This window comes from Lentzea sokolovensis, assembly GCF_033949975.1.
Lineage (GTDB): Bacteria > Actinomycetota > Actinomycetes > Mycobacteriales > Pseudonocardiaceae > Lentzea > Lentzea sokolovensis.
Map to the genome: position 1 here is coordinate 1 of NZ_JAXAVU010000014.1, position 115,343 is coordinate 115,343.

Genomic DNA, 115,343 nt, shown 5'->3' on the forward strand with positions numbered 1-115,343 from the left:
CGTCAGGCGACGAGAAAGCCGGTGTGCCAAGGCGATCGGCAGCGGCATCATCTCCGGCGTGTCGCTGCAGGCGTAGCCGAACATCAGGCCCTGGTCGCCGGCACCCTGCTTGTCGATCTCGTCGTCAGCGCCCTCGACGCGGTTCTCGAACGCCGTGTCGACACCCTGCGCGATGTCCGGGGACTGCGCGCCGATGGCCACGTTCACGCCGCACGAGTGGCCGTCGAAACCTTTCGCGGACGAGTCGTACCCGATCTCCAGGATCTTCTCGCGGACGATCGTCGGGATGTCCGCGTACGCCTCGGTGGTGACCTCACCCGCGACGTGGACCTGACCGGTCGTGACGAGCGTCTCCACGGCGACGCGCGAGCGCGGGTCCTTGGCCAGCAACGCGTCCAGGATCGAGTCGCTGATCGCGTCACAGATCTTGTCGGGGTGGCCCTCGGTCACCGACTCGCTGGTGAACAACCTGCTGTTGGTCATCGCAAAGCGCTCCTTGAAAGTGGGGGTTACTGAGGACGGGCAGGCCTACGCGGCCGGCTGCACGGCTTCCGCGTCGTGCGCGTAGATCTCGTCGCACAGGCGAAGCACTTCGTCCAGCGACTGAGGTGCGGTCATCACGTCCGCGTGGCTGCTGGTGTCGACCACGGTCACGCGGAAGTCGTCGATCTGGGTCTTCCAGTCGCGCCAGTACTCGACGCCGTCCATCCCGGGCAGCTCCGGGTTGTCGAAGAGCACCATGTAGTCCTTGAACTCACCGAAGAACTCGCCGCTGCGGTTGCGGAAGTAGTGGCAGGACACCGAGTCCCGCCGTGGCAGCCGCGACGTCACGTAGTTCTCGCTCTGCATCGCCTCGAAGTACCGGGCGAGCTGGGTGACCTGTTTGCGGAGCTGGGCCTCGGTCTTGGTGATCCCGGCGGCCAGGGCGGCCTTGATGAGCGAGTCGAAGAAGTCCGGATAGGACAGACTCGGGTCGACCTCGTCCTTGTGCAGGATCGGGGTGGTGCCGTCCTCGGTGTTCAGGCTGTTGTTGCCGAGCACGAGGTTGACCGCGCGGAACGCGGAGACCTTGGCGACCGCGTCCGGCTCGGTCCTGCCGCCCTGCATGATGGCGTTGACCTGGTTGGTCGCCGGGGCGTCCAGGGAGTCGAGCATGACCAGCGTGTTCACCTCCGCACCCTGCAACTGGAGCTGGCGCACGACCTCGTAGGCCAGCAGGCCGCCCAGCGAGAACCCGCCGATGTCGTAGGGGCCCTCCGGTTGCACGGCGCGGATGAGGGACACGTAGTGCCTGGCCATCGGCACCTGTCCGCCGAGGATCTCGCCGGACCCGGCCCATCCCCTGGGCTGGATTCCGTAGAAGGGGCGCCCGGAGCGGTCGGCCAGCGGCCGGTAGGACTCCACTCCCCCGTTGCCGTGGTGGATCCAGAAGACGGGCCTGCCCTCGCGGCCCCGGTTCATCTGGACGAGCTCCGGATGGTCCTCCACCGCCAGCACGGGCGCGGACGTCGCGCCGACAGCAGCCAGAACATCGCGCAACGACTCGCATTCCGCGATGACGTCCAACGACAGGGTGTCGTCGACGTGCTTCCTCAGCTGGGACAGGAACTGGGCCATGAAGATCGAGTCGAAGCCGTAGCGCCGCAGGGGCGCGTCCAGCTCCAGCTGCGCGGGATCGAGTTCGAGGACATCGGCCAGCAGTGAGGTGACCTGGTCCGCGACCGTGCCCGTGGCCTCGATGTGCTGAGCAGGCACGGTTTCGGGCGCCTCGACGGGAACGGCCGCGGTCCTCGGCTGACGAACGGCGCCGTCGCTCTCGGCGACGAGGACCTGCCATCCGAACGCGTCCTCGGCGGCGGCGGAGACTCCGCGGAAGCCCGCTTCGGTCAGCGGCCGTCGCCATCCGCCCTGCGGGGACGCGTCGGTGAGCAGCAGGATCCCGTTGGCGCGCAGCGCGGCCTTGATGTTGCGCAGGGCGATGCGGGGGTCGTGGTCGGTGTGCCGCAACCCGGTCGCGACGACGACGTCGAACTCGCCGACCTGAACAGCTTGTGCGGCAAGGGGTTCCTCGACGTCGAACACGCGGGTCTCGAAGTAGTGCGCCGTCTCGCCGAACTCCTGCCGGGCGGTCTCCAGGAACTCCTCGGAGTCGCCGGTGTAGCAGTAGGTCTCAAGGTGGTCCCGCCACGCCCCGAGGTGACGCAACACCGTGTTGCCGGCCTCTCCGATCTCCAGGACCCGCAGGGTGGTCATGGGGTCGTCCGCCACGCGGTGCCGCACGTAGTCGACGAGCGATTCCGCCAGAGCCTTGCTCACGTCACCGGCGATCGGTTCGACCGCCGCGTCACTCGCCGGGCGGTGACCGGCGAGGCCGGCCGGCACGGGCGCGACGTGCTCGATCACGTCCTCGCTGAGAAGTCCGTCGAACGCGCGGGTGCTCGTCACCTTCATCATCGCCAGCTGGGAGCGCTGACAGCCCAGGAGCGTGTCGTAGGCGGCCATTCCCTCGGCGGGCTCGATCGAGGCGACCCCGCCCTTGGCCATCCGCTCGCGGTGAGCCTCGTCGGCGGCCACACCTACACCGCCCCAGTAACCCCAGTGCATCACTTTGACGGGGCAGGACAGGAGGGTGCCCAGGTGCTCGGCGCAGGCGTCGGCGAACGTGCAGCCCGCGGCGTAGTTGGCCTGTCCCGGTGAGGTGAGGAACGACTGGAGCGAGGAGAAGAACACGACGAAGTCCAGCGGGTCGCCCGCGAACACCTCCGCGATGTTCACCGCGACGTCGGCCTTGGCGGCGTAGCTCGCGCCGAACCGCTCCTCGTCCATCCGCGCCAGGCTCTGGTCGCCGAGCACGATGGTGGAGTGCAGCACTCCCCGCACCGGGCCGTAGCGGCGCACGATCTCGTCACGGGCCCGGCGCAGCGCGGCCGGGTCGGTCGCGTCGGCCTGGATGTAGTCGGGGGCCGGCCCGTGTGCCGCCAACCTGGTGCGAAGCCCTTCGATCCGGTCGTCGAGAGGACGACGGCCGATCCACACCACCCGCGTCTTGTGCCGGCGGATCAGGTGCTCGGTCCAGACGACGCCGATGCCTCCCGCACCTCCGATGGCGACGACCACGTCGTCCGGGCGCAGGTTCTCGTGCGCGGGTCCGGCCGGAACCGGCTCGGCCAGCTCCACCAGGCTCTGGCGGTACCACTCGCCGTCACGGCGTGCCAGCAGCGCGCCGCCCGGCTGCGGGGCCAGCTCCAGCACCTCGTTCCACGGCACCGGTTCCCCCGCGGGAACGTCCACGACCCGGACCGGCCACTGTGGACACTCCTGGGCCAGTGAGCCGAACAGGCCGTGCAGGCCCGCTCCCGCCGGGTCGGCCCCGCTGTCGCCGGGAAGGAGCCGCGCCTGCTCGGTGATCACGGTCCAGCCGATCTCCCTGCCGTCACCGCCGGCCGCCTGGACCGCCTTCACCAGCCGGAACGCCGCGCGTGCGTCGGCCTCCAGCACCACCACGTGCGTGGCGTCGACGGGGAACGCCGAGGTCAGGTCGTCCAGCACCTCGGTGTTCGGCCGAATCGCCCGGAACGCGGCGTGGTGTTCCGCGCTGCCGCCGAACAGCACGATCTTGTCGTTCTCCGCCGGCCACTGGGCGACCGGCTCCACGCTGACGGCGTCCCACGCCTGCGTCATGAGGCATGTCCGGACGTCCGCCAGCGCCCGCAAGGTCTTGATGCTGAAGCCGAGCAGCCGCACGCGGACGAGGCCGTCGGTGCCGCAGACGTCGATGTCGAACCGGTGCACGTCACCACCGCGATCCTCGGTGGCGCGGCGGATCACGGCCCAGCCGTCCGCCGGAGTCGCGCCGCGGACCTCGACCTCGCGCACCGCGAAAGGCAGCGCGAGACGGCCGGCACCGTCGTTCTCGCCGCCCCACGCCCCGAGAACGGCCTGGAACGCGCCGTCGAGCACGCTGGGGTTGAGCACCAGCGGCGACACGGCCTCGCTGGGCACGGTCAGCCTCGCCACCGCCACGCCATCGCCCTGGTGCAGGGAACGCACGGCGCGCAACGACGGGCCGTAGTTCATGCCGAGGCGTTCGTAGGTCTCGTAGAACTCCGCGGAGTCCATGGCGCGCGGGCACGAATCGAGCAACCCCTGCACGTCGATCTTCTCGGCGGTCGTGGCGAGCGCCGCGTCGACCTGCCCGACGCCCTGGGCGTGGACCGTGTCCGCACCTTCCACCCTCACCTCGAACGTGCCGTCGCCGGCCGAGAGGCGCACCTCGACACCGCACTGCCCGGTGACCTCGATGGGCCGCAGCCAGCACACGTCGCGCAGCCGCACGCCCGCCTCACCACCGGTCAGCGCTTCCCGCGCCAGTTCGAGGTAGGCGACCGCGGGCAGGACCGGAACTCCGCGCACGAGGTGGTCGCGCACGTAGAACTCGGTGCCGCTCAACGCGTGCGACTTCGGGCCGCTCGACCGGGCCACAGCACGGGGAGCGCTGTCGGCGATCCAGAAGCGGCGGAGGTTGAACGGGTAGGAAGGCAGCGGGATCCGGCGCGGCGGAGTGTCGCCGTGCAGCCGTCGCCAGTCGAAGTCGAAGCCACCGGCCCACAGTTCGAGCAGACGGGACAGCTTGCCCTTGGCGACCCAGGTGTCCATCGCGGCGGCGATGTCCTCGTCCGCGGCGAGCGCCTTCCACAGCGCGTTCGGCTGCGGGCTGCCCCTGTGCACGCGCCCCGGTGCGTCGCCGGACACGAACGCCCGCAGCACTTCCCGCAGTTCCTCCACGGTCGCGGCGGTGAAGGCGAGTCGTTCCGCCATCGCCACCCTGCCGATCTGGAGGGTGTACGCCAGGCTCGCCAGGTCGCTGTCGGACGGCGCGTGGTCGTCGATCCAGGTGAGCAACTGCTGGGCGCGGGCCACCAGGGTGGTGGATTCCTTGGCGGACAACACGAAGGCGAACGGCCCCTGCTCGGCGCTCGTCCCGGCGGGAGCGCGGTACTCCTCGAGGACGACGTGCGCGTTGGCGCCGCCGAAGCCGAACGAGCTCACGCCGGCTCGGCGAGGAAGCTCGTTGCCGTCGGCGTCGAGCGGCGCCACCCAGGGCTGCCGTTCGCGCACCAGGAAGAACGGGCTGCCGTCCAGCTCGACGTACGGGTTGACGGTCTCGCTGTGCAGGCTCTCGACGAGCGTGCGATGACGCATCTGCAGCAGCACCTTGAGCACGCCGGCCACCCCGGCGGACAGTTCCAGGTGCCCGATGTTGGTCTTCACCGTGCCGATGCCGACGTGGCTGCCGGTGACCTCGGCCCCGTGGTCGGCGTAGAGCTCCCGGAACGCCTCCCGCAGACCGTTGATCTCCACGGGGTCGCCGAGCTTCGTGCCGGTGCCGTGCGCCTCGACGTAGCCGACCGTGCGCGGGTCGATGCCGGCCCGGCGGTGGGCGTCGAGGATGACCGCCGCCTGCGCCCTCGGGTTCGGCGCGGTCAGGGAGTTGGCGCGGCCACCGTGGTTGACGGCGGTCGCCCGGATCACGCCGTGGACGTGGTCGCCGTCGCGTTCGGCGGCGGACAGCCTCTTCAGCACGAGCATCCCGATGCCCTCGCCCCGGGAGTAGCCGTCGGCCTGGGCCGAGAACGACTTGCAGCGGCCGTCGTCGCTGAGCATCCCCGCCCGGCCGAAGCTGATGTGACCGTCCGGCACGAGCACCGTGTTGACCCCGCCCGCCACCGCGAGCGAGCACTCCCCCCGTTCCAGCGCGGACACCGCCCGGTGCAGGGCGACCAGGGAGCTGGAGCAGGCCGTCTCGACCGGCTCGCTCGGGCCGTGCACGTCGAGGAAGAAGCTCATCCGGTTGGGACCGATGGACGGCACGGTGGCCGTCACGGCCACGCCTTCGCCGCCACGCGCGTTCTCCTCGATCAGCCGCTGGTACCCCGTGCCGGCCGTGCCCACGATGATGCCCAGGTCGCTGCCGGCCAGTGACGACGCGGCGTAACCGGCGTCCTCCAACGCCTTCCACACGTGCAGCATGAGCAGCCGGTGCTGGGGGTCCATCAGCCGTGCCTCGCGGGGCGAGACGCCGAAGAACTCCGGGTCGAAGTCGGCGACGCCGTCCATGAACCCGCCCCACTTGACGGTGGTGCGGCCTTCCTCCGCGAAGGGATCGCCGTACAGCTCCCGCCAGTCCCAGCGGTCGGCGGGCACCTCGCTGATGCAGTCGCGGCCCTCGGACAGGTTGCGCCAGAAGGCGTCGAGGTCGTCCGCCTGCGGGAAACGGCCGCTCATGCCGATGATCGCGACCGCGTCCGTTCCCAGGTCCTGCACGGCGGGAACCTGTCGGGGAGGTGTCACGGGGGCACGCGGGACCTCGCGGACCGGTTCCTTCACCACCGGGACGGCGGCGGGACGCAGGCCGAGGCGGTCCGCGAGCCGGGCGCCGTGCTCACCGGCGATGTGCGCGGCCAGCTCGCGCAGGTTCGGGTGGTCGAACATCGTGGTCGGCTTGATGTCGGTGCCCAGCGCGTCGTTCACCGTGGTCGCGAGCTGGGTGATGATCACCGAGTCGAGGCCGTACTCGCTGAGGTCCACGTCCACGTCGAGGTCGTCGGCGCTGACCTTGAGCAGCTGCCGGACCTTGTCCGCCAGGACGTCGCAGACCCGGTCCGCCAGCACGTCCGGATCGACTCCCGGCGTCACCGCGGCCCGGGCGGGCCCGGCCTCCTGCAGCTGCCTGGCCAGGCGTACCGCTTCCGCCTTGTCGATCCGGCCCTGACTGACCAGTTCGTACAGCTGGGTCACCGAGGTGACGCGGTGGCTCATGTCTGGCTCCGTTCGCGTTCGGGGAAGTGCCGATGCGCCCCAGGGGCACGCGGAGGGGTGGCACGCGGGAGGTGGCACGGCACCTGCCTCGTCCAAGGTCGCGGAGCGGGTTCCCGCTCCGGTACCTGTCCGGCGGTAATGCAGACAAATCGGACATCAGGCCGTTCGGCCGGAGAACTCGCCTAGGTGCGTCGCCGCGGCGTCGAGCAACATCCGTCCCACCTCGTCGACGTGCCGGTGCCGCCACGACGCTTGGGGGCTGTCGCGCACCCACTGGTTGAAAGAGCCCAGCGCCGGCCCGGTGTGGACCTGGTAGTTGACCTTGTCGTCCGACCGGCCTTCCAGCGCGATCCGTGCGCTGTAACCGAAGTAGCGCCGGAAGACCAGGGCCATCTTCTGCTTCGGCTGCTTGGCCGCGTGGTCGGCCAGCTCGGCCCTGCCGGTCGCCCGCAGGCGCCGCTCCACATCGGCCCAGACCTCGTCCAGCGGCTTGCGGAAGTAGGTGCGTTCGAGCAGCGACCGGGTCTTCTCCGGCAGGTCGTCGAGGCTGCCGTACTGGCTGTAGAGCGCGTGCAGCTTGTTGCCGCGGGCCGGGAAGAACACGCCCTTGCGCAGCACCTGGACCCTGCTGCCGAGCTCGAACATGTCCCCGGCCGGCGCGTAGTCCGTGTCCTGCACGTCGATGTCCTGCAACATGTCCTTGACGACGTCGCTGGTCGCGGCTTCGAGCGTGCACTGGTTGATCGAACCGGTCACGACGAAGTCGGCGCCGAGCACGAACGCCGCCGCGACCGCCGCCGGCGTGCCGATCCCGCCGGCCAGTCCCATGCAGATCGGTTCGTCGTAGCCGCGTTCGGCTTCCACACGACGCCGAAGTTCGAGCAACGACGGCAGCAGCACGGTCGCGATTCCCCCATCGGTGTGCCCACCGGAGTCGGCCTCGACGATGACGTCGTGGCTCATCGGCACCCGCCGGGCGAGTTCGGCCTGGTCCGCGCCGATCGCCCCGGCCGTGAGCAGCCCGTCCAGCACCGCGTCCGGAGGCGGAGCGAGGAACGCGGCCGCGACCTCGGGACGCGACACCTTGGCCACCACCCGGTGGTCGCAGATCGGTGCGCCGCCGGGACCTCGCCGCAGCCCGGTGGCCCGGTACCGCACGAGTGCCGGTGTCATCTGGATGAACGCCGACGCCTCGATCGTCCGGACGTGGTGGCGCAGCAGGAGGTCGACCAGTTCCTGCTCGGAGGCCGGATCGTCGTGGTTCGCGATGAAGTTGACGCCGTACGGCCCGTCCTGTCCCACGGCGGCCTGGATCTCCTTGATGCCGCGCTCCACCTCCACCGGGTCCAGCCCGCCGGTGCCGTAGAACCCGAGCATCCCGGCGCGGCTGAGCCGGATGACCATCTCGGGCGAGCTGACGCCGCGGTACATGCCGCCCGCGACGTAGGCGAACCGCAGCCCGTGGCGTTCGCGGAACGTCGCACTGCCGAGTTCCTGTGCCTGTCCAGCGGGTCGGCGATGGGTCGCGCGGGTCCGTTCGACGAGCTTGGTCAGCACGGTGCCGCCCAGCTCCACGAACTCCGTGACTCCCGCGTCGAGCAGATAGCGCACCGTCTCGGTCCAGCGCACCGGACTCACCAGGTGGTCGGACAGCAACTTCGCCGTGTCACCGGCCTGGTAGGGCGCCGCGGTGACGTTCGCGATCACCGGCGTCCTGGGCGTGCCGAGGTCGACGCCGTCGAGGAAACGGCTGAACTCCTCCCGTGCCGGGCGCATGAGCTCGGAGTGGAACGCCCCGGACACCCGCAGCCGGACCCAGCGGACGTTCCGCGCCCGCAGGAACTCTCCCAGCGACTCGATCGACTCGGCGTCCCCGGACACGACGCACTGCTCGGGCGAGTTGTCGTTCGCCACGACGAGCGAGCCGAAACCGCCCTGTCGCAACAGATCGGTGACCTGCTCGCGGTCCAGGCCGGTCACGGCGATCATGCCGCCACCGTCCGCGCCGGCCATCAGCTCGCCCCGGCGCTGGACGAGCCGCACGCCCGTCTCGAAGTCGAACGCACCGGCCGCGTGCAGCGCGCAGTACTCGCCCAGGCTGTGCCCGGCGAAGAACGCCGCCTCGGTTACGCTGTGTTCCTGCCAACGCCGGTGAGCCAGTGCACCGACCACGAACAGCGCCGGCTGCGTGAACTCCGTGCGCTTCAGCTCGCGTCGCGGATCGTCCAGGCACAGCTCCCGCACCGAGTAGCCGAGCAGTTCCGAGGCTCGGTCGACCTCGTCGGGGTAGGCGTCGAACAGATCGCGTCCCATGCCCTTCGCCTGGGCACCCTGGCCCGGGAAGATCACCGCTGTCAGGCTCATGCCAGGCTCCGTTCGAACTCGGCCAGGCTGAGGGAGCCGTCTCCGGCGGCTTCGATCAACCGGGCCAGGAAGTCGTCCTCCGGTTCGGCGGTCACCGCGGCCGGCGCTCCCACGAGGGATCGGACGCGGAAACCGGTCAGCCGCACGCAGATCCGGCCGTCGTCGTCGCACACGTCGATGTCGAACGACTGCTCACCCGGTGACTGGCCCTCCGCGGCGAACCGGGTCACTGCCCAGGCCGTCGCGGGCAGTGGCGCGATCACCCGCACCTCTCCGACCGCGTAGGGCACGGCCGTGGTCGTGTCGTCCGAGGCGAAGAGGCCGAGAGTGCTCTGGAAGGCCGCGTCGAGCATGCTCGGGTGGAGTGCGAACGCCCCTCCCGCGGCGGCATCGGGAAGCCGCAGTCGCGCAACGGCGAGCCGTTCGCCGCTGTGCACCCGTTCGATCGCCCTCATCGCCGGGCCGTAGGCGAGGTCGAGGCGGGCGAACCGCTCGTAGCACTCCGGCGCTTCGAGCACCGGACCGGCGCAGCGGCCGATCAAGGCGTCGATGTCGTGCGAGGGCAACGGTTCCGCGCTCGTCTCCCGCAGCGCTCCCCGCCCGTAGACCAGCGGCGAGCCCTGGCCGGACGAGCCGAAGACCCGGTAGGACACGCCACCGGAGGCCTCGACCGAGAGTCCGATGTGGACTTCAGTGGCGGTCTTGACGGTCAGGGGCAGTTCCCAGGTGACGTCGGTCAGCGCCCAGGAACGGTCACCGCCCGCCAGTTCCGCCGCGGCCCTGGCCATTTCGAGGTAGGCCGCTCCCGGCAGCACCGCCGCGCCGCGCACCTTGTGGTCGGCGAGGAAGAACTCGCGACCCGTGAACCGCGTGGTGTAGCGGGGCCCGGCGAGGTCCGAGGTGTTGGCGTGCACCAGCGGGTGCAGCTTCGACGCCTTCTCCCCCACCGGCGTGCTGGTGTCGATCCAGTACCGCTTGAGCCGGAACGGGTACGTCGGCAGCGGAATCCGGCGCGACGAGTCGGAGTGCCAGCGGGTCCAGTCGACCTCGGCGCCGCGCACCCATGCCCGCAGCACCTCCGCCGGACTCGTTCCCTCCGGCGCCGCGGGAATCTCGTCCCGGGACACGCGGCCGGTGATGATCGAGCTGTTCGGTTCTCCTCGCAGCCACGACCTCAGGCCGGCCTGGAGCTCTGCGACCGTGCCCGCGACACACCCCAGCCTCTCGGCCATCGGCGTCCGCCCGACGTGCGTGGTGTAGGCGATCGAGGCCAGTGCCGCGTCGCCGTGGGCGTTCAGCGCCTCGACCCACTCCTCTGCCAAGGATCGCAGCACTTCGGGGTGGCTCGCGGACAACACGACGGGAACCGGTTGCGCGGGCGGGCTTTCCACGACCGGCTTCGCCCGGTACTCCTCCAGCACGACGTGCGCGTTCGCTCCGCCGAAGCCGAACGAGCTGATGCCCGCGCGCCGGGGCAGTTCCGTGCCGTCACCGTCGACCGGCGCACGCCACGGCCGCTGGTCCTGCACCAGGTAGAACGGCGTGCCGTCCAGCTTCACGTACGGGTTCGTCTTGTCGTTGTTCAGGTTCCGCACCAGCGTGCGGTGCTTCATCTGCAGGAGGACCTTGATCAGGCCGGCGATTCCGGCCGCGACCTCCAGGTGCCCGATGTTGGTCTTCACGGACCCGATGGCGCAGTGCGGTCCGGCGACCTCCGTCGCACCGGTGTCGGCGTAGAGATCGCGGAAGGCCTCCTTGAGCCCGTTGATCTCCACCGGGTCGCCGAGCCTCGTGCCGGTGCCGTGCGCCTCGACGTAGCCGATGGTGCGCGGATCGATTCCCGCCCTGCGGTGGGCGGTGCGGATGACCGCGGCCTGCGCCTTCGGGTTCGGCGCGGTCAGGGAGTTGGCGCGGCCGCCGTGGTTCTCGGCGGTGCCCCTGATCAGGCCGTAGACGTGGTCGCCGTCGCGCTCGGCCGCCGACAGCCGCTTCAGCACCAGCATGCCGACGCCCTCGCCGCGGCCGTATCCGTCGGCGTCGATCGAGAAGGTCTTGCTCCTCCCGTCCTCGGCGAGCATGCCGGCCATGTTCATGCTGATGTGCAGGTCCTTGTTGACGATCGTGTTGACCCCGCCGACGATCGCCATGTCCGAGGTGCCGTCCTGGATGGCGCAGACGGCGCGGTGGACGGCGATGAGCGCACTGGAACACGCCGTGTCGATCGGCTCGCTCGGGCCGTGCACACCGAGGAAGTAGCTCATCCTGTTGGGCCCCATGCAGGGGGCCGCCCCGCTGGTGTCGTAGGCGTCCACCGCCGGCGAGTACTTCGCCACCATGCTCGGGTAGCCGGTGCTGGCGGTGCCGATGACGATCGCCGTGTCGGTGCCCTCGACGGACTCGGCCGAGTACCCGGCGTCCTCCAGCGCCTTCCACGCGTAGAGCAGCAGGAGCCGCTGCTGCGGGTCCATCAGCTCGGCCTCACGCGGGGAGATGTCGAAGAACAGCGGGTCGAAGTCGCCGACGCCGTCGATGAAGCCACCCCACTTGACGTTGCTGGTGTTGGGTTCGGTGACGGGGTCGCCGAAGCACTCCCGCCAGTCCCAGCGGTCCGCCGGGATCTCGCTGATGCAGTCACGGCCGTCCAGCAGGTTCTGCCAGAACTCCGCGATGTCGCGGGCCATGGGGAACCGGCCGCTCATGCCGATGACGGCGATCGGTTCCTGACCGACGGGTTGCGGGGCGGTGACGGTCACCGGGGCCGGCTCGGGTGCGGAAGCCGGTTGTTCGGCGTTCTCGGCCACCGTGACGCGGTCGGCGTGGTGCTCCAGCAGGAAGTCCGCGAAGCCGCTCAGCGCCGGGTGCTCGAACAGGATCGTCGGGTCCAGGTCGAGGCCGAACCGCTTGTTGACCGTCGCCACCAGTTCCGTCAGCGACAACGAGTCGACGCCGTACCTCGACAGCTCGCGGCTGCCCTCGATCCGGTTGGCGGGCAGGCGCAGCACCGCGGCGGCCATGCCGATCAGCTCACCGAGCAGTGCCTCGTGGGACGGAGTGGCCGCCGTGATCGGGGCGGGCTCCGGGGTCGGCGCGGGTGCCGGGGTCGGCGCGGGTGCCGGGGCGGCGCTGCCGAACGCGTCGCCGTGGGTGTCCCTGAGGTAGGACGCGAACCCGTCGAGGGTCGGGTACTCGATCAGCAGCGTGGGCACCAGGCCCAGGCCGAACTCGTCGTTGAGCAGGCCGACGTACTCCACCAGCGAGATCGAGTCGAACCCGTACTCGGTCAGCTCCACCTCGCCCTCGATGTCGTCGACGGGCACGTCCAGCAGGGTCGCCACCCTCTCGGCGAGCAACCTGACCAGGACATCGTTCTCCGGCACGGAAAGGACCTCCTGTTCCGGGGTCTCAGGGGCGGTCAGGATCGCGCGCTCGATCCGTTCCCGGTCGCCGTGGACGACCAGGACGTGCGGCTCACCGCTGCCCCAGGCTTGGTACAGGGCTTCCACTCCCTCGTCCGTGGGCATCGGCAGAACGCCGACCGTGTCCCACATCGCCTGCTCGGTGGCGGCGTCGACGCGCATGCCGCCCTCCGTCCACAACGGCCAGCCGATGCTGAGCGAACGGCCGCGCCGCGTGCCGGAGGCCACCAGCGCATCGCGCCGGGCGGCGTACCCGTCGAGGAACGCGTTGGCCGCCGCGTAGTCGGCCTGGCCGGGGTTCCCGGACGAGGACAGCGACGAGAACCCGATGAAGAAGTCCAGGTCCTGCCCGGCGGTCGCCTCGTCCAGGTTGACGAAGCCGGTGACCTTGGCGGCGAACACCTCACGCAACTGCGCCACGGTCTTGCGGACGAAGTAGCTGTCGCGCAACACACCGGCGGAGTGCAGAACACCACTCAGTTTCCCTTGCGACGCAACGACGTCCTGGACGCACCGGTCGACAGCGCCGCGGTCGGCGACGTCCAGCTGCCGGTACTCGGCGTGCGCACCGGATGCCCGCAGCTCGTCGAGGAGTTCGCGCTGGCTCGCTCCGGCGGCGGAACGCCCGCACAGCACGAGCACGGCGTTCTGAACGGCGGAGGCGATCTCCCTGGCGAACACCGCTCCCAGACCACCGGCACCGCCGGTGATCAGGTAGACACCGCCGTCACGCCACGGTCGCTCAGCCCTGGCCTCACCCAGGGAGGTCCACCGCGCGACCTCCCGGTGTCCTCCGGCCACTCGGGTCACGACATCGTCCACAGTGGACGCTTCCTGACGAAGACGCTCGGCCAGGTCCGCCGCGGTCGTGCCAGGTGCGACCAGCACGAGCTGGGTGAGCAGGCGGGTGCATTCGTTGCGCGCGGTGCGCAGCAGCCCGGCCAGTCCGGCGAGAGGCTGGTGCTCTGGGCCGTCGGGAACGACGACCTGCACCAGGACCCAGCCGTCCCGGCTCGCCTTGGCTGCGTCCTGCAGACGGGTCAGCAGGAACTCGGCCCGGCGGGTGTAGGTCGTGGCGACGTCGTCGGCGATGGGGAGGACTTCGCCGTGAACGCCGAGGCGGTCGGCGACGTCACCGGGGTCGACGTCCGCGAAGAGAACCTCGTGGCGGACGAACTGCCTGGTCTCGGTCGCCGTGGTGGACCGGTGCCAGCCGGGGCGGCCGAGCACGAGCGCACCGGGGCGCTGGTCCGTTCCACTCGGCTCCTGCGTCTTCTCCTCGGTCGCACCGAACTCGCGGAAGGTGAACCCGAGCAGCCGCACGCACACCCTGCCCGCGTCGTCGCACAGGTCGATGTCCAGTCGCCGGACGGTGCCGGGCAGATCGTTGGACGACGGCCTGATCACCGCCCAGCCCTCCTCCGGCGTGGGCGCGTGGATCTGCGCCTCGGTGAGGGCGAACGGCAGTGCCGCGGTCACGTCGTCCCTGCCCTCGGCGAGCGCGAGACCATGGGTCGCCTGCAGAGCCGAGTCGAGCATGGACGGGTGCACGGTGAAGCCGTCACCGGTCCCGGCCGGCCTGCGCAGCCGGGCGACGATCAGGTTGACGCCGATCTCCAGTTTCTCGACGCCGCGCATGGCCTCGCCGAGGTGCACCTCCGTGCCGCCGTAGCGGGCGTAGCAGGCGGCGCGGTCGAGCTTGGTCCGCGTGCACCTCGCTCGCAGCGCGGCGATGTTCAGCGCCGGTCGAGCCTCCTGCACGGAGGGCTCGACGCGACCTTGGCCGTGCACCAGGGTTTCGCCGCCGACGGTCGTCGTGATCTGGTAGGACAGGCCGCCGTCGCGCGGTTCGAGCGTGACCTCTGCCGCGGTGGGACCGGGGATCCGCGCCGGGCGGATCCAGACGACGTTGCGCAGTGTCACGCCGGTCCGGCCGTAGCCCTCGGCCTCGGCTGCCGCCCTGGCCAGTTCGAGGTAGGCGACGCCGGGCAGGACCGGAGTGCCGGAAAGGCGGTGCTGGTCCAGGAAGAACTCGCCGCCGGTGAGGTCAGCCGCGTAGGACCTCCCTCGCTTGTGGACGGTCAGCCCGGACGAGGTCGGCCGGGTGGGTTCGGCGGACTGGGACGAGGCAGGCGTGACGGGCCGTTCGGGCACGACGGGACGGGAGGGCACGATGGGACGCTGAGCCACGACAGGCTGCTGAGCCTCGACAGGCTGCTGGGCGACAGCGGGCTGCTGCGCCGCCACGGCCGGCTGGCTGGGCGCGGGTGCGGTGGAGATCCAGTAGCGCTCACCGCCGAACGGGTAGCCGGGCAGCGGAACCACGCGGAAGCCCTGTCCGAACAGGCTTCCGAGCGCCGCGACCTCGCCCCGCACGAACCGGTCCGCGACCTCGGCCAGCGTCAAGCCCTCCGTTCCCACAGCCGCGGGAGCGTCGTCAGGCACGGAGCCCACCACCACGGACCCCGCATGGCCGTCACGCAGCCAGGTGCGCAGCGCACCGAGCCACTCGTTGCGGTCGCCCGCGACGACGGCCAGACGCAGGTTCTCGTGGCGACGACCGGTCGCGAGGCTGTACGCGATGTCGCCGAGGTCGAGGTCAGGGCGTGCGTCGACGTGGTCGATCAGGCGCTCGACGTGCGCGCGCAGCGTCGGCTCGTCCTGTGCGGACACCGCCACCAGCCACTCGTCCTGGGCGGGACGTTCCGGCCGGCCCTGTTCGGGAGCCTCCTCGACGACGAGGTGGGCGTTGGTGCCGCTGGCACCGAAGGAACTCACACCGGCCCGGCGCGGCCCCGACGCGGGAGCAGACCACTCCTGCAGCTCGGTCGGCACGTGGAACGGGCTGCCCTGCAACGGGATCGCCGGGTTCGCGCGGCTGAAGTGCAGCGACGGTGGCACCTGCCGGTGGTGCAGCGAGAGCAGGGCCTTGATCGTGCCCGCCACGCCGGCGGTGAACTGGGTGTGCCCGACGTTGGTCTTGATGGACCCGAGCGCGCAGCCTCCCTCCGGCGCACCGGTGAAGGCCGCTGCCAGCGCGCCGAACTCGATCGGGTCGCCGAGCGGGGTGCCCGTGCCGTGCGCCTCGATCATCTGGACGCCGCCGGGGCGCACCCCCGCGTCGCGGTGGACCTGGCGCACCAGGTCCTCCTGGGCCTGGGCGCTGGGCGCGGTGATGCCGTTGGTGGCGCCGTCCTGGTTGACCCCGGACGCGCTGATGACGCCGTAGACGTGGTCTCCGTCGCGCAGGGCGTCGGACAGACGCTTGAGCACCAGGACACCGGCGCCCTCACCGGGCACCATCCCGTCCGCGGCCGCGTCGAAGGTGCGGCAGCGACCGGTCGGCGACAACATCTTCGCCGTGGCCGAGAACTCGTAGAGCCGCGGCGTCGCCTGGACGAACACGCCACCGGCCAGTGCCATCGACACCGTGCCCAGCCGCAGCGCGTCACAGGCCAGGTGAATGGCGACGAGGGAACTGGAGCACGCCGAGTCCACCGCGACGGCAGGGCCCGAAAGGTTGAGCAGGTAGGAGATGCGCGACGCGATGACCGACGCCATGTTGCCCCACATGGTCTGCGGGGGCCGCTCGTCGCCGATCAGCGCGTGGTAGTCGCCGGGGTAGGCGCCGACGTAGACGCCACAGCCGCGGTCCGTCAGTCGTTCACCGGCATAGCCCGCGTCCTCTAGCGCGTGCCAGCACTCTTCGAGGAACACGCGCTGCTGCGGATCGGTGTAGGTCGCCTCGATGCCGGACACGCTGAAGAACAGCGCGTCGAACCGGGCCGGGTCGTCGAGGAAGCTGCCGTACTGGCGGCCCGCCCTCTTGCCCAGCTTCCCGTCGAGGTCCCAGCGGGTGACGTCACCGACGAGGTCGTCGCCGGCGGCCAGGTGTTCCCACAACCGCTCGGCGTCCGGGGTGTCCGCGAACCGGGCGGCGAGCCCGACGACGGCGATGGGTTCGTTGGTCTGCTTGGCGCCGGACGGCTGCTGGTCGGCCGGACCACTCCCGTTCACCCAGGCACTGCGGCGCTGGAACGGGTAGGTCGGCAGCGGGGTGCGCCGCACGTCCAGTCCGGTGAAGAGCCCCTCGCTCTCCAACTTCCCACCGTCCGTCCACTGTGCACGGACGCGGTCGAGCGCGGCGTCACGCGCCGGGTGCGAGGTCCCGTCGGCCAGCCAGTCCTCCAGGCGGGACAACAGGGTCCGTCGGTCCGCCGCGGTGAAGGCCACCCGGTTCACGAAGTGGGCGCGGCCGTGCGCCAGGGTGTGACTCACGTCGGCGAGCGGGAGCTCCGGCGTCTCGCGCAGGTGCTCGGCCAGGTTCGCGACGAGTTGCCGCAACGCTTCCGGCCGTGGCGCGGACAGCGGAAAGAGCAGTTCACGGCCGTCGTGCTGCCGTGCGGCGAGGGCCGGCGGCTCCTCCACCACGAGGTGGCCGTTGGTGCCGCTGAATCCGAACGAACTGGTCGCGGCGACGCGCTTGCCCCAGCGGTTCGGTTCCCACGGCGTCAGCTCGGTGTGGACGCGGAACGGGCTGCCGGCGAGCCGGATCGCGGGGTTCGTCTCGTCGTGGTGCAGCGAGGGCGGCAACATGCCGTGCCGCAACGCCAGCACGATCTTGAGCACGCCCGCCACACCCGCGGCGGACATGGTGTGTCCGACGTTGCTCTTCAGCGAGCCCAGGGCACAACCGGTGGATGCCTCGGCGGCACCGAACGCGCGGACGAGCGCCTCCGTCTCGATGGGGTCACCGAGCTTCGTTCCGGTGCCGTGCGCCTCCATCAGGCCGATCTCGGCGGGGTCGACGCCGAAGCGTTCGTACACCTCGCGGATCAGCCGCTCCTGCGACGCCGCGCTCGGCGCCGTGATGCCGTTGGTCGCACCGTCCTGGTTGATCCCCGAGCCGCGGATCACCGCGTGCACGTGGTCACCGTCGGCGAGTGCGTCGGACAGTCGCTTGAGCACGACGACGCCGACTCCCTCACCGGGCACGAACCCGTCGGCGGACGCGTCGAAGGTGTGGCAGCGCCCGGTCGGGGACAGCATTCCGGCGTGGCCCGCGGTCAGGTAGGTGTTCGGGGTCGTCTGCACGGCCACGCCACCGGCGACGGCGAGGTCGGTCTCCCCGTCGCGCAGACTCTGGCAGGCCAGGTGGATCGCGACGAGCGAACTGGAGCACGCGGTGTCGACGGCGATCGCCGGACCGTGCAGGTTCAGGTGGTACGCCACCCTGGCCGGCACGATCGACGGGGCGTTGCCCCAGGCGGCCTGGGCAGGCGGACGCTCGGTGAACCACGACGTGTAGTCACCGCTGGTGCAGCCGACGTAGACGCCCGCGCGCTTGCCGTCGAGCGCCGCACCGACGTAGCCGGCGTTCTCCAGTGCCGTCCACGCCTCTTCCACGAACAGGCGCTGCTGCGGGTCGGTGTAGGCCGCCTCGCGACCGGACATGCGGAAGAACTGCGCGTCGAACTCGTCGATGCCGTCGAGGAAACCGCCCTCCCGGCAGGTCACGTCCGTCCACTCCGGACCAGAGGTGTCCCAGCGCTCGATCGGGCCGACCAGGTCGTCGCCTTCGGCGAGGTGCCGCCACAGCGCGTCCAGGTCGGGCGATCCGGCGAACCTGCCGCTGACGCCGATGATCGCGATGGGATCTGCCGAGTTCTGCTCGGGCGCCACCACGGGTTCGGCAGGAGTCGCGGGAAGCTCCTGGACGACCGGCGGTTCCGGAATCTCCTGCGACGCCGCGACGGGCAGGACGGGCTGGTGGTCGGAGGCGATGTGGGCGGCCAGCAGTTCGACGCTGCGGTAGTCGAAGATCACCGTGGTGAGCAGGTCGAGGTCGAGTTCGTCGTTGAGCCGCTGGACGAAACCGGCGCCCACGATCGAGTCGAGGCCGTAGTCGGCGAAGGCCCGCTCCGGATCGATCTGCGCCTCGGTCATCCTCAGTGCACCGGCCAGCGCCTCCAGCACCACCGCGCGAATCGGCTTCTCCTGCACGACTTCGACGGGTGCGGGAGCCGGCACCGGCACCGGCGTTTCCTTGATCTCGCCGGGTCCGCGCGACACACCGTCGCTGTACGCGAGAGCGACCTGCTGGCCGAGCGGTTCGCCGCACGCGGCCGCGTGCACGAACCCCGTGAAGCCTTCCTGTTCCAGCACCGCCTGCCACGAGGCCGGGGACAGCGCGGGACCGCCGGGCACCCTCAGCTCCGGGTCGGTGTGCTCCCACCAGCCGTCGAGCAGGCCGAACGTGAGGTGGTTGACCAGGTAGAAGCCGCTGATCTCGTTGAGCGCCAGCAGGCCACCGCCCCGCAGCAGCGCCTTGGTGCCGCGCAGGGTGACGCGGACGTCCTCGGTGGCGTGCAGCACGTTGGCCGCGATCACGACGTCGAACGCGCCGAGGTCCAGGCCCTGTCCGTGCGGAGGAAGGGCGGCGTCGAACAGCCGGTAGGTCAGGTAGTTGTGCGCCGCACCGAACGAGTCCTCCGCCCGGTGCAGGAACGCCCGCGAGATGTCGGTGAAGCAGTACTCGGCCACCGGCAGGCCTTCACGCGTGAGCCGGTCGAGGACCACGCGGGTGGTGCCGCCGGTGCCCGCGCCGACCTCGAGCAGGCGCAGCGACGCGCCCGGTTCCGCGGCGAGCCTGGCCCGCAGGAACCCCACGACGTGCTCGGCCAGCACGGCGTTGAAGTGGTCGGCGACCCGGTTGTCCCGGTACACGCCCTCGACCAGGTCGAACGACCCGTTCGGGAAGAGCACGTCCGTGGCGAGCACCTCGCCGCGCAACACCCTGGGCAGCACGGGAACGGTGCGGGCGAGCAACGCGAGCGGGGTCCGCAGATCGGAGTTGGCCTCCACCCACCGGTTCGTGCAGCGAGCCCACTCCGCCCGGCACGACGCGGAGTCCGCGGTCAGCGCCCAGCGGCCGGCGGCGTCGACGAGGCCGTGCTCGGTCAGCGCCCGCAGCATCGGAGGAATCCAGGCGGCGAACCGGGCGTCGGCGCGGAGGTACGACGGCTCGGCGAAACCCGCGTCACGCAGTTCGGCGGCGACCCACCGGCACAGCGCGGCGTCGATCTCGGCAGGCACCGGTCCGTCCTGATAGGCCGCGAGCGCCACCGGCAGCCGCGGTTCCTGAACCCGGATCGGCGCGACCGCGGCCCGTGGGCGCACCGCGGCGACCTCGCCGGTCAGCACGCCCTCCACCGGCAACGGCCGGCCCAGCCGCAGGAAACCGGCGACGTCGACCGGACCGGCGAGCAGCGCCTCGACCGTGGCCATCGCGGTGGCCGGGTCGATCGGGGCGAGGCCCATCGCGGCCATGCCCTCGATCAGGTCCTCGGTGACGTTGCCCCAGTAACCCCAGTTGATCGTCTTCACCGCGCACCCGAGCGAGGCGCGCAGACCGTCGGCCGCCGCGTCGACGTAGGCGCAGGCCGCGGCGTAGTGCGCCTGGTTCGCGTTCCGGATGAAGCTGACCAGTGAGGACACCAGCAGCACGAAGTCGAGCTCGATCCCGGAGAACGCGTCCGCGAGGTGCACGACCGGGTCCACTTTGGACGCGAGCGTCGCGGCGAGTTCCTCGTCGGTCAGGTCGGCGATCGGGGTGTGGGTGAAGGTCATCGCGAGGTGCACGACCCCGTCGACCCGGCCGTAGCGGGCGACGACCTCGTCCCGGACCCGGCGCAGAGCCTGCGGATCACCCGCGTCGGCCTGCAGGTAGAGCGGTTCCGGACCGGTGATGCCGGCCTTGCGGGCACGGAGATCGTCGTTCTCGGCGCGCCGTCCGACCCAGACGACCCTGGCGCCGTGCGTGCGGGCGAGATGCTCGGTCAGCACGACACCGAGATCACCTGCCCCGCCGATGAGCACGTACACGCCGCCGCGCCGGATGGCGGAGGTGGCGGGCACGGGCAGGTCGGCCCGGACGAGCCTGCGGCGCAGCCACTGGCCACCGGCCTGCACGACGGGGTGGGCACGCCGGTCACCCGGCAGCCCGAACACCTCGGCGGGCTGCCAGGACGTGTCCTTCGCGAGGTCCACGGCCCGGACCCGCCAGTGCGGCTGTTCCTTGGCCAGCGCGCCGATGAACCCGTGCAGGCTCGCCTGAGCCGGATCCCCGCCGCTGGGCCCGAACGCGTCACGGGTCAGCAGGGTGAGTTCGAGCTGACGGCCCGCGTACCGCGTCTGCACGGCGTTGACCATGTGCAGCAGGCGCTGCACGGCGGCACGGTGGTCCCGGACCCGTTCGGCCGGGGTGTTGCTGGTGCGGGTCGGCACCGAGAGCACGACGTGGTCCGCGTCGCCCGGGATGGGGCCGAAGCCGTCCCAGGTGATCGCGTCGGGCACGGCCTGGTGCAGCACGGCGAGGTCGTCGGTGCCCAGTCCGATGGCGAGAATGTGGCCGGAGAACTGGACCTCTCCTGGTCGTTCGACCTCCCAGACCGGGCAGAGGGTGAGATCGCCCGCCGGCAGCACGTCATCGACGGTGGCACGGGGGTGGGGAACGGCGGCGGGCTGGACTTGGGGCGCGGGAACAGAATCCTTTGCTGCCACGGGAGCCGGGGTGGCCGAGGGCGCTGGACCGGCCGAACGCCCTGCCTGGGAAACCTGTGCCGGGGTCGGAATCGGTGCACCGGTGGAGGTTGGTGCTGCGGCGGGGGTTGGTGCCGCGGCGGGGGTTGGTGCCGCGGCGGGGGTTGGTGCCGCGGCGGGGGTTGGTGCCGCGGCGGGGGTTGGTGCCGCGGCGGGGGTTGGTGCCGCGGCGGGAGCCGTTGCCGCGGTGGGAGTTGGTGCTGCGGTGAGAGCCGTTGCCGCGGCTGAACTCTGCTCAGCGGAGAGCTCCGCCGTCCTCCCCCCGCTCGGCAGCACGTCGGTGTACCAGTACCGCTCCCGTGCGAACGGGTACGTCGGCAGGCCGACCTTGCGCGGGCGCGGCCCATCGGCGTGCAGGCGCGACCAGTCCACCCGTACCTGGTTCACCCAGGCTTCCGCCAGCGGCCCGAGCCGGCGCCGCGCCGCCCAGCGGGCCAGCGTCTCCTGGAAGTCCTCGTCGTCCTTCAGCGCCGCGAGCGAGCCCGACGGGCTGTCGCCGTTGCCCACGAACGTGTCCGCGGGCAGATCCGCGCCGGTGGCGTAGGCGTCGAGTGCCGCCACCAGGGCCGGCAGGTCGCGGACCACCGTGGCGAAACGCGCGGTCATCGGCTCGCGGCCGACCTGCAGGGTGTAGGCGATGTCGGGCAGGTCGGCGTCGCTCCACGCGCCATCGCGCAGTTCGTCGCGCAACCGCTCCGCCGACTCGCGCAGCCGCTCGTGGTCCGTTGCCGAGAGCACCACCGCCTGGGCCTCGGCTGCACGCTCTGGACGTTCCGGCACGATGTACTCCTCCACGAGCAGATGGGCGTTCGATCCACCGGCGCCGAAGGCCGAGACCACCCCGGCCCTGGTTTGTGCGCCGGTGCGGGGCCAGGGCGCCGCCTCGCGCTGCAGCACGAACGGGGTGCGGCTGAAGTCGATCTCCGGGTTGACCTCGGCGGAGTGCAGTGACGGCGCGAAGGTGCCGTGCCGCATCTGCAACAGGAGCTTGCCCAGGCCGGCGACACCGGCCGCCGCCTCCAGGTGGCCGATGTTCGACTTGACCGAGCCGATCGCGCAGAAGCCGCGGTCGTCGGTGAACTCGGAGAACGCCGAGGTGAGTCCGGCGATCTCGATGGGGTCGCCCAGCGGGGTGCCGGTGCCGTGCGCCTCGACGTACCCGATCCGCCGCGGGTCGACGCCGCTGCGCCGGTACACCTGCCGGATCACGGAAGCCTGCGCGACCGGGTTCGGGACGGTGAAGCCGTGCGTGTGGCCGCCGTGGTTGACCGCGGTGCCCCGGATGACGCCGAGGATGCGGTCTCCGTCGGCCTCCGCGTCGGCCAGCGGGCGCAGCAGCACCGCGCCGACGCCCTCGCCGGGGACGTAGCCGTCGCCGCCCGCTCCGAAGCTGCGGCACCGGCCGTCGCTGGAGGCGAACTGGGTCTGGCCGATCATCAGGTACTTGCTCGGGTGCAGCGAGAGGTTCACCCCGCCCGCCAGCGCGACGCCGCACTCTCCGCGGCGCAACGCGGCACACGCCAGGTGGATCGCCGTCAACGCGGCGGCGCACATCGTGTCCACCGCGATGCTCGGGCCGTTGGCGTCGAAGAAGTACGAGACGCGGTTCGCGATCGACGCCAGGCTGCCCGGCACGACCACCGGCTCGCCGCGCACGCCCTGCTCGGCACCGTAGAGCTGGTACTCGGTGTACATCGCCCCGGCGAACACGCCGATGTCTCCGGCGTCCTCGTTCACCACGGCCCTCGCCGCGGCCCGCAACGAGTCCCTGGTGTGGCCCGCGTCCTGCAGCGTCTCGTAGGCCGCCTGCAGGAACAGCCGCTCCTGCGGGTCCATTGTGGACGCGGCTCCCGGCGAGATGCCGAAGAACAACGGGTCGAACTCGTCCACTCCGTCGAGGAAGCCGCCCCACTTGGCGTAGGTGCGTCCCGGCTTGCCGCGCCGCGGGTCGAAGTAGCGGTCGTGGTTCCAGCGATCGGCCGGGATCTCGGTGACGCTGTCCACCCCGTCGAGCAGGTTGGCCCAGAACTCGTTCAGGTTCCGCGCACCGGGGAACCGGCCGGAGATCCCGATCACGGCGATCGGCATCTCCTCGTCCGTCCGGGCGGGGACCGACGGCACGACGACCGGCTCAGCCACAGGCTCAATGACCGGAGTGGCCACCGGACTGGTCACGACCTCCTGCTCGGCGGCCGGCAGACCCACGAGCGCGGCGAGCGCGTCCGGCTGGGTCTTCACGAAGTGCGCGGCCAGGCCGTCGATCGTGCGCACCTCGAAGAACAACGTGCTGCCGACGTCGTCGAGCCCGCGGCGCACCGCCTCGGTGAGCTGCACGACGAGAATCGAGTCGATGCCGTACTTGTCGAAGGTCACGTCGGCGCGCACCGAGGAGACCGGCAGCTGCAACACATCCGCCACGAGTGCACGGAAGTGGTCGCGCGCTCGCTCCAGCAGCTCGTCCTCACGGCCGGCCGAAGCCGCCGCGACGGGCTCGACGGTCTCCGGAACGGCCTGCACGACCGGCAGGGCCACCGGCTCGTTCTCCGGCCCGGCCGGGAAAGCCGCGCCACCCGCGGGAATCGGCTGCCGGACGACGTCATCGGCACAGGCCACGAACACCTGCTGGCCGAGGTCGTCGGCGCCCTCCGCCGCGACGAACGCGGACCGGAAACCCGTCTCGCTCAGCGCACGCAGCCAGTCGGAGGGCGTGAGTCCCGGAGAGCCCGGAATGCGCAGCGCGGGGTCGTCGTAGCGCCACCAGCCTTCGAGCAGGCCGAACGTGAGGTGGCTGAAGTAGACGTTGTCGCTCAGCTCGTTGAGCAGCAGCACGCCGTTCGCGCGCATCGCCGCCTTGGTGTTGGTCAGGGTGGTGCGGATGTTGCGGGTCGCGTGCAGCACGTTGGTCGCGACCACGATGTCGTACCCGCCGACGTCCAGGGACTGCTCCGCGAGCGACTTCTCGACGTTGAGGATGCGGGTGTCCAGGTAGGGGGCGATGTCGCCGAACGAGCGGCGTGCGTGCAGCAGGAACGCCTTGGAAAGGTCGGTGTAGCAATAGGTTTCGATGTTGTCGCGCCACGGTGCGAGCCGGCCGAACACCACCCTGCTCGTGCCGCCGGTGCCCGCGCCGATCTCCAGCAGTCGCAGCCGCACGTCCGGGTTCTCGGCCACCCGTGCCCGCACGTGGTCGACGAGGGTGTCCGCGAGGACGTCGTTGAAGTAGTCGGCGACCGGGTTGTTGCGGTAGACCGCCTCCACGAGTTCGAGGGAGGACTTGGGGAACATGACGTCGGTGGCGGGACGGCGTCCCGCCAGGATGTCGTTCAGCGCCCGCAACGTCGTGTCGACGAGCACCGCCTGCGGTCGCTTGCCCTCGTTGTCCAGCCACGGCGTGCGGTCGGCGTCCCAGCGACGCCAGGCGGCGGCCAGGTCCACCGGACGCGGGTCGATCGCGGCGTAGCGGCCGTCACCGGAGTCGCGCAGCAGCCCGTCCCGCACGAACACGTCCAGCGTGTGCGCCAGCCAGCGGCGGTAGAGCGCGACGATCCCGCCCGTGGCCATCCAGTCGTCGACCGTGCCCGACTGGCCAGGCCCGAACAGGCCGAGGTCGCGCAGCAACGCCCAGGTGATCCGGACGAGCGCCGGTTCCATGGACCGGCCGTGGCCGTCCGCGGCGACGCGCACGCGCTCGATGGCGGCCTGCCGGTCCGGTCGTGCCGCGAGCAGCGCGGCCGCCGGTGAGGAGTTCGTCTGAGGCAGGGCCGTGAGAGTGCTGCGCTCGTAGAACGCCGCGATGCTGCGAGAATCTGCGGCCTTCAGCAGGGCCAGGCGGTCGTGGGACGAGCCGAGCAGGTGGTCGACGGCGGCCATGCCCTCGTCCGGCTCGATCGAGCCGAGTCCCAGCCGCGCCATCCTGCGCCGGTAGCCGTCCTCGGCGACGATGCCGACGTTGCCCCAGTAACCCCAGTTCATCACCTTGACCGGGCAGCCGAGGCGGGCGGAGAGCCCGTCGGCGTAGGCGTCGGAGAACGTGCAGCCGGCCGCGTAGTTGGCCTGACCGGGGGCGGTGAAGAACGCCTGCATGGACGAGAAGAAGACGACGAACTCCAGTGGCTGGTCCGCGAAGACCTCCGCCAGTGCGACGGTCACGCCGGCCTTGGCGGCGTAGGTCGTCCGCAACAGCTCCTCGTCCATGCGCGCCACGCTCCGGTCGCCCAGGACGATGGCGGTGTGCAGGACGCCGTGCACCGGCCCGTACTGCCGGACGATCTCGGCACACGCGCGCCGCAGATCGTCCACATCGGACGCGTCGCACGACAGGTAGCCGGGTCGCGGGCCGAACGCGGCGAGCCGGTCCTGCTTCGCCGTGATCTCCGCGTCGAGCGGACGGCGGCCGATCCAGACGACCTGCGTGCCGTGGCGGCGCAGCAGGTGCTCGGTCCACACCTCCCCGATGCCACCCGCGCCGCCGATGGCGACGACCACGCCGCCGGGCGCGCTCGGGGCGACAATCGGTCCGTCGGCGGCCACCTCGACCAAGCGTGGCAGGAGCCACTCGCCGTGACGCAGCGCCACGACTCCGCCTCGTGCCGCCGCGGGCGGGTTCAGCACGGCGTCGAAGGACACAGCCGCTCCCACGGCGATGTCGACGACCCTGACCTGCCAGTGCGGGTACTCCTTCGCGACGGAACCCAGCAGGCCGTGCACTCCCGCGTGCGTCGCGTCCACGGTCTCGTTCTCGCTCACCCGGCAGGCCTGCCGGGTGACGGCGGTGAAGCCGGTCTCGCGGCCATCGGCACCCCGGGCCAGCAAGGACTTGATCCAGCGGAAGACGGTGAACGTCCCGTCCGTCCCGCCGGTCTCCGGTGCGAGCCACACGACGTGGCCGGCGTCGGCGGGAAGGCTCTCGTGATCGTCGGCTCCGAGCACGGTGGCTCCGGGGAACCGGGCCAGGAAAGCGGCGCGGTCGGCTGCTCCACCCCCGGCGAGCACCAGGCGGCTGCCGATGGCGGGCTCCAGCTCGACACCGTCCGGAACCGCGTCCCACACCGGAGCGAGCAGTGCCGTGCGCAGGTCCGGTTCCGCGGTCACGCGACGGAAAGCGAGCCCCCGCAGACGCACGGCGACACGGCCGGACTCGTCACACACGTCGATGTCCACAGTGGACGTCTCCGAACCGCCACCCGTGTGCCGCAGGTGCGCCCACATGGTGCCGGAAACCGGCCCGAGGAGGTCGATCCTGTCGACGGCGAACGGGAGTGCGGGACGTCCGCTGCTCTCGGCGAGCTCGCCGGACTCGCCGCCGAAGAGTCCGACGACCGCCTGGATGGCGCTGTCGAGCACCGCCGGGTGGACGGCCAGGTCCTCGTCCTGCGCACCGGCCGGGACGACGAGCTTCGCGAGCACCTCGCGATCGCCGATGGCCAGGCTTTCGAGCGCACGCAGGCGAGGGCCGTGGGCGATGCCGACCGCGTCGAGTGCCGAACGGCATTGCTCCGCGCTCAACGTCCGCGCGGTGCACCGCGCCCTGACGGCGTTCAGCGCCACCGTCCCGGCCGGTTCCGACTGGACGTAACGACCGTGCGCGTGCACTTCCGCTTCGCCTTGGCATACGCGGAAACCTTCGCCATCTCGCTCCACCGTCAGGTCCGCGCCCTCGGCACCGACCGGGAACGGCTTGGCCCACACGAGGTCACGGATTCCCACCGCCTCGAACGCGCCGCTGGTGGCCGCGCGGCGCGCGAACTCCAGTGACAGCACCGCCGGGAGCACGGCGCGGCCGTTGACGTGGTGGTCGGCGAGGAAGAACTCCTGGCCGGTGAGCCGGGTGCGGTAGGCGGAAGCACCGCGAGAGGGCCAGTAGCGCTGCCGCTGGTACGGGTAGGTGGGCAAGGGAACGATCCTCCGCACTGCGGCCGGGAAGGCCGTGTCGAGGCCGGCGAGGTTCTCGCGCACGAACGCGGACGCCAGCTCGTGAGCCGTGCTGGGAAGGACGCCGTCGCGCGGTGCGGCGTCGACGGCGACCTCACCGTGGTGCACACCGGTCGCCGTGCCGGAAAGCCAGGCACGCAGACGCTGGGCGGCCTCGGCCGTGCTCGCGGCCACGACCGCGAGACGGTGCGGCAGGGGTGCGCGGCCGGCCGCGAGGCTGTACGCGACCTCCGCGGCCGACAAGCGGGGTTCGCGCTCCAGGTGAGCGGCCAGTCGTGCGGCGACCTCGCGCAGGGCTTCCGGCGACCTGGCCGACAGCAGGAACGGCTGCTCCCCCGTGGCGTCCGCGACCGGTTGCCGCTGGTACTCCTCCAGCACGACGTGGGCGTTGGTTCCGCTGGCGCCGAAGGAACTGACGGCCGCACGGCGCGGCCCCTGTTCGGGCTCCGGCCAGGCGACGGTCTCCGTGGGCACGGTGAACGCGCTGCCCTGCAACGGAATCCGCGCGTTCGCCCCGGTGAAGTGCAGCGTGGCGGGAATGGTGCGGTGCCGCAGCGCGAGAACGGCCTTGACGACACCGGCGACACCCGCGGCGAACTGCGTGTGGCCGAGGTTCGACTTGATCGACCCCAGTGCGACACTGCCCGGCCGCGCGCCGGCGAAGACCTTCGACAGCGCCCGGAACTCGATCGGGTCGCCCAGCTGCGTACCGGTGCCGTGCGCCTCGACGTACTGGACGCCACCGACACCCAGGTTGCCGTGCACCTCGCGCAGCAACCGTTCCTGGGACAGCGCGCTGGGAGCGGTGATGCCGTTGGTGGTGCCGTCCTGGTTGACTCCCGAAGCGCGGACGACGGCGTGGATGTGGTCGCCGTCCCGTTCGGCGTCGGCGAGGCGTTTGAGCACGATCGCGCCCGCGCCCTCACCGGGCACGAACCCGTCGGCACCGGCGTCGAAACTGCGGCAGCGGCCCGACGCCGAGAGCATTCCGGCCACGGAGGCGGACTTGTAGAGCCGCGAGGTGTTCTGGACGAAGACCCCGCCGGCGATGGCGAGATCGGCGGTGCCCGCGAGCAGGTCGCGGCACGCGAGGTCGATCGCGACGAGCGAACTCGAACAGGACGTGTCGACCGTGAGGGCCGGGCCGGTGAAGTTGAGCAGGTAGGCGATCCGCGACGCGACGACCGAGCCCATCGTGCCCCACAACGCCTGCGCCGGCGCGTCTTCACCGAGGTGCTCGGAGTAGTCGCCGGCGTAGCAGCCGACGTAGACGCCGGCCCGCGTGCCGCGGCGACGCCCACCCGTGTAGCCCGCGTCCTCCAAGGCGTTCCAGCACTGCTCCAGGAAGACGCGCTGCTGCGGGTCCATCGCCGTCGCCTCGACGCCCGAGATGCCGAAGAAGGCCGGGTCGAACCGGTCGATGTCGCGCAGGAAGCTGCCGGTGCGGCAGGCGACGGCGGCGGGCAACGGCCAGCGCGTCACGGGTTCGACCAGATCGGTGCCGGAGACCAGGTGCTCCCACAACGCGTCGGGGTTCTCGGCGTCGCCGTAGCGTGCGGCGAGGCCGACGACGGCGATCGCGTCGTCCCGGCCCGAGGTGGTGGCGACGACGGGAGCGGCGGCCGGACGGGCGCCGGCCAGGAACGTGATGAAGCGTTCGGCGGTGCCGTGGTCGAACAGGTCGGTCGTGTCGACGGACGTGCCGAGGACGTCGTTGAGCCGGTGCACGAGGCTGACGCCCAGGATGGAGTCGAGTCCGTAGTCGGCGAACGGCCGGTGCCGCTCGATCTCGGAGACCGGCATCTGGAGGATCTCCGCGAGCTCGGCCATCAGCACGCTCTCGACGTTCACGGCCGCCGGGCGCGCGACCGGCGCGGCCTCCTGCTGGAGTGCGGCGGGCTCGAACCAGAACTCAGGTCCGGCGAAGGGATAGCCCGGCAGGTGCACCCGCGGGCTCGCACCGTCCACTTCGGACCATTCGATCGGTGTGCCCCTGACCCAGAACGAGGCGAGCTCGGCGTGGCCGCCGTTGCCGAGCCAGTGCGCGATCAGCTCCCGCAGCTCGGGTTTGGCCGCCAGCTCGGCCAGCGTCTCGTTGGTGGCCTCGACGCGGCCGCGCCACCACGACTCCCCGGAGGAGTCGGTCGTGGGGGCGGAGAGGAACGCGCGCAGCTGACGGCGCCACTCCAGCGCGTCGCGTGCCACGAAGCACACCCGCTCGTTCATGGCTTCACGGCCGGTGCGGAGGGTGGCCGCGATGGCCGGGAGGTCCGGCGTCTCCTGCGTGTCGAGCCACTGCGCCAGCTCCGCCACACGGGCGCGCAGGTCGTCCTCGGTGCGCGCCGACACGGGCAGCAGCTCCGGAATCCCGTGCGCGGTCGAAGGCACTGCTGCGGAAAGGTGCTCGGCGACGATGACGTGGGCGTTCGCGCCACCCGCTCCGAACGAGGAGATCCCGCCGATCCGGCGCCCGCCGGCGGGACGGGGCCACGTGCCGCCGTCACGGGACAGCTCGAACGGCGTCGCCGCGAAGTCGATGTTCGGGTTGGTGCGCTCGGCGTGCAGCGTCGGCGCGAACTCACCGTTGCGCAGCTGGAGCACGACCTTGGTCAGTCCGGCGATGCCCGCCGCCGCTTCGAGGTGACCGATGTTCGACTTGACCGAGCCGATCGCACAGGAAGCGGCCGCGTCCGGCTCGAAGGCCTGGGTGAGGCCGTCGATCTCCACCGGGTCGCCGAGCCGGGTGCCGGTGCCGTGCGCCTCGATGTAACCGATGTCGCCCGCCCGCAGCCCGGCGGCCTTGATGGCCTCGCGGACGACGGAGGCCTGGGCGCGCGGGTTCGGCACGGTGTAGCCGTTGGTGCGGCCGCCGTGGTTGATCGCGGAGCCGAGGATGACCGCGTGGATCGGGTCCCCGTCCGCCTCGGCCGCCGCCAGCGGCTTGAGCAGCACCGCGCCGACGCCCTCGCCGGGCACGAAGCCCTCGCCGCCGTCACCGAAGCTGCGGCAGCGCCCGTCGGCGGCGAGCATCCTGGAGCGGCACAGCTCCACGTACGTCGAGGGGTGCAGGTAGAGGTTCACGCCGCCCGCGATGGCGACCTCGCAGGTGCCTTGACGCAGGTGCTCGCACGCCTCGTGGATCGCGGTGAGCGAGGCGGAGCACATGGTGTCGACCGGCAGGCTCGGGCCGCGCAGGTCGAGCAGGTAGGAGACGCGGTTGGCCAGCGAGGCGAACGACGTGCGCGGCGACCGGCGCGGACCGCTCACCGGGGGCGGCACGTTGCGGTCGAAGCCGGTCTTGGTCACCCCGGCGAACACGCCGACCCTGCCCTGGTGGCGGGTGGCGAGCCGGTCCCGCGTGTAGCCGGCGTCCTCCAGAGCGGACCACACGGTCTCGAGGAAGAGCCGCTCCTGCGGGTCGATGTCGGCGGCCTCGCGCGGAGAGATGCCGAAGAACGCCGCGTCGAAGCGGGCGAAGCCGTCGAGGAAGCCGCCCCACTTGCTGTAGCTGGCGCCGGTGTCGACGGCCTTCTGCTGGTCGGGCTCGAAGAAGCCGTCCAGCGTCCAGCGCTGGGCTGGGATCTCGCGGATGCTGTCGCGGCCCGCCCGGAGGTTGGCCCAGAAGTCGTCCAGCGTCGGGGCATCGGGGTAACGGCCGCTGAGACCGATGATCGCGATCGGCTCGCCGGCGGGGTCGGGGCGCGGCCCGGTGGTGGACGCCGGGCGCGTGGCCGCCTCAGCTGACACCGGAACCGGGCGCGTGGCCGCCTCAGCCGGCAAGGGAACCGGGCGCGTGGCCGCCTCGGCAACGGACGAGGTGTCCGGGCGTGCCGTCCTCTCCGCCACGTCCGCGGCCACCGGAGCCTGGACGTCGTCCAGCCAGCGCGCGCAGCCCTCGGGGTGGCGGTCGGTCAGGTGCGCGGCCAGCTCCGCGAGCGTGGGGTACTGGTAGAGCACGGTCTTCGGCAGCGCGCCGAACCAGCGCGCGAAGTGCTTGTTCAGCCGGGTGACCGTGATCGAGTCGATGCCGTGGCTGTCGAGCGGCGCGGTGGCGTCGAGCGTCGCGGGGTCGAGTCGCATGGTCTCGGCGATCAGGCCCTTGAGCCGTCCGAGCACCCGCCCGCGGAGGTCGTCGGTGCCGGTCATCACTGTTCCTTCCCCGGAGATCACGACGTGGGTGGCACCGAGCGCGACGGCTCCGTGCAGCGCGGCCAGCGCGGCCTCGGTGGGCAACGGCGGGCCGAAGCGCTCGATGAGCGCGGGAAGTTCGTCGTCGGGCACGTGCATGCCGCCGTCCCGCCACAGCGGCCACGCCAGCGAGACGCTCAGCCCGTGCCGTTCGCCGCGGGTGACGAGCTCCTGCCGGTGTGCCGCGTAGGCGTCGAGGAAGCCGTTGGCCGCTGTGTAGGCGGCCTGGCCGGCGTTGCCCAGATTCCCCGCGGCCGCGGAGAACGCGGCGAAGAAGTCGAGCGGAAGATCGCGGCTCGCCTCGTCGAGGTGCACCAGGCCGGCGACCTTGGGAGCGAGCACGCGCAGGAAGTCCTGATAGGAAGCGCGAATCAGGTAGTCGTCCCGGAGCAACGCGGCCGCGTGCAGGATGCCGTCGAGCCGGCCGTGCGTGCGGACGACGCCCGCGACGAGTTCACGCACCGCCGCCGCGTTCGTGACGTCGACTCGGTGGTACTCCCCCGGTCCGTCCGCTGTCGCGGACCGCCCACACCGGACGACGATCGCGTTCGGAGCGTGCCGGGCGACGTCCTCGGCGAGCAGGCGGCCGATCCCGCCCGCGCCGCCGCTGATCAGGTAGACACCGCCGTCGCGCCACACCGGGGAGGCGGTCGTGGGTGCCACCGGCTCCCAGGTCGCGGTCTCCCGCCCGGCCGGGGTGTGCCGCACGTGCTCGCCCTGACCGTTCAGGGCCGCAACGAGATCGGCGGCGGACGGTTCGCGGGTGAACTCGACCAGCCGGACGGTCAGACCGGGGTCCTCCTGCGCGGCGGTGCGCAGAAGTCCCAGCAGCCCGCGGTAGAGGGAGTCCGCACGGCAGGCGAGCTGGACGACGCACGGGCGTCCGTCCGAAGTGGACATCAGCCGCTTGAGCTCACCGAACAACCGGACCGCCGCGCGCTCGTAGGCGATGTGCGGGGCGTCGCCGCCGGTGGTCACCTCGGCGGTCTGGACGCCGGGAAGGTCGATGGCGGGCAGGTCGCACAGCACGACCAGCCGCCGGCCGCCGGCGGGTGCCGGCGCGGCCTCCTGGCCGGCACGCCACACGGGCACGCTCAGGATGCTGCGGGTCACGGCGAGGGTTCCTTCCGAGAACGAGGTGGGCTCAGGCGAGCGCATCGGGAACCTCCCGGTTGGCCAGGACCGCTTCCAGCAGTGCGGCGCGCGCACCGACGTCGAAGGAAGGGGGTCCGATCACCGTCACGGGCACGGCCGGGGGTTCCGGGGTGCTCGTCTCCGGCACCCAGTAACGCTCGCGTGCGAACGGATAGGTGGGCAGCTCCAGCACTCGCCGTTCACCGGACGGATGCAGGCTCCCCCAGTCGACCGCGCGTCCTTCGCACCACAATGCGAGCAGCCGGTGGAGATCGCCGTTCCGCAAGGCAGCAGCGACTTCCGGCTCCGTTTCACGATCACGGCGCACGGCCGCACCACGCGCCCGGCGCAGGCTTCCGGTGTGCAGGCCGGTGCCACCCGCGAGGAACGCGGTGAGCGCGTCGACGACCTCTCCGGCGTCACGGGCGACGAAGCCCAGCCGGTGCTCCATCTCCTCCCTGCCGACCTGCAGCGTGAAGGCCAGGTCCGCGAGTGACGGCGAGTTCTCGCCGAGGAAGGCGCGCAGGTCCTCGGCACGAGCCGCGAGGCGAGCCGCGTCACGGGCAGAGAGGACGATCGCCTGCGGTTCGGCAGCCGGCGCCGGTTCCGGTCGCGATGGCGGGGCTTCCAGGACGACGTGGGCGTTGACCCCGCCGAACCCGAAGCTGCTGACACCGGCCCGCAACGGCAACTCGGTGCCGGAAGCGTCGGTCGTCGGCTGCCAGGGGCGCGATTCGCGCAGGACCTCGAAACCACTGCCGTCGAGCTTCAGGTGCGGGTTCAGCTGATCGAGGTGCAGCACCGCCGGCAGCTCGCGGTGTTCCATCTGCCGCAACACCTTGACCACACCTGCCAGCCCGGCCGCCGCCTCGGCGTGGCCGATGTTCGCCTTCACCGCACCGAGAGGGCGCGTGGCCGAGCCGCCGAGGTTCCGGTAGGCGGTGGTGAGCGCGTCGACCTCGACCGGGTCACCCAGCGCGGTGCCCGTGCCGTGCGCCTCGACGTAACCGATGCTGTCCGGGTCGATGCCGCGCATGGCCGCCTCGATCACCTCGGCCTGCGCCGAGGCGTTGGGAGCGGTGAGCGAGGCCGCCCTGCCTCCGTGGTTCTCCGCCGTGCCGAGAACGACACCGTGAATCGTGTCGCCATCGCGCAGTGCCGCGGCCAGCGGCTTGAGCAACACCGCCGCCACGCCTTCCGCACGGACGTACCCGTCGGCGTCCGCGGAGAAGGTCTTGCAACGCCCGTCGGGGCTGAGCATTCCCGCGGCCCGCGTCGAGACGAACGTGTCGACGCTCAGCAGCAGGTTCACCCCGCCGGCCAGCGCCATCGCACAACGCCCGGACCGGATGCTCTCGACCGCGCGGTGCAGCGCCACCAGCGAACTGGAGCACGCGGTGTCGATCGGTTCACTCGGTCCCCGGACGTCGAGCAGGAACGAGATCCTGTTCGCCAGCACGGCGTGCGAGTTGCCGGTCGCGGTGTAGCCGTCCGGCTCGACACCGCTCGCGTTGAGCAGGTGGTGGTAGTCCGTGCCGGACACCCCGAAGAACACGCCGGTGTCCTCAGGCAGTCGCGCGGGCGAGTAGCCAGCGTTCTCCAACGCCGTCCACACCGTCTCCAGCGCCAGCCGCTGCTGCGGGTCCATGAGTTCGGCTTCCAGCCGGGACAACGAGAAGAAGCCCGCGTCGAACCGGTCGACGCCGTCGATCAGCCCCGCGTACTTCGGGAAGTCGGCGCGTGCCACGACATCGGCGTAACGGCCGTCGAACCGGTCAGCCGGATAGGACGAGACGAGATCCGCGCCTTCGCGAAGCCGCTCCCACAGGGCGTCCGGATCGTCGGCACCGGGGAACCTCCCGGCGACACCGATGATCGCGACCGCGTCGGTCTCCTGCTCGGCCGGAGGCAGCGCCGCCGGGAGTGCCTGCGGAAGTGATGACGGCACAGCGGGAACGAGCCCGGCCGGAGCGGGTGCCCCGACCTCGTCGACCAGCTTGCCGACCAGACCGCGGATGTTGGGGTGCTGGAAGAACACCGCCGGGCTCAGGTCGATGCCGAGCCGGCCACCGAGTTCCTGCGCGAGCGAGGCCAGGCTGATCGACTCGAACCCGAACGCCGGGAAGTGCGTGTCGAGGTCGATGTCGGCCGGGTCGGTCTTGAGCAGCTGGGCCACGGTCTCGCGAACCTGGGCGGTCAGCCGGTCCCGGGCCGCGCCGTCCCCGTCTTGTACGCCGGTGACAGCGGCCGGTGCGTTGCCGAACTCCACGCCTTCCCACCGGCCCAGCACCGCTCCGGTCTCGTCGAGCAACCGCAGGTCGAACGTGGAACCCTTGCCGTCCAACACGATCGCCCTCGTGCGGCCGAGATCGGCGCCTTCCACCGAACGCACCCGCACGACGGTCGCGTCGGCGTCCGACGTGAGGTACTGCACGCCCTGCACCAGCCCGTTGAGGACCCAGGCCGGTATCCGGACGTGCCGCTTGTGCGGGTCCTGGGACAGCGCGGGTTCCGCGACGCGGACGAGCAGCCGTCCGCCGATCTCCGCGACACCCTCGACCACCCTGGCGTAGGGCCGGGCGTCCACCCCCAGTTCGCCGAGCTTCGCGTAGAACCCCTGCTCGTCCAGCGAGAGCGGCTCGCTGATCACGGATTCGTTCTGCCGCAACGGCTCTGCGGCGGCGACGAGATCGGCGCCGAACACGACAGTGCCGTTCTGGTCGTGCAGTTCGGCACGGTTCGCGCCGAGCTTCCACGTGAGCAGCTGTTCCTGCGACGGATCGGGCATCGCGGCCCAGCGCGCGTCACGCACGGCCCAGCCGTCACCGAGACCTGCGACCTCGGCGAACGCGAGCACACCGTCCAGCAGCGCGACTGTGGCGTAACGCTTCTCGCGCCGCACCGAGTAGACGTAGTCGAGCAGTTCGTCACCGCGCAGTGCGAGCCGGTAACGAACGCCGTCGAGGTCGGACTCGTTGACGCCGACCCACGGGTGCGCCCGCCGAGCGAACGCGATGGGGTCCAGCACGCTCGGCGCGTCGTCGAACTCCGGGTACCAGCACCGGACGCGCTCGAACGGGTAACCGGGCAGCGACAGCTTCGCGGGCCTCGCGGCCCGCGGCCACAACACGTCCCAGTCGACAGCCGCACCGGCGGTCCACACCACCGCGAGCGCACCGAGGTCCGTCCCGGCAAGCGCCTTCTCCACGTCCGCCTCGTCCGGCGGATCGGTCACGCCCATCGTGCTCGGCACGAACCACACGCCGGCCGGCACGACCGGGTTCGTCCAGTCCACTTCGGACAGAGCGGCGAGCTTCGCCGCGACGGCGTCGACGTCCGCGGCGACGAACGCCACACGGGAGGACATCTCGTTCTTGCCCGTCTGCAACGTGAAGGCAAGGGCGTCCAACCCGGGCCGCGACGCCACCACGTGCGCGTGCAGGTCGCGCAGCACACGTCCCAGTGCCTGCGGCGTGGCCGCCGAGCAGACGATCAGGCGTGGCAGTCCGGACTCGGCCACCGGCTGGGTCACGTCGTCGTGCTCCTCCACGACGATGTGCACGTTCGCGCCGCCGGCTCCGATCGAGGTGACACCGGCACGCCTGGGCACCGCCTGCCCGTCGAGCACCGGACGCGCCCACTCGGTGCGCTCGTGCTGCACGACGAACGGCGTCTCGGCGAAGTCGATCGCCGGGCTGAGCGTCTCGGAGTGCAGCGACTTCACGATCGTCCGGTGCTTCAGCTGCAGCAGGACCTTCGTCAGGCCGACGATGCCCGATCCCGACAGCAGGTGCGCCACGTTGGACTTCACCGAGCCGAGCGCGCAGAAGCCCCGGTCGGCGGTGTCGCGGCGGAACGCGCTCGTCGCGCCGCGGATCTCGATCGGGTCACCCAGCGACGTCGCCGATCCGTGGCCTTCGAGGTAGCTGATCGTGCGCGCGTCCACGCCCGCGTCGTCCAGCGCCTTCTCGATGGCACGGCCCTGCTGCACCGGGCTGGGCACGGTGAACCCGTTGCGCACGCCCGCATTGGTCATGCCGCTGCCCCGGATCACGCCGTACACGTGGTCCCCGTCGGCCACCGCTTCGGCGAGCGGCTTGAGCACGACCATGCCGACGCCCTCACCGAGCACCGTGCCGTCCGTGCCGACGCCGTAGCTGCGCAGGAGGTCGGCCGTCTTGCTGGTGAAGTGGGCCTGGGAGGTCCCGATCAGGTCGTAGGGGTGCAGCATCAGGTTGATGCCACCGACGACGGCCATCCGGCACTCGCCGGCTCGCAGCATCCGCACGGCCTGGTGCACGCACGTCGACGAGGACGCGCACATCGTGTCGAGGAACATCGATGGCCCGGTGAAGCCGTAGAAGTACGACAGCATGTTCGCGAACACGCCGATCTCGCTGCCGCTCGTCGCCGTACCGCGCATGAGCATGTTCTGGAAGCCGTACAACGAGTAGCTGTTGTTCATCGACCCGACCAGCACGCCGACGTCTCCCTGGTAACGGCGCTGGATCGTCTCGCGGGAGTAGCCCGCGTCCTCCAGCGCCGTGACGCCGGCCTGCAGCAGCAGCCGCACCTCGGGTGAGAGCAGTTCGGCCTGCCGCTGGGAGAGGGAGAAGTAGCGCGGGTCGAACGCGTCGATGTCGCGCAGGAACGTCCCGGACTTGACCACGGACTTGCCCGGCACGTCACGCTCGCCGTAGTAGATGTCCTGCTGGCGCCACCGGTCCTGAGGCGGCGGCTCGAAGCTGTGCCTGCCCTCGCTGAGCAGCTCCCAGAACTCGTCGAGCGTGTCCGCGCCGGGGTAGCGGCCGGACATGCCGATCACCGCGATGTCGTGGTCTCCGTGCTCGGCCCTGGGGCGTTCCACGATCTCGGCCCGAGCGACCGGTACGGGGTCGGCCACCGGCTGCTGCGGCAGTTCGGGTTCCACCACCGGCACCTGCTGCTCTGCCGGTCCGAACAGCTCGACGAGCCGGGACCGGTGCTCGGCGAGGAGATGTCCCGCCACGCCGCGCAGGTCCACGTGCTCGAAGAACAGCGTCTTCGGCAACGACCCGAAGTCGTCCTCCAGCCTGCTGGTCACGTCCACGATGACGAGCGAGTCGATGCCGTAGCGCTCCAGCTTCTGGTCGGCCCGGATGCGCTCCGGTTCCTGACCGGTCAGCTCGGCGAACAGGTGCCGCAGGTGCTCCTCGGTGCGGGCCGTCAGCGTTCGATCATCCATTTCGGACTTCACGGCGACGGTGGTAGTGCGCTGGACGGGCGCGTCCTTCGTGAGACCCGAGTAGCGGCGCAGTTTCGGCGCGTCGCCGTACAGGACGATGCGCTGCGAGGGGGCGTCGACGCCCAGTGCCCGTTCCAGCGCGCCCAGTGCCGCGGTGGTCGGCAGCGGGACGGTTCCCGTCGTCTTGCGCAGGTAGGCCTCGGTCGCCGAGTCCACGCGCATGCCGCCTTCCGCCCACAGCGGCCAGTCGACGGCGCGGACGACGTGGCCGGAGGCCCGCGAGGCCCAGGCGTCGAGGAAGGCGTTGGCCGCCGCGTACCCGGTCTGGGCCGCACCGCCGAACGCCCCCGCGACCGACCCGAACACGAGCAGGAAGCCGACGCCGTGCTCGCGGCACACCTCGTCGAGGTGCGCGGTGCCGGCCAGCTTGGGAGCCAGCACCGGCGCGGTGGTCTCCAGCGGGGTCTGCACGAGATAGCCGTCGTCGAGCACGCCGGCCGCGTGGAAGATGCCGTCGAGGCGGCCGAAACGGCTGGTGATCGCGCTCGCCGCGGCACGCACGCTCGCCGGGTCGGTCACGTCGGCCTGCTGGTAGGCGATCCGGTCGCCGAAACGCTCCCGCAGGTCGGCGATCTCCGTGCTCTCAGCCCGTCCGCTCAGCACGACGCTCGCACCGTGACGCGTGCACAGGTGCGAGGCGACCAACCGGCCGATGCCACCCGCGCCACCGGTGATCCAGTAGACACCCTTGTCGCGCAGCAGCGACTCGCCACCGCCGGTGACGGGCAACTCTTCCGTCTCCCTGGTCAGGCGCCCACCCGCGACGTCGTAGGCGATCTCCACGTCGGCGGAACCGGCCTCGGCACGCACGATCGTCTCGAACCGCGCGGCGTCGACAGGGCCGTCGACGAGCACGACCTTGCCGCGAATCGCCGGGTTCTCCTTGTGCAACGACTTCAGCACCGCGGCGAGCGGAGCGAACACCGGGTCGCCGGGGCGTCCCGGCGCGACGACGACCACCGTCCGGCCGGCCGGTCCAGGCCGGTCGAGCAGGGCGCGCAGGTGCCGGTAGCAGGCGTCGAACACGACCTTCGCGGCGTCGGCGGGGCCGCCCGCGAGACTTCTGGGCAGTTCGAGGATCTCCGCGTCCAGCCGGCCGCCGGCACCTCCGCCCAGGACCGCGTCGAGCACGACCAGCGGTCCGGCGGGTGCCGTCACGGCCGGGAGTGCGGCGGCGCGCCACACCTGGTGGGCCTCGATGAGGGTGTCCTCGGGCGTGGGCGTCTCGGGCCTGCGGACGTCGGGCGTACGGGCCTCAAGCGTGCGGGCCTCAAGCGTGCGGGCCTCGGGGGTGCGGGCCTCGGAGGTACGGGCCTCGGTCGCGCGGACCTCGGAGGTACGGGCCTCGGGCGTGCGAGCCGCGAGAGCGCGATGCGTGTAGCCGCGCAGCCGAGCGCACAACGTCCCGTCCTCGCCGTACACGTCCAAGTCCACTTTGGACTCGCCGGAGGCGCGGAGCACCGCGTGCGTGATCCGGCCGACCGGGGCCAGCAGCGTCAGCTCGTCGAGCGCGAACGGAACCGCCACCGCGTCGGGGCTGCGCCAGCCGGACTCGTCCGCGCCCAGGGCGAGAACGGCCTGCAACGCGCTGTCGAGCACGACCGGGTGCAGCAGCCAGCCGGACGCCGCCCGTGCGGGCACCTGGATCCGGGCGAGCACACCTTCCTCGCCGCGCGACACCTCCACCAGGCCGCGCAACGCGGGCCCGTGCTCGATCCCGCTGGCGCGCAGCGCCGCGTATCCGCGAGCGACGTCGACCGGCCGCGGGAACCGGGAGGACAGGTCACCGGCGGCTTCGCCCCCTGCTTGCCCGGAAGCGAGATGCCCAGTGGTGTAGCGGTTTCCGGCGTCGTCGAGAACCGTGAAGCCGAAACCGCCGTCACGGGGTTCCAGTCGCAGTCGCACGGCCAGCCGTTCCCCCGTGACCGTCAGCGGCCGGAGCCAGCCGACGTTGCGCACGCTCGGCACCTCGATCCCGCCGATCCGCTCGGCGGCGGCGAGCACCAGACCGAGCACCGCGACACCGGGAACCACCGGAACGCCGTTCACCACGTGGTCGCGAATGACGTCCTGGCCGGCGTCGAAGGTCAGCGGGAAGGTCCAGCCGCCGTTCTCCTCCACGCCGGCACCGAGCGACGGGTGACCGGCGGCTTCCAGCGGCCGGAACCAGTACGGCGTGCGCGCGAACGCGTAGCCCGGCAGGTGGATCCGCCTGCCGGTCGCGGGCCACGCCGACCAGTCGACCGGGAGGCCACGAACCCAGGCGCGGGCGAACTTCTCCGTGCGGCCCTGTTCACGCCACACCGCCGCCAGGTCCGTCAGGTCGCTCTCGTCGAGCACGGCGCCCTGCTCGTCCTCGGCCAGTCCCCGCACGCTGTCCCCGCGCAGCTCGCCGCTCTCCGCGAACGCTTCGAGCTGCTCGGCCCAGTCAGCCAGATCCTGTGCGCGGAAAACCACCCGCACGGGCAACGGCACGCGGCCGTGCCTCAGCGTGTGCGCGACGTCGGTCAACGAGGGCGGCACGTCCTCCGTCAACCGCGTGCGCGCCCACACCGCCAGATCGGCGCACGTCTCGCGCAGCCGGTCGTCGTCCCAGGCGGACACCGGCAGCCATTCGTCCTCTTCGGACGGTGGCGTCGACTCCGCGGCCGGGACGGACTCCAGCACGGCGTGCGCGTTGGTGCCCGCGAACCCGAACGAGCTCACCCCGGCCCGCAGCGGCCCGCCGTCCGGCGCGGTCCACTCGGACAGCCCCTCGACGACGCGGAACGGTGACCCGGTCAGGCTGATCAACGGGTTGAGGCGCTCGAACCCGACGGTGGCCGGCAACCGGCGGTGCCTCATCGAAGCGATGACCTTGAGCAGACCGGCGACCCCGGCCGCACCTTCGAGGTGCCCGATGTTCGTCTTGACCGAGCCGAGGCCGCAGTGGTGCTCCTCGCCCGTGTCGCCGAGCTCGGCGAACGCCTTCTTCAGGCCGCGCACCTCGATCGGATCACCGACCGGCGTTCCCGTGCCGTGCGCTTCGACGTAGCTCACCGACGCCGGGTCGATCCCGGCCCGCCGGTAGACGTCGACGATCAGCTCCGCCTGCGCGTCGGGGTTGGTGACGGTGAGCGAGCTGGTGCGGCCGCCGTGGTTGCTGCCGATGCCGCGCACGACCGCGTGCACGGCGTCGCCGTCCCTGAGCGCGTCGGCGAGCCTCTTGAGCAGGAGGACGCCGCCGCCCTCGCCGCGCACGTACCCGTTGGCCTCCGCGTCGAAGACCTTGCTCCGACCGGCCGGGGAGAGCATGCCCGCCTTGCTGAACGCGACGAAGTGCCGCGGTGACCAGACGAGGTTGACGCCGCCGGCCAGTGCCTGGTCGCAGTCTCCCGCCTGCAACGCCTGCACGGCCTGCTGCACCGAGACCAGCGAACTGGCGCACGCGGTGTCGTTGACCACGCTCGGGCCGCGGAAGTCGAAGAAGTGCGAGACGCGGTTGGCGATGACCGCGTACGCCGCGCCCGTCGGGTAGTAGGCGTCGATCGTGGCGAGCTCCTGCTCGACCAGTTCGGCGTAGTCCCAGTGACACACGCCCATGAACACTCCGGTGCGCGAACCCGCCAGCCGGTCGGCGCGGTGGCCCGCGTCCTCGACGGCGTGCCAGCTCAGTTCGAGGGCCAGCCGCTGCTGCGGGTCCATCAGCCGTGCCTCGCGCGGGGAGATGCCGAAGAAGTCGGCGTCGAAGCACTCGACGTCGTCGACGAAACCGCCCCAGACGCTGGCCGTCTTGTCGCCGTCCCGGCGTGGGTCGCCCGCGAAGTCCGAGGCTCGCCAACGCTTCTCCGGCACTTCACTGATCAGTGAGCGCCCCTGTTCGAGGTTCGCCCAGAACTCGTCGGCGTTGCGCGCACCGGGCAGCCTCAGTGCCTGTCCGACGACCGCGATCGCGGTGTCCTGCGCGCCGGAAGTGTGCTGTGTCATGGAAGTTCCTCGTCTATTCCTGGCCGTGTCCGGCCGGCAGCGCGCTCGTGCGGCGATCGACCACGTGCAGCCCGGCGCGCAGGGGCGAGGCGTCGAACGCCTGCCCGCGGACGAACCAGTGGTGCAGCCAGTGCAGGGAGGCCAGCAGCGTGAAGGCCTGGTTCTCCTTGGTCCCGATCCGTTCGGCGGGACTGGTGAAGACGCGGTCGACCAGGGCACGGGTGAACCGCGGGTCGAGCACGCCGATCGCGTCGAGCGTGGTCTGGTCGGTCAGGACGTCGCGGAACTCCGGCCACGCACGCACGAAGGCCGCGCCGTCGGTCGCGCGGTAGGGGAACTTGCCCTTGTCGATGACCTTTTTCGGCAGCACGCCGGCGAAAGCGCGCTTGAGGAGGTACTTCTCGTCGAACGGGTCGCCGAAGCGGTGGTTGAGCGACGCGGCCAGCTTCACGACCGCCGGGTCCAGGAACGGGCAGCGGTTCTCGACGCCGTGGGCCAGCGCCATCCGGTCGCCCTGGGTGGAGAGCAGATAGCCCGACAGCAGGGTGCGGAACTCCAGCCACTGCGCCTTGCGCACGGTGTCGAGCGCGGCGTAGTCCGGTTCGGACGCGACCATCGCCTGTGCGGCGGCGAACGGGTCATTGGCACCGCGCAGCAGACGTGCGGCGAACCTGCCGTTCTGGAACCGCATCTGGTGCGAGAACAGTCCGGTCAGGTGCTCCTCGGTGAACTGCTGGTACAGCCCCAGCATCCGCCGGGGAGCGTTCTCCCCGGAGAAGTGCGGGAGGTACGGGTAGATCCGCCCGATCCGCTCCAGGCGGGCCTGCTCGTCGAGGTCGTGCCAGGAGTCGAGCAGCAACGCGTCCTTGAAGATGCCGTAGCCGAGGAACGCCTCGTCCGCGCCCTCACCGCTCATCACCACCTTGATCCCGGCCTCGCGCACCTTCTCGGCGAGCAGGTACATCGGCACGAACGCCGTCCGGAACGCGGGAACCTCCGCGTGCCTGACCGCGGCCGGGAACGCCTGCACCACGTCGTCGTCACGCACGTGCACGGACTGGTGGTGGGTGCCGAGGTCCGCGGTGACCGCCGCCTGCTCGGCGGACTCGTCGAACTGGGCGTCGTCGAACTCGATCGAGAACGTCCGCAACGGGTGCTGCTGCCGTCCGGCCGCCAGGTGGGCGATGATCGAGGAGTCGAGCCCGCCGGAGACGTAGACACCGACCTCGACGTCGCTGCGCAGCCGCACGTCGACCGCCGCCGTCAGCTCCGCCCGCACCAGTTCGATCGCTTCTTCCTCGGAGTCCGGTGGCAGACCCGGCTCCAGGTCGAGCGTGGCCCACCGGCCTCGTTCGACCTCGTCTCCGCGCAGGCACAGGAACTCGCCCATCGGAATCTGCTCGACGTCGCGGTACCCGCTCTGCGCGGGCAGCGGCGTCCAGGTCGCGAAGATCGACGCGAGCTGCTCGGAGTCGAAGGAGAACCGGAATCCCGGAACGGCCAGGAACGCCTTCATCTCGGAGGCGAACAGCCACTTCCCCTCGTGGCGGGCGACGAACAGCGGCCGCTTGCCGAACCGGTCGCGCACGAGGGTGAGCTCCCCCGTCAGCGAGTCGTAGAGGGAGAAGGCGAACGCGCCGTTGAACCTCCGCAGGCAGTCACGCCCCCAGGCGAGCCACGCCTGGAGCACGACCTCCGTGTCGGAGTCGGTGCGGAAGCGCATCCCGAGCCGGATGAGTTCCGCGCGCAGCTCGCGGTAGTTGTAGAGCTCGCCGTTGTAGCAGAGCCACCACCGGCCGTCCTCGCTGCCGACCGGCTGCGACCCGTGGGTGAGGTCGATGATGCTCAGGCGGACCGTGCCCATCACGAGTCGGTCGTCCAGATAACACCCGGCCTCGTCAGGGCCCCGGTGCTCGATCTGGCGCAGCATCCCCGCGATCAGGTCCTGGTGCCCGGAGATCCGGTGGGCGCCTCCGTAGGCGCCTGCGATTCCACACATCCCCGGTCACCGACCGTCCACGACGGACAGAACATGGGCCTCGACGAACTTCACGATCGCACTGAGCGAGACCAGCACCTCGTCGAGCAGCTGCTCGCCCAGCTCGAGGCCGTAGCGCTGCTGCACGTGGTTCATCAGCGAGATGTAGCCGAACGAGTCGAGCACCCCCGCCTTGAACAGGTCGGTGTCCTCGGTGATCTCGTCCCCGAACGTGAACAGCGCCTCGTTCTCCAGGTAGCTCTTCAGCTCCGCGGTCAGCTCGGCGGTCATGGGTTTGCTCCTTCGATCAGGTGAGCCAGTTCAGGCCAGTGGGCGCGGATGAAGAAGTGGTCGCCCGGCAGCCGGTGACGGACCAGGGGTTCGGTGGTTTCTCGTTGCCACGCGAAGATGTCCGCGTCGCTGAACGGTTCGAGGTCGCCGGTGACCACCGTGATCGGCACGTCCAGCGGCGTCTCCTCGTGGTGGCGATACCGTCCGAGCACGGTGAAGTCCGCGCGCAGCACGCGTTCGTAGTGCGCCATGAGGTCCTCGTACTGGCGCAACTGCTGGGGCACCCCGCCGAGTTCGTCGAGGTGTGCCCAGAAGGCGTCCCCGGTCAGCTGCCAGGTGTCCCGCTCCCGGCTGGGCACCGACGGCCCGCACTCGCCGGAGACGACCAGCCGCACCGGAGCGGGCAGGCCCTCGGCGCGGAGCTGCCGGCACACCCGGAACGCGAGCCTGGCGCCGAGGCTGTGGCCGTAGACGGCGAACGGTTCGTCGCCGCGCAGGTGGTCCCGCAGCTGGCCGGTCAGGTCCGCGACGAGCGCGTCGGGATCGGTGACGAGCGGTGTCGAGTGGCGGCGTCCGCGGCCGGGCCGTTCCAGCGTCACCAGCTCGACGTCCCCGAGATGCTCGTTCAGCGGCCGGTAGGAGTTCTCGTCGCCGCCCGCGAACGCGATGGCGAAGACCCGCCGCGGTGTCACCGCCCGCGACACCGGCGCGGTCTCGATCTGGCGCACCATCCTGGTCAGCACTCCGTTTCCGCCGATCTCCCGGAATCGCGCCGCGGGCTGCGAGCGAAGTACCGCGAGGACGCTGTCCGACCAGCGCACGGGGCCGTCGAGCTGGGCTGACAGCGTTGTCGCCACCTCGCCGTCGCGGTACGGCCGTGCGGTCGCGTTGGCGATCACGGTGCCGTCCAGCGGCGCGAACCGGAATCCGCGCAGGAACGCCGCGAACTCCTCCCGCGCCGGCTTCATGTACCGCGAGTGGAAGGCCGCGGACACGCGCACCTGGGCCACGCGCAGGCCTTGTCCCGCAAGGACTTCACGGGCACGGTCGATGTCGGCGGCCGGTCCGGAGAGCACGTTCTGCAAGGGGGTGTTGCGGTTCGCCACGTCCAGGGTCGTGAGCTCGTTCTCGGCGAGCAGCTCCTCGAGTCGCTGCACCGACGCGCCCACCACGGCGAGCATCGCGCCGCCCCGTTCGGCCCCCATCAACGCGGACCGCTGCGCCACCAGCTTCAGGCCGGTCTCGAAGTCGAACGCCTTCGCGGCGAGCAACGCGTTGTACTCCCCCAGACTGTGCCCGAGCAGCACGCCGGCCGGCGGCTCGCCGCGATCGACGCTGTCCCAATAGGACAGTGCGTTCACCACGAAGACCGCGGGCTGCGTGTAGCGCGTGTCGTCGAGGCGGCCGTCGGGGTCTTCGAGGCACAGCCGCGCGATGTCGTAGCCGAGGACGTCGCTCGCCAGCGAGACGGCCCCGGGATATCGGTCGAACAGTCCCGCCCCCATCCCCTTGGCCTGGGTTCCCTGGCCGGGGAAGAGCGCGACGCCGCCGCCGTGCGTGACAGGCATTGCTGCTCCGCTTCTCGGATCAGTGAGTTCAGAAGAGTTCTCCCCGAATGGGGAGGAAAGACCGGCTCGATCAGCCGGAAACGTCGTCGCCAGACCGTTTTCGGGCATGGGTCTGCCGCGGTCTTGATTGAGGAAAGTTTCGCCGATCGGAAAGGATCGGCCACGAACCGGGGCGGAGCGGCGACTCAGGCCGCGGTCACGCCGGCCTGGACGGCACCGGCGACCTGCGCGGATGCGTTCGACAGCACCATGTTGGGTCCTTCGACGCCGGAGTCGGGACCGCCCAGAGCGATGACGGCCGCGACACCCAGGCTCATTCCGGTGTAGCGCGTGACGACGGCGAAACGCTTCACAGTTGAGTTCTTCAGCACTTTGTCACTCCCGTTCGCTCGACTGAAACCACTGTCGCAGCCGTGGTTCCCGATCCGTTCCTTCCCGGGATACCGCTTCAATACCTACGCGGTAGGACCGGATCTGCGGGACGGCGGCGGATCAGGTGAGAGCGCGACTCCCCGGCCGCGGTCCAGCAGCGCCTCCACCGCTTCCGGTGTCGGTCCCTCGGCCACCACGTACAAGGCACCCTCAGGCGCCGCGTGGGTGTGCTCCGCACCGGCGAACCACCGGGCACTCGACGGACGTACCTGGCCACCCGCCAGCGCCCGGAAGAGTTCGGTCTGCACGTCGACGCCCGCCGCGATCTCGATGAGCCTGGCGATCGTCCTGGTCCCGAATCCAGGTCTGACGCTGACGACGCGGGGACCTCGTTCGGACAGCACGAGCGTCGTCTCCGCGGGCCCGAACTCGTATCCCACCAGGTCGAGCACGGCCGTGACGGTCGCCCGTGTCTCCCTCGACACGGGCTCGGCCAGCTCCGCCGGGTGCAGGTACCGCACCCCGCCACTCGTCATCCACTTGGCCGTGGCGCCGACGACGCGGTGCATGCCGTCCAGGGTCAGCGTGGTGATCACGACCTCGGGCCCGATGACGAACTCCGCGATCTCGACGGGCCCCGGCTCCGCACCGTTCAGCCATTCCGCCAGTTCGGCGCCGCGGCGCAGCACGACCTCTTCCCGTTGTCCCGAACGGATCACCACGGGCAGGCCGATCCTGGAGACGGCCTCGGAGACGTCCGCACCAGTGGCGGTGGCGCGGCGGATCATCGGATACCTGCTCGTGGCCAGCACTTCCGCGAGCCTGTCGTCCTCGGCGAGGACGCGGGCGGCACCGGCGGAGTCCGGAACCGTCTGTGCCGCCGGGAATCCGTCCGAGGCGAGGACGTGCGTGATGTGGTGATCCTGGACGACTTTCGCGACGGTCCTCGTCACGGCGCTCTTGTCGTCCGGGTCGACCACGTCGGTGTGATCGGACACCAGCGTCCCGAAGGCCTGCCGCTCGTCCTCCGCGATCACGAGCCGCAGGTCGACTCCGCTCCGCACGGCCTTGCGCGCCAGCGACACCGACGGGAAACACAGCAGCAGCCGTATGTCCGCGTTCATCGCCGCATCGCGTTTCCGGTCCCATCGGACCGAGTGCTCGTACACCGCCGCTTCATCGTCGCGCTCCTCAGCAGATCGGTGAGGCCCAACGATTCTCCAAGGCCACATCAGCTGTCGACACCTGCTTTTCAGCCAGCGTGCCCTCAGCCGATACCGATCCGTTCCCGGTGGAACTCCGGGTGGGAACGAACCCCGGCAGCCGTCAGATACGCGCTCCCCGAGGAACGCCAAGGCTTTCGAACAGCGCGTCCGCCCGCTGCGCGAGCGAGCGGGCCCGCTCGTCCTCTCCCCGCCGGTCGCAGATCTCGGCCAGGCCGGCGAGTGCCCGTGCCTCCTCGATCCGGCACCCGATCCGCGTGGCGAGCGCGAGCGCACGCTCGTGCAGCGTCCACGCCTCGGCCAGTTCCGACTGAGCTCGGTGGAGACGGGCCGCCAGGTTGTCGATGACGATGCTCCGCAGCGGTGTCCACCGCACCTTCTGGTGGCCCAGTCCCAGCCCGAGCGCGGCGAACTGCCGAGCCTCGGCCGTACGGCCCTGACGGTGGACGACCAGTGCGGAGAGGACGTACACGAGCGCGATGTCGCCGGGGACGCCCGCGGTCAGGGTGAGATCGCGCGCGGTCGCCAGCAGCTCGTCCGCCCTGGTCACGTCGCCCATCGCGAGGCGGGTCATCGCGAGATAGGCGAGCGTGACGACCTCGTTCTCCTGGACGCCGAGCTCGCGGTTGAGCAGCAGGGCGCGCTCGCCGACGGCGATGGCCTCGGCGTAGTCACCGCGCTGCTCGTGCAGGGTGCCGAGGTTGACCAGCGACTCCGCCTCCGCCCGTCCGGCCCCCAGCTCCCGCTTGATCCGGATGGCCTCCTCCAGCAACGTCCTGGCCTCGTCGTGCCGCCCGGACGTGAGCACGAGCAGGCCGAGCACCCCGGTGTCCTTGGCAACGCCCCTGCGGTCGTCGATCGCGTTCGCGACGGCCAGCGCCTCCGACACGGCCTCGATTCCCGCCTCCAACCGGCCGAGCTTCCAGTTGGCCACCGCCAGGTTCGACAGGCTGAAGCGCACCAGCTCGGCGTCGCCGACCTTCCGCGAGGAGACGACGGCCAGCCGCGCCACCTCGGCGAACTCCTCGAACAGGCCGTCCGCGTCGAGCAGGAACACGACGTTGCGGGCCAGCCGGACGACCTGGCTGTCGAAGCCGCGCTCGTGTGCCAGCACGAGCGCCTCGCGCAGGGTGGCCTGCTCGCGGTACGTCCACTTGCGGGCGGCCTCGTCGGTCGACATCTGGGGAAGCTCGAACGTCTCGGCGATCGGCGTGCCGCGCAGCACCGCCCTGCCGGGGAACAACACGTCGCACGCCTGGTCGGTGGCCCGCACGTAGTACTCGAGCAGGCGGGCGAACGCGGCCCGCGTCTCCGCCAGCACCTCGTCCCCGCTCTCCGCGTGGGTGAGCTGGCGGACGAAGCTGCGCACGAGGTCGTGGAAGGTGTAGCAGCCGATCTCGTGCTGCTTGAGCATGTGCGCGTCGAGCAGCACCTCCAGGACGGCCTCCGCGTTGAGCGCGGACATGCCCAGCAGCGCGGCCGACGAGTAGACGTCGACGTCACGACCTGGGCACACCCCGAGCATGCGGAAAGCGGTGCGATGCCGTGACGCGAGACCTTCGTAGGACATCCGCAGCGACAGGTCCACGCCGCGCTCGCCGGACTTGAGCTCGTCCAGGAGCCGGGACTCGTCGCTCATCCGGTCGACGAGATAGCTGATCGGCCATCGGGGCCGGTTGCCGAGACGGCTGAGCGCGATCCGCAACGCGAGCGGCAGGTGCCCGCACAGCGCGACGAGTTCGGCCACCGCCTCGGGCTCGGCGGCCGCCCGCCGCCCGCCCAGCACCTGGGCGGCCATCGCCGCGCCGTCCTCGTTCGTCATCGTCCCCAGGGTCATCCAGTGCGCGCCGTCGAGGTCGATGAGCCGCGTCCGGCTGGTGACCAGCACCAGCGCCTGACCGCTCTGCGGCAGCAACGGCAGCACCTGGGCGACGTCGCAGACGTTGTCCAGCAGGACGAGCAGCCTGCTCTCCGTCGTCATCGTCCGCCACAGGGCGATCCGCGCGTCGGCCTCGGAGGGCAGGGCGTCGGTCTCCACGCCGAGCATGCCCAGCAGCTTCTCCGCGGCGACCTGCGGCGGCACCGGCGTGCCACCGGCGGTGTAGCCGCAGAGGTCGAGCGCGAACTGCCCGTCCGGATAGCTGTCGGCCATCAGGTACGCGAAGCGCACGGCCAGCGACGTCTTGCCCACGCCGCCCATTCCGTCGATCGCGACGACCTGCGGCCCCTGGCCCGCCGGTTCGCTGAGAATGCCCTGCAGCGCGGTGAGTTCGGGTTCGCGGCCGATGAAGTCCGTGAGGTCGTAGGGCAACGAGCGCAGGGCCGGCCTCTGCACCGCCTTGGCGACGGGGAGAACCGGGCTGTCGGCCACCGGCGCCTCGATCTGCGCCGGAGCACCGAGCGCCGGGTCGTTGCGCAGGATTCGCTCGTACAGCGCGGAGAGCTCACGGCTGGGGTCGATCCCGAGTTCCTCCGCCAGCAGCCGGCTGAGCTGCTGGTACTCGTTGAGCGCGTGTGCCTGCCGTCCGCAGCGGTACAGGGCCAGCATCAGCTGGGAGCGCAGCTTCTCCCGCAACGGGTTGGCCCCGACGTGTTCGCGGAGCTCACTCACGAGTTCCCGGGAGTCACCGCGTGCCAGGCGCAGATCGGTGAGCTGTTCGACCGCGTCGAGGTAGCGTTCGCGCAGCGCGACCTCCGCGGTCTGGATCGCCTGGCCGCCGCTGCCCGCGAGCACCTCTCCCCGCCGCAGCGCCACCGCCGCCCGCAGGTGCGCCGCCGCTTCCTCCCAGCTCTGCCGGGAGGTCGCTTTACCCGCCTTCTCCAGCAGGTCCAGGAAGACCTTGAGATCCAGCTGCTCGACCGGCAGTTCGACCCGGTAGCCCGGTCCCTCGGTGAGGATCATCTCCCCGCCGGAGGGGATCAGCTGACGCAGCCGCGCGACCGCCTTGCGCACCTGGTGGGTCGCGGTGGCGGGCGGTTCCTCGTCCCACACGAAGTCGACCAGCTGCGAGACCGACATGACCTGCCCGACGTCGAGCAGCAGGGCGACCATGACACGTTCCTGGACAGGCCCGCCGAGGTGGATCCGGCGGTTGCCGGCCCAGCACTCCAGCGAACCGAGCAGGTTGATCCTCAGGCCCTGCTCACCCGCCGGTGGCAAGGTCGACGAGGGACCTTTCGACGTGCGGGTCACATCGTCACCTCACTCAGATCGGGCTCCTGCAGCCAAACGCGTTTCGATCAGAGAACCGCAATTCGAGGCCGATCGGGTTGCACCACAAAGAAGTTACTACGACACACGTTACAGATCGGCAACCAATACGAACACACCTCACAGCACGGCAACGCCCGCCCCGGCAATCGCCCCACTTCGCCACATGCCTTCTCACCAGGCAAAAGTGGCCTATCTAATTCGCCCTTCAACTAGAGACTGGGCATCTGCCAGTTCTTTCTCAACGAGGAAGAACTGGCAGATGCCCTAAAAGATCGAGTCCCCCGGAAAACTAGGGAAATCACTGGGACGAATGTGCTGCTAGGGCCCGAGCGGTTCGAGTCGGGCCGGCACGTGCTTGTGCCACGGCGTGCCGGCCCACTCGTCGCGGTCCTCCGCGGCGGTGAGTTCGTTGGGAGCGACGCCCGTGCGCTCCTTCACGGTGAGCCCGAGGCCGTTGGGAAGCGAGATGTGGCCTGAGCGCATGGTGTCGGTGGCGTCCACGGACACCTCCGCGCTGCCGCGCCGGGTCGTGAGCCTGACCCGGTCGCCTGTCGTGACACCGAGCCGCGTCGCGTCGGTGACGCTCATGCGCAGGCGGCCGTCCGGGTCGCGCCGACGCCAGCTGGGATCGCGCATGATCGTGTTGGCGGTGAAGGCGCGCCGTTCTCCCGCGGACAGCACGAACGGCCACTCCGGATCCTGCCGCGGGACGGGCCTCTCGCCCAGCGCAGCCACCGCGGCGAGCAGTTCCGGCACGGCGAGGGTGATTCGCCGACCGCGCAGGCGCCGCCACGAGGCGTCGTACTCGTCGTCGGTGATGTGCACGCCGTGCGAGCCGTTGACGATCGCCTCGAAGAGCCGCTCCCCCGCTTCGAGCCCGGACCCGTAGCCCGCCTTCTCGACTCCGGCCGGGTTCTTGCGGGCGCACTCGTGCGCGGCCATCCACAGCACAGCGGCCGCGGAGGCGTCGTGCGGCAGCGTCGGGCCGAGGGTGCGGTACAGCAGGACGGACGCGAGCCGCCGTTTCGCCGGGTCCGCGAGGACGGAGAGGAACGCCTGCGCGAACTCGGCTCGTCCAGCGTTCGCGGCCGCGCGCAGCGGTGCGTAGTCGGCCTCGGTGAGCGCGCCGGACGCCTCGACCAGACGGGCGTGGATCTCCGGCTCGGGCAGCACGCCCCGCGGTGCGGGCACGACGGGGTGCCGCAGGTGGAAGATGTTGCGCGGGAAGTCGAAGTTGAAGAACGTGGCCTCGAACTTCTCGAACTGCGTCGGCGCCGGCAGCACGTAGTCGGCCAGGCGTGCGGTCTCGGTCATCGCGACGTCGATGACGACGACGAGTTCCAGCGCGGCGAGCGCCTCCCGCATGCGGGCCGAGTCGGCCAGGGAGTGCGCGGGGTTCGCGCTCTCGACCAGCATCGCCCGGTAACGGGCCGGGTGGTCGGTGAGTATCTCCTCCGCGATCACGTTGCACGGCACGAGGCCGCTGATGATCCGCGCGCCCGCGACAGGGCTGCGCGGGCCCTCGTCGCCGGCGTGCCCGCGGTCACGACCGATCGGCACCAGGCTGGAGGGCACGTACTGGGCGCCCTGTTTGCCGAAGTTGCCGGTGAGCAGCCAGACCAGCTTCTCGGCGTAGCTCACGAGCGTGGAGTCGCGGTTCATCTGGACCCCGAGGTCCTCGAACACGGACACGGAGTCCGCGGCGGCGATCCGGGCGGCGACCGCCCGCACCAGCGTCTCCTCGACGTCGGCGACGGCGCAGTAGTCACCGACGGGCACCTGGCGCAGGACGGCGGCGACGGCGTCGAGGCCGTCCGCGTGCTCGGCGAGCCAGTCGGCGGCGATCAGGTCCTCCTGCACGAGCACGGCGGCCAGCGCCGTCAGCAGGTAGAGATCGGTGCCGGGCCTGACCTGGAGGTGGAAGTCGGCCAGCTCCGCCGTCTCGGTCCGCACGGGGTCGATCACGATCATCGACCGGGCCGGGTCCTTGGCGATGTCCTTGAGCACCGAACGGGCCCGCGGAAAGCCGTGCGACTGATAGGGGTTCTTGCCGACGAACAGCGCGACCTCGCAGTGCTCGAAGTCCGCGCGGGTCATGTTGCCGAGCATGCGGGCGCTGACCCAGAACTCGCCGGTCTTCTCCTGCGCGAGCGCGGACGAGCGGTAGCGGCCGCCGAACGCGGCCATCGTGGCGGGCGAGTACGCGCCGCCGAGGTGGTTGCCCTGCCCGCCGCCACCGTAGTAGAAGATCGTCTCCCCGCCGAAGGTGTCGCGGACCTCGCCCAGGCGCGCCGCGATCTCGCTGATCGCGGTGTCCCAGTCGATCTCCTCGAAGGTGCCGTCGGGCCGCCGGCGCAGCGGGTGCGTGATCCGGCCGGTGTCGCCGTTCTGGTGCAGGCCGAGGCGCAACGCCTTGTTGCAGGTGTAGCCGGCCGACGCGGGGTGGAGCTTGTCGCCGCGGATCTTGTCGAACGACCGCCCGTCGTCACCGACGAGGATCTCGATCCCGCAGTTGCACTCGCAGAGGATGCAGGCGCTGGGTTTCCACATGGGCCAGGCTCCTAGGTCGTGTCCTGTAAGTCTGTTCGATGAGAGTCACGGTCGAGAGTCCCGGAGGCGGTGCCGCCGGGGCGCCCTCATACCGGGCGTGTTCGGGCGTTCCGGCGGTGCCGCCTCCGGGGCCCTCGGCCGCGACTGTCGCGGACCGACTTGCAGGACACGGCCTAGTCTCGTCGCTCCAACAGGGGCGCGATCTCGACGAGCACGTCGTCGAGCGGGCCCAGGTCACGGTGGGCGCGGCAGAGGATGATCGCACCCTCGATCGCGGACACGACCAACGTCGCCAGTCGCTGCGCGCGCTGGGCCGCGAAACCGTTGGCGGCCAGCGTGTTCGCGAGGCTGGCCTGCCAACTGGTGAAGATCTCCCGCACCACGTCACCGGCCTCGGGGACGAGATCGCGGCTGTCCAGGGCCATCGCGGCGACCGGACAGCCCGCCCGGTAGTCGGTCTTGACCAGCGCCCGCTTCCAGAAGACGACGAGCCGGTCCACCATCTGCCGGACGTCGCCCCCGGCCGCCGACTCACTGACCACGGCGGCGATGTAGTCCCCGGCCTGGCGGACCGCGCCCAGGACCAACTCGTTGCGACCACCGGGAAAGTGGTGGTAGACGGACCCCCGCGGCGCACCGCTGTGCGCCAGCACCGCGTCCACCGTCACGCCGGCCGCGCCGCGTTCCCGCAACAACAGCACCGCGCTGTCCAGCATCCGCTGCCTGGTGCCCCGCCTGCCCTGCCCGCTCATCGCGCCGTCCCCTGATTCGGGAGTATGGCAGAGACCATAGTCGGTGTCGCCGGCCGCGGCTACCCGTTCGTCACGCCGGAACCACGTCACTCCGCGCCTGCCCGAGGCGGTCGAAGTCCTCGTCGGGCAGATCGACGTTCACCGCACCGGCGTTCTCCTCCAGGTGGCGCAGGGAGGACGTGCCGGGGATGGGGAGCATGACCCTCGACCGGCGCAACAACCACGCCAGCGCGACCTGGGCCGGGGTGACGCCGAGCCGGCGCGCCACCTCGGTCACCGGCGAGTCCGGCCGCACGCTCGGCGCGATCGGCAGCCAGGGCAGGAACGCGATGTCGTGCCGCTCGCAGTGCTCCAGCACGTTCTCCGAGCGCCGGTCGTCGAGGTTGTACCGGTTCTGCACGCTCACGATCGGCGTGATCCGCCCGGCTTCGACGATCTGCTCGACGGAGACCTCGGACAGCCCGACGTGCCGCACCTTTCCCTCGTCCTGCAGTTGCCGCAACGCGCCGATCTGGTCGGCCAGCGGGACCGCGGGGTCGACCCGGTGGAGCTGGAACAGGTCGATGCGCTCGACTCGCAACCGCCGCAGGCTCAGTTCGGCCTGCTGGCGCAGGTACTCCGGGCGACCGAGCGGGATCCACTCGTCGCCGGGGTGGCACTGACCGGCCTTGGTGGCCACCACGACACCGTCGGGACAGGGGTGTAGCGCCTCGGCCAGCAACTCCTCGTTGCGGCCCAGGTCGTAGGAGTCGGCCGTGTCGATGAAGGTGACGCCGAGCTCGACCGCGCGGCGCGCCAGGGCGTGTGCGGCGGCCGGGTCGTTCTCAGGCATCCGCATGGCGCCGAAACCCAGACGGTGGACCGGAAGGTCGCCACCGAGGACCAGAAGCTGATGGTGCACGAAGTCTCCTCGCGAAGGTCGGTTCAGGCGGCACCGACACTGCCGCTCCACCGTCGCTAAGACAATCGAAACATTCTTCGAACAACCGCGTAGCATCGCTAATGTGTTGAACCTGGAACGACTGCGGACCCTCCACGCGGTCTCCACGACGGGATCGGTCCGCGGCGCCGCCGAGGCATTGCACGTGACCACCTCGGCGGTGTCGCAGCAACTGTCCAGGCTGGAGCGCGAGATCGGCCAGCCCCTGCTGGAGAAGCAGGGTCGCGGCATCCGGCTCACCGACGCCGGCGACCTGCTGGCCGGCCACGCGGGCAGACTGCTGCGGCAGGTCGAACTCGTCGAGACCGACCTCGCCGGCCACCGCGGCGCCGTGGCCGGATCACTCACGGTGGCCGCGTTCGCCACGGCCGCCCGCGGCCTGCTGCCGACGGTGCTGCACACGTTGCGACAGCGGCACCCGAACCTGTCCGCACGACTCGCGGAGCTGGAACCCGACGAGTCGATCGCACAACTGCGCCACGCCGACATCGACATCGCGGTGGTGCAGGACTGGCCGGAAGAGCCACTCGCGGTGCCCGACGGGATCTCCTGCGCGCCGCTGCTGGAAGACGTTCTCGACGTGGCCCTGCCCGCCCACCATCCGCTGGCCGACCGGGCCGCCGTGACGCTGGACGAACTGAGCGGCGAGGACTGGGTCGGCTGGCCCAGCGACGAGATCTGCCACGGCTGGCTGGAGAACACCCTGCGCCGCAACGGAATCCAGCGCCAAGTCAGGCACACCGCCTCCGAACACTCCACCCAGCTCGCGTTGGTGACGGCCGGGCTCGGCGCCGCGATCATCCCCCGGCTCGGCCGCGGCGCCACACCAGAAGGTGTCCGGTTCGTGCCGCTGCTGCCGGCACCCCGACGACGGGTGTTCGCCTTGTGGCGCGACAGCACCACGAACCGCCCCGCGTGCCGGGCGGCGCTGCGCGCACTGCAGGACGCCGCCCTGCAGTGCGACACCTGACCAGCGTCAAATCCCGTAGCTGAAGTGGAGCAGGCCGACGAGTTCTTCGACGTCGTCCACGAGTTCGATGCACGAAATGCCGCTGGCGCTGTCGTAGGACGGGAACAGCATCACGTTCAACCCGGTCTCCGGGTCGACGACCTCGTTGGGCCACGGGCCCTTCCGGTGCACGCTCTCGGTCGACAGCACCGCCTCCTTGAGGCGGGCGAAGGTCTCCCCCGTGATGAACGAGTTGGCCTTCTGACTCGCCAGGCAGGTGTAGTCCTCGATGGTCATGAGGCCCGCCTGCTCGTGCCGCCAGGTGGCCTCGGCGAGCTTCTCCGGTCCGGCCAGGGCGATGAAGACCACGCGCACGTCGTACCGCGTCCGCTCGGGGTCGTCGCCGTAGCCGTCGATCCCGACGAACACCGAGTAGGTCCTGGGCGGCACGTCGTAGCTGTCCTCGCCGAACGGCGTGTCGTCCGGCGTGGACCAGACGACCGGCCCGTCCACCACCAGGTCACCCGCGCGCTCGATCCACTGGGGCAGGGCACCGCACGGTGAGTTGGCGTCCGCCCAAGCCCAGTTCCGCTCGATGAGGTCCGGCACGAGAACGTCCATGTCCATGGGGAACCTTTGCACGGCCGCGAATCGTGCGAGCAGGTGCTCGTTTCGCTAACCCGGCGCGCGAGCTGGGCCGGGAACTACTCGGCCCGGTCAGGGTTGGCCGGGTGGCGACGCCACCAGCCCAGCAGTGCGGCCAGGACCAGGCAACCGCCCAGCGTCCCCACACCCGCGCCCATCCACTGAGCCCGGTCGTGCAGCAGGACGGCCGCCACGACGAGCGCGATGTAGACCGCGCAGACGACGAGCCAGAAGCGCACCCGCTGGGCCTTGGTCGCACGGTCGGACATCAGAAGGATCCTTTCAGTCCTGCGGCGAAACCTGCGCAGGTTCCGCCGGGTCAGTGGTGTTGATCGGGTCCCTGGGCGTAGTTGTACAGGTCGGGCGAGCTACAGCCCAGGCCCCGGAACCGGTGCGCCCGCGCAGCTGCCCGTCGACGTGCGGCCGGTGTCGAAGAACGTCACCGCGGCCTCGGCGCAGGGCAGGTCCTGCAGCGAGCCGTGGGCGTCGTCCTCGATCGTCATCAGGTCACCGCCGATGCGACCGCGCATCTCCAGGGCCCAGCCGATCGGCGTCACCGGCTCGTACAGGTGGGCGACGAGCTGCACGGGGCTCTTGCCGGCCTTGAGGTCCCACGGCTTTCCCTCCGTCGGCCAGCCGACGCAGCGCTGTTCGTAGATCCCGAACCGGCCGGCCACCGGGAAGCGTTCGGCGCGCTCCTCGTGGTGGCGCCACACGGTTTCGAAGTCGCGGGCGCTGGGTGAGTCGTTGCACAGCAACGCGGTCTGCGGGAACGGGTCGTAGCGGTGGACGTCCGCGTCCCAGCCGAGACCACCCGGCCGGTTCGGTGCTACCGCTCCGGTGTCCTTGATGGACCTGAGCTGAGCGGCGAGGCCCGCCCATTCCTTGCGGGGATTGGCGTACATCATGTTCACGGTGTCGCCGTCGACGACGCTGCCGTCGGGCATCGTGCGCGGGTGGGCGGTCAGCTCGGCCCGCAGGTCCAGCAGTGCTTGGGAGACCACGGTCTGGGTGGAGCCGAAGTGGTAGACGGCGTCGTAGCGGGCGATCCAGGCGGCGAACTCGTGGAACGTGTTCTCCCCCGCGTTGGCCTGACCGTCGTCCATCGTCCTGACGTCGAGCACCGGTGGCACGACGGAGTCGAGCAGCATCCGGTCCACGCGGTCGTCGAACAGCGTCCGGTACGTCGCGCCGAGCCCTGTGCCCCAGGAGATTCCGTAGTAGCCGATCTTCTTCTCGCCGAGTGCCTCGCGGATGACGTCCATGTCGCGGGCGACGTTCTGGGTGGTCATGGAGCGGACCAGGTCCGGGTCGCGGTCGAAGCACTCGCGGTTGCGCCTGGCGTCGCGTTCGGCGGCGAACCGGGCACGGTCCTTCGGGGACAGCGACGGGTCCGGCCGCGTGTCATCGCTTTCGCACGGAACGGCTGTGCTGTAGCCGATACCGCGCGCGTCGAAGCCGATGAGGTCGTGATGGACGTTGAGCCCGCCGGCCTTGCTCGCGGCGAGATGCTGCGGCATCGTCACGCCCTGCTGGCCTGGACCGCCGGGGTTCACCAGGATCGCGCCGGTCCTGTCACCGGTGGCTTTGAGCCTGCTGACCGCGATCTGGATCTGACGCCCGCCGGGGTTCGCGTGGTCGAGCGGTACGCGGACCATCGCGCATTCGGTGCGCTGGTCGTCCGGATTCCATCCGGCGGCCACGGCCGAGCACGGTTTCCAGTCCGGCTGCTCAGCGGCGGAAGCGACGCCGCCGGCGCAGAGCACGGAGCCCATCAACACAACTACGGACAGCATGGAACGCAACGGTTCTCTCCTCAGGTTGGCAGTCACTCGGTGTCCGTCTTGATCGCCGTCAGGATCGGGATCCGCACGGCGCGGCGGGCCGGGACGAAGGCCGCGGCGACACCGATCGCGACGGTGATCGCCATGAACACGGCCAGCCGGTCCCACGGGAGCACGGGGGTGGTGTTCGCCTGTCCGCTCACCGTCATCGCCCCGATCACGCAGCCCGACACGACGCCGGCCAGCGCACCGATCACCGCGATGATCACCGACTCGATCCGCAGCACGGCGCCCACCTGGGACCGGCCGAGCCCGACCGCGCGCAGCAGGCCGATCTCGCGGATGCGCTCCATGGTGGACATCGTCATGGTGTTGACCACGGACATCGCGCCGATCAGGACCGAGACGCTCAGCATCGCGTAGAGGAGGTTGAGGTACAGGTCGTACTGCGCGGCCTGCGACTCGACGTACTCGTCGCGCGTCTGCACCACGAGGACCGGGTTGTCCAACGCGCTGCGGATGTCGTCGCGCACCTTCTCCGCCGATCCGCCTGCCTTGATCAGGATCTCGCGGTTCCAGAGCTCGTCCGCCGGGATGTTCGCCGTGTCGACGAGGGCATCGGCGCCGAACTCCTCGGGTGCGTCGAAGGTGGCCACGACCGTGAGCGGCTTCTCCTCGCCCACCTTCGACCCCACCGTCCAGCCGTGTGCCGCCGCGACGCCGCTGTGCACCGCGATGCCCGTGCCGAGCTGGTCCAGCGAGCCCTCGCGAATCGTCAGCGGCACGAGCGCGCTGATCGATCCCGCGTTCACCCCGGTCACCTGAAGGGAGCCCTTGTCCAACGGCAGCAACGCCTGCCGCAGCGCCGTGACGTGCTCGACGCCGGGAACCTTCGCGATCTCGTCGGCCGTGCTCGGGCTGACATCCGCGAACGGGAGCGCCTCCACGCGGATGTCCGCGTGGTTCCACGACTTCGCGGTCTCCTCGCTCTTCGCCGAGATCGACGCGATCGGCACGGTGACGGCGGCGCAGACCGACAGTCCGATCATGAGCGCGCTCGCCGTCGCACCGGTGCGACGCGGGTTGCGGCGCGTGTTCTCCACGGCGAGGGTGCCGGTGAGGCCGGCGAACCGGGTCAACGGACCGCGCAGCACCGAGGTCAGCCCCGCGGCGAGCAACGGCGTGAGGATGATCAGGCCGATCAGCATGGTCGGCGCGCCGAGGTAGATCATGGTCTGCTCGCCTCGCCCGAGCACCACCATCAAGGTACCGATCGCGGTGACCACGAAGCCCACGATGTTCCTGCGGCGCAACGACTTCCCCGTCGGAGGAAGGCCGGTGCGCAGTGCCGCGACGGGCGGGACCGCGGCAGCGCGGCGGGCCGGGAGGTAGGCGGCCAGCAGGGTCACGCCGAGTCCGACGCCGAACGCCGCGAGGAGGGTGGCCGGGGTGAACGGCCGCAACGGGACCGGCGCCCCTTCGAAGACGGCGAACTCCGACTTCAGCACCGCCGCGCCGCCCACGCCCAGCAGGTAGCCGACCGCGGTCGCGGCGACGCCCAGCAGCGACGCCTCGGTGAGGACCATGCGCAGCACGTACCGCCGCCCGGCGCCGATCGCCCGCAGCAGCGCGTGTTCGCGCGCCCTGGCGGCGGCGAGCATCGTGAAGGTGTTGGCCACCAGGAAGGCCGACGAGAACAGCGCCACGCCCGCGAAGATCAGCAGGATCATGGTCAGCTTGTCGTTGTCGCTCGCTTCAAGACTGGTCAGCTCGTCGGCGGTGGACGTCCGCAGGTCGGGCGACGCCGTCTCCACCGCTGTGGCCAGCGCTCCCGGGCCAGTACCCGGCGCCGCGGTCAGCAAAGCCGAGGTGTAGCCGCCGTGGCCGAACTGCTCGCGCGCCGTGGCGTCGGCGAACGCGACGAGCGTGCCGCCCCGCACGATCCGGGTGTTCTCGTAGTCGAACACACCGGTCAGCCGGACGTCACGCGCCGTGCCCGCCACGACGACCCGCATCTTGTCGCCGACCTGGTAGCCGGTGCGTTGGGCGGCCCACTTGTCGAGCGCGGCCTCGTCCGGTCCGGACGGAGCCACGCCGTTGGTCAGCTCGTGGCGCTGCGGGTCGAAGTTGACGCCACCGTCGGATCCCGGTGTGCCGACGAGCTTCCCGTCCTTGCCGACCAGGAACGCCGGGCCTTCCGCGACCGGACGCAGGCCACCGGCCCCGGCCACGCCGCGCAGCCGTTCGATCGTCGCGGCGGACAGGGCCTTGTTGTCCCGTTGCTCGACCTGGACGTCGAAGTCCTTGGGCGCGCCCTCCACGGCCGCACGCACGGTCTCGCCGTAGACCAGTGACCCGGTGACGAACGCGACGCCGAACACGATCGCGATCGCCGGCAGGAGGAAACGCACTCGGTTGTCCATCATGGACCGCCATGCCACGCGGATCATCAGCGCACCGCCTGGCCGTCGAAGCGGCGCATCCGGTCCAGCACCAGATCCGCTGTGGGGCCGGCCATCTCGTCGACGATCCGTCCGTCGGCGAGGAACAGCACGCGGTCCGCGTAGCCGGCGGCGATCGGGTCGTGCGTGACCATCAGCACCGTCTGTCCCCACTCCTTCGCGCACCGGCGCAGCAGCCCCAGGATCTGCCCACCGCTGCGGGAGTCGAGGTTGCCGGTCGGTTCGTCGGCCACCACGATCTCCGGCCGCGACACGAGCGCCCGCGCGCAGGCCACGCGCTGCTGCTGGCCCCCGGACAGCTCGGAGGGCCGGTGCCCGAGCCGGTCACCGAGCCCGACCGCGTCGACCACCCGCCGCGTCCAGTCCTGATCCGGTTTCGTGCCGGCCAGCGTCAGCGGCAGGACGATGTTCTCCCAGGCGGTCAGCGTCGGAAGCAGGTTGAACGACTGGAAGACGAACCCGATCCGGTCCCGCCGCAGCCGCGTGAGCTCGGCCTCCTTCAGCGAGCCGAGGTCGGCGCCACCGACCCACGCCTTGCCCGAGGTCGGTGTGTCGAGCCCCGCCAGGCAGTGCATCAGGGTGGACTTGCCGGAGCCCGAAGGCCCCATCACCGCGGTGAACTCGCCGCGCAGGAACTGCGCGGACACCCCGTCCAGCGCCGTCACCGCGGCCTGCCCTGACCCGTACACCTTGCCCAGCCGGTCGGCCACCGCCACCGTTCGCTGATCCATCTGGCACCGTTCTCGTCGACTCCGGGGAACGGTGCACAGCCTGCTGACGGAAGACCCCGCGCGGATCCATCGCACTGCTGAGTGATCTCGGGACGGCTCCACCGAAAGGTTGAGGCGGCTCGCCGCGGCTCTGACCTACCGTCGCCGGTATGACAGGCATCCTGACCCGGCTCACCTGGTGGCAACGCGTCGTCTTCTGGCTGATCGTCGCGGCCGGGGGCGCCGTGCTGGTCGTCGAGGCGTTCAGCTCACCGAGCGTGTACGGCGCCGTGGGATTGGTGGTCTGCGGGATCCTGCCCTCGGTGGCGTTGTTCACGCGCGACCTGCCCGCACGGGCCGTGGCGGGCATCGGGACGCTGTCGATCGCCTTCACCGTCGTGTGCGCGACCGTGCTGCCCGGTCACCTCGACAACACGTTCGGGTTCTTCGAGCTCATCGGGCTGGCGTGCCTCTGCGTCCGGACCCTGCTGGTGTTCCCGGCCTGGCGCGCGGCGGGGCTGTGCCTTCTGCTGGGCCTCGCCGCGACCACACTGCCGTTGCGCCTGGAGGACCTGGACACCGCCTACACCCCCTTGATGTCGTTCATCATCGCCGTGGTGCTGGCGTTCGTCCTGCTGCTCGGGCTGGTCATGCGGCTGTACGACCGCGGCCGCACCGACTCGTTCCAGCTGTCCCGGCAGGCGCAACGGCTGGAGTACGCCCGCGACCTGCACGACTTCGTGGCCCACCACGTGACCGCGATCGTCGTGCAGACCCAGGCGGTCCGCTTCGCCACGGGCAGCGGACAACTGCCGGACCCCGCCGTGCTGGACAAGATGCTCGACGGCATCGAACGGGCGGGCTCGCAGGCGTTGACGTCGATGCGGACCATGGTCGACGTCCTGCGCGACGACAACGCCCCGATGCACCCCCATCAGGCGATCACCCTGATGATGAACGACCTCGCGTCCAGCTTCACCGGTGCGCCGGTCAGCACGAACATCGATCCGGCTATCGCCTCCCTCGACCTGCCCACCTCCACTGTGGACGCTGCCCGGCACGTGGTGCAGGAGGCGCTCACCAACGTGCTGAGGCACGCCACCCGCGTGAGCCAGGTGATGGTCAGCGCCCGCGCCAGGGGTTCGGAGGTGGAGATCAGCGTCACCAACGACGGTCAGGCAGGCGACAACGGCCTGCCCAAGGGCGGCTTCGGCCTGGTCGGCCTGGCCGAACGGGTGGAATCGGCCGGTGGCAGCCTTTCCGCCGGCCCGACGGGTCGTGGTTGGGCTGTGACAGCACTTCTGCCATCCTCCACCGCATGACAATCCGTGTGCTGATCGCCGACGACCAGGAGATGATCCGCTCGGCGTTCGGGATGATCCTCGGCACACAGCCCGACATGGAGGTCGTGGCGAGCGTCGCGGACGGCGAGAGCGCGGTCGAGCAGGCCCGCCGGCTGCGCCCCGACGTCTGCCTGCTCGACATCCGGATGCCGGCACTCGACGGCCTGGAGGCGACGCGGCTGCTCGCCGGCCCCGATGTGGACGCACCCCTCAACGTGCTCATCGCGACCACGTTCGACCTCGACGAGTACGTGTACCGCGCGCTGCAGAACGGCGCGTGCGGGTTCCTGCTCAAGGACATGTCGCCGGCGCTGCTGATCGAGGCGGTCCGCGCCGCCTCCACCGGCACCAGCCTCATCTCCCCCACCGTGACGGTGCGGCTGCTGTCGAAGCTGGCGCCGGCCCGGCGGACCGGTGACTCCACTGTGGACAGACCACTGCCGGAACCGCTGACCGACCGCGAACTGGACGTCGTGAAGCTCGTCGCGAACGGCCACACCAACGACGAGATCGGCGCCAAGCTGTACGTCTCCGTCGCCACCGTGAAGACGCACCTGGCGAACGCGCAACGCAAGCTCGCCGTCCGCAACCGCGTCGAGATAGCGGCCTGGGCGTGGCGCACCGGCGTCGTCTCCGGCTGAACGGAACAGCGTCCTCCGAACCAGCCATCTCCGGCCAAGGTTGCCTCGGCGAGGCAGATCTCACGGTTCACTACTTCACTAGTGAAAGGTGTTACCTTGGCGTCAGCCGATGACGGAAAGGAGACGGCCGTGAACATGCGAGGTCAGCCGGAACAGGTGCTTCCGGTCTTCACCCAGGGTGTGGGCAAGCGGTACCGCAGGGGCTGGGCGCTGCGGGAAACATCCCTGGTGATCCCCCAGAACCGGGTCGTGGCCCTCGTCGGCCCGAACGGCGCGGGCAAGAGCACGCTGATGGGACTCGTCACCGGCCTGCTGCGCCCGACGACAGGAACCATCACCGTGTTCGGTGACCGCCCGACGGGCAAGGGCCTGCACCCGGCGGTGTCCTACCTGGCTCAGCAGAAGCCGCTCTACCACCAGTTCACCGTGGCGGAGACGCTGACGTACGGCGCGCGGACCAACCCGACCTGGGACCAGGGCTACGCGGAGCACCTGATCGAGCAGGCGGCGGTGCCGATGAACGCGAAGGTCGGCACCCTGTCCGGCGGGCAGCGCACCCGCGTGGCCCTGGCCCTGGCGCTGGGCAAGCGGCCGAGCCTGCTGCTGCTCGACGAACCGCTGGCCGACCTGGACCCGCTGGCCCGCGAGAACGTGCTGCGCGCACTGATCACCGAAGCGAGAACCCAAGGCATCACAGTGGTGTTGTCGTCGCACGTGCTGGCCGAACTCGAAGGCGTGTGCGACCACCTCGTCCTGCTCCACAAAGGACGGATCCTGCTGGCCGGCGACGTCAGCCGGCTCGGCGCGGGCGGCACCCCGCTCGGCCAGCTGGCACTCGACCACATGCGCGCGGCGGCGGCGCAGGAGGAAGCGGCATGATCTGGGCTTCATGGCGGCAGCAGCGCCTGCAACTGATCACCCTGCTGGGCATGCTGGTGATCGGCGCGGGTGCCATCGTCCTGCTGTGGTCGAACATGGTCGACGACATCACCTCGTCGCAGCTCACCGCGTGCGTGACGCAGACCCTCCAGGAGTGTTCCGCGCCGGACGGGGCGGAGAAGGCCTTCCGGGAGGTGTGGGGAGACCGGTTCGACACGGGGCGGTTCGTGATCACCGCCCTGCCGGCCCTGATCGGTGTCTTCATCGGAGCGCCCCTGTTCGCCAAGGAACTGGAGCAGGGTACGCACGTACTGGCCTTCACCCAGTCGGCGAGTCGCACCCGGTGGATGTTCAGCAAGCTGGTGGTCGCGCTGCTGCCCGCGTTGATCGTGCTGATCACGCTGCAGTACCTGGTATCCGGATGGCTGGCCGCGGCCGGCACGCTGGGGCCGCTGAGGAACGGTCCGTTCAACGCGTTGAACTTCGGCATCGCGCACGTCTCGCCCGTGGGCTACACGCTGTTCGCGTTCATGCTCGGGACCTTCCTCGGGGTGCTGACCCGCCGCACCCTGGCAGCGATGACCGCGGTGCTCGGCGCGTTCATCGTCGTGCGCGCCGCCCTGTCCGGCCTGGTGGACCGCCTGGTTCCCCCGCAGCGACTGGAGGTTGCGTCCGGCGCGAGCCTGGAGGTGGACAGGAACACCAGCCTGGTGATCGACGACGGCTGGCTCGACACGGCCGGACGACCGGTACCGCAGGACAAGGTCTCGACCCTGACCCAGGCCTGCAAGTCGACGCCGGGCGGGACGCCGAACACGCAGGAGGGATTCCTGGCGTGCCTGCCGCAGTCCGGTCTCGCCAAGCGGTACGCGGTCTTCATCCCGGAGAGCCAGGCGTGGCAGGTGCACCTGGTCGACGTGGCGATCTTCGGCGGGCTCGCCGTCCTGCTCCTGGCGGGCACCGTCTGGGCGCTGCGGCGCCAGAGCTGATCGCGGTGGAGGCCCTGAACTGCGGGAGCACCTATGCTGACCGATGTGATCGAGTTCCGGATCGACCGGCGCTCCGGGGTCTCCACCTACATGCAGATCGTCCATCAGGTCAAACACGCCATGCGACTGGGACTGCTGACCCCCGGCGACCGGCTGCCCTCAGCGCGCGAGGTGGTGGAGGCGACCGCCGTCAACCCCAACACCGTGCTCAAGGCGTACCGCGAACTGGAACGCGACGGACTGGTGCAGGGCCGCCGTGGTCTCGGCACGTTCGTGACGAAGTCGCTGTCCTCCGAGGCCACCGCAGGCGACGACGCCCCGTTGCGGCAGGAACTGACCGGCTGGATGGGCCACGCACGGGAAGACGGCCTCGGGGTCGAGGACGTCGACGCCCTGTACTTCGCGGTCCGCGACGAGCACTACCCCGCTGAGGAACGATCATGACCCCGTTGACCGCCACCGGCCTGGGCAAGCGATACCGCGACAACTGGGCCGTCCGCGACTGCAGTTTCACCATCCCCGAGGGCAAGGTCGTCGCCCTGGTCGGACCGAACGGCGCCGGCAAGAGCACCCTGCTGCGCATCGCCGCGGGCCTCGTCCGCCCGAGCACCGGTGAGCTGAGGGCGTTCGGCACCCCGCTGCGGGGCCGCATCCACCCGGACGTCTCGTTCCTGGCGCAGAACAGGCCGCTCTACCGCGATCTCACGGTGCGCGAACTGATCCGGGTCTGCGCGGCCATGAACGACCGCTGGTCCGCCGAGCGAGTCGACGAGGTTCTGGGACTGCTGGGCGGCGTGGACCAGGAGGCGAAGGTGCGCACCCTGTCCGCCGGCACCCGGACCCAGGTGGCCATCGCGATGGCGCTGGGACGGCTCCCGCGGTTGCTGCTCCTGGACGAACCTCTGTCCGACCTGGATCCGCTGGCACGCGACGAGACGCTGCGGATCATCATGACCGAGGTGGCCGAACGCGGCACCACGGTGGTGATGTCCTCCCATCTGCTCACGGACCTGCGCGAAGTGTGCGACCACCTCCTGCTGATCGACGACGGCCGGGTGCAGGTCGACGGCGACATCGAGGAAGTCCTGGCACAGCACAGGTTCCTGGCCGGACCGGCCGCGGACGAGGCCAGTGTGGACGGAACGCTGGTGAGCGCGACCCGCACCCAGCGCCAGTCCATCCTGCTGCTGCGCGACCCGAAACCGGCGCCGGAGGGCTGGTCCACCACGGAACCGGATCTGGAATCCCTGGTCATGGGCTATCTGCGCGCGTCGCGCGACCGGCGGTCACCGGCCCGACGCGGATAGCTCCGCGGACGGAGATCAGGGCTTGGTCTGGTACTCGCGGGCGACGTCGACCAGCAGTTGGTGCATGGCGAGTTCGGCGGGTGCGCGAAGCCGGTCCTGGCGGTGCGCCAGCAGGACGCGCCGGGCCGGCACGTCGGTGCCGAGGGCGAGGACGCGGACGTCCGGGTTCGGGTTGCGCACCGCCGTCCTCGGCGCGAGCGCGACTCCGAGTCCGACGCTCACCATGGCCTGCGCCTCCTGGTAGTCGTTGGCCTCGAACGCGATCTTCGGGGTGAAGCCGGCGGCGCGGCAGCTGCGTTCGAGCACCTCGGCCACCGGGTGGTCGTGGGCGCGGACGATCCACTCCTCGTCGGCGAGCTCGGACATGGTGGTGAACCGCTTGCGGGCGAGGCGGTGGTCGGCGGCGACGATGAGCACGGTCGGATCGTCGAGCAGCGGGGTCAGGGAGATGTCGTCCACGTCGACCCGGTTCCACGCGTAGTCCCACAGGAGCGCGATGCCGACCGTACCGTTCTCCAGCAGTTCGACGAGCTCGTCGAACCGGGTGCTGCGCACGTCCAGGCGGAGGTCGGGGTACTGGCGGCGGAACCGGCTGACGACCAGCGGGAGCAGAGCGCTGGCGACGGTCGGGAACACCCCGACCGCGATGGTGCCGCGGCGCAGTCCCGCGAGTTCGGCGAGATCGGCCTCGGCGGCGCTGAGCCTGCGCAGGACGTGGCGGGCGTGGCCGGCCAGCACGGCTCCCGCCTCGGTGGGGCGCACGCCCCTGGCCTGCCGGTGCAGCAGGGGTTGACCGGCCTCCACCTCAAGCCTGCGCAGCTGCTGCGAGACCGCGGACGGGGTGTAGCCGAGCTGTTCCGCGGCGGCGGTCATCGAACCGGTGTCGACCACGGCCGCGAGCAGCGCCAGGCGTCGGACGTCCAGCATGGGCGCTCCTCGTGCGAAGAAGTTTGATGCGGCGACTTCATTGTTCGATGACTTCTGTGCAGTTTAGCTTCAAGCTGCTGGCCGACTCTCAGCTGTGACTTTGTTCGGCCAACGTCCGAACTGGCGGTCAGTTGGGTCAGCTGAGCCTGAAGCATTGCTTCACGGGTGTTCAGATTCTCGTGATTGTGTTCACTCTCGACGCGAGTCACGGTAGCCGTCGTTCCCCGGCTGTTACGGCGGTGTTGCGACCGCCGCGAAGGAGTGACTGTGCGAGAGATCCCGGCGACGTGGATGCGCGGCGGCACCAGCAAGTGCTGGGTGTTCGAGCGCGACGTCCTCACGGTGCCCGGCCGCAGCGTCGACGAGGTGCTGCTGCGCCTGTACGGAAGCCCTGATCCGCGCCAGGTCGACGGTGTCGGCGGGGCGACCTCCACCACCAGCAAGGCCGTCGTGCTCACCAGGAGCGACCGGCCCGGCATCGACGTCGAGTACACGTTCGCCCAGATCGGCATCGCCGACGGGCGGGTGGACTGGACGAGCAACTGCGGCAACTGCTCGGCCGTCGTCGGGCCCTACGCGCTGCGGCGCGGCTGGGTGGCGCCCACCGGCGAGGTGACCACGGTGCGGATCAACAACACCAACACCGGCCAGTTGATCGTCGTCGACGTGCCGACGCCCTCGGGCCGCGTGACCGAACAGGGTGGAGACCACATTCCCGGGGTGGCCCAACCCGGCCTCGGGGTGCACCTGTGGTTCGTCGATCCGGCCGGCCGGACGACCGGGGCGTTGCTGCCCACGGGCAACGCCGTCGACGTGGTGGACGGCGTCCGCGCCACGCTGCTCGACGCCGGGGCTCCCGTCGTCCTGGTCTCCGCCACCGAGGTCGGCGCGGACGGTGAGGCTTCCCCGGCCGCACTCGACGCCCAGGAAGACCTGCTGGCCCGGCTCGACCGCATCCGCCGTGTCGCGGCGGTCCGCATGGGCCTCGCCGCCAGCCCCGCGGACGCCGCCAGGGCCATCCCCAAGATCGCCCTGGTGAGCGCGGGCCGACCGGGGCGTTCGGACGTGACCGTGCGGATGTTGTCCATGGGACGGACGCATCCCGCGCTGGCCATCACCGGAAGCGTCGCGCTCACCGCGGCCGCGCACACGCCGGGTACGGTCCTGTCCGACTTCACCACCGGCGAGCGGGAGGTGCTGCGCCTGGACACTCCGGCCGGCGTCGTGACCACCCGTGCGGGCACTCGCGACGGACTGCTCGCGATCGGGGTCACCCGGACCGCACGTCGTATCGGCGACGCGACCCTCGCCCTGCCCGACGACGAGCCGCTGGCGACCCAGCCCACGACACAGGCCGCCTCGTCGGCCGCCTGACCGCACCGTCCCCGCCCGGACGGAAGCGTCAGGGCCGTACGACCGAAGAGGACAATGATGTCATCACAGCTGATCGCGATCCTGGTTCTGGGCGGCATGTTCGTCATCGCCACGATGCTGCCCATCAACATCGGGATCCTCGCGCTCGTCTCGTCGTTCGTGGTCGGCACGTTCGTGTTCGGCCTGGAGGACAAAGAGATCTTCGAGGGATTCCCGGTCTCTCTGTTCATCACCGTCGTCGGCGTCACCTACCTGTTCTCCGTCGCCAAGCTCAACGGCACCATCGACCTGTTGGTACAGGGCGGAATCCGGCTCGTGCGAGGCCGCGCGACCCTCGTCCCGTGGGTGCTGTTCCTCGTCGCGGCCACGCTGACCGCGCTGGGCACCTTCACCCCCGCGGCCGTCGCGCTCCTGGTGCCGATCGGGATGAGCTTCGCCTTCACCTACCGCATCAGCCCGCTGATGATCGGCATGATGGTGATCTGCGGCGCGCACGCCGGGGCGTTCTCCCCGATGGCGGTGTCCGGCGCGCTCGTGTACGGCATCGTGGCCAAGTCCGGTCTGACGATCTCCCACGCCACGTTGTTCTTCGCGAGCCTGGGCTTCAACCTCCTGCTCGCCGCCATCACCTACGTGATGCTCCGCCGCCGCGGCGAGGAGAGCTTCGACGAGCACCCGGACAGCGCCACGGCCGACGGTGACGCGCCCACCGGAGGAAGTGCCCCGGCACCGGCCGCCGGTGGTGTCGCCACCGAGGTCAGGCCGAAGACGACCGCGGTCACCTGGCACCAGCGGGCCACGCTCGCGGCGCTGGTCGGGCTCGTGGTCGGCGCGCTCGCCTTCCACCTGCAGATCGGGTTCCTCGCCCTGGCCGCGGGTGTCGTGCTCGCCCTGCTCGACCGCGCGAACCTCGGCAAGGCCGTCGACGGCATCAGCTGGCCCACCATCCTCCTGGTCGCCGGCATGGTCACCTACGTGGGAGTGCTGGAGCACTCCGGCACCATCGACTGGGTCGCCCACGGCGCGGTCGGCCTGGGAGCCCCGTTGCTCGTGGCACTCGTGCTGTGCGTCATCGTCGGCGTCACCTCGGCGTTCGCCTCGTCCACGGCCATTCTCACCGCGACCATCCCGATGGCGATCCCGTTGCTGCTCACCGGATCACTCCCGGTCGCGGGCGTCGTCGCCGCCATGGCCATCTCCACGACGATCGTGGACGTCTCACCGTTCTCCACCAACGGCGCGCTGGTCCTCGCCAACGCCCGCGGTGTCGACCGGAACCGCTTCTACCGGCAGGTCATCTCCTACACCTGCGTCATCGTCGCCCTCGGACCGGTCGCGGCGTGGGCGGTGCTCGTCCTGCCGGGCTCGTTCTGATCAGCGGTCGCCACGGGTCTCGCCCGTGGCGACGCGTGTGCTGACCGAGACGCCGGTGCGTCCCAGCGGTCGCCGCTCCACGGGTCTGTCCTTTCCGGAGTGTCAGCGCGGGAGAAGCCGGATCGTCACCGGGATCGCGTCCGCGCCGACGACGGTGCCGACGATGGCGGGCCCGTGGCGGTCGTACTTGGCGTGGTAGGCCTCGTCGATGTCGTCGTGCACGTCCGGGGCCGCGTCCGCGAAGGTGACGTCGCGCTCGACTCCGCCTGCCCGGACGCGTCCGGCTCCCGCGGTCGTGGCGTTGCGGTACCAGGGGTTGTCCGGGCCGTAGGCGCTGCGCACGTAGAGGGCGTCACCAGCGCGGACGACCCACATGGTCACGTACGGCCGGAGTGCGTCGTCCGCGCGAAGCGAAGCGAGCTGGAGCTCTTCCGCGCCACCGATCTGGTCGAGTTCGTCCGCGGTCCAGGCGGTCATGGCTGGATCAGGACCTTCAGCGCGGTGCGGTCGGCCATCGCCTGGTAGCCCGAGGCGACGTCGTCGAGCGCCACGGTGCGGTCGAAGACGCGGCCTGGTTCGACGCTGCCGTCGAGGACGTCGGGCAGCAGTTCCTCGATGTAGGCGCGGGCCGGCGCGACTCCGCCGGTGAGGGTGATGTTGCGGAAGAACACACCGAAGCCGGCGGGCACGTCCGGGTACTGCGGCACGCCGACGCGGCTGACGGTGCCTCCGTTGCGGACGATGCCGAACGCGGTCTCGATCGCGGGCTTGAGGCCCACGCACTCCAGCACGACGTGGGTGCCGTCGCCGCCGGTGAGCTCGCGGACTCGTTCGACGCCTTCGTCGCCACGTTCGGAGACGACGTCCGTGGCGCCGAAGTCGCGCCCGAGGTCGGTGCGGTCGGCATGGCGTCCCATGAGGATGATCCGCTCCGCGCCCAGCCGCCTGGCGGCCAGCACCGCGGACAGTCCGACGGCGCCGTCGCCGATCACCGTGACGGTCGTGCGGGGGTTCACGCCGGCGGTGACGGCGCAGTGGTGGCCGGTGGGGAACACGTCCGACAACGTCAGCAACGAGGGCAGCAGCGCGGAGTCCTCGCCGACCGGCAGCTTGACCAGCGTGCCCGCGGCCTGCGGCACCCGCACGGCCTCGCCCTGGCCGCCGTCGACACCCGGCGAGCCCCACCCGCCACCGTGCCGGCAGGAGGTCTGCAGGCCCTCCTGGCAGAAGTCGCAGGTGTTGTCCGCCCACACGAACGGCGCCACCACCACGTCGCCCGCCTTCAGGCCGGTGACGTCGGAGCCGGTCTCCTCGACGACGCCGAGGAACTCGTGGCCGATCCGGTCGCCGTGGTCCTGCGCGGGCTTGGCCTGGTACGGCCACAGGTCACTGCCGCACACGCACGACCGGAGCACGCGCACGATCGCGTCCGTCGGTTCGTGCAGTTTCGGGTCCGGCACGGTCTCCACTCGCACGTCACCGGCACCGTAGATCAACGTCGCCTTCATGAGCCTCTTCCTGTCGTGGCCGTCCGCTCCGGGGCGGCTTCCCCGGTCAGGTTCGATCAAACGCCGACGGCGGGCAACGCGACAGCGCCTGCCTTCACGGGGCAACGACAGAACCCCTCAGACGGGTGACGCCCCGTGCTCAGGAGACGCCGATGCTGTTCATCGGCGGCGGATCAGGCCGATGTCGGTCGCGGTCGCGACGGCGGCGGTGCGTGAGTCGACGCCGAGTTTGGTGTAGCAGCGGGCGAGGTGCGACTTCACGGTGCCTTCGGTGAGGTGCAGGCGCGCCGCGACGGCCCGGTTGGACAGCCCGTCGGCGACCAGGACGAGCACTTCGATCTCCCGCCGCGTCAACGCGACGTCGGGCATGCGCATCCGGGTCAGGAGCCGGTCGGCGACGGTGGGGGCCAGGGTGGTGCGCCCCGCGGCGGCGGTGCGGACGGCGGCGGCCAGGTCGTCGGGAGGCGCGTCCTTGAGCAGGTACCCGGTGGCGCCCGACTCGATGGCGGGCAGCGTGTCGGCATCTGTGTCGTAGGTGGTGACGATGAGAACACGGGGCGCACCGGGTCGAGCGGTGATCGCGGCCGTCGCCTCGGCACCGGTCATTCCCGGGCCGAACCGCAGGTCCATCAGGACGACGTCGATGTCGCCCTCGGTGGCGCGTGCCACCGCGGCTTCGGCGGTCGCGGCCTCGGCGACCACGACGAGACCGGGTTCGGTCTCCAGCACCGCCCGCAGACCCGCGCGCACCACGGGATGGTCGTCGGCCAGGAGGAGCCGGATCGGGGCGTCGGTCATGGCAGTGCCTCTGGCTGGGTGTCGGTGGAGCGCGGCAGGGGCAGCCGGGCGGCCAGAGCGGTGCCGCGGCCGGGGACCGACTCCACGGTGAGGGAGCCGCCCAGCGCACGGGCGCGGGTGCGCATGGCCGCCAGGCCGAACCCTCCCTCGCCGGGATCGGGAGCGGGAAGGCTCCCGGGGTCGAAGCCGGTTCCGTCGTCGACGACGCCCAGCGCGATCTCGTCGCCGAGGTGGCTCAGGGTGATCTCGACGGTGGTCGCGCCCGCGTGGCGGACGGTGTTCGCGATGGCGGCCTGGGCGATGCGCAGCAGGGCGACCTCGTGCGCCGTCGGCAGCGGGACCGGATCGCAGGTGAGGTGGAACCGCGCGGTGATCCGGTGGCGGGCGCCGGTGGTGGCGCACAGGCGTTCCAGGGCGTCAGCCAGCGTGGTGTCGTCGAGGGCGGGCGGGGTGAGGGCGGCGACGAAACGGCGTGCTTCGGCGAGGTCGTCCGCCGCGGCCTGACGGGCCTGGCGCACGTAGCGGGCCGCGTTGCCGGAGGTGTCGGGCAGCACCCGTTCCGCGGCGCTCAGCAGCAGCTGGATGCTGGACAGCCCCTGGGCGAGGGTGTCGTGGATCTCGTGGGCCAGGCGTTCCCGCTCGGCCAGCACTCCGGCGGTGTGCTGGGCACGGGCCAGGTCGGCCCGGGTCGCGGTGAGTTCCTCGATCAGGCGCCTGCGTTGCTCGCTCTCCCGGTAGAGCGCCTGGTAGCCCCTGACGACGGCGACCGCGACGGCGGCGCCGAGCAGCGGGCCGATCGCGGCGACCGGGCTGAAGACGGCCTGGTGCGCGCCGAAGGCGGTGATCGCGGCCAGCGCCGTGGCGATCACCGCGGCCAGGCCCGCCCGGCGTGGCAGCAGGTGGAGCTGGAGGAAGTACAGGGGGAAGGCCACCCACACGCCGTCGGCGGTCAGCAGCACCAGGACCAGCCACACGGCGCTGACGGCACCCAGCCACCCCGCGGCGGCGAGCCGGGACGTGCGGACGCGGGGCAGCAGCGGTCCGGCCGCGTAGACCGCCCCGCAGACCAGCGCGACCGCGACGACCGCCCCGGTCTGAGGGTGTCCCCCGGCCACGGCCCGCGCCATCGCCAGGACGAGCAGGGCGAGGAACAGCAGGTGCAGGCACCAGGTCAGTACCCGGTTGGTCGGTGTCAGGGCGGGAGCGTTCACGGTCTGTCCAGGCTACGTGGGCGGCAGCGGGAGGCACCTCTGTCGAAAGGTGTAGCAGGGGCACCGACTTCCGGCTCGGGAAGTGCCATCCCCGGCCAGATGCCGCGGCAGGGCTCCGACGGCGACCGTGGCGACGTACCGATCCACCCGCCGGAAAGGACAGGTCGAGATCTTGTTCGTCGCCTGGAGAGAACTCCGGTTCGCCAAGGGGCGTTTCGCCCTGATGGGAACCGTGATCGTGCTGATCACCCTGCTGGTCGGTCTGCTGTCCGGCCTGACCGCCGGGCTCGGACGGCAGAACGTCTCCGCCATCACCGGCCTTCCCGCCGACCGGATCGCCTTCGCCGCGCCCAGCGGTGATCAGGGGCTGTCCTACTCCGACTCCACCGTCACCGAGACGCAGTGGCGGCGATGGGCCGGCACGCCCGGCGTGACCACCGCCGAACCCCTGGGCATCACCACCACCAAGGCGACCGCGGGTGACCGGAGCACCGGTGTCTCGGTCTTCGGTGTCCGAACAGGATCTCCCCTCGCCCCGGACGGCGGGAAGCTCTCCGAGCACGCCGCGGTGCTGTCCGCTGCGGCCGCCACCGAACTGGGAATCCAGTCCGGCGGCAGCGTCGCCCTGGGTGGACGGCAGCTGACCGTGGCCGCCGTGTCCGGCGACGCGTCCTTCAGCCACACCCCGGTCATCTGGACCACCCTCGACGTCTGGCGCGCGACCGCTCCCCCGACCGGCAACCCGTTCGCCACCGTGATCGCCCTGACCACCACCTCCGGCGCCGATCTCGCCACCACCGACCAGGCCGCGGGCACCAGGACGGTCACCGCTGACGACTCCCTGGCGGCGATCGGCTCCTACGCCTCCGAGAACGGCTCGCTGCAGCTGATGCGCGGTTTCCTGTTCGCCATCTCCGCTCTGGTCATCGGCGCCTTCTTCACCGTCTGGACCATCCAGCGCAGCGGTGACGTCGCCGTTCTCAAGGCGCTCGGCGCCACCACGGCCGGGCTGCTCGGGGACGCGCTGGGCCAGGCCGTCGTCCTGCTCGCGGGCGGCACCCTCGTCGGAACCGGGCTCGCCGCCGGCCTCGGTGCCGCCCTCGCCGGCTCCGCCGTTCCGTTCGTGCTCACCCCCGCCACCGTGCTCGTCCCGGCCGCGGTGATGGTCCTGCTCGGCGCGCTGGGAGCCGCGCTCGCGATCCGCCGCATCACCTCCGTCGACCCGCTGACCGCACTGGGGAGCACCCGATGAGCCTCACCCTGACCGGCGTCACGCTCACCTACCCCGACGGCGGCTCCCGCCTCACCGCGCTCGACCAGGTCACCCTGGACGTGCCCCGAGGAAGCCTGACCGCCGTGGTCGGCCCCTCCGGCTCCGGCAAGTCCAGCCTGCTCGCGGTCGCCGCCACCCTCATCACCCCCGACGCGGGCACCGTCACCGTCGACGGCTCCACGACCACCGGCATGACCCGCGGCGAGCTCACCGACCTGCGTCGTCACAAGATCGGCATCGTCTTCCAGCACCCCAGCCTGCTGCCCGCCCTCTCCGCCCGCGAACAGCTCCAGGTCATGGCCTGGATCGACGGCCGTTCCCCGGCCAAGGCCCGCACCCGCGCGATGGAACTGCTCGACGCCGTCGGCCTCGCACCGCAGGCAGAACGCCGCCCGCACCAGCTCTCCGGCGGCCAGCGCCAGCGCGTGAACATCGCCCGCGCCCTCATGAACGATCCCACCGTCCTGCTGGTCGACGAACCCACCAGCGCCCTCGACCACGACCGCGGAGCCGCCGTCGTCGACCTCCTCACCCGCCTCACCCGTCAGCAGGCCACCGCCACCGTCCTGGTCACCCACGACCGCGGCCACCTCACCGGCGCCGACCAGATCGCCGAAGTCCACGACGGCCGCCTGCGCCCCGGCGCCCTCAGGCAGGCGTGCAGGTGATCGACACGATGCCGGGCGAGACGCCACTGCCGACCACGTCGAAGCTGGTGGACTTGCCCGGTTCGAGCACGCCGTCGCGCACGCCGCCGACCAAGTGGACCGACGAGCCGGACTGGGTCACCTGACCCACGGACGTCCTCTCCACGTGCTGGCCGCCGGGGAACGTCCAGTCGAGGATCCAGCCCTGGACCGGCGAGTCGCCGACGTTGGTCACCTCCACGACCGCGCGGAACCCTCCCGTCCAGGTCTCCTCCACGTTCAGGGCGGCGAAACACGGCGTGGGAGCGGACGTCCCCAGCGCCCTCCTGGGCTTCTGGTCGTCCACGGAGACGGAGAAGTTCTCGATGGCGTTGCCCGCGCCTCCACGCCACAGGTTGAATCCGGCCTCGACCGCGATCAGGTACCAGTCCGGTGAGACCAGACCTCGTCCGACGGAGTCCCCGGTGAACGCGCTGATGTCGAGGTCCCTGACGGCCGTGGTCTCGCCGACGCGCTCGTAGGTGATCCGCACACGACCCTGGTCACGTGCCAGCCACACGTTCCACCGGGCGTCGGAGATCGGCACCTCGCGGGCCAGCATGACCCCTCCCGGCCGGACCCCGCCGCGGCTGCGGAGCCAGATCACCATCTCGGCGCCGTCCGGCGTGCCTTCGGCGACGGGTCCGCTGTGGAACCACACCACGTAGGCGGCGTTGAAGACCCCGGTGTCGACCTGGCTGGTGACCCAGTCGCTGGTGACACGGGGCATCGCCGACACCTGGACCGGCAGGTCGCCGACATCGGTGCAGTCCTGCCAGTGACACCCCTTGAGCAACGACGGAGTGGCGGCGGGGGCGCCTTGCGGCGACACGTCGTGCGCGGCGCTCTCGATCCGCAACGACTGGTCCCCCACGGTGACGCACTGGGGCGTTTCGGCGTTCCACACGTTGTTCTGGGCGAGGTAGTCCTTTCCCCCGGCCGGGGCGACACCGTCCTTGGCGCAGAGGGACAGGCTCGCGCTCGCCGCGGGCCCCACGTTCGTCAGGACCAGGCCGACGATCGCGGCGATCAACGCTCCGCCCAGTCCGAGCGCCACGAAAGCCGCGGCGACGCGGAAGGCGATGTGAGCGCTGGGATTCATCCGTGCTCCTCACTTCGGTGGCCCGGAGGCGCCGGCACCTCGCTGCACGACGCTCTGCAGAGGGATACGCCCTGCCCGGCGATCGCGTTCATCCCGGCTCGCGAACCGGCGCGCGACCACGTGGGTGAGCCGCGCCACTCCATCGGGCTCGCCGGCCGTCATGCAGGCGGTCATGCGCGGCAATAGCGTTGGTGCAGAACTTCTGGTTGTGGCGCAGCGGCAGGGAAATCGGGACATCGTGAGCTCACCATCGCGCCACACCGGCGCACACGACGCGTCGTCGACATCGACGCCGACCCGCGCGTCCGCTCACGGACGAACTGGCCTGGGTGAGCTGATGACCGCTGTCGCGAGCGGGGACCAGGCAGCGTTCGGGCAGGTCTACGACCTTCTCGCGGTGCCGTTCTACCGCCTGGTCCTGGGCGGACCGCGACGGGAGGACGGCCGAACGGCCGACCGGGTCGCGCTCGACGCGTGGACGCGGGTCTGGCGGGACGCTCCACTGCTGCTGCACGGGTCGCGCCGGCCGCTGTCCTCCGCCGAGGCCGTCGCCTGGATCATGAACAAGGCACGCGAGCAGCGCCGATGAGCTCGCACAACGACGAAGAAAAAATCACGGAGTCCGTGTGCCCGCCCATCAAGCGGACGCGGAACGGCGCACTTAGCGTTGAGTCATGTCTTTGATCTGCTCCAGCGTCGTCGACGCGCCACTGGACGACGTGTTCGCCTGGCACGAGCGGCCGGGAGCGATCCACCGGCTCACGCCGCCCTGGCAACCGGTGGGGGTGGTGCGCGAGGCCGGCTCGCTCGACGGTGGCCGGGCGGTGCTGGGGTTGCCGCTGGGACTGCGCTGGGGTGCGCGGCACACCGAGTACAGCCCGCCGCACCGGTTCGTCGACGAGCTCGACTCCGCGCCGCTGAGCTGGGCGTTGAGGTGGCGGCACACCCACGAGTTCCAGGCCGAGGGCGAGCGGACCCGGATGACGGACCGGGTGGACACACCGGTGCCCGGCGCGCTGCTGCGGTCGATGTTCGCCTACCGGCACCGCCAACTCGCCGCCGACCTCGCCGCGCAGGCGGCCGCCCGGGAGGCGGGCGACCGGCCGATGACCGTCGCGATCACCGGTGCCAGTGGCTTCGTCGGGACCGCGCTCTGGTCGTTCCTGAGCACCGCGGGCCACCGGGTGGTCAAGCTGGTGCGGCACTCCCCCGCGGGCCAGGACGAGCGGCGCTGGGACCCCGACCGCCCGGCCGCGGATCTCCTCGCCGGCGTGGACGCCGTGGTGCACCTCGCGGGCGCCTCGATCGCGGGCAGGTTCACCGAAGCGCACCGGCGGGCGATCCGCTCCTCCAGGATCGGACCGACCCGCGCGCTCGCCGACCTCGCCGCGGCCACCGGTGTGGCGGTGTTCGTCAGCGCGTCCGCGATCGGCTTCTACGGCAACGACCGCGGTGACGAGGAGCTCACCGAGGACAGCGAACGCGGCGAGGGTTTCCTGGCCGACGTCGTCGCCGACTGGGAGGCCGCCACCGCTCCCGCCGCCGCGGCAGGGGTTCGAGTGGTGACGGTGCGCACCGGACTCGTCCAGTCGCCCGACGGCGGCACGCTGCGCATCTTCCATCCGCTGTTCACCGCCGGGCTGGGCGGCAGGCTCGGCGACGGGCGGATGTGGCAGTCCTGGATCGGCATGGACGACCTGGTCGACGTCTACCACCGCGCGCTCTACGACACCTCGCTCAGCGGACCGGTCAACGCCGTCGCCCCAGAGCCCGTGCGCAACAGCACCTACACCGCCACGCTCGCGAAGGTGCTGCACCGGCCCGCGTTGCTGCCGGTCCCCTCCTTCGGGCCCCGGCTCCTGCTCGGCGAACAGGGTGCGCGGGAACTGGCCGAGGCGAGCCAGCTGGTCCGGCCCGCCGTGCTGACCAAGGCAGGGCACGTGTTCCGGTATCCGGATCTGGAGCAGGCGCTGCGTCACGTCCTGGGACGCGTGCCGGGGTGAGCCCAGTGCTCCAGAACCTCCAGCAGCCGTGCGGCGCCCACGTCCGGCCCTGCGGCGCGCACCGCGTCGTGCAGGCCCGCGAACCGTTTCTCCAGCACCGATTCCAAGGCCTCCGCCACGTCCTCGAACGTGGCCGCGTTGGGATCGAGGCACACGCCCGCGCCCGCCTTCTCGGCGTCGTGGGCGATGCAGAACTGGTCACTGGAGAACGGCAGCACCAGCGCGGGAACGCCCGCCTGCAGGCATTCGGTGAAGGAGTTGTTGCCACCGTGGTGAACCATCGCGGCGACGTGCGGCAGCAACGCGCGCTGAGGCACGACGGATTCCACGACGACACGCGGATCAGCGGCCAGGTCGGCAAGTTCGGCGACACGGCCACCCGCGGCGACCACCACGGTCAGGCCGGGAATCCGCAGGGCCCCGCGAACAACCGTGCGCAACACGTCGTGCCGCGCGGACAGGAACGTGCCGAGCGCGACGAGGAGCACTCGCCTGCCGCGCACGCGGTCGAGCCAGACGTCGTCGAGCGGCTCTGGAGTCGTGCAGTGGCCGAGAAAGATCTGCTGCTGGCGTTCCGGCAACGGTGGCAACCAAGGCAGTTCCGGATAGTTCAGCACGGCGGCGTGGGAGGAGGTCAGCGCGAACGCGCGGGGCGGCACCGGCCGCGATGGCGCGAAGTCGCGCAGCAACCGGGAGAACTCGGCGGTGAGAGCCTGATCGGTGAGGCGCACCTCCGCGGCCAGTTCGGCGAGCTCTTCCGGTGACGGGCGCACGGAGGACGGCCACACCTGCGGCAGTCCGAAGAGCTGGTCGTCACGTGACACCAGATAGGTCGGATGCCCTGTGACATAGGACAAGAACGGCAGATCGAGCGCGTGCAGCGCCAAGGTCGTGGCGTAGTCGATCTGGTCGACCACGTACCAGTCAGGCCTCAGGCGATCGTGCAGCGCACTCAGATCGCGCATCACTTCTTCAGGTGCGGCAAGCAGTTCCGTCCTGCGGCGGCGTGTCTGCGCGAGCAGTGCTGCCACCGCACCTCCTTTGGTGGCTTCGAGGAAGTCGGTGAGACCACGCGCCGAGCGCGCGTCCTGCGCCGTCCGCTCCGCGACGCCGCTGTTCGACTCGCGCGTGGTTCTCATTGCCACGAAAGGAACACCGGGAGCGAGATCGGTGAACTCGGCCCCGCAGGCGAACGTCACCGCCCGGGCACCCGCCGTGCTCAATGCCGTGGCGAACACGGACATGGGCTGGGCGTGGGAACGAAAGGGCGGGCTGACAACGACGAAACGCGGCACCGGACTCCTCCTTGGTGGTGTGACTGGAAAGTTGTTCGATCCGAAGGCACCCTCCGGTTCGAACACCAGAGGTGCGGACACATCCAGAAGTACAGCGAGCACTGGAATCCCGGCAGGCCGAGAACGCCCCCGTGGCGCAGAGCCCTCATCTCCTGGTCGACGCCCTGAGACGCGATCCGCGTCCGACCACCTTTTCCCTTTTGTGTGAACGGATCCCCGCGACCGTGCGCGCACACGGCGAGGAGGCGACGACCGCCGAATTACGCCGTGTGATCTCGTCCACAAGGGACGAGGCGGTCCGCACGTGGCTGCTCGACGCGTCCTGGTTGCACCGCCTCACTCCGCTGGGTCCCGAAGAAGCGCGCGAGTTCGCCACGGGCCCGGCGCTGTGGCGCCATCTCGACGCGCTCGGCGAGCCGGTCGACGCCGATCCCCGCTCCCCCTATGAAAAACTGATGCTCGACCTGCTGCACAACGACATCTCGTTGCCGGTCGCCTCACCCGTGTCAGGACCCACGATCGCCCAGTCGATGCTCATCGGCGGAACCGCCCGGCCGGGCGAGGGTGCGAGCGGCGGCCTCACCGTCTTCCTCTCCTCGCTGGCCGACGCGTTGGTCGCGCGGCAGGACATCGGCCGCGTGGTCACCGTGGTGCTCGCACCGGAACCGACCACCGTGACCGTGGAGAAGAACTCCGAGCTCGACCACTGGACGGTGCGCGTGCCCGTCGACTCACCGGTCGCGCTCGCACAACCGGACATGGCGCGTCATCGGGCGGGAATCACCTGGTGGCTCACGAGACTTCTGCCGAGGTGCGGGCTGTCGCCGGACGTCGTGCACGTCCGCTACTCCGACGACGGCTCTCTCGCCGTGGCCGACGCCGCTCGCCTGCTCGGCGCGAAGCTCGTGTTCACCGTCACCCCGGACCCGCACCGTCACCTGGCCGAGCGCCATCCCGCGGACACCGGGGACCTCGCGGCCATGCGGTTCGACCTGCACCGCGTGCGCACCGCCGACCACCTCGTCGAGCGCGCCGACCAGGTGATCACCATCGGCGGCAGGCAGGACGAGGTGCTGACGCACTTCCCCCAGCTCACCCCGGCGGCCCTGGGGGCACTCGAAGAAGGCATCGCGCCGGCGCCGCCGCCCACCGGGCGGTCACTGGTGCGGGAGCTGTTCGCGCCCTCCGCGCTGCCCCGCCTCGACGTCTCCGCCGAGGGCCTGCCCGTCCTGCTCAACGTGGGCAGGCTGCACCCGATGAAGCAGCAGCCGCTGCTGGTGCGCGCCTGGCTGGAGGCGGGTCTGCACCGCTCGACCGCGCTGGTGATCATCGGTGGCTCCTCCACCGACCGGACACCGGACGAGCAGAAGGTGCTCGACGAGGTGCTCGGCCTGGCCCGCTCCGAACCCTCGGCACGGGGACGGCTCGCCGTCCTGCCTGCCTGGTCGAACGACGACGTCCGGCTGCTCCAGCACGAACTGGTGGCCGCCGCGCCGTCCTCAGGCGCTCCGCACGTCTACGCCTGCGCGAGCGCGAAGGAGGAGTTCGGCATCGCGGTGCTCGAAGCGATGGAGGCCGGGTTGCTCGCGATCGGTCCGCTTCGCGGCGGCCTGAGTTGTTACGTCGAGCACGGGCACAACGGTTTTCTCGTCGACACGTCGGCCGCGCGGTCGCTGGGCGAGGGCCTGGCGCAGGTCGTGCGTCTCGGCGCCGCCACCGCCCCGATCGCGGCGGCCGGGCAGAAGACCGTGCGCGAGCGGTTCCACATCGACGCCGTCGCCGATCCGTTCGCCGCGCTCTACCGCGGGTTGTCAGGCTGACCTGGCCCGCACGAAGACCTCGTCCGCGCCCAGTCTCGTGAACAGGCTCTGGTTGTGGGGATCGCGGACCGCCGCCACGATGGTCGCCGTCCGGTTGAGGCTGCGCGCGGCCATCGTGACCTGCAGTCCGTCCAGGTCGTCGGGAACCGCGACGACCACCCGTGCCGCGAACTCCGTTCCGGCGTGCCGCAACGCGCAGATGTCCCGGCCATCGCCGCGGGCGACCCTGGCACCGTTGGCGAACGCACTGGTCAGCGCTATCGCGTCATGGTCGAGCACCACGACATCGGGTCGATCGAAGCGCGACGGCAGATGCCGCAACACGTCCAGAGCCGCGTCCCCGTACCCCACCACCACGGTCAGGCCGGTCACCGCGACTCCTCGTCGTCGCCAGCCGTGAGCGCGGACCGTGAAGGACGCAGTCGCTGGGGCGACTCGGCCTTGCGCGGCGGCCGGTCGTTGGCGATGAGGACCGCCATCCAGGGCAGCGGAACGGACAGCAGGATCAGGATGAGCGCGAGCCACCAGATCTTCGCGAACAGCAGGGCCAGCAGGATGCACGGGATGCGCAGACTCATCATCAGGGCGTACCGGCGGCGCCGTGCCGAGAGCTGGTCCTCGTAGGAGGGGGCGGCAGAGGTGATCAGTACGGGGTTTTCGTTTCGGTGCGAGTTCACGACGAGACCTCCGTTCTCCTGGTTGGTTCGGAGCGGAGGCCGATCGGGTTCGTGTCTGCTCGGTCACGCCGGAGCCGTGTCGACGAGGCTCTGGCACCGCGTGGTGAGCCACCCGCCGCGAATGGGTTAGCCTTCGCACAGATTGTGGGTGACCAAATGAGTGAGCCTGACTTAGGCCCGTTGAGCCGTCATGGCTCCGAGATGCTCGACAGCACCACCGACCAGGCGCCGCACGAGCGGGCGATCGAAGTGCTCGAACAGGCAGTCGCCGCGGGAGAACCCGCGGCCGCGCGGTTGCTGGCCCTCGGGTATCTCGAGCAGGGCCGGCTGATCGAGGCGCACGAGTTGCTCGGTCCCCTGGTCGCGGCAGGACGCGACGATCTCGCCGACGTCCTGGCCGACGTGCTGGCCGACCTCGACCTGACCGACGACGCCGAGAACGCCTACCTGCTCGCCGTCGCCTCTGGCGACAGCAAGGCGATGAACAACTTCGCCTTGTTCCTGGCCGAGCAGGGACGCTTCGACGAGGCCGTGGGAATGTTCGAGCGCGCCGTCGCCCTGGGCGACACGCTGGCGCCCGCGAACCTGGCCCGCCTCCACCTGCACGACCGGCACGACGTCGACACCGCACTCGCCGTCGCCGAGCAGCACCTCGACGCGGCCCGGCCGACGACCTACTGCGCGCTGGCCGAGGTCTACGCCGAGCTCGGACGCCTGGACGAAGCCGAACGACTGCTGCGCGCGGCCATCGACCTGGACGCCCAGCAGGCGCACATCGACTACGCCAAGTTCCTGCACCGGCGCCGCGACGACCTCGCGGCCGCCGAGCGCGAGTACCGGGCGGCCGACGAACTCGGCGAGCCCGCCGCCGGCTACCACCTCGGCGCGTTCCTCCTGGAGCACGGCGATGAGGACGAAGCCGCCGGCGTGCTCGAACGGGCCGCCTCCTGGGGCGATCTCGACGCTCGACAGCTGCTGGACACCGAGTTCGAGCTCGTCACGGATCCGTGAGAGCGCGACGGCGGACAGAGCTGTGGGGTCAGGCCGTCTCGCTGGAGTGCTGCGGCGCGTCCGCCGGTTCGCGGAACAGACCGGTGTAGGACCGCTGGTCCTCGTCGGGCGACGAGTCAGACCTCGAATCGAGGTGACCCGTGTCCGGGTGGCTGAAGAGCCCGTCCCCTGAGAACGCGGCCGCCGGACGCGTCCCGGCACCTGCGCCGTCTGCGCTGTGGTCGGGCACGTCGTTACGCGAAAAGTACTGGGATTGCATGGGTTTCCGACTTTCTTTGCATCCTGTGCGTGCTCTCAGCGAGTGGTACTGGAGCCGAAGCAGCCGCACGGCGCTAGGGGGTTCGGGAAGATTTGACGAAGTCAGGCCCCGATAGACGGCAATACTACACCTCATGCGTCGGCATGTGCCTTGTACGCCGCAACAGCGCGTTGCGCGGCGTGTCGGGGGCCTGCGAACGAAAGTCCTCTGTGGACGCACCGCAGGATCTCAACGCGTTGCACGACAACAATTTCATCGGTTCGAGGCGACCGCTTCGGTGATGTCGCGCTGCTGGCGGCGGAACTTGCCCGGCGCCGCGCCGAACTCCCGCTTGAAGGCGGCGGAGAAGGCGAACTCCGAGGTGTAGCCGACGTTGCGGGCGATCGCGGCCAGCGGCGCCTGGCCGTCCCGCAGCATCCGTGCGCCGGTGCTCAGCCGCCACCAGGTCAGGTAGGCCATCGGGGACTGCCCGACCAGAGAGGTGAACCTGCGGGCGAAGGCCGTCTTGGACAGTCCGACCTCGGCGCCCAGTTCCTGGACCGTCCACGGGTGCGCGGGCGAGCGGTGGATGTGTTGCAGCGCCGTGGCGACGACCGGGTCGGTGAGCGCGAGGCACCAGCCTCCGCGCGGGCCGTGGCGTGCGGCCTCCTCGTCGAGCCAGGCGCGCAGCAGGTAGACCAGCAGCAGGTCCATCAGGGCGGGAACGGCCGCCGCGGCACCGGGACGGGCCTCGATCAGGTCGGCGCCGAGCAGGTCCACCGCGCTGCGCAGGGCGGAGTGATCACCCAGCCGGGCGGGGAGGTGGACGACCTCGGGCAGGGTCCGCAGGAACGGGTGGGCCTGCCCGCGATCCAGCCGATAGGCCCCGCACAGCAACTGCGCCTGGCCGGGCGCGGGCTCGTGGTCCGGCGGGCCGGCTTCCGGCGCCAGGGGCAGCTCGGCGATGGTCCTGTCCGGACTGTCGCTCATGCCGTGCACCACGCCGTGCGGCAGGAACACCACGTCGCCCGCACCGAGGGCGACGGGAGAGCCGGACGGCGGAATCAGCCAGCAGTTGCCCTCCAGGACGACGTGAAAGCCGGCTCCGGGATACGGGCCGAACGCGTACCCCCACCGGCCGCTCAGACGGGAACGGGTGAACTTCGCGCGGCCCGCCCTGACCGTGGAGATCACGTCGCTGAAGACGTCCATGACATCAGGCTACAGCGCTCCAGGTGGTCGTTTCGAGTATGTATGAGGTCGAGACAAGCATTGGAAGGACCGATCTCCGCGTTTAGCGTCGACAGCGTTCACCACATCGCATCTTGAGGAGACGCGGACATGACCGCCTATGTCGTGATCGATCTGAACGTCGCGGACCCGGCCGGCTTCCAGCAGTACGTCGACGGGGTGATTCCGCTGCTGGAGAAGGCAGGTGGCCGCAACGTGCTCACCGACGCCGACGCGCTGGTGCTCGAAGGCGACTGGACCCCGCCGACGCTCGTGATCCACGAGTTCGCCGACAGGGCCGCGGTTCAGGCGTTCTGGGACTCGCCGGAGTACCAGCCGTTCAAGGACCTGCGCCGCAAGTACTCCACGGTGAAGGTGGTCGTCGGCCAGACCGCCTGATCCCGGGCGGCCCGCTGTCAGGCGGCCAGCGTGCTCAGCAGCACCAACGCGTCGGCGGAGCGTGATCCCGGTTCGGCCGGCTGGGCGACCAGCCGCTGGCCGGGCGCGCTGGTGATCGGGAAGACCTCCGTGCGCAGGTCCAGCTCGCCGACGTCGGGGTGGAAGAAGCAGGTGCCCGGACGGACCTGGCCGCGTGGCTCCGGTTCGGCCCAGAGCCCGCGGAACCGGGGGCTGGCGATGGCCAGTTCGCCTACCAGCTCCCGCAGCCCGCGCTCGTCGGCGGTCTGGCCGGCGACCTGGCGCAGATCGTGCACGGCGGCGCGGGCCGTGGCGGTCCAGTCGCGGAAGAACTCGGGTCCCGCGGGATCGAGGAAGATCATGCGGTGCAGGTTGTCGCGGTGGACGAAGCGGTTGTGCAGTGCGGCGGCGAGGGCGTTGCGGGCCAGGACGTCACCGGACCGGCCGAGGACGTAGGCCGGCGCCGCGGTCCAGTCGCCGAGCAGGACCAGCAGGTGCGGACTGACGCGTTCGCGCCGGTCGCGGGCAGCGGGGCGAGCCAGCCGGTGCAGCTCGACGGTGGCGCTCTCGTCCAGGCGCAGCGCGTGCTTCAAGCTCTCCACGGTCTGCCGGGTCGGCCGCTCGTGTCCCTGTTCCAGCCTGGCGTAGTAGCCCGCGCTCAGCCCGGCGAGCAGGGCGACCTCGTCCCGGCGCAGCCCGGGCACCCGGCGGCGGCCCGCTGTGCTCAACCCCGCCTGCTCGGGTCGAACGAGAGCACGGCGCGTGCGCAGGAACGCGCCCAGCGCCGTGTTCCGGTCGCCGTTCATGCGATCGAGGCTAGGACAGGAGCGAGAGCTCAGCCTGGGTGCGTCTCACCCGGGGAGCCCTGCGGTTGACGGGAAACCGCCGCACGGGTTGAGTCTGCCGTCATGACCGGCACACCACTCGGCGACTTCCTCCGTGCCCGGCGTGAAGCCCTCACGCCGCAGGACGTCGGCCTGCCCGAGCACGGCCGCCGACGCGTCAAAGGCCTGCGCCGCGAGGAGGTCGCGATCCTCGCGGGGGTCAGCAGCGACTACTACATGCGCCTGGAACAGGGCCGCGAGTCCAGTCCGTCGGCGCAGGTGGTGGAGGCCGTGGCACGGGCTCTGCAGCTCGACGCCGCGACCACCGAGCACCTGTGGCTGCTGGTGCGGCCGGCGGAGGCCAGGGCGTGGCGCGGCACGGACGGCCTGCCGGTGAGCGCTCAGCTGCGACAGCTCATGGACAGCTGGTCCGACGCACCGGCGTTCGTCGTCGGGCCCGCGCTGGACGTCCTGGCGGGCAACGCCATGGCCGACGCGCTGCACGCGGGCTTCACCCCGGCGGACAACCTGGCCCGCATGGTGTTCCTCGATCCGGCCGGGCGCGAGTTCTACCGGGAGTGGGACCGCGCGGCGCACTCCTGCGCCGCCGAGATCCGCGCCGCGTACGGGCACGATCCCGGCAACGCGCGCATCGCCGAGGTCGTGGCCGTGCTGTCCGAGCGCAGTCCGGAGTTCGCCGAACTGTGGGCCCGGCACGACGTGAAGCCCAAAACCCAGGAGATCAAGCACCTGCGCCATCCGCGGGTGGGCGACCTGGAGATCCAGTTCTCCACGTTCACCGTCAGCGGCGCACCGCACCAGCAACTGGTCGTCTACCAGGCCGAGCCCGTTTCCCCGACCGCGGAGGCGTTCCGGCGCCTGCGCGTCCACGCCGACGCGCTATGCGCCTCCCGCACGGCGGAGGTCCCGCTCGTCTAGATCTCGGCGCGGTGCCTTGGGTGGGTGCGTTCCTCCCAGGAAATCCGCGGCCTTCTTCCGGCTGTCCCACGTGGACAAACTCGTTCCTGTCAGCAGCGGCAAACCCCCCGCCGCACAGGCAGAACAGCCGGAAGGAACGAGATTCACATGTCCACCTGGTTCATCACCGGAGCGTCCCGCGGCCTCGGCGCGGAGATCGCCCGTGCCGCCCTCCGCGCCGGCGACAACGTCGTGGTCGCCGTCCGCAACCCCGACCGCGTGCCGGAAGACCTGAAGACGGCGCCGACCGCGTTGGTCGTCGCGCTGGACGTCACCGACGCCCAGGCCGTCCCCGGCGCCGTGCAGGCCGCCACCGACCGCTTCGGCGGCATCGACGTGCTGGTCAACAACGCGGGCCGTGGTCTGCTCGGCGCGCTGGAGGAGATCACCGACGCCGAGGCGCGGTCGCTGTTCGACCTCAACGTCTTCGGCCTGATCACCATGACCCGCGCGGTGCTGCCCGTCCTGCGCCGGCAGGGCTCCGGCAAGCTCGTCCACATCGGATCCCGCTCGGGTTTCGAGGGCGAGCCGGGCGTGAGCCTGTACAGCGCGTCGAAGTTCGCCGTGGCCGGGATCAGCGAGGCCCTGTCGGCCGAATTGGCACCGTTCGGCATCCAGTCCATGGTGGTCGAGCCGGGCGTGCTGCGCACGGACTTCCTCGACGCCAGTTCGCTCTCGCTCGCGGCCGAGCGGATCGCCGACTACGACGGCACGCCCGCGCACGTGACCCTCGACTGGGTCGGCACGGCCAACCACACCCAGCTCGGCGACCCGGTCAAGGGCGCCGCCCTGATCCACGAGGTCACCAGCGGCGACACCCTGCCCACCCACCTGTACCTGGGACCCGACACGATCGACCGCCTGCAGGTGAAGCTCGCTCGGATCGAGCAGGACCTGGCGCCGTGGCGCGACAAGTCCGCCGCCACCGCCCACGAAGACGTCGTCGCGGTCTGACCCGTTCACCCACCCGCCTTTTCCCGGAAGGGGACTTCCACCATGTCCGCTCTGCTCACCAACACCCCGCTGGCCGGCCGCGTGGCCGTCGTGTCCGGTGCCTCCAGCGGCATCGGCGCCGCCACCGCCCTCCGCCTGGCCGAACTCGGCGCGAAGGTCGCCGTGCTCGCCCGTCGCAAGGACAACCTCGACACCCTGGTCGAGTCGATCACCCGTGCCGGTGGCACCGCGATCGCCGTTCCCGTCGACGTCACCGACCGGGAGGCCGTGCACGCCGCGGCCCGCCAGGTCGCCGACCGGCTCGGCACGGCCGACCTCGTCTTCAACAACGCCGGCGTGCAGCTCGTCTCGCCGATCACCGACCTGCGCCAGGACGACTGGCAGCGCCAGATCGACCTGAACGTCACCGGGGTCATGAACGTCATCGGCGCCTTCGTGCCGCACCTCACCGCCGCCGCCGAGGCGGGCGGGCCCGCCGACCTGATCACCACGTCGTCGATCGCGGCCACCCGGATCCTGGAGAAGTTCTCGGTCTACTCCGGCACCAAGGCCTACATCAGCCACCTCACCCGGCTGCTGCGCGTCGAGCTCGGCCGCAAGAACGTCCGCGTCGCCACGATCGAGCCCGGCATGGTCGACACGGAGCTGCCCGGCCACGTCACCGACCCGGACGCGACCAAGCTCATGGCCGACCTCATCGACCAGATCGACGTGCTGCAGTCCGCCGACGTCGCCGAGACCGTGGCGTTCATGGCCGCCGTGCCACGCCACGTGAACCTCACCGAGATCACGATTCTCCCCACCGCACAGGCGATCTAGCCGCATGCGGTGCGTGTTGCCGGTGACGGCGGGCGCGAGCTCGCCGTCACCGCCCGCGCCTCCACCAGAAGGGCTCCGACCATGACCACCGCCAATCTCGACCGCCAGGGTTTCACCGAGTACCCGATCAGCGACGTGCACCGGTTGATCGAGCCCGGCCCTGTCGTCATGGTGTCCACTTTCGACGGACACCGCGCGAACCTGATGACCAACGGTTTCAACATGCCTGTCGCCCACGGTGCGTTGATCGGGCTGATCGTCGGCCCGTGGGACCACAGCTACGACGCACTGCGCTCGACCGGGGAGTGCGTCATCGCGATCCCGTCCATCGACCTCGCCGAGCGCGTGGTCGGCGTGGGCAACACCTCCGGCAGGGACACCGACAAGTGGCGGCGGTTCGGCCTCACCCCTTCCCCCGCCACCGTGGTGCGAGCGCCACTGGTCGCGGAGTGCTTCGCCAACATCGAGTGCACCGTGGCCGACGACCGGCTCGTTGACGACTACCACCTGTGGATCCTGCGCGGGGAACGGGCGTGGTTCGACGCCGCCAAGCGGGGAGCCGGCGAGTTCCACCACCGCGGCGACGGCACGTTCTCCGCCAACGCGTCCACTGTGGACCTGCGCGACCGCATGAACAAGTGGCACCACCTCACCCGCTGAACCCCAGAAGGCAGGAACCACCATGTCCACCACGCTCGAACTGCTGCGCCGGCACGCCTCGGACCCGCGACGCCGCGTCCTGCTCACCGGCGGGACCGTCGTCACCATGGACCCCGCTCTGGGCGTCCTGCCCAGAGGCGACGTGCTCGTCGAGGGCGGCACGATCACCGCTGTCGCCGCCGAACTGCCCGTCACCGACGCGATCGTCGTCGACGCCACCGGCTCGATCATCGCTCCCGGCTTCGTCGACACCCACCGGCACGCCTGGGAGGCGCAGCTGCGCCGGGTCATGCCCGACGTCAACGACCTCGGCGAGTACGTCATGTCCACGCTGGCCGGCATCGCCCCGGTCTACCAGCCAGACGACATGTACGTCGGGACGAAACTGGCCGCGCTGACCGCCATCGACAGCGGCATCACCACGATGCTCGACTTCTCCCACAACTCCCGCACACCCGCCCACTCCGACGCCGCCGTCCAGGCCCTGATCGACACGGGCATCCGCGGCGTGCACGCCTCGATGCGCCCGCACTTCGGCGACTGGGACGGCCACTGGCCGGCCGATCTCACGCGGCTGAAGGACACCTACTTCTCCACCAGCGACAGCCTCGTCACGCTGCGCCTCGCCACCCTGGCCACCGACGAGATCGCCGGACCCGACCTCGCCCACGGTCCCCGCCTCGCGCGAATCGCACGCGATCTCGACATCGGCGTCAGCGTCGACGCCGTCTTCGGCACCTCGTCGTCGGCAGCCGTGCTGCGCTGGGCAGAGCAGGGAGTTCTCGGTCCGGACGTCTCGCTGATCCACTGCACCGGCCTCACGAGCGCGGCCTGGCAGGCCATGGCCGACACCGGCGCCGCGGTCTCCCTCGCGCCCACGTCCGAAGCGCAGATCGGACTCGAGACAGCCGTCCCCGCCATCGACGAAGCACTGGCGGTGGGCATCCGCCCCGGCCTGAGCATCGACGTCGAGGTCGCCCTGGCCAGCGACATGTTCACGCAAATGCGCGCCCTGCACGCGATCCAGCGCATGCGTGCCGTGAACGCCGCCTACGGCACCACCGCGACACCCTCCCGGATCGGCGTTCACGACGTGCTCGACTTCGCGACCCTGCACGGTGCGAAGAGCATCGGACTCGGCGACGTCACCGGCTCCCTCACCCCGGGCAAGCAGGCGGACCTGCTGGTCGTGCACGCCGAGGACCTCAACAACATGCCGCTCAACGACCCGATCGGCACCCTCGTCCTCGGCTCCGACGCCCGCAACATCCGCGCGGTGTTCATCGCGGGCCAGGTCCGCAAGTGGGAGGGCACCGTCCTGGACGTCGACGTGCCCGCGCTCGGACAGGACGTCCGTGCCTCACGGGACCGAATCCTCAAAGCCGCGCACTCGTCCTGATCACGCCGCAGACCAACGAAAGGCGAAGACCATGTCCAACGACATCAGCCGGCAGGCCACCGCACCACACCCCCATGTCGGCATGTGGGTCACCGCGGACGGCCGCATCCGGCAGGAACTCCTGCCCAACGGACGCTACGAGGAAGAGCGCGACGGCCGCGAACGCGCTTACACGGGCCGGTACACCGTCGACGGCGACCACATCGACTACTTCGACGACCTCGGGTTCACCGCGACGGGCGACGTCCGCGACGGAATCCTCTACCACGAACACCTCGTACTGCACCGTGAGCGGTGAGAACCCCGCACCCGGCAACGGTCACCGGCTGCCAGACTTCCAGGCGTGAACAGTGCGCTCACCAGCTTGATCGCAGTAGTCGGAACCCTGGCGGGATCGGGCCTCACCTACCTGTTCGGACGACTCACCGCGCGACGGACCGAACGCGTCGCGCGCCACGAACGACTCCGTCAGGAAAGGATCAACGCCTACGTGACGTTCGCCGGGGCGCTGACCGAGCTCCGGCAAGCCCTGATCTCCTTGTGGTTCCTCAAACGCGGCGAGCCGGACGCGGCGGACGCACGGGCAGCCCACACGGAGTCGGACAAACGCGGTGCCGCCGCACACCTCGCCCGGCTCAGCATCCGGTTGCTGACCGACGACGCGGAACTCCTGGGGCACGCGGACAGGGTGTTCGGGCCGGTCGACGGACTGGTCAACGCGAAGGACCTCTCGGAGCTGAAGGCGCTCGAAGTGAAGAGCGAGGAGATGCTGGCCGCGTTCATCGAGGTCGCTGGCCGACAGGTCAGATAGCGGCCTGCCGGCATCCGGCACGGACACCGATCGCGGTCACGCCTCGAGAAACCTGAGAGCTTCGGCGACGAACTCGTCGTGGTACTGGAAGATGCCGCCGTGCCCGGCATCCGGGTACAGCGTGAGCCGGGCATCGGGCAGGCGCCGGGCGAGATCGGCGGAGTTGCTGCTCGGAACCATCCTGTCGTGGTCACCGTTCGCGACGAGGACCGGCTGCCGGACGACCGTCAGGTCCGCAGGCCGTTGAACGCCCCACGCGTGGATCGCCTTGAGCTGGTTGCGGAACGCCGTGACGGAGATCGGCTTGTCCCGGTCGTCCGCGCGTTCCTTCAACCGGTTCACGAACTGCCGCGCCGTCGCCTTGCCGTTGGCCGTGCGGGTGAAGAAGAGGTACTCCTTGGGGTCCTTGAAGGTGAGCACGGCTTTCAGGGTGTCGAGCACGGTGACGGCGGTGACCTTGTCGATGCCCTCGCCACCGGCCGGGCCGGTGCCCGCGAGGATCATCCTGCGCACGAGTCGCGGTTCCCGCTCGGCGACCACCTGGGCGACGAAACCGCCCAGCGAGAAGCCGAGGAGGTCGACCTGGTCGTGGCCCAGCGCCCGGACGAAGGCGGCGGCGTCCCGTGCCATCGCGTCCACCGAGCGCGGTGTCCTGCCCTGCGAGGCCCCCACTCCCCGGTTGTCGAAGGTGATCACCCGGTGCCGGGCGGCGATGCCGTCCACGACACGGGGATCCCAGTTGTCCAGCACCGCGGCCAGGTGGTTCAGGAAGACCACCGGCGTGCCGGTGTCCTGGCCGAGTTCCCGGTAGGCGAACGTCGTGCCGCCGACGTCGGCGGTCCGGGTCGGTGTGTCCTCGTAAGCGGTGATCACGGTCATGACTCCTCCTCGGACGAGCTCCTACCTGACCTTCACGACGACCTTGCCCTTGGCGCGTCCTGTTCGGACGTACGCCATGGCTTCGTTGGTCGCCTCGAAGGGGAAGATCCGGTCCACGACCGGTGTGATGGCGCCGGCGTCGATGAGCGAGGTGATCTCGCCCAACTGCTTCCCGTCCGCCCGCATGAAGAGGAACGAGTAGCTGACCTGCTGGCGCCGGGCGGCCTTCCTGACGCCGCGGCTCAGGACCCACATGACCGGCCGCAGGAACCACGGCCTGCCGGGCTCCCTGGCGAAGGCGGGGTCCGGTGGGCCGGAGATCGAGACGAGCTTCCCGCCGGGCTTCAGCACGCGCAGCGACTTCCTGAGCGTCTCGTCGTCCAGGCTGTTCAGCACCACGTCGTAGTCGCGCAGGACGGTCTCGAAGTCGTCCTCGCGGTAGTCGATCACGACGTCGGCGCCGAGCCGCCTGACCAGGTCGGCGTTGGCCGCGCTGGTCGTCGTGGCCACGGTGGCGCCCAGGTGTTTCGCCAGCTGGATCGCGAACGTCCCGACACCGCCGGCTCCGGCCTGGATGAAGACCTTCTGCCCCTCGCGCAGGCCGGCGATCTCGACCAGCGCCTGCCAGGCGGTCAGGCCGACCAGGGGGATGGCGGCCGCCTCCTCCATCGTGAGCCGCTCCGGCTTCAGCGCCAGGTCGTCCTCACTGATGGAGATGAGTTCCGCGAAGGTGCCGATGCGGTCCTCGTCCGGTCGCGCGTAGACCTCGTCGCCGGGCTTGAACCTCCGCACGCTGCCACCGACCCGGATCACGACACCGGCGACGTCGTTGCCCAGGACGAACGGCGGGCGGTAGGGCAGGACGAGCTTGAACTCCCCGTCCCTGATCTTGACGTCCAGGGCGTTGACGCCCGCGGCGTGGATCTGCACCAGCACGTCGTGCTCACCCACCACCGGCTCCGGGACGTCACCGGCCCGAAGGACGTTGTCGCTCTTGCCGTAGCGATCGACGATGAACGCCCGCACGTCAGCCCACCATCCGGTTCAGCTTGCGGACGCTCCTGTCGAACGCCCACGCAGGGGCGACACGGCGAAGCACGCTGACGCGCGCGGCGGTCGAGCCCGCGGTGTAGCGCCGCTTCGGCTTCTGCTCGGTGGCCGCCGTGGCGATCACCCCGGCGACGAGCGCGGGATCGTCGCCGCCTCGCATCGACTCCGCCATGACGTCGTCGTAGGCGCGTCGCTGGCGCGCGTAGACCGGCAGCGGGCTGTCGGCCTGCACCATGTTCGCGTCGAACGGGCTGTTGGTGGGACCGGGCTGGACGCGCACGACCTGAATGCCCTGTTCGCGGACCTCGTGGTCCAGCGACTCGGAGTACCCCTCGACCGCGTGCTTGGTCGCGACGTAGACGGCCATGAACGGGTTGGGGACGAACCCGGCCACGGACGAGACGTTGATGATGCGGCCGCTTCCGCGGGCGCGCATGTGCGGCAGGACGGCCTTCGTCATGCGCATCAGGCCGAAGACGTTGACGTCGAAGACCGTCTGCGCCTGAGCCACGGAGATCTCCTCCGCGGCGCCGTTGGCACCGACTCCGGCGTTGTTCACCAGGACGTCGAGCCGCCCGAACCGGTCGAGCACCTGCCCGACGACGGCGGCGACCGACTCGTCGCTGGTGACGTCGAGGTCCAGGAACGTCACGCCGTCGGCAGAAGTGATCCTCGACGTGTCACGACTCGTGCCGACCACGCGGAAGCCTGCCTTCGCCAGGGCGACCGTGGCCGCCTCGCCGATCCCTGAGGACGCACCTGTCACGAGCGCGACCTGCGGTGTTGCCGTCATCGTGGGCTCCAACCCATTGGATTATGATCGTACGACCATAAGACCGGACAGACCCGGGGGCAAGAGTTCCGGCAGATTTAGATTATGATCGTACTAACATCGGGGCCGGAGGACCACATGGCGCGGTACGGCAAAGAGCACAAGCTGGCGACGAGACAGCGGATCATCGAGACGGCGGGCCGCCGCTTCAAGCGCAGCGGCATCGACGGCTCCGGCGTCGCCACGCTCATGGCGGACGCGGGACTGACCAACGGCGCGTTCTACGCGCACTTCGAGTCCAAAGAGGACCTGGTCGCCACCGCCGTCTCCGACCAGCTGCGCGACCAGCGCGAGCAACTCGCGGCCGTCGCACCCGGCCGCGCCGGCGTGGAGCAGATCGTCCGGGCGTACCTCTCCCCCGAGCACCGCGACAATCCGGAGGAGGGCTGCCCGTCCGCGGCCCTGCTCGACGAGATCGGCCGCTGCGGGGATCCCACGAGGCAGGCCTACACCGACAGCCTGCTGGCGATCATGGACGACTTCGCCGCCCGTCTCGCACCACACGACCCGCAGTCGGCTCGCACCACGGTTCTCAGCGTCTACGCCCTCATGGTCGGCACGGTGCAGCTGTCCCGCGCCCTGACCGACCGGCGACTCGCCGACGATCTGCTGGAACAGGGCATCCGCAACGCACTGGCGGTACTGGACGGCGAAAGCGCTTCCCAGGAGTGATGAACGCGGTTCCGCCAGCCCTGCCACCACATCTGATCACGTGGCCGACTTCGGCCCCACCACAGGGTTTTCCGGACTAGGCTTGAACTCTCCGATGGTTGCGGCAGCGGATCTGAGGGAGCTACCCACGTGGTCGAGACGCACGACATCGTTCGCCCGCCTGCCGAGTTGAGTGCGGCCCTCGCGGCCATCGGCAGTGCGACGGCCAGCGCCGAGCTCAGCAGGATGGGCATCCGCAGCGCGTTCATCCGCGGCCCGGTCTCGGTCACGCCCGGCGTGCGCGTGGCCGGTCCCGCGCTGACGCTGCAGTTCCTGCCGAAGCGAGAGGACCTCTACCCCGTCGACGAGTACGAGGAGCCGGAGAAGCAGTTGCACCGGCACGTCATGTACCACGCCCAGCCCGGCGACATGATCGTCGTCGACGCGCGCGGTGACATGGGCAGCGGTGTGTTCGGCGAGATGATGCTGACCTACTTCAAGGGCCGCGGCGGCGCCGGCGTGGTGATCGACGGTTGCCTGCGCGACATCGGCGAGGCCAAGCAGCTCGGCCTCGGGCTGTGGATCCGGGGCGCCACACCGAACTTCCACGCCCAGACCGACATCGTCCCGGCCGCCGTGAACGTGCCGGTGGCGTGCGGGGGCACGATCGTCGTGCCGGGCGACATCGTCGTCGCCGACGACGACGGGGCGGTGGTGGTGCCGATCAAGCTCGCGCCCGCTCTGGTGGCCGTCGCCCAGGAACACGCGGAATGGGAGGAGTTCTCCCGGATCCGGCTGGCCGAAGGTGGCGACCTGCGGCGGTACTACCCGCTGTCGGACGAGGCCCGGCCCGAGTACGAGCAGTGGCGCGCCGAGCGGGGCCAGGCCTGACCTGGTGGCGCGACTCGGAACGTCGGCGAGGTGATCCACGCTCAGCAGGGCACCTCACGGCGCCTCTGACCGCGAATTCCCCCGGCGACGTTCCGAGCCACACCACTAGCTCCACAGCCGGTCGTGGCTCGACTCGGCGTCCCAGTGCGTCGTCTCGGCGAAGAACACCGGATCGCGCGGGTCGAGGTGGCGCCGCAGCAGTTCCTCGTCGAGGTCGCCGAACCCCAGTCCTGGCGCGTCCGGCACCGCGATGTGGCCGTTCTGGATCAGCGGCCGGGGCAGGCCGGTGACGAGGTCGCTCCAGAACTCCACCTCGGCCGCGTGGTGTTCGAGTGCGAGGAAGTTCTCCGTGGCGGCGGCCAGGTGCACGCACGCCATCGTCGCGATCGGCGACGCCGCCAGGTGCAGCGCCATCGCGATCCCGCGTTCCTGCGCGTAGTCCCCGAGCCGCTTGGTCTCCGCGATCCCGCCCGCCGTCGCCGGATCGGGGTGCACGACGCGAATGGCGCCGGCGTCGAGCAGCGGCCGGAAGCCGTCGAGCAGGTAGATGTCCTCCCCCGTGCACGTCGGGACGGCGACGGCCGCGGTGAGGCTGCGCCACTGGTCGGTCAGTTGCCACGGGATCAGATCTTCGATCCACGCCAGGGTGAACGGCTCCAGCGCGCGGCCGATCCGGATGCAGGAGTCGAGGGCGATGTGGCCGAAGTGGTCGGCGGCGAGCGCGATGTCGTAGCCGACGACGGAACGGACGACGTCCACGTAGGACGCCAGGTGGTCGACGCCCTTCGCGGTGACCTGGATGCCGGTGAACGGATGCATCGTCGTCAGGTTCGCGCGGGCGCCCGGCGGCGCGATCAGCGCCCCCGGCACGTCCCACAGCAGGTCGATGCCCACGTCCATCTTCAGCATCGTGAACCCGCGCCGTTCGCGGTCCAGCAGCCGGGCGCCCATCGCGTGCGGGTCCGGCAGCGACGGAGTGTCCGCGTAGCAACGGATCTCGTCCCGGAACCGGCCCCCGATCAACGCGTACGCGGGAACTCCGTACGCCTTGCCGGCGAGGTCCATCAGCGCCATCTCGACGCCGGAGACCCCGCCGCCCTGACGGCCGTGATGCCCGAACTGCTTGATCTTGCGGAAGATCTTGTCGACGTTGCACGGATTCTCGCCGACGAGCCGGCTCTTGAGCATGAGCGCGTAGGTGGCGCTGGCCTGGTCGCGCACCTCCCCGTAGCCCGCCAGCCCCTGGTTGGTGTCGATCCTGATGATCGACGAGCGGAACGGCACGCCGGCCACGTTGGCCACCCGCAGATCGGTGATGCGCAGGTCACTCGGCCGGGACGCGGTCGCGACGTGCTCCTCCGTGATCGCCGGTGTCTCGCTCATCCCTTCACGGCCCCCGCGGTGAGGCCCTCGGTCAGGAACCGCTGCCCGAACGCGTACATGGTCACGACCGGAATGCTGATCAGCAGCGAGGCCGCGGCCAGCTGTCCCTGCGGCACGACGTCACCGAAGATCATCGACTGCATGCCGACGGGCAGCGTCTTGTAGTCGTCCTTGGTGATGAACACGAAGGCGAACAGGAACTCGTTCCACGCGTTGGTGAGCGTGAACAGCGCGACCGCGAGCAGGCCCGGTTTGGCCAGCGGCAGCACGATCCGGATGAACGCCCCGAACCGCGTGCAGCCGTCGACCAGCGCGGCCTCCTCCAGGTCGGCCGGGATCGACTTGAAGTAGCCGACGAGCAGCCACGTCGCGAACGGCAGGGTGAACGTGGGGTAGGCGAGCACGAGCGACCACAACGAGTCGTTGAGCCCGATTCCGCTCATCATCTGGTACAGCGGGATGAACAGCAGCGCGCCCGGCATCACGTAGGTGAGCAGGATCGTCACCGTGAAGCTCTCCGAGCCCCGGAACTTCAGGCGTGCCAACGCATAGCCCGCCAGTGCCGCGCAGACCAGGGCGATCACGGTCGACGCCACCGACACCAGGATCGTGTTGAGGTACCAGGTGCCGAACGCCCTGCCCGTGAACAGGTTGGTGAACTGCTCGGTGCTCCACGGGGTCGGCCACAGGTCGTCGGTGCGCGCGACGATCTGGTTGTCGGACTTGAAGGCCGTGACCGTCATCCAGTAGAGCGGGGCGAGCACGAAGCCCAGCAGGCCCACGAGCGCGATCCCGCTGCCGGTGCCACTGACCACGCGCGCGGCCAGCCGGTTGCCCCGCGCGGCGAGCACGGAGACGACTCGTCCGACGGCGGCCGCGAGCACCACGAACACGCCCAGCACGAGCGCGGCCTTCCACACGATGTGCGGCGAGGCCCAGACCAGGATGAGCGTCGAGCCCGCGACGATCACCCACGGCAACGCCCTGCGCTGAGCGGGAGTGAGCCGCCTGCGCCCCATGTCGCTCGCGCCCGGCTGGTCGCTGCGCCGCATCATCCGCACGAGGATCACCACGAGGATGCCGATGATCGGCAGCATCACCAGCGTGACCGCGGCGCCCGCGCCCAGTTGCAACTGCTGGATGGCCTTCGAGTAGGCCACCATCACGTACGGGGCGGTGGCGTCTCCCGGCCCGCCCTGGGTCATCAGCCAGATCAGGTCGAAGTTGTTGAACGTCCAGATCGACGACAGCAACACCGTCACGATCATGATGTGGCGCAGGCCCGGCATCGTGATGTGCACGAAGCGCTGCCACGGCGAGGCGCCGTCCACCACCGCCGCCTCGTAGAGCCCGCTGTCGATGGCCTTGAGCCCGGCGAGGAACGTCACCGTGAAGAACGGGATGCCCTTCCAGACGTTGACCAGGATGACCGCCGGCATCGCGAGCGCGGGATCGGACAGCCACTCCGCGGGCCACCGGTCGACGAGCCCGACGGCAGCGAGAACGGGCCCGATCCCCGAGTCGGTCAGCAGAACGTTGACGCTGCCGAAGATCGGGTCGAACAACGACCGCCAGGTGAAGGCCGTGACGACCGTCGGCACGACCCACGGCAGCAGGATCACCCCGGCGATGATCGCCCGGCCGCGGCGCATGTGGTGCAGCATCAGCGCCGCGATGAGGCCGAGGGTCACCTTGAAGATCTCGGCGTACGCGGTGAAGACGAAGGAGTTGAGCACTCCCTTGTGGAACACGGTGTCGCCGACGAGGGCGGTGTAGTTGTCCAGCCCGACGAAGACCGTCTCCGCACCGTGACGTTCCGTCGTGCTGGTGAGGACCGAACTGACGATCGGGAACAGGATCAGGCCGGAGACCAGCACCAGCGTCGGCCCGATGAACACGGCGGCGAGGCGCCAGTCCCGCCCGAACAGCCGCTGCGACCTGGTGTGCGAAGAAGGCCCGCGCGGCGCCGGACGGACCGGCGCCGGCCTGGTGCGCAGCACGGTCACTGCTTGTAGCCCTGCTGCTCGAAGACCTGCACGATGCGGGTGTGGGTCGAGGCGACGGCATCGGCCGGCTTGGTGCCCTGGATGACCGACTGCATCATGTCGGTGAGCAGGTAGGCGGCCGTCGCGGCCTGTTCACCGGGACTCGGCGCCTGCGGGAACTTGAAGCCCGTCCTGGTGGTCACCGGGAGCGGCGTGCGGGTCTGCTCCCGCAGCGCGGGGAAGGCCGGATCACCGGTGGTGTAGTACGGGTCGGAGTCCCACACCTTGTCCCACGAGGGATTCACCAGGCACGGTGCTCCCTTCGCGACACCGAGCAGCGCGGTCCCGCTGACCATGTACTTCGCCACCAGCTTGGCGAGATCGGGGTTCTTCGCCCCCTTGAACACGACGAACGAGTTGGACTCGCCGAACGCGAGCGGCTTGTCGATCGCCGGTCCGGTGGCGCCGTTGAACGGGTGGGTGTTGGCGTAGACCGGGTTGTTCTTGGTCTTCGAGTCGGCGTAGACGCTGAACTGGTTGAGCGTGAGCCCCAGGATCTGGGCCAGCCAGTTCTCGTTGTTGCTCGAGTCGGTCCAGCTGCCGATGCCCGGTGGCAGCATCGGCGTGTACTTCGGATTCGTGTAGATGTCGCCGATGAACGTGACGGCGGCGACGGTCTCCGGCGAGTTGAACACCACCTTCGTGCCGGTGTTGTCCGCGATCGCGCCGCCGTAGCAGTTGATGACGTTCGCGATGAAGCCGTTGGCGTCGCCGGAGCGGTTCACCGTGAGCCCCCAGCCGAAGCGCTTCTTCGCCGGGTCGGAGACCTCCAGCGCGTTGTCGCGCAGCTCCTCCCACGTGTAGTGGGGTTTGAGCTCAAGGCCCTTCTCCTGGTACCAGTCCTTGCGCAGGTACATCGCGGACGCGATGAAGTGGTACGGGATCGCGAACCAGCGCCCGCCGAACACGCAGTAGTTGGTCGCCTCCGTCGCGGGCTCGCCGTAGAGCTTGCGCATCTCTTCGACCACGTCGGTGACGTCGGTGAGGGCGCCGAGGTTGTGGAGCTGGCCGACGAACCGCCGATCGCTCACGAAGGCGAAGTCGCGGCTGGTGCCCGCCTTCACCTCGGCGTCCATCTTCGCGACCATGTCGCCGGCGTCACCGGAGACCAGGTCGTTGCGGACCGTGGTGCCGGTGGCCTGTGCGAACACCTGCAGCGACCTGTCCAGTGCCTGGTTGGCGGCCTCCGCGTACAGCTTCTGCGAGAGCATCCCCACCGACCCACCGCGCAGCGGGCCGGCCTGGTCGAGGAGTGCCTGGGGCACTTGGACGTCGACCTGCGGCGCGGGTGCCGGCCCTCCCCCGCACCCGGCGAGACCGAGCACGCCCAGCGCGCTCACCCCGAGGAAGGTGCGCCTCGATAAGTCCGTTTTCTCTTCCATGACCACTCCTCTCGCGTCCGGCGAGCGGACGCGTACCGACGGGGCGACGTTGCAACCGGCGGGACAACGAGGCGTGGGCCGCGCTGCCGGGTCGTTCATGTGCTGAAGAACGGTGAAGCGGAAGAACTCTCGTGCGGTGCGCTAGCGCCGTCGGGCAGCGCGTTTGGTCTGCTGCTCCTTCTCCGCGAGGAGGTTGGAGTTGTTGGCCAGGTGCTTGCGCATCGCCGCGCGGGCGCCTTCCGGGTCGCGCGCCACGAGTGCCTCGTAGATCTCCGTGTGGTCGCCGGTGGCCTTGCGCAGCGCGGCCGGCGCCTCGTTGGTGATGCGCCGGCTGGCCGTGCCCAGCCAGCGGGCGGAGTACATGATCCGGTCGAGTATGCGGTTGTCGGCCGCCCGGCAGATCTCCATGTGGAACTCGTGGTCGACCTCGAGGTAGGCGTTGGGGTCCCCCTCGAGCGCCGACATGCGGTCGAGCTCGTCCTTGAGCCGTTCCAGCGTCTCGCCGGTGACACTGGCCGCGGCCATCGCGGCGAGTTCGGGTTCGAGCAGCACGCGCATCTGGTGCAGCTCCTGCAGCAGCTCGCCGACGATCTCGGTGGGCAGCCACTCGATCAGCAAAGGACTCAGGTAGTCCCACTCCGCCCGGGGACGCACGGCGACGCGGCGGCCCTGCGCGACCTCGACGATGTCGAGCGAGGCGAGGATCTTGAGCGTCTCCCGCGCGACCACGCGGGACACCCCGAACTCCCGGGAGATGTCGAGTTCCGACGGAGCACGCCCGTCCTCGATCTCGCCGCTGACGATGCGCCGGGTCAGGTGTGCGGCCACCTGCACCGGGAGAGTCCGGACCTTGACAGCGTCCGAAGACTCTTGTCCCCTTTGCATGTCATCAGCTTATAGGACAAGTTGGACACAGCGACAGAGTCCGTTCCTCTGCACGACCCAGCGGCGGGAGAGCAATGCGGATCGTCAACGTCACGACGGCGGTGGTGGACTACCACGGTCAGGCCACCCTGGTCCGGATCGACACCGACGAGGGCCTCAGCGGGTTCGGCGAGGCCAACCCCGACGCCGGCGCGGGCGCCGTCGTCGGAATGATCAATTTTCTGGCGCCCCTCCTGATCGGCGAGGACCCGCGCAACGTCGAGCGGTGCTGGGAGAAGCTGCGCCGCAACAAGGTCTTCGCGGGCCCCCAGGGCGGGGTGTTCGTGATCGCCCTGTCCGGTATCGAGCTCGCGCTGTGGGACCTCGCGGGCAAGGCCGCGGGCCAGCCGGTCTACCGGATGCTCGGCGGGAAGTTCCGCGACCGGATCCGCCTCTACGCCGACTGCGGCGACGGCGACGACCCGGCGGGCTCGATCTCCGGGTGCGTCGACCGGGCCCAGCGGATGGTCGCCGAAGGCTTCACCGCCATCAAGTTCGACATCGACAACCTCCACCACCCCGCCAAGTTCGACGACTTCAACCACACGATCAACGCCGCCGAGCTGCGCTCGATGGTCGAGCGCGTGGCAGCCGTGCGCGACGCGATCGGACCGGACGTCGACCTGGCCATCGACCTGCACGCCCGCTACGACGTGCCGAGCGCCTGCCGGATCTCGTGGGAGCTCGAGCCGTTCCGCCTGATGTGGCTCGAGGAGCCGCTGCCGGCGGAGAACGTCGACGCGCTGGCACGGGTGCGCGCACAGACCCGCACGCCGATCTGCGCGGGCGAGAACCTCTACCTGCGGTGGGGATTCCGCGACCTGCTCGAACGCGGCGCCGTGGACGTCATCGAGCCGGACGTGCCGAAGTGCGGCGGCCTCGCCGAAGCCAAGAAGATCGCCAACCTCGCGGAGATGCACTACATCCCGTTCGCACCGCACCTGGTGTCGACGCCACTGGGCACGATGGCCACGTCGCACCTGTGCGGAGCCATCCCCAACTTCTTCGTCCAGGAATGGCACGCCCTGGAGGAGCGCGCGGTGTGGGACAGCTACGTCCACGCGCCCGACGGGAGCGGCTCGATCGTGAAGGACGGCTACATCACGCTGCCCGACACCCCCGGCATCGGTGTGGAGCTCGACATGGACGGTGTGCGGGCACACGCCGTCGCGGGTTACGGGTTGTTCGAGTAGCGGAGCCCGAATCCCTGATCGGCGCTCCGGCACGTGAGCGTGGCGGTGACGTCACCGCCACGCTCGCGCAGGCCCTAGCGGAGCTGGTCGTCGGTGTAGTACCCGGACTCCACGAGAACCTTGTGGTAGTTGGTCTTGTCGACGCTCACCGGGTTCAGCAGGAACGCCGGGACGACCTTGACGCCGTTGTCGTAGTCGTTGAGGTTGTTCAGCTGCGGCGGCGTGCGGTCCTTCAGCACGGCCTCGGCCATCGACGCCGTGGCCTTCGCCAGTTCGCGGGTGTCCTTGTAGATCGTCGAGTACTGCTGGCCGGCGATGATCGACTTCACCGAACCGAGCTCGGCGTCCTGGCCGGTCACGATCGGGAACTCGGGGCCGTAGCCGCCGTTCTTCAGCGCGGTGAGGATGCCGAGGGAAATGCCGTCGTAGGGCGAGAGCACGCCGTTCACCTTGGCCCGGCGGTACGTCGTGCCCAGGATCTCCTCCATGCGCTTGCCGGCGGTCTCGCCGTCCCAGCGGAGTGTCGTGACGGCCTGGAACTCCGTCTGACCGCTGCGCACCACCAGCTTGCCGTTGTCGAGGTACGGCTTGAGCACGGACATGGCACCGTTGAAGAAGAACGCCGCGTTGTTGTCGTCCGCGGAGCCTGCGAACAGCTCGATGTTGAACGGACCCTCCGCGGGGCCGGGACTGGCGTCGGGGTTGCGCAGACCCAGCCCGGTCAGCAGCGACTCGGCCTGGTAGACGCCGACCCGGAAGTTCTCGAACGTCGCGTAGAAGTCGACGTTCGGGCTCCCGCGCAGAAGCCGGTCGTAGGCGATCACCGGAATCCTGGCGTTCGCGGCCGTGTCGAGCGGCTTGGTCAGCGCCGAGCCGTCCACCGAGGCGATGATCAGGAGCTTCGCGCCCTTGGCGATCTGGTCCTCGATCTGCTTCACCTGGGTGGGCACGTCGTTCTCGGCGTACTGGAGGTCGACCCGGTGCCCTCGCGACTCCAGGTCTCGCTTGATGTTCTCGCCGTCGCTGATCCAGCGCTCCGACTTGGTCGTCGGCATGGTGACGCCCACGAGCGCGCCGTCACCGGGTTTGGGCTGATCACCGGCCGCCGGCCCGCCGCACGCCGCCGCCAGCAGCGCGACGGCCAGCACAGCGAACCTCGGGAATACCATTGTGGCTCCTAGCGTGGATCAACGTTGACGGTCGCCACGGTTCGAGGCAGGCCGAAAGGGCGGCTTCGGTGTGACCCGCGCCACAAGCGGATGTGGACGTTAACAAGCGAACTTGGCCGAATCAAGCGAAGACGCGAAGACGTTGTCAGCCTTGCCAGTTCAGCGATTCGCATCTCGAATCACTCCTTGCACCTGACGCTGGTGTCAGGTTCTAACCTGGCGGCATGACCCTCTCCTCCGGCACGCACGACGGTCGTTTCGATGCCGTTCGCGCCGCGTTCGAGAACAACCTCGCCACCGGTGAAGAGCTCGGCGCCTCTCTCGTCGTGGACATCGACGGTGAGTCCGTCGTGGACATCTGGGGTGGGCACCGCGATGCCGCGCGCACCGCCGGCTGGGAACGGGACACGATCGTCAACGTCTGGTCGACGACGAAGACCGTCACCAGTCTCGCGATCCTGATGCTGATCGATCGCGGACAGCTGGACGCACACGCCCCGGTCGCCCGGTACTGGCCCGAGTTCGCCGCCCGCGGCAAGGACGCCGTCGAGGTCCGCCACCTCCTGTCGCACACCTCCGGCCTTTCCGGACTCGAGCAACCGGTGAAGCTCACCGACCTCTACGACCCGGCGGACTCGACAGCGCTCTTCGCCGGTCAGAAACCTTGGTGGGAACCAGGTACCGCGTCGGGTTACCACGCGGCCACCTACGGCCATCTCCTCGGCGAACTGGTCCGGCGGGTCACCGGCAGCACGCTGCGCGAGTTCGTCGCGACCGAACTGAGCGGTCCGCTGGCGGCGGACTTCCAACTGGGCGCGGCCGAAGTGGACTGGCCGCGAATCGCCGAGATCGTCCCGCCGCCTCCGCCGTCGCGGTTGCCCGAGCCCGGCGGCATCGCGGCCCGGACGTTCGCCGGCCCCGCCGTGAGCGCCGGCGCGGCCAACACGGCCGACTGGCGCAGGGCCGAGATCGGCGCGTTGAACGGCCACGGCAACGCCCGTTCGGTCGCCCGGCTGCTGTCCGTGATCTCCCGGGGCGGCAGCGTCGACGGCACCCGCTACCTCGGCGAGGCGACGCTGGATCTGATCTTCGAGGACCAGGCCGACGGCGTGGACCTGGTGCTCGGCATCCCGATCCGCTGGGGAACGGGCTTCGCGTTGCCGAAGAAGGAGACGCTGTCCTGGATCCCCGACGGGAGGATCTGCTTCTGGGGCGGGTGGGGCGGATCGATGATCATCATGGATCTGGAGCGCCGGCTCACCATTTCGTACGCGATGAACCGCATGGCGCCCGGCATCATCGGCTCGGACCGCAGTGAGGCTTGCGTTTCCGCCGTGTACGACGCGCTCGCCTGACTCAGCATCCACGAAGGCCGGCTCCCCCACCCGGTGGGACGAGGGAGCCGGCCTCGGTGGAACGACCTGCGTCAGACGCTCAGCGTTGCAGCGTCAGCACGCCCGGCCGGTACGGCAGGAGGCCGTAGTCACCGCCGGAGTTCGGGTTGCGACCCTGGTAGAGGAGCTGGAGGTTGCAGGGGTCGATGGTCTTGGTCTGGTCGGGGTTGGATCGGATCAGGTCGCCGTGGCTGATGTCGTTGGTCCAGGTGGCGCCGCTGTTGGCCTTGCCGGCGAACGGGTTGCTCTCGGTGGCGGCCTGCGGCGTCCAGGAACCGCTGAGGCTGCTGGACGTGAACGAGCGGAAGTAGCGCCCGTTGTTGCCCATCGCCTCGACGATCATGAGGTACTGGTTCTGACCCTGAACCTTGTACACCTCGACGCCCTCGAACAGGTTCGCCGTCGTGTCGCTCATGATCTGCGTCCAGGACGAGCCGAAGCTGCCGGGGAAGTTCCCGATCGGCATGGTGGCCCGGTAGATCTTGCCGTTGTCACCGGCGAAGAACAGGTACATGTTCGTGTCGTCACCGATGAGCGTCTGGTCGATGGGGCCTGTGCCGGAGTTGGGAATGGTTCCGGTGAACAGGGTCTGCGCCGACGACCACCCGTTCGCGTTCGTGGGGTCGTTCGACGTCCGGTAGCTGAAGGTGGTCGGGCCCCATTGGTAGGTGAGCACCCAGATGTTCTTCGGTGCGAAGTAGAACAACGTGGGGGCGACCGTGCCCGCGCTCATCCCGTTCTGACTCGCCGAGCCCATGTCCGACCAGTTCGTGAAGGTCCCGAAGTTCATCGAGCCCCAGGTCGTTCCCGTGTCGTGCGTCGTCGCGTAGACCAGGTGCTTGCCGTTGTGCATGACGTGGGTGAAGTCCTTGAGCGACACCCATCCCTGCTTCGGGTTCGCGAGCGAGCCGGTCGACGACCAGCGGTAGGTCGACGGGAGCTGGCAACCGCCGCCCGGCGGGGTGGTCGTCGTCGTGGTGGGGCCCGTGCCGCCACCGACTCGGACGAGCTGCCACTGCTGGTTGGTGCCGTTCCAGTCGCTGTACTGGACGACGTTCGCGCCATCGGCGGTCGAGCCGCCCTGCACCTCGACGCTCTTGTTGCTGTTGCGGTTGATCAGGCGCACGTAGCCGCTGTCGGAGTCGGCGAGGCGGAACTGCTGGTTGGTGCCGTTGCCGTCGGCCCACTGGACGATGTTGCCGCCGTCGGCGGTCGAGAAGTTGTAGACGTCGAGGACCTTGCCCGACAGCCGGGACTTCAGCCGGTAGTAGCCCCCGCCGGAGTCGGTGAACTGCCACTGCTGCTGGTTGCCGTCGTTGCGAGCCCACTGGGTGATGCGCGCGCCGTCGTTCGTGGCGAGGTTGTAGACGTCCAAGGCCTTGCCGCTGTTGCGGTTGACCAGCACGTACCAGGCGGAGGTGTCGACGGTCGCCGCCGACACGGGTGTCGCACTGAAAGCCGCCACGAGACCGCCGAGCAGGACGGCCACGACGGCGGTGACGCCGGCCACTCGACGTCGGCCGGCGCGGGAGACGGAGGTGGGCGGGTGATGGCCTGATCCGGCCATGAGTGTGCTCCTCTTCGTTGAGGTGAGGGAGAACCCGACCGGGGCACCGTTCGATCGACCACTTGCGCCGAGTGGTCTATCGCGTTTTCTGAACGAACACTGATCACGTCACAGAGGTGCCATTTCTGCGGATACCGGTCGCGTCCATCAAACTGTGGAGGACGATCTCCGTCCGGTCAAGAAGTGTCGAATGCATTCGACTGGGGAAGCGAACAGGTCGTCGAATGTCTGTTAGCGCACTCATTCCGCGGAGAACTGTCCGGCGGAACCGAAGAAGAATCCTTTGCTTTGCATTCTTGAACGGGTTCACGCCGTCCGGTCCAGCACACTCGTTCTCCCGGGTCACCTACCGTCACGGCAGCGTGCCGTTGCGGCGCAAGAGGTCTCGCGCGTGCTCGATGGCCTCGGGTGTGCTGGCGAACGTGCGCACGCCGTGGGTCTCCAGCTGGTGACGGTGCTCGTCGCGCACGCCGGAGAGCAGCACGGTGACGCCCCTGTGCTCCAGTCTCTCGACGGCGTCGCGCAGGACCAGCACGCCGGTGCCATCCATCGTGGACACGCGGGACATCCGCAGGATCACCACGGAGACCGCCGCGATCTCGGTGAGTTCCAGCAGGAAGCGATGTGCCGCGGCGAAGAACAGCGGTCCGTCCAACCGGTAGGCGACGATGTGCTGGGCGAGCAGTTCGTGCTCCTCCAGGGTGTGATCGCCGGGCTCCAGCGGTTCCTCGTCGATGCGCGCCGACCTGGCGACCGCTCTCAGGGCCAGCGCTCCCGCCACGACCAGGCCGACGATCACGGCGGTGACGAGGTCGAGCGCCAGCGTCGCGATCGCGGTGAGGGCGAGCACCACCGCGTCGGAGCGGTTCGCCCGCATCAGGACCCGGACCGAACCGACCTCGACCATCCGCACCGCGGTGGCGAGCAGCACGCCGGCCAGCACGGCCAGCGGAATCCGTCCGACCGCGGAGGCCGCGACCAGCATGATGGCGGCGAGCGTCGCGGCGTGGACCAGGGCCGCCAGTCGCGAGGTCGCACCCGACCGGACGTTGACCGCGGTCCTGGCGATGGCCGCCGTCGCGGGCACGCCACCGAACATCGGCGTGATGACGTTCGCGATGCCCTGGCCGAAGAGCTCGCGGTCCGGGTCGTGCCGCTGGTTCACGCTCATGCCGTCGGCGACCGTCGCGGACAGCAGGCTCTCCAGCGCGGCGAGTGCGGCCACCGCGACCGCGGACGGCAGCAGCGACCACAGCGCGCCCAAGTCCAGAAAGGACAGCGACGGCGCGGGCAGCAACGCGGGCAACGAGCCGATGCGGGGCACGGGAAGGGACCAGATCTCCGCCACCGCCGTTCCCACCGCCACGGCCAGCAGCGAGAACGGGATCGCCGGTTTCCAGCGCGCGCCGACGAGCATGATCACAACGACTCCGCCCGCGAGGGCGACGGCGGGCAGAGCGGGGCCGGACCCGAACGCGTGGACGGCGTTCACCACGACGTTGTGCCCGTCCGGGGTGGGTACGCCGAGTGCCGCGGGGATCTGTTGCAGCGCGATGACCGCGGCGATGCCGAGGGTGAAGCCCTCGACCACCGGAGCCGGCACGTACCGCATGTAGCGCCCGGCTCTGGCCACCGCCAACGCGAGCAGCAGCACACCCGCCATCAGCCCGACGGTCAGCACACCGCCCGGCCCGAACGTCGCGACGATCGGCACCAGCACCACGGTCATCGCGCCGGTGGGCCCGGACACCTGCAGGCTGGAGCCGCCGAAGACCGCGGCCAGGGTGCCCGCGACGATCGCGGTCGCCAGTCCCGCGGCGGCACCGAGGCCCGACGCCACCCCGAATCCCAGCGCCAGCGGTAACGCCACGACCGCGACCGTCAGGCCTGCGACGACATCTCTCGGAGTCGCTGCCGACCAGTCCGCCTTCGCGGGCAGGAACGCTCTCACGCGGAGTCCTCGCGCAACTGCGCGAGCAACTCGTTCTGCCCGACCAGCAACTCGGTGAGAATCCTTCTGGCGGCTTTCATCAGATCGGCCACGTCCGCGCCCGCGAGCGCGTACACCACCGTCGACCCTTCGCGGGTCGCCGTCACGATGCCGGACCTGCGCAGCACGGCCAGTTGCGCGGAGAGGTTGGACGGCTCGACCTCGATCTCGGCCAGCAGGTCGCGCACCGCTTTCGGGCCGTCCTGCAACAACTCCAGCACCCGGATGCGCACGGGGTGGCCGAGCATCCGGAAGAACTCGGCCTTCGCCTGGTACAGCGGAACCGGCACCGCTCAGCCCTCCTCGGGCGTGCGGACCGGCACCCCGTGTTCGGCCGCCAGGCGCCGCAGGTTGGCGAGATCCGCGGCGTGCACGTCCGCCGCGTACTCGTCCTGCTGCGCCACCGCTTGCCGCACTGCCTGTTCCGCCTGCTCGACGCGGATGAGCAGGCTGTCCACGAACTCGTTCACGGGACCACGACCTGTCGACTTGAAGAATTCTTCAATTCGACACTCTACAACTCCGTCAACACGAACGGTCAGCTCCCCGCGCGCACGGGTTCGGTGGTGAACTCGACGTCGGTCACGCCCGCGACCGCGCGGACCAGCACGTCGACCACGTGCCGTTCGGTGGCGCTGTTGCCCTTGTCCATGATGGACACCTTGCCGCCGTTCACCGCGACCTGCCACCGTTGCGCGCCACCGACCATGCCGAGCCGGTGGTGGATCTCGGCCTCGACGACCCAGTCCGCGCGGGTGATGGAGCGGAGCATGTCGCGGCGGGTCACGATGCCCGCGAGGTGGCCCTCGTGGACGACCGGCACGCTGCGCACACCCTGATCGAGCATCAGGCCGGCGACCTCGGCCAGGTCGGTGTTCGGGCTCACGGTCGCCGGGGACTTCGTCATCACGTCGGCGACCACGTCCGCGGGCGCGTGCCTGGCTTCGACGGGTTCGCCGTGCACCAGTCCCCTCGGATCCTGCGGCAGGCGATCTCGCAGCAGATCGGCCTCGCTGACCATGCCGACCAACGCTCCCAGGGCGTCGACCACGGGCAGGGCGGTGAAGCCGCGTTCGGCGATCAGCCGGGCCGCGTCACGCGCTGATGTGTCCTGTTCGACGACCACTACGTCCGTCGTCATCACGTCTCGAGTCCTCATGGCGCTCCTCAGCCGAAAATCTCGGTCTGGTGGGTGTGTGTGGTGTCGTTCCACTCGGGCAGCAGGTTGTTGTGCACGTCCACCACGCCCGGCAGCGCGCGGATCAGGTGTTCGGCGATCTCGACTTCGCTCTGCCGTTCCAACTTCCCCTGCACCGTCACCACGCCGTCGGTGACCGCGACGTAGAGGGAGTCGGGGTCCACCCACAGGATCCGGCCGAAGATCTCGTCGCGGATCGTCGTGCGCAGCTCGTCGTCCTCGCGCACGAAGAGCTTCAGCAGGTCGCGGCGGGACAGCACGCCGACGAGCGCGCCGTCGGAGTCCAGCACGAAGAGCCTGCGCACGCCGGCAACCGCCAGTTCGCGGGCGGCAGTGCTCGCGGCGAGGTCCGGCGCGATGCTCTTCACCGGCGACGTCATCACGTCGCGGGCGGTCACCCCGCTCGCCTGCTCCCAGCGGTGCTTCGTGGCGTGGCCCGCGAACAGACCGGGCACGTCTTCGGTGCCGCCGCGGAACTCCTCCTTGGGCATCAGGTCCGCTTCCGACACGACGCCGACAGGCCAGCCGCCGTCGAGCACGGGGACCGCACTGATCTTGTTGTCCTCCAGCAGCCGCACGAGGTCCTTGAACGAGCACTCGACGTCCGCGGTGATCACCTCACGTGTCATCAGCGAGGCGACTGTCGGTTCACGCATGACACCCTCCGGCGATCCTCGGTTCTTGTGTGACCAAGCCTCGTCGGTGGCGCAGCGACCAGACACCTGCCAAGGGCCCGGCCAGGCCGGGACGTAGTCCCCTCTTCAGCGGCCGCTCGTGCTGCGAGCTTCACAGCAGGACTTCAACGTGGAGGTGAGCGGGATGGACCGCGGTCAGCCCGACGAGACGACGGTACGAGCGGCGGTGGCGCTGGCCGGACGTGCGCCGTCCGTGCACAACTCCCAGCCGTGGCGCTGGGAGGCCGGTGCGCGCAGCCTGCACCTGTACGCCGACCGCACGCGCGGCCTGCCCGCGACGGATCCGCAGGGCGCCGACCTGGTCGTCAGCTGCGGAGCCGCGTTGCACCACCTCCGGGTCGGGCTCGCGGCGCTCGGCTGGCGCGCGAAGATCCACCGGCTGCCCAACCCGGCCCAGCCCGACCACCTCGCGGCGATCGAGTTCCAGCCGTTCGAACCAAGGGAGTCGCACGTCGCTCTCGCCGCCGCGATCCCGCGCAGGCGCAGCGACCGGCGCGCCTTCTCCTCCTGGCCCGCTCCCGACGAGATCCTCCAGCAACTCGTGAAGACCGCCCGCGCGGAAGGGGTGGACGCCCACGTCGTCACCGGCAAGGCGCACGACGAACTCCTGATCGCCACCGCCAAGGCGGCCGGCATCCAGGAAGCCGACCCGGCGTACCAGGCCGAGATCCGGCAGTGGAGCGGCGTGTATCCCGGTGCGTCGGCGGGGGTCCCCGCCGCGAACATCCCCGCGGGATCCCACCAGTACGGCGACCTCCGGATGCGCGAGTTCGCGCCGGGATCGTTGCTGCAGGGCGGTCCCAGCCTGCTCGGCGAGGACGCGGGAACGCTGCTCGTGCTGAGCACGTCGTCCGACGACGACCTGTCGCGGTTGCGGGCCGGGGAGGCGACCAGCGCGGTGCTGCTGGAAGCGACCGCTGCGGGTCTGGCGTCCTGCCCGCTCAGCCAGCCGCTGGAGGTCGTGGAGACCAGGGAGCTGGTGCGCGACGAGGTCCTCGACGGCGCTTCCTGCCCGCAGCTGGTGATACGCGTCGGCTGGGCCGCGTTCAACTCCGATCCGCTGCCCGCGACGCCCCGCCGTCCCGTCATCGACCTCCTCCGCGACCAGGAGCGGACCTGACCACCCGCATCCGTGACTTCGGCGAGGACGACGATCGGATCGGCCGAACGGCGGTTGTCGTCGCGGCAGACCCGTTGGCGCCAGAACCGGAATGCACCGCCGCACGGGGGCGGAAGGCCCTGTCGCGCGGGGAAACCCTTGAGGAGGCTGGAGAACGGCGGCGGCGCGCGGACGCAGATTGTCACGATCGAACCGAACCGCGTCGCCGCCCCTTCGGCGTCCTCCGATCTGGAGGAGTCCTCCCCCTGCCAAGAGAAACCGGCGTCCCGTCGCCACTGGGCACAAGGGCTCTGTCCACCCCTGATCACTGCAACGATGGTGGTGGCATGACCGAGATCCTCGTCGCCTACGCGACCAAGACGGGTGCCACCAAGGAAATCGCCGAAGCGATCGCCACGAGGATCCGCTCGGCGTCGCACGAAGTCGTCGTGCTGGACGCCGCGGACGTCGGCTCCGTCGAGCTCTTCAAGGCGGTCGTGCTCGGCAGCGCGCTGTACGCGGGCCGGTGGCGGCGGGAAGCGGTGAAGCTGCTGACCCGCAACGAGAAGCTCCTGCACGCCCGGCCGTTGTGGCTCTTCCACAGCGGCCCGCTCGGCACCGATCTCACCCCGTGGCGAGCGCCGCGCAAGGTGCGCGAGATCGCCGCTCGCATCGGTGCGGACGAACCCATCACCTTCGGCGGCAGGCTCACACCGGAGACCGCGACCGGCTTCATCGCCAGGAAGATGGCGCAGGGCCCGATGGCGGGCGACTTCCGGGACTGGGACGAGATCGAGCGCTGGGCGTACACGATCGCCGAGCGGCTCGTCGCGGCGCGCTGACTCCTCAGTTGTGCATCTTCAGCAACTGGCGGTGCAGGTGGTCCCGGACGGCGTCGACCGCCTCGGTGACGGTGTTCGCCTCCGCCCGCGCCACCACGCGGGTGCCGTTGACATCGAGGTTCGCGTGCACCTCGACTGTGCGCGGACCGGGATTCGCGATGCGGACGTGCGCGTAGTTCGTCGGTTCGGGTGCGAACCTGGCGAGGGGCGCGATTCGGTCGTGCGCGTACTGCTTGGCGTCCGGCGAGGTCTGGTCACCGGCGTCGACCACGACGTTGGCGATCTCCTGCTGTCCTGCGTGCTTCATCAGTTCTCCTTCAGCCCAGGTCCGGCCAGGCTGGTAGCGATGAGTGCCACCCGCACACCGTAGCCCGAGGCGGAGTCGAAGGACCCTGCCCGACGCGGTCCCGTTCACCGGATGCTGGATGCCGACGACCGACGAACCTGGAGCGATGATGAAGATCGAGGAACTGATCGCCAGCGTCAAGAACTCCGTGGAGGCGAAGCGGGTCTACGCCGAGCCGTACGAGCGCAACGGAGTGACCGTCATCGCCGCCGCGTCCATCTCGGGCGGCACCGGTGGTGGCTCTGGCCGCGACGAGAAGGGCCAGGAGGGCGAGGGCGGAGGGTTCGGGATCTCCGCGAAGCCGACCGGCGCCTACGTGATCAACGGAAACGACGTCCGGTGGGTGCCCGCGGTCGACGTGAACCGGCTGATCGCCACACTCGGCGCCGTCGCGGTCGCGGCGATCTTCGTGGCCGCCCGTTTCCTGAAGTCCCGCAGGTGATCGGGACGTTCACGCCGGAGGAAGTGAGCCTGCTGACCGCGACCTGCGTGGCAGCGCGGTCTTCCTGCGGCCGCCGCGGCAGGTCGTGACGTCCCGGCCGGGTCGGGACCAAGGGCCGCGTTCGCGGACGACCTTCCAGACAAGACTCGAACCAGAAGAACTTCCTGGGAGGTAAAGATGTCCGCTGTTCACGCTCCTGTCCGCACCCGAACCGGAACGAGTGCCGTGCCCCTCGCGGTGCTGCGCATCGTGACCGGGTTGCTGTTCCTCTGGGCGTTCGTCGACAAGGCGTTCGGTCTCGGCTACGCCACCCAGCCCAAGAACGCGTGGTTCTCGGGAGGCTCGCCCACGAACGGCTTCCTCAGCCGAGTCGCCGTCGGGCCGTTCGAGTCGCTGTTCCACGACATCGCCGGGGCCTGGTGGGCCGACCTGCTGTTCATGGCCGGTCTACTCGCGGTCGGTGTGGCGCTGGTGCTCGGCATCGGCATGCGGATCGCCGCCGTCAGCGGCACGCTGATGATGGCGCTCATGTGGGCCGCTGAATGGCCGCCGGCACAGCACACCTCGGCCGGCGAGCCGACGATGTCGACCAACCCGCTCATCGACTACCACGTCGTCTACGCCCTCGTGCTGATCGTCCTCGCGGCCACCGCGTCCGGCGTCACGTGGGGCCTGGCGCGCTGGTGGAACGGTCTGCCGGTGGTCAAGGCGAACCCTTGGCTGCGGTGAACAACGAGAGAAGTGACGGAGGGCGCCGCGGACCGCGGCGCCTTCTCTTTTCGTTCGTGCCAGACCGGTCTTCTTCACGGCCGCGGCCGCGTCGTGCGTCCGTGCCACCGCCTCTTCGGGCAGTGCCCGGTGGGCCGTGCCGGAAGCGTCCGGGACGCCGGCGGGCAACGGCGGTTCCGGGTGGACGAGGCGTGGTTCCGCACCCCGCCGAGCCGTCCCACACCGGCAACGACAGCGCTGGAACGTCCAACAGGAACGGTGACCGCCTCAACGCCCGGTCCAGTCCGGCGCGGTCAGCTCCCACTCGAGCTGCCACCAGCGCAGCCGAATCCTCATGCACGCGAACCTCACCAGTCCGTACAGCAGCGCCATCGCACCCGCGATCAGACCCCACAGCAGCAGTGCGCTGAAGATCGCGTTGAACGCGGCTCCCTGGTTCGTCATGGGAGGTTCGGTCGGCTCACCGCTCAGGTCGACCCAGATTCGCAGGGTCGTGCCGGCCTCGGCGCCGTAGGGCGCGCGAACGACGCCCTTCCGCGCAAGGCCACCGGGCAGGTGCCAGGTCGCGACGGCCTCGGTCGTCTCGATCAGCGCCTCGCTGCCGACGGCACCGTCCATCGAGGGCGCGGCCTCCGCCAGCACGGCGTCCACCTGGATCCGGCTCTTCTGCTCGGCCCCGACGCGCGACACGTGCGTCGCGTAGATCTCCGAGCCGACCGCTCCGGCCACCGGGACGGCGAGCAGCGCCACCACGACCCCCAGTGCGAGTACACCACCCTCGATCCGGTCGCCGAACGTGGCGAGCGGATTGTGTCCGGGGAAGGCCCGGCGGACAAGTCGGGAAACAGCGGTCATGGTCCACCTCCACCCCCGAGACTTCCGGGTGAAGGCGGTGAACCCCAGGGACCTTGGTCTCGTCACCGATGAGCCCCTGGTCTCGAAGAAACGAGAGT

At 70.4% G+C, this 115,343-nt stretch carries 77 protein-coding genes and 1 pseudogene; 31 read left to right on the top strand and 47 right to left on the bottom strand.

What is annotated here, in order from left to right; genetic code table 11:
- The 14 genes from SK854_RS34240 to SK854_RS34305 form a co-directional block, all read right to left on the bottom strand.
- The coding region (locus SK854_RS34240) for an S-adenosylmethionine synthetase N-terminal domain-containing protein (protein WP_319979270.1) at nt 1-483 on the bottom strand (483 nt) is incomplete at its 3' end.
- Nucleotides 484-528: 45 nt separating this feature from the next.
- Nucleotides 529-6,819 (bottom strand): SDR family NAD(P)-dependent oxidoreductase, encoded by a 6,291-nt coding sequence (locus tag SK854_RS34245; protein ID WP_319979271.1) that lies wholly within the window; start codon nt 6,817-6,819, stop codon nt 529-531.
- Nucleotides 6,820-6,975: 156 nt separating this feature from the next.
- Nucleotides 6,976-9,183: an ACP S-malonyltransferase gene (gene fabD, locus SK854_RS34250; RefSeq protein ID WP_319979272.1), complete on the bottom strand. Its 2,208-nt coding sequence runs from the start codon at nt 9,181-9,183 to the stop codon at nt 6,976-6,978.
- The gene (locus SK854_RS34255; protein WP_319979273.1) at nt 9,180-32,432 is read right to left on the bottom strand and encodes an SDR family NAD(P)-dependent oxidoreductase; all 23,253 of its coding nucleotides are present in this window, start codon (nt 32,430-32,432) and stop codon (nt 9,180-9,182) included. Before SK854_RS34255 ends, fabD begins: the two co-directional genes overlap by 4 nt.
- A 31-nt stretch (nt 32,433-32,463) precedes the next feature.
- A complete protein-coding gene (locus SK854_RS34260) occupies nt 32,464-41,703 on the bottom strand; it encodes an SDR family NAD(P)-dependent oxidoreductase (protein WP_319979274.1) in 9,240 nt (3,079 codons plus the stop codon).
- A gap of 13 nt (nt 41,704-41,716) precedes the next feature.
- Entirely contained in the window at nt 41,717-43,702 is a 1,986-nt protein-coding gene (gene asnB, locus SK854_RS34265; RefSeq protein WP_319979275.1) for an asparagine synthase (glutamine-hydrolyzing), read from the bottom strand.
- Between the two features lie 6 nt (nt 43,703-43,708).
- A complete protein-coding gene (locus tag SK854_RS34270; protein WP_319979276.1) occupies nt 43,709-43,972 on the bottom strand; it encodes an acyl carrier protein in 264 nt (87 codons plus the stop codon).
- Nucleotides 43,969-45,540 (bottom strand): alpha/beta fold hydrolase, encoded by a 1,572-nt coding sequence (locus SK854_RS34275; protein ID WP_319979277.1) that lies wholly within the window; start codon nt 45,538-45,540, stop codon nt 43,969-43,971. The genes SK854_RS34270 and SK854_RS34275 overlap by 4 nt, the downstream gene beginning before the upstream one ends.
- A gap of 185 nt (nt 45,541-45,725) precedes the next feature.
- On the bottom strand, nt 45,726-45,893 hold the full coding sequence (locus tag SK854_RS34280) for a hypothetical protein (RefSeq protein ID WP_319979278.1): 168 nt from the start codon (nt 45,891-45,893) through the stop codon (nt 45,726-45,728).
- A 102-nt stretch (nt 45,894-45,995) separates the two neighbouring features.
- A complete protein-coding gene (locus SK854_RS34285) occupies nt 45,996-47,036 on the bottom strand; it encodes an ATP-grasp domain-containing protein (protein WP_319979279.1) in 1,041 nt (346 codons plus the stop codon).
- A 202-nt stretch (nt 47,037-47,238) separates the two neighbouring features.
- Complete coding sequence (locus SK854_RS34290) at nt 47,239-50,328, bottom strand: AfsR/SARP family transcriptional regulator (protein WP_319979280.1); 3,090 nt, start codon at nt 50,326-50,328, stop codon at nt 47,239-47,241.
- 339 nt (nt 50,329-50,667) lie between these two features.
- Nucleotides 50,668-52,899 (bottom strand): molybdopterin-dependent oxidoreductase, encoded by a 2,232-nt coding sequence (locus tag SK854_RS34295; RefSeq protein ID WP_319979281.1) that lies wholly within the window; start codon nt 52,897-52,899, stop codon nt 50,668-50,670.
- Nucleotides 52,900-53,072: 173 nt separating this feature from the next.
- Nucleotides 53,073-53,651 carry a TetR/AcrR family transcriptional regulator gene (locus SK854_RS34300; protein WP_319979282.1) on the bottom strand — a complete coding sequence of 193 codons (579 nt, stop codon included), beginning with the start codon at nt 53,649-53,651 and terminating at the stop codon, nt 53,073-53,075.
- A gap of 70 nt (nt 53,652-53,721) precedes the next feature.
- A complete protein-coding gene (locus tag SK854_RS34305) occupies nt 53,722-54,552 on the bottom strand; it encodes an aldo/keto reductase (protein WP_319979283.1) in 831 nt (276 codons plus the stop codon).
- Between the two features lie 103 nt (nt 54,553-54,655).
- Between SK854_RS34305 and SK854_RS34310 the strand changes: the two genes are divergently transcribed.
- On the top strand, nt 54,656-55,561 hold the full coding sequence (locus SK854_RS34310; protein ID WP_319979284.1) for a LysR family transcriptional regulator: 906 nt from the start codon (nt 54,656-54,658) through the stop codon (nt 55,559-55,561).
- A 6-nt stretch (nt 55,562-55,567) separates the two neighbouring features.
- Here SK854_RS34310 and SK854_RS34315 read toward each other — a convergent pair whose 3' ends face one another.
- The 5 genes from SK854_RS34315 to SK854_RS34335 all read right to left on the bottom strand — a co-directional run bounded on the left by SK854_RS34315 (nt 55,568) and on the right by SK854_RS34335 (nt 61,162).
- Entirely contained in the window at nt 55,568-56,167 is a 600-nt protein-coding gene (locus SK854_RS34315) for a hypothetical protein (RefSeq protein ID WP_319979285.1), read from the bottom strand.
- A gap of 77 nt (nt 56,168-56,244) precedes the next feature.
- Nucleotides 56,245-56,454 (bottom strand): hypothetical protein, encoded by a 210-nt coding sequence (locus SK854_RS34320; protein WP_319979286.1) that lies wholly within the window; start codon nt 56,452-56,454, stop codon nt 56,245-56,247.
- Nucleotides 56,455-56,553: 99 nt separating this feature from the next.
- A complete protein-coding gene (locus tag SK854_RS34325) occupies nt 56,554-57,981 on the bottom strand; it encodes an alpha/beta fold hydrolase (protein ID WP_319979287.1) in 1,428 nt (475 codons plus the stop codon).
- Between the two features lie 32 nt (nt 57,982-58,013).
- Complete coding sequence (locus SK854_RS34330) at nt 58,014-60,419, bottom strand: ABC transporter permease (RefSeq protein WP_319979288.1); 2,406 nt, start codon at nt 60,417-60,419, stop codon at nt 58,014-58,016.
- The gene (locus SK854_RS34335) at nt 60,419-61,162 is read right to left on the bottom strand and encodes an ABC transporter ATP-binding protein (protein WP_319979289.1); all 744 of its coding nucleotides are present in this window, start codon (nt 61,160-61,162) and stop codon (nt 60,419-60,421) included. The genes SK854_RS34330 and SK854_RS34335 overlap by 1 nt, the downstream gene beginning before the upstream one ends.
- Before the next feature lie 149 nt (nt 61,163-61,311).
- Between SK854_RS34335 and SK854_RS34340 the strand changes: the two genes are divergently transcribed.
- The 6 genes and pseudogenes from SK854_RS34340 (at nt 61,312) to SK854_RS34365 (ending at nt 66,300) form a co-directional block, all read left to right on the top strand.
- Nucleotides 61,312-62,463 carry a sensor histidine kinase gene (locus SK854_RS34340; RefSeq protein ID WP_319979290.1) on the top strand — a complete coding sequence of 384 codons (1,152 nt, stop codon included), beginning with the start codon at nt 61,312-61,314 and terminating at the stop codon, nt 62,461-62,463.
- Complete coding sequence (locus tag SK854_RS34345) at nt 62,460-63,125, top strand: response regulator transcription factor (RefSeq protein ID WP_319979291.1); 666 nt, start codon at nt 62,460-62,462, stop codon at nt 63,123-63,125. Before SK854_RS34340 ends, SK854_RS34345 begins: the two co-directional genes overlap by 4 nt.
- 135 nt (nt 63,126-63,260) lie before the next feature.
- Nucleotides 63,261-63,773: pseudogene (locus SK854_RS34350) on the top strand (ATP-binding cassette domain-containing protein); the annotation flags it as partial.
- Nucleotides 63,774-64,000: 227 nt separating this feature from the next.
- Nucleotides 64,001-64,993 carry an ABC transporter permease gene (locus SK854_RS34355; protein WP_319979292.1) on the top strand — a complete coding sequence of 331 codons (993 nt, stop codon included), beginning with the start codon at nt 64,001-64,003 and terminating at the stop codon, nt 64,991-64,993.
- 45 nt (nt 64,994-65,038) lie between these two features.
- Nucleotides 65,039-65,437 carry a GntR family transcriptional regulator gene (locus tag SK854_RS34360; RefSeq protein WP_319980040.1) on the top strand — a complete coding sequence of 133 codons (399 nt, stop codon included), beginning with the start codon at nt 65,039-65,041 and terminating at the stop codon, nt 65,435-65,437.
- Nucleotides 65,434-66,300: an ABC transporter ATP-binding protein gene (locus SK854_RS34365; RefSeq protein WP_319979293.1), complete on the top strand. Its 867-nt coding sequence runs from the start codon at nt 65,434-65,436 to the stop codon at nt 66,298-66,300. The genes SK854_RS34360 and SK854_RS34365 overlap by 4 nt, the downstream gene beginning before the upstream one ends.
- Nucleotides 66,301-66,315: 15 nt before the next feature.
- On the opposite strand, the gene SK854_RS34370 is transcribed toward SK854_RS34365, so the two are convergent.
- A complete protein-coding gene (locus SK854_RS34370) occupies nt 66,316-67,227 on the bottom strand; it encodes a LysR family transcriptional regulator (RefSeq protein WP_319979294.1) in 912 nt (303 codons plus the stop codon).
- 267 nt (nt 67,228-67,494) lie between these two features.
- On the opposite strand from SK854_RS34370, the gene SK854_RS34375 reads away from it, so the two are divergent.
- Both SK854_RS34375 and SK854_RS34380 read left to right on the top strand, forming a co-directional pair.
- Nucleotides 67,495-68,601, top strand: coding sequence for a PrpF domain-containing protein (locus tag SK854_RS34375; RefSeq protein ID WP_319979295.1), 1,107 nt, complete (start codon nt 67,495-67,497; stop codon nt 68,599-68,601).
- 57 nt (nt 68,602-68,658) lie between these two features.
- The gene (locus SK854_RS34380) at nt 68,659-69,975 is read left to right on the top strand and encodes an SLC13 family permease (protein ID WP_319979296.1); all 1,317 of its coding nucleotides are present in this window, start codon (nt 68,659-68,661) and stop codon (nt 69,973-69,975) included.
- Nucleotides 69,976-70,077: 102 nt separating this feature from the next.
- Here the strand turns inward: SK854_RS34380 and SK854_RS34385 are convergent, their stop codons facing one another.
- From SK854_RS34385 to SK854_RS34400, 4 genes are all read right to left on the bottom strand, one after another.
- Nucleotides 70,078-70,452, bottom strand: a complete 375-nt coding sequence (locus SK854_RS34385; RefSeq protein WP_319979297.1) for a DUF2255 family protein — start codon at nt 70,450-70,452, stop codon at nt 70,078-70,080.
- On the bottom strand, nt 70,449-71,483 hold the full coding sequence (locus SK854_RS34390) for a zinc-dependent alcohol dehydrogenase family protein (RefSeq protein WP_319979298.1): 1,035 nt from the start codon (nt 71,481-71,483) through the stop codon (nt 70,449-70,451). Before SK854_RS34390 ends, SK854_RS34385 begins: the two co-directional genes overlap by 4 nt.
- Nucleotides 71,484-71,642: 159 nt before the next feature.
- On the bottom strand, nt 71,643-72,281 hold the full coding sequence (locus SK854_RS34395) for a response regulator transcription factor (RefSeq protein WP_319979299.1): 639 nt from the start codon (nt 72,279-72,281) through the stop codon (nt 71,643-71,645).
- On the bottom strand, nt 72,278-73,492 hold the full coding sequence (locus tag SK854_RS34400; RefSeq protein ID WP_319979300.1) for a sensor histidine kinase: 1,215 nt from the start codon (nt 73,490-73,492) through the stop codon (nt 72,278-72,280). The genes SK854_RS34395 and SK854_RS34400 overlap by 4 nt, the downstream gene beginning before the upstream one ends.
- Nucleotides 73,493-73,664: 172 nt before the next feature.
- Between SK854_RS34400 and SK854_RS34405 the strand changes: the two genes are divergently transcribed.
- Both SK854_RS34405 and SK854_RS34410 read left to right on the top strand, forming a co-directional pair.
- On the top strand, nt 73,665-74,744 hold the full coding sequence (locus SK854_RS34405) for an ABC transporter permease (RefSeq protein ID WP_319980041.1): 1,080 nt from the start codon (nt 73,665-73,667) through the stop codon (nt 74,742-74,744).
- A complete protein-coding gene (locus tag SK854_RS34410; RefSeq protein WP_319979301.1) occupies nt 74,741-75,433 on the top strand; it encodes an ABC transporter ATP-binding protein in 693 nt (230 codons plus the stop codon). Before SK854_RS34405 ends, SK854_RS34410 begins: the two co-directional genes overlap by 4 nt.
- Here SK854_RS34410 and SK854_RS34415 read toward each other — a convergent pair.
- Complete coding sequence (locus SK854_RS34415) at nt 75,414-76,553, bottom strand: GH12 family glycosyl hydrolase domain-containing protein (protein ID WP_319979302.1); 1,140 nt, start codon at nt 76,551-76,553, stop codon at nt 75,414-75,416. The two genes, SK854_RS34410 and SK854_RS34415, sit on opposite strands and share 20 nt — an antisense overlap.
- A gap of 337 nt (nt 76,554-76,890) precedes the next feature.
- Between SK854_RS34415 and SK854_RS34420 the strand changes: the two genes are divergently transcribed.
- Nucleotides 76,891-77,142, top strand: coding sequence for a sigma-70 family RNA polymerase sigma factor (locus SK854_RS34420; RefSeq protein ID WP_319979303.1), 252 nt, complete (start codon nt 76,891-76,893; stop codon nt 77,140-77,142).
- Between the two features lie 85 nt (nt 77,143-77,227).
- Nucleotides 77,228-78,556, top strand: a complete 1,329-nt coding sequence (locus SK854_RS34425) for a TIGR01777 family oxidoreductase (protein ID WP_319979304.1) — start codon at nt 77,228-77,230, stop codon at nt 78,554-78,556.
- On the opposite strand, the gene SK854_RS34430 is transcribed toward SK854_RS34425, so the two are convergent.
- The gene (locus SK854_RS34430) at nt 78,529-79,695 is read right to left on the bottom strand and encodes a glycosyltransferase (RefSeq protein ID WP_319979305.1); all 1,167 of its coding nucleotides are present in this window, start codon (nt 79,693-79,695) and stop codon (nt 78,529-78,531) included. The genes SK854_RS34425 and SK854_RS34430 overlap by 28 nt on opposite strands.
- A gap of 356 nt (nt 79,696-80,051) precedes the next feature.
- Here SK854_RS34430 and SK854_RS34435 point away from each other — a divergent pair, with 356 nt between their 5' ends.
- On the top strand, nt 80,052-81,671 hold the full coding sequence (locus SK854_RS34435; protein WP_319979306.1) for a glycosyltransferase family 4 protein: 1,620 nt from the start codon (nt 80,052-80,054) through the stop codon (nt 81,669-81,671).
- On the opposite strand, the gene SK854_RS34440 is transcribed toward SK854_RS34435, so the two are convergent.
- Together SK854_RS34440 and SK854_RS34445 are read right to left on the bottom strand one after the other, a co-directional pair.
- Complete coding sequence (locus tag SK854_RS34440; protein WP_319979307.1) at nt 81,663-82,043, bottom strand: NAD(P)-binding protein; 381 nt, start codon at nt 82,041-82,043, stop codon at nt 81,663-81,665. The genes SK854_RS34435 and SK854_RS34440 overlap by 9 nt on opposite strands.
- The gene (locus SK854_RS34445) at nt 82,040-82,348 is read right to left on the bottom strand and encodes a DUF3099 domain-containing protein (RefSeq protein ID WP_319979308.1); all 309 of its coding nucleotides are present in this window, start codon (nt 82,346-82,348) and stop codon (nt 82,040-82,042) included. Before SK854_RS34445 ends, SK854_RS34440 begins: the two co-directional genes overlap by 4 nt.
- 156 nt (nt 82,349-82,504) lie before the next feature.
- Here SK854_RS34445 and SK854_RS34450 point away from each other — a divergent pair, with 156 nt between their 5' ends.
- The gene (locus SK854_RS34450; RefSeq protein ID WP_319979309.1) at nt 82,505-83,359 is read left to right on the top strand and encodes a tetratricopeptide repeat protein; all 855 of its coding nucleotides are present in this window, start codon (nt 82,505-82,507) and stop codon (nt 83,357-83,359) included.
- A 28-nt stretch (nt 83,360-83,387) separates the two neighbouring features.
- Here the strand turns inward: SK854_RS34450 and SK854_RS34455 are convergent, their stop codons facing one another.
- Both SK854_RS34455 and SK854_RS34460 read right to left on the bottom strand, forming a co-directional pair.
- Nucleotides 83,388-83,588 (bottom strand): hypothetical protein, encoded by a 201-nt coding sequence (locus SK854_RS34455; RefSeq protein WP_319979310.1) that lies wholly within the window; start codon nt 83,586-83,588, stop codon nt 83,388-83,390.
- A gap of 282 nt (nt 83,589-83,870) precedes the next feature.
- A complete protein-coding gene (locus SK854_RS34460; RefSeq protein ID WP_319979311.1) occupies nt 83,871-84,809 on the bottom strand; it encodes an AraC family transcriptional regulator in 939 nt (312 codons plus the stop codon).
- Nucleotides 84,810-84,938: 129 nt separating this feature from the next.
- Here SK854_RS34460 and SK854_RS34465 point away from each other — a divergent pair, with 129 nt between their 5' ends.
- A complete protein-coding gene (locus SK854_RS34465) occupies nt 84,939-85,226 on the top strand; it encodes a DUF1330 domain-containing protein (RefSeq protein WP_319979312.1) in 288 nt (95 codons plus the stop codon).
- A 17-nt stretch (nt 85,227-85,243) separates the two neighbouring features.
- Here SK854_RS34465 and SK854_RS34470 read toward each other — a convergent pair whose 3' ends face one another.
- Nucleotides 85,244-86,050: a helix-turn-helix domain-containing protein gene (locus tag SK854_RS34470; protein WP_319979313.1), complete on the bottom strand. Its 807-nt coding sequence runs from the start codon at nt 86,048-86,050 to the stop codon at nt 85,244-85,246.
- Between the two features lie 102 nt (nt 86,051-86,152).
- On the opposite strand from SK854_RS34470, the gene SK854_RS34475 reads away from it, so the two are divergent.
- The 7 genes from SK854_RS34475 (at nt 86,153) to SK854_RS34505 (ending at nt 91,689) form a co-directional block, all read left to right on the top strand.
- Complete coding sequence (locus SK854_RS34475; RefSeq protein ID WP_319979314.1) at nt 86,153-87,007, top strand: helix-turn-helix transcriptional regulator; 855 nt, start codon at nt 86,153-86,155, stop codon at nt 87,005-87,007.
- A gap of 147 nt (nt 87,008-87,154) precedes the next feature.
- Entirely contained in the window at nt 87,155-88,000 is an 846-nt protein-coding gene (locus SK854_RS34480; protein WP_319979315.1) for an SDR family NAD(P)-dependent oxidoreductase, read from the top strand.
- A 42-nt stretch (nt 88,001-88,042) separates the two neighbouring features.
- Nucleotides 88,043-88,819: an SDR family oxidoreductase gene (locus tag SK854_RS34485; RefSeq protein WP_319979316.1), complete on the top strand. Its 777-nt coding sequence runs from the start codon at nt 88,043-88,045 to the stop codon at nt 88,817-88,819.
- A gap of 81 nt (nt 88,820-88,900) precedes the next feature.
- Nucleotides 88,901-89,479 (top strand): flavin reductase family protein, encoded by a 579-nt coding sequence (locus tag SK854_RS34490; protein ID WP_319979317.1) that lies wholly within the window; start codon nt 88,901-88,903, stop codon nt 89,477-89,479.
- A 22-nt stretch (nt 89,480-89,501) separates the two neighbouring features.
- Entirely contained in the window at nt 89,502-90,878 is a 1,377-nt protein-coding gene (locus SK854_RS34495) for an amidohydrolase family protein (protein ID WP_319979318.1), read from the top strand.
- Between the two features lie 31 nt (nt 90,879-90,909).
- On the top strand, nt 90,910-91,176 hold the full coding sequence (locus tag SK854_RS34500) for an Atu4866 domain-containing protein (protein WP_319979319.1): 267 nt from the start codon (nt 90,910-90,912) through the stop codon (nt 91,174-91,176).
- Nucleotides 91,177-91,242: 66 nt separating this feature from the next.
- Nucleotides 91,243-91,689 carry a hypothetical protein gene (locus SK854_RS34505; protein ID WP_319979320.1) on the top strand — a complete coding sequence of 149 codons (447 nt, stop codon included), beginning with the start codon at nt 91,243-91,245 and terminating at the stop codon, nt 91,687-91,689.
- 36 nt (nt 91,690-91,725) lie between these two features.
- Here SK854_RS34505 and SK854_RS34510 read toward each other — a convergent pair whose 3' ends face one another.
- From SK854_RS34510 to SK854_RS34520, 3 genes are read right to left on the bottom strand one after another with little or no spacing between them, the layout of a single operon-like run.
- Nucleotides 91,726-92,568, bottom strand: a complete 843-nt coding sequence (locus SK854_RS34510) for an alpha/beta fold hydrolase (RefSeq protein ID WP_319979321.1) — start codon at nt 92,566-92,568, stop codon at nt 91,726-91,728.
- Nucleotides 92,569-92,589: 21 nt separating this feature from the next.
- Nucleotides 92,590-93,594 carry an NADP-dependent oxidoreductase gene (locus SK854_RS34515; protein ID WP_319979322.1) on the bottom strand — a complete coding sequence of 335 codons (1,005 nt, stop codon included), beginning with the start codon at nt 93,592-93,594 and terminating at the stop codon, nt 92,590-92,592.
- A 1-nt stretch (nt 93,595) separates the two neighbouring features.
- Complete coding sequence (locus SK854_RS34520; protein WP_319979323.1) at nt 93,596-94,411, bottom strand: oxidoreductase; 816 nt, start codon at nt 94,409-94,411, stop codon at nt 93,596-93,598.
- 84 nt (nt 94,412-94,495) lie between these two features.
- On the opposite strand from SK854_RS34520, the gene SK854_RS34525 reads away from it, so the two are divergent.
- Together SK854_RS34525 and SK854_RS34530 are read left to right on the top strand one after the other, a co-directional pair.
- Nucleotides 94,496-95,122 carry a TetR/AcrR family transcriptional regulator gene (locus SK854_RS34525; RefSeq protein WP_319979324.1) on the top strand — a complete coding sequence of 209 codons (627 nt, stop codon included), beginning with the start codon at nt 94,496-94,498 and terminating at the stop codon, nt 95,120-95,122.
- Nucleotides 95,123-95,251: 129 nt separating this feature from the next.
- Complete coding sequence (locus SK854_RS34530; protein ID WP_319979325.1) at nt 95,252-95,992, top strand: ribonuclease activity regulator RraA; 741 nt, start codon at nt 95,252-95,254, stop codon at nt 95,990-95,992.
- Between the two features lie 105 nt (nt 95,993-96,097).
- Here SK854_RS34530 and SK854_RS34535 read toward each other — a convergent pair whose 3' ends face one another.
- The 4 genes from SK854_RS34535 to SK854_RS34550 form a co-directional block, all read right to left on the bottom strand.
- Nucleotides 96,098-97,375: a mandelate racemase/muconate lactonizing enzyme family protein gene (locus SK854_RS34535; protein WP_319979326.1), complete on the bottom strand. Its 1,278-nt coding sequence runs from the start codon at nt 97,373-97,375 to the stop codon at nt 96,098-96,100.
- Entirely contained in the window at nt 97,372-99,375 is a 2,004-nt protein-coding gene (locus tag SK854_RS34540; RefSeq protein WP_319979327.1) for an ABC transporter permease, read from the bottom strand. Before SK854_RS34540 ends, SK854_RS34535 begins: the two co-directional genes overlap by 4 nt.
- A 2-nt stretch (nt 99,376-99,377) precedes the next feature.
- A complete protein-coding gene (locus SK854_RS34545) occupies nt 99,378-100,802 on the bottom strand; it encodes an ABC transporter substrate-binding protein (RefSeq protein ID WP_319979328.1) in 1,425 nt (474 codons plus the stop codon).
- A 141-nt stretch (nt 100,803-100,943) separates the two neighbouring features.
- The gene (locus SK854_RS34550; protein ID WP_319979329.1) at nt 100,944-101,687 is read right to left on the bottom strand and encodes a FadR/GntR family transcriptional regulator; all 744 of its coding nucleotides are present in this window, start codon (nt 101,685-101,687) and stop codon (nt 100,944-100,946) included.
- 74 nt (nt 101,688-101,761) lie between these two features.
- On the opposite strand from SK854_RS34550, the gene SK854_RS34555 reads away from it, so the two are divergent.
- On the top strand, nt 101,762-102,919 hold the full coding sequence (locus SK854_RS34555) for a mandelate racemase/muconate lactonizing enzyme family protein (protein ID WP_319979330.1): 1,158 nt from the start codon (nt 101,762-101,764) through the stop codon (nt 102,917-102,919).
- A gap of 74 nt (nt 102,920-102,993) precedes the next feature.
- On the opposite strand, the gene chvE is transcribed toward SK854_RS34555, so the two are convergent.
- Entirely contained in the window at nt 102,994-104,088 is a 1,095-nt protein-coding gene (gene chvE, locus SK854_RS34560) for a multiple monosaccharide ABC transporter substrate-binding protein (RefSeq protein WP_319979331.1), read from the bottom strand.
- A 224-nt stretch (nt 104,089-104,312) separates the two neighbouring features.
- Between chvE and SK854_RS34565 the strand changes: the two genes are divergently transcribed.
- Nucleotides 104,313-105,443: a serine hydrolase domain-containing protein gene (locus SK854_RS34565; protein ID WP_319979332.1), complete on the top strand. Its 1,131-nt coding sequence runs from the start codon at nt 104,313-104,315 to the stop codon at nt 105,441-105,443.
- Between the two features lie 79 nt (nt 105,444-105,522).
- Here SK854_RS34565 and SK854_RS34570 read toward each other — a convergent pair whose 3' ends face one another.
- From SK854_RS34570 to SK854_RS34595, 6 genes are all read right to left on the bottom strand, one after another.
- Nucleotides 105,523-107,049 carry a non-reducing end alpha-L-arabinofuranosidase family hydrolase gene (locus tag SK854_RS34570; protein WP_319979333.1) on the bottom strand — a complete coding sequence of 509 codons (1,527 nt, stop codon included), beginning with the start codon at nt 107,047-107,049 and terminating at the stop codon, nt 105,523-105,525.
- 352 nt (nt 107,050-107,401) lie between these two features.
- Nucleotides 107,402-109,000 carry a SulP family inorganic anion transporter gene (locus tag SK854_RS34575; RefSeq protein WP_319979334.1) on the bottom strand — a complete coding sequence of 533 codons (1,599 nt, stop codon included), beginning with the start codon at nt 108,998-109,000 and terminating at the stop codon, nt 107,402-107,404.
- A complete protein-coding gene (locus tag SK854_RS34580; protein WP_319979335.1) occupies nt 108,997-109,329 on the bottom strand; it encodes an ArsR/SmtB family transcription factor in 333 nt (110 codons plus the stop codon). The genes SK854_RS34575 and SK854_RS34580 overlap by 4 nt, the downstream gene beginning before the upstream one ends.
- Nucleotides 109,330-109,332: 3 nt before the next feature.
- On the bottom strand, nt 109,333-109,509 hold the full coding sequence (locus SK854_RS34585) for a hypothetical protein (protein ID WP_319979336.1): 177 nt from the start codon (nt 109,507-109,509) through the stop codon (nt 109,333-109,335).
- 68 nt (nt 109,510-109,577) lie between these two features.
- Nucleotides 109,578-110,198, bottom strand: coding sequence for a CBS domain-containing protein (locus SK854_RS34590; protein WP_319979337.1), 621 nt, complete (start codon nt 110,196-110,198; stop codon nt 109,578-109,580).
- A gap of 8 nt (nt 110,199-110,206) precedes the next feature.
- Nucleotides 110,207-110,893: a CBS domain-containing protein gene (locus SK854_RS34595; protein ID WP_319979338.1), complete on the bottom strand. Its 687-nt coding sequence runs from the start codon at nt 110,891-110,893 to the stop codon at nt 110,207-110,209.
- 163 nt (nt 110,894-111,056) lie between these two features.
- Here SK854_RS34595 and SK854_RS34600 point away from each other — a divergent pair, with 163 nt between their 5' ends.
- Both SK854_RS34600 and SK854_RS34605 read left to right on the top strand, forming a co-directional pair.
- Nucleotides 111,057-112,052 (top strand): Acg family FMN-binding oxidoreductase, encoded by a 996-nt coding sequence (locus SK854_RS34600; protein ID WP_319979339.1) that lies wholly within the window; start codon nt 111,057-111,059, stop codon nt 112,050-112,052.
- Between the two features lie 326 nt (nt 112,053-112,378).
- Nucleotides 112,379-112,873, top strand: coding sequence for a flavodoxin domain-containing protein (locus SK854_RS34605; protein WP_319979340.1), 495 nt, complete (start codon nt 112,379-112,381; stop codon nt 112,871-112,873).
- Nucleotides 112,874-112,877: 4 nt separating this feature from the next.
- Here the strand turns inward: SK854_RS34605 and SK854_RS34610 are convergent, their stop codons facing one another.
- A complete protein-coding gene (locus SK854_RS34610; protein ID WP_319979341.1) occupies nt 112,878-113,180 on the bottom strand; it encodes an HPF/RaiA family ribosome-associated protein in 303 nt (100 codons plus the stop codon).
- Between the two features lie 148 nt (nt 113,181-113,328).
- Between SK854_RS34610 and SK854_RS34615 the strand changes: the two genes are divergently transcribed.
- Together SK854_RS34615 and SK854_RS34620 are read left to right on the top strand one after the other, a co-directional pair.
- Nucleotides 113,329-113,661, top strand: coding sequence for a spore germination protein GerW family protein (locus SK854_RS34615; protein ID WP_319979342.1), 333 nt, complete (start codon nt 113,329-113,331; stop codon nt 113,659-113,661).
- A 177-nt stretch (nt 113,662-113,838) separates the two neighbouring features.
- Nucleotides 113,839-114,390, top strand: a complete 552-nt coding sequence (locus tag SK854_RS34620) for a DoxX family membrane protein (RefSeq protein ID WP_319979343.1) — start codon at nt 113,839-113,841, stop codon at nt 114,388-114,390.
- A gap of 267 nt (nt 114,391-114,657) precedes the next feature.
- Here SK854_RS34620 and SK854_RS34625 read toward each other — a convergent pair whose 3' ends face one another.
- Nucleotides 114,658-115,245: an Rv1733c family protein gene (locus SK854_RS34625; RefSeq protein WP_319979344.1), complete on the bottom strand. Its 588-nt coding sequence runs from the start codon at nt 115,243-115,245 to the stop codon at nt 114,658-114,660.
- Between the last annotated feature and the right edge of the window lie 98 nt (nt 115,246-115,343).

Bases quoted from the DNA above. Each gene is read 5' to 3' on its own strand.
- SK854_RS34245 (WP_319979271.1), bottom strand. From the start codon at position 6,819: ATGAGCCACCGCGTCACCTCGGTGACCCAGCTGTACGAACTGGTCAGT.
- fabD (WP_319979272.1), bottom strand. From the start codon at position 9,183: ATGAGCCTGACAGCGGTGATCTTCCCGGGCCAGGGTGCCCAGGCGAAG.
- SK854_RS34260 (WP_319979274.1), bottom strand. From the start codon at position 41,703: ATGACACAGCACACTTCCGGCGCGCAGGACACCGCGATCGCGGTCGTC.
- asnB (WP_319979275.1), bottom strand. From the start codon at position 43,702: ATGTGTGGAATCGCAGGCGCCTACGGAGGCGCCCACCGGATCTCCGGG.
- SK854_RS34270 (WP_319979276.1), bottom strand. From the start codon at position 43,972: ATGACCGCCGAGCTGACCGCGGAGCTGAAGAGCTACCTGGAGAACGAG.
- SK854_RS34275 (WP_319979277.1), bottom strand. From the start codon at position 45,540: ATGCCTGTCACGCACGGCGGCGGCGTCGCGCTCTTCCCCGGCCAGGGA.
- SK854_RS34285 (WP_319979279.1), bottom strand. From the start codon at position 47,036: ATGAACGCGGACATACGGCTGCTGCTGTGTTTCCCGTCGGTGTCGCTG.
- SK854_RS34295 (WP_319979281.1), bottom strand. From the start codon at position 52,899: ATGTGGAAACCCAGCGCCTGCATCCTCTGCGAGTGCAACTGCGGGATC.
- SK854_RS34300 (WP_319979282.1), bottom strand. From the start codon at position 53,651: ATGAGCGGGCAGGGCAGGCGGGGCACCAGGCAGCGGATGCTGGACAGC.
- SK854_RS34315 (WP_319979285.1), bottom strand. From the start codon at position 56,167: ATGGACATGGACGTTCTCGTGCCGGACCTCATCGAGCGGAACTGGGCT.
- SK854_RS34320 (WP_319979286.1), bottom strand. From the start codon at position 56,454: ATGTCCGACCGTGCGACCAAGGCCCAGCGGGTGCGCTTCTGGCTCGTC.
- SK854_RS34325 (WP_319979287.1), bottom strand. From the start codon at position 57,981: ATGCTGTCCGTAGTTGTGTTGATGGGCTCCGTGCTCTGCGCCGGCGGC.
- SK854_RS34330 (WP_319979288.1), bottom strand. From the start codon at position 60,419: ATGATCCGCGTGGCATGGCGGTCCATGATGGACAACCGAGTGCGTTTC.
- SK854_RS34335 (WP_319979289.1), bottom strand. From the start codon at position 61,162: ATGGATCAGCGAACGGTGGCGGTGGCCGACCGGCTGGGCAAGGTGTAC.
- SK854_RS34340 (WP_319979290.1), top strand. From the start codon at position 61,312: ATGACAGGCATCCTGACCCGGCTCACCTGGTGGCAACGCGTCGTCTTC.
- SK854_RS34345 (WP_319979291.1), top strand. From the start codon at position 62,460: ATGACAATCCGTGTGCTGATCGCCGACGACCAGGAGATGATCCGCTCG.
- SK854_RS34355 (WP_319979292.1), top strand. From the start codon at position 64,001: ATGATCTGGGCTTCATGGCGGCAGCAGCGCCTGCAACTGATCACCCTG.
- SK854_RS34365 (WP_319979293.1), top strand. From the start codon at position 65,434: ATGACCCCGTTGACCGCCACCGGCCTGGGCAAGCGATACCGCGACAAC.
- SK854_RS34370 (WP_319979294.1), bottom strand. From the start codon at position 67,227: ATGCTGGACGTCCGACGCCTGGCGCTGCTCGCGGCCGTGGTCGACACC.
- SK854_RS34380 (WP_319979296.1), top strand. From the start codon at position 68,659: ATGTCATCACAGCTGATCGCGATCCTGGTTCTGGGCGGCATGTTCGTC.
- SK854_RS34385 (WP_319979297.1), bottom strand. From the start codon at position 70,452: ATGACCGCCTGGACCGCGGACGAACTCGACCAGATCGGTGGCGCGGAA.
- SK854_RS34390 (WP_319979298.1), bottom strand. From the start codon at position 71,483: ATGAAGGCGACGTTGATCTACGGTGCCGGTGACGTGCGAGTGGAGACC.
- SK854_RS34395 (WP_319979299.1), bottom strand. From the start codon at position 72,281: ATGACCGACGCCCCGATCCGGCTCCTCCTGGCCGACGACCATCCCGTG.
- SK854_RS34410 (WP_319979301.1), top strand. From the start codon at position 74,741: ATGAGCCTCACCCTGACCGGCGTCACGCTCACCTACCCCGACGGCGGC.
- SK854_RS34415 (WP_319979302.1), bottom strand. From the start codon at position 76,553: ATGAATCCCAGCGCTCACATCGCCTTCCGCGTCGCCGCGGCTTTCGTG.
- SK854_RS34420 (WP_319979303.1), top strand. From the start codon at position 76,891: ATGACCGCTGTCGCGAGCGGGGACCAGGCAGCGTTCGGGCAGGTCTAC.
- SK854_RS34425 (WP_319979304.1), top strand. From the start codon at position 77,228: ATGTCTTTGATCTGCTCCAGCGTCGTCGACGCGCCACTGGACGACGTG.
- SK854_RS34430 (WP_319979305.1), bottom strand. From the start codon at position 79,695: ATGAGAACCACGCGCGAGTCGAACAGCGGCGTCGCGGAGCGGACGGCG.
- SK854_RS34450 (WP_319979309.1), top strand. From the start codon at position 82,505: ATGAGTGAGCCTGACTTAGGCCCGTTGAGCCGTCATGGCTCCGAGATG.
- SK854_RS34460 (WP_319979311.1), bottom strand. From the start codon at position 84,809: ATGGACGTCTTCAGCGACGTGATCTCCACGGTCAGGGCGGGCCGCGCG.
- SK854_RS34465 (WP_319979312.1), top strand. From the start codon at position 84,939: ATGACCGCCTATGTCGTGATCGATCTGAACGTCGCGGACCCGGCCGGC.
- SK854_RS34470 (WP_319979313.1), bottom strand. From the start codon at position 86,050: ATGAACGGCGACCGGAACACGGCGCTGGGCGCGTTCCTGCGCACGCGC.
- SK854_RS34475 (WP_319979314.1), top strand. From the start codon at position 86,153: ATGACCGGCACACCACTCGGCGACTTCCTCCGTGCCCGGCGTGAAGCC.
- SK854_RS34480 (WP_319979315.1), top strand. From the start codon at position 87,155: ATGTCCACCTGGTTCATCACCGGAGCGTCCCGCGGCCTCGGCGCGGAG.
- SK854_RS34485 (WP_319979316.1), top strand. From the start codon at position 88,043: ATGTCCGCTCTGCTCACCAACACCCCGCTGGCCGGCCGCGTGGCCGTC.
- SK854_RS34490 (WP_319979317.1), top strand. From the start codon at position 88,901: ATGACCACCGCCAATCTCGACCGCCAGGGTTTCACCGAGTACCCGATC.
- SK854_RS34495 (WP_319979318.1), top strand. From the start codon at position 89,502: ATGTCCACCACGCTCGAACTGCTGCGCCGGCACGCCTCGGACCCGCGA.
- SK854_RS34500 (WP_319979319.1), top strand. From the start codon at position 90,910: ATGTCCAACGACATCAGCCGGCAGGCCACCGCACCACACCCCCATGTC.
- SK854_RS34510 (WP_319979321.1), bottom strand. From the start codon at position 92,568: ATGACCGTGATCACCGCTTACGAGGACACACCGACCCGGACCGCCGAC.
- SK854_RS34520 (WP_319979323.1), bottom strand. From the start codon at position 94,411: ATGACGGCAACACCGCAGGTCGCGCTCGTGACAGGTGCGTCCTCAGGG.
- SK854_RS34525 (WP_319979324.1), top strand. From the start codon at position 94,496: ATGATCGTACTAACATCGGGGCCGGAGGACCACATGGCGCGGTACGGC.
- SK854_RS34535 (WP_319979326.1), bottom strand. From the start codon at position 97,375: ATGAGCGAGACACCGGCGATCACGGAGGAGCACGTCGCGACCGCGTCC.
- SK854_RS34545 (WP_319979328.1), bottom strand. From the start codon at position 100,802: ATGGAAGAGAAAACGGACTTATCGAGGCGCACCTTCCTCGGGGTGAGC.
- SK854_RS34550 (WP_319979329.1), bottom strand. From the start codon at position 101,687: ATGCAAAGGGGACAAGAGTCTTCGGACGCTGTCAAGGTCCGGACTCTC.
- SK854_RS34555 (WP_319979330.1), top strand. From the start codon at position 101,762: ATGCGGATCGTCAACGTCACGACGGCGGTGGTGGACTACCACGGTCAG.
- chvE (WP_319979331.1), bottom strand. From the start codon at position 104,088: ATGGTATTCCCGAGGTTCGCTGTGCTGGCCGTCGCGCTGCTGGCGGCG.
- SK854_RS34565 (WP_319979332.1), top strand. From the start codon at position 104,313: ATGACCCTCTCCTCCGGCACGCACGACGGTCGTTTCGATGCCGTTCGC.
- SK854_RS34570 (WP_319979333.1), bottom strand. From the start codon at position 107,049: ATGGCCGGATCAGGCCATCACCCGCCCACCTCCGTCTCCCGCGCCGGC.
- SK854_RS34590 (WP_319979337.1), bottom strand. From the start codon at position 110,198: ATGAGGACTCGAGACGTGATGACGACGGACGTAGTGGTCGTCGAACAG.
- SK854_RS34595 (WP_319979338.1), bottom strand. From the start codon at position 110,893: ATGCGTGAACCGACAGTCGCCTCGCTGATGACACGTGAGGTGATCACC.
- SK854_RS34600 (WP_319979339.1), top strand. From the start codon at position 111,057: ATGGACCGCGGTCAGCCCGACGAGACGACGGTACGAGCGGCGGTGGCG.
- SK854_RS34605 (WP_319979340.1), top strand. From the start codon at position 112,379: ATGACCGAGATCCTCGTCGCCTACGCGACCAAGACGGGTGCCACCAAG.
- SK854_RS34610 (WP_319979341.1), bottom strand. From the start codon at position 113,180: ATGAAGCACGCAGGACAGCAGGAGATCGCCAACGTCGTGGTCGACGCC.
- SK854_RS34615 (WP_319979342.1), top strand. From the start codon at position 113,329: ATGAAGATCGAGGAACTGATCGCCAGCGTCAAGAACTCCGTGGAGGCG.
- SK854_RS34620 (WP_319979343.1), top strand. From the start codon at position 113,839: ATGTCCGCTGTTCACGCTCCTGTCCGCACCCGAACCGGAACGAGTGCC.
- SK854_RS34625 (WP_319979344.1), bottom strand. From the start codon at position 115,245: ATGACCGCTGTTTCCCGACTTGTCCGCCGGGCCTTCCCCGGACACAAT.